Annotated in this window: 116 protein-coding genes, 1 other RNA gene and 1 pseudogene (2 of these 118 running past the window's edge); 67 read left to right on the plus strand and 51 right to left on the minus strand. The window is 73.8% G+C overall.

What is annotated here, in order from left to right:
- The 6 genes from O2V63_RS02980 to O2V63_RS03005 all read left to right on the plus strand — a co-directional run.
- A protein-coding gene (locus tag O2V63_RS02980) for a hypothetical protein (protein ID WP_269166078.1) crosses the window boundary here: on the plus strand, positions 1 to 646 show its 3' portion. It extends 56 nt beyond the left edge of the window; 646 of the gene's 702 nt are visible here — the last part of the coding sequence; its start codon lies beyond the left edge, outside the window; it ends in the stop codon at positions 644 to 646.
- A 75-nt stretch (positions 647 to 721) separates the two neighbouring features.
- Positions 722 to 1,300 carry a SigE family RNA polymerase sigma factor gene (locus O2V63_RS02985; RefSeq protein ID WP_269166079.1) on the plus strand — a complete coding sequence of 193 codons (579 nt, stop codon included), beginning with the start codon at positions 722 to 724 and terminating at the stop codon, positions 1,298 to 1,300.
- Positions 1,285 to 1,995 (plus strand): hypothetical protein, encoded by a 711-nt coding sequence (locus O2V63_RS02990; protein WP_269166080.1) that lies wholly within the window; start codon positions 1,285 to 1,287, stop codon positions 1,993 to 1,995. The genes O2V63_RS02985 and O2V63_RS02990 overlap by 16 nt, the downstream gene beginning before the upstream one ends.
- Before the next feature lie 145 nt (positions 1,996 to 2,140).
- Positions 2,141 to 3,067, plus strand: a complete 927-nt coding sequence (locus tag O2V63_RS02995; protein WP_269166081.1) for an ABC transporter ATP-binding protein — start codon at positions 2,141 to 2,143, stop codon at positions 3,065 to 3,067.
- A complete protein-coding gene (locus tag O2V63_RS03000) occupies positions 3,064 to 3,945 on the plus strand; it encodes an ABC transporter permease (RefSeq protein WP_269166082.1) in 882 nt (293 codons plus the stop codon). Before O2V63_RS02995 ends, O2V63_RS03000 begins: the two co-directional genes overlap by 4 nt.
- A gap of 107 nt (positions 3,946 to 4,052) precedes the next feature.
- Positions 4,053 to 4,799: a CPBP family intramembrane glutamic endopeptidase gene (locus O2V63_RS03005; RefSeq protein WP_269166083.1), complete on the plus strand. Its 747-nt coding sequence runs from the start codon at positions 4,053 to 4,055 to the stop codon at positions 4,797 to 4,799.
- Between the two features lie 49 nt (positions 4,800 to 4,848).
- Here O2V63_RS03005 and O2V63_RS03010 read toward each other — a convergent pair whose 3' ends face one another.
- The 9 genes from O2V63_RS03010 to O2V63_RS03050 form a co-directional block, all read right to left on the minus strand.
- On the minus strand, positions 4,849 to 6,342 hold the full coding sequence (locus O2V63_RS03010; protein ID WP_269166084.1) for a phytoene desaturase family protein: 1,494 nt from the start codon (positions 6,340 to 6,342) through the stop codon (positions 4,849 to 4,851).
- A gap of 37 nt (positions 6,343 to 6,379) precedes the next feature.
- Complete coding sequence (locus O2V63_RS03015) at positions 6,380 to 7,261, minus strand: polysaccharide deacetylase family protein (protein WP_269166085.1); 882 nt, start codon at positions 7,259 to 7,261, stop codon at positions 6,380 to 6,382.
- A gap of 280 nt (positions 7,262 to 7,541) precedes the next feature.
- A complete protein-coding gene (locus O2V63_RS03020; RefSeq protein WP_269166086.1) occupies positions 7,542 to 9,038 on the minus strand; it encodes an HNH endonuclease signature motif containing protein in 1,497 nt (498 codons plus the stop codon).
- An 81-nt stretch (positions 9,039 to 9,119) separates the two neighbouring features.
- On the minus strand, positions 9,120 to 10,667 hold the full coding sequence (locus tag O2V63_RS03025; protein WP_269166087.1) for a DUF2252 domain-containing protein: 1,548 nt from the start codon (positions 10,665 to 10,667) through the stop codon (positions 9,120 to 9,122).
- Between the two features lie 63 nt (positions 10,668 to 10,730).
- A complete protein-coding gene (locus tag O2V63_RS03030) occupies positions 10,731 to 11,225 on the minus strand; it encodes a GNAT family N-acetyltransferase (RefSeq protein ID WP_269166088.1) in 495 nt (164 codons plus the stop codon).
- A 597-nt stretch (positions 11,226 to 11,822) separates the two neighbouring features.
- A complete protein-coding gene (locus O2V63_RS03035) occupies positions 11,823 to 12,842 on the minus strand; it encodes an ABC transporter permease subunit (RefSeq protein WP_269166089.1) in 1,020 nt (339 codons plus the stop codon).
- Complete coding sequence (locus O2V63_RS03040; protein ID WP_269166090.1) at positions 12,839 to 13,753, minus strand: ABC transporter ATP-binding protein; 915 nt, start codon at positions 13,751 to 13,753, stop codon at positions 12,839 to 12,841. The genes O2V63_RS03035 and O2V63_RS03040 overlap by 4 nt, the downstream gene beginning before the upstream one ends.
- A gap of 106 nt (positions 13,754 to 13,859) precedes the next feature.
- Entirely contained in the window at positions 13,860 to 14,855 is a 996-nt protein-coding gene (locus O2V63_RS03045; protein WP_269166091.1) for an MsnO8 family LLM class oxidoreductase, read from the minus strand.
- The gene (locus O2V63_RS03050; protein WP_269166092.1) at positions 14,855 to 15,967 is read right to left on the minus strand and encodes a spore photoproduct lyase family protein; all 1,113 of its coding nucleotides are present in this window, start codon (positions 15,965 to 15,967) and stop codon (positions 14,855 to 14,857) included. The genes O2V63_RS03045 and O2V63_RS03050 overlap by 1 nt, the downstream gene beginning before the upstream one ends.
- 99 nt (positions 15,968 to 16,066) lie before the next feature.
- Here O2V63_RS03050 and O2V63_RS03055 point away from each other — a divergent pair, with 99 nt between their 5' ends.
- Complete coding sequence (locus O2V63_RS03055; protein ID WP_269166093.1) at positions 16,067 to 16,486, plus strand: DUF350 domain-containing protein; 420 nt, start codon at positions 16,067 to 16,069, stop codon at positions 16,484 to 16,486.
- 29 nt (positions 16,487 to 16,515) lie between these two features.
- Here O2V63_RS03055 and O2V63_RS03060 read toward each other — a convergent pair.
- A pseudogene (locus O2V63_RS03060) lies at positions 16,516 to 17,364 on the minus strand (EamA family transporter); the annotation flags it as partial.
- Positions 17,365 to 17,435: 71 nt separating this feature from the next.
- Here O2V63_RS03060 and O2V63_RS03065 point away from each other — a divergent pair.
- The 3 genes from O2V63_RS03065 to O2V63_RS03075 all read left to right on the plus strand — a co-directional run bounded on the left by O2V63_RS03065 (position 17,436) and on the right by O2V63_RS03075 (position 20,726).
- A complete protein-coding gene (locus O2V63_RS03065; protein WP_269166094.1) occupies positions 17,436 to 18,341 on the plus strand; it encodes a LysR family transcriptional regulator in 906 nt (301 codons plus the stop codon).
- Between the two features lie 113 nt (positions 18,342 to 18,454).
- A complete protein-coding gene (locus tag O2V63_RS03070; protein ID WP_269166095.1) occupies positions 18,455 to 19,642 on the plus strand; it encodes a zinc-dependent alcohol dehydrogenase in 1,188 nt (395 codons plus the stop codon).
- A 142-nt stretch (positions 19,643 to 19,784) separates the two neighbouring features.
- Positions 19,785 to 20,726 carry a GGDEF domain-containing protein gene (locus tag O2V63_RS03075; RefSeq protein WP_269166096.1) on the plus strand — a complete coding sequence of 314 codons (942 nt, stop codon included), beginning with the start codon at positions 19,785 to 19,787 and terminating at the stop codon, positions 20,724 to 20,726.
- 10 nt (positions 20,727 to 20,736) lie between these two features.
- Here O2V63_RS03075 and glgA read toward each other — a convergent pair whose 3' ends face one another.
- Positions 20,737 to 21,909 (minus strand): glycogen synthase, encoded by a 1,173-nt coding sequence (glgA, locus tag O2V63_RS03080; RefSeq protein WP_269166097.1) that lies wholly within the window; start codon positions 21,907 to 21,909, stop codon positions 20,737 to 20,739.
- A 72-nt stretch (positions 21,910 to 21,981) separates the two neighbouring features.
- On the opposite strand from glgA, the gene glgC reads away from it, so the two are divergent.
- Positions 21,982 to 23,202, plus strand: coding sequence for a glucose-1-phosphate adenylyltransferase (glgC, locus tag O2V63_RS03085; RefSeq protein ID WP_269164895.1), 1,221 nt, complete (start codon positions 21,982 to 21,984; stop codon positions 23,200 to 23,202).
- A gap of 6 nt (positions 23,203 to 23,208) precedes the next feature.
- Positions 23,209 to 23,727 (plus strand): 2'-5' RNA ligase family protein, encoded by a 519-nt coding sequence (locus O2V63_RS03090; protein ID WP_269166098.1) that lies wholly within the window; start codon positions 23,209 to 23,211, stop codon positions 23,725 to 23,727.
- On the opposite strand, the gene O2V63_RS03095 is transcribed toward O2V63_RS03090, so the two are convergent.
- The gene (locus O2V63_RS03095; RefSeq protein WP_269166099.1) at positions 23,724 to 24,401 is read right to left on the minus strand and encodes an O-methyltransferase; all 678 of its coding nucleotides are present in this window, start codon (positions 24,399 to 24,401) and stop codon (positions 23,724 to 23,726) included. The genes O2V63_RS03090 and O2V63_RS03095 overlap by 4 nt on opposite strands.
- 234 nt (positions 24,402 to 24,635) lie before the next feature.
- Here O2V63_RS03095 and sigE point away from each other — a divergent pair, with 234 nt between their 5' ends.
- From sigE to O2V63_RS03120, 5 genes are all read left to right on the plus strand, one after another.
- Positions 24,636 to 25,241 carry an RNA polymerase sigma factor SigE gene (sigE, locus tag O2V63_RS03100; RefSeq protein ID WP_269166100.1) on the plus strand — a complete coding sequence of 202 codons (606 nt, stop codon included), beginning with the start codon at positions 24,636 to 24,638 and terminating at the stop codon, positions 25,239 to 25,241.
- Positions 25,238 to 25,816, plus strand: a complete 579-nt coding sequence (locus tag O2V63_RS03105) for an anti-sigma factor family protein (RefSeq protein WP_269166101.1) — start codon at positions 25,238 to 25,240, stop codon at positions 25,814 to 25,816. Before sigE ends, O2V63_RS03105 begins: the two co-directional genes overlap by 4 nt.
- Before the next feature lie 245 nt (positions 25,817 to 26,061).
- Positions 26,062 to 27,423: a S1C family serine protease gene (locus tag O2V63_RS03110; protein WP_269166102.1), complete on the plus strand. Its 1,362-nt coding sequence runs from the start codon at positions 26,062 to 26,064 to the stop codon at positions 27,421 to 27,423.
- Between the two features lie 92 nt (positions 27,424 to 27,515).
- Positions 27,516 to 27,908, plus strand: coding sequence for a twin-arginine translocase TatA/TatE family subunit (locus O2V63_RS03115; RefSeq protein ID WP_269166103.1), 393 nt, complete (start codon positions 27,516 to 27,518; stop codon positions 27,906 to 27,908).
- 45 nt (positions 27,909 to 27,953) lie between these two features.
- Positions 27,954 to 28,292 (plus strand): TfoX/Sxy family protein, encoded by a 339-nt coding sequence (locus O2V63_RS03120; RefSeq protein WP_269166104.1) that lies wholly within the window; start codon positions 27,954 to 27,956, stop codon positions 28,290 to 28,292.
- Positions 28,293 to 28,366: 74 nt separating this feature from the next.
- Here the strand turns inward: O2V63_RS03120 and O2V63_RS03125 are convergent, their stop codons facing one another.
- Complete coding sequence (locus O2V63_RS03125) at positions 28,367 to 29,527, minus strand: Mrp/NBP35 family ATP-binding protein (protein ID WP_269166105.1); 1,161 nt, start codon at positions 29,525 to 29,527, stop codon at positions 28,367 to 28,369.
- Between the two features lie 152 nt (positions 29,528 to 29,679).
- Here O2V63_RS03125 and O2V63_RS03130 point away from each other — a divergent pair, with 152 nt between their 5' ends.
- On the plus strand, positions 29,680 to 30,387 hold the full coding sequence (locus tag O2V63_RS03130) for an AzlC family ABC transporter permease (protein WP_269166106.1): 708 nt from the start codon (positions 29,680 to 29,682) through the stop codon (positions 30,385 to 30,387).
- Complete coding sequence (locus tag O2V63_RS03135; RefSeq protein ID WP_036337551.1) at positions 30,384 to 30,701, plus strand: AzlD domain-containing protein; 318 nt, start codon at positions 30,384 to 30,386, stop codon at positions 30,699 to 30,701. The genes O2V63_RS03130 and O2V63_RS03135 overlap by 4 nt, the downstream gene beginning before the upstream one ends.
- Positions 30,702 to 30,747: 46 nt before the next feature.
- On the opposite strand, the gene O2V63_RS03140 is transcribed toward O2V63_RS03135, so the two are convergent.
- Genes O2V63_RS03140 through O2V63_RS03155 form a run of 4 tightly spaced genes read right to left on the minus strand, consistent with a single transcriptional unit; the run spans position 30,748 to position 34,238 of the window.
- Entirely contained in the window at positions 30,748 to 31,149 is a 402-nt protein-coding gene (locus O2V63_RS03140; protein WP_269166107.1) for a universal stress protein, read from the minus strand.
- Positions 31,146 to 32,687 carry a tripartite tricarboxylate transporter permease gene (locus tag O2V63_RS03145; RefSeq protein ID WP_269166108.1) on the minus strand — a complete coding sequence of 514 codons (1,542 nt, stop codon included), beginning with the start codon at positions 32,685 to 32,687 and terminating at the stop codon, positions 31,146 to 31,148. Before O2V63_RS03145 ends, O2V63_RS03140 begins: the two co-directional genes overlap by 4 nt.
- Positions 32,680 to 33,222, minus strand: coding sequence for a tripartite tricarboxylate transporter TctB family protein (locus O2V63_RS03150; RefSeq protein WP_269166109.1), 543 nt, complete (start codon positions 33,220 to 33,222; stop codon positions 32,680 to 32,682). The genes O2V63_RS03145 and O2V63_RS03150 overlap by 8 nt, the downstream gene beginning before the upstream one ends.
- Positions 33,219 to 34,238 (minus strand): Bug family tripartite tricarboxylate transporter substrate binding protein, encoded by a 1,020-nt coding sequence (locus O2V63_RS03155; RefSeq protein ID WP_269166110.1) that lies wholly within the window; start codon positions 34,236 to 34,238, stop codon positions 33,219 to 33,221. Before O2V63_RS03155 ends, O2V63_RS03150 begins: the two co-directional genes overlap by 4 nt.
- A gap of 154 nt (positions 34,239 to 34,392) precedes the next feature.
- Here O2V63_RS03155 and O2V63_RS03160 point away from each other — a divergent pair, with 154 nt between their 5' ends.
- Positions 34,393 to 35,988 (plus strand): ATP-binding protein, encoded by a 1,596-nt coding sequence (locus tag O2V63_RS03160; protein ID WP_269166111.1) that lies wholly within the window; start codon positions 34,393 to 34,395, stop codon positions 35,986 to 35,988.
- A gap of 20 nt (positions 35,989 to 36,008) precedes the next feature.
- Positions 36,009 to 36,704, plus strand: coding sequence for a response regulator (locus O2V63_RS03165; RefSeq protein ID WP_269166112.1), 696 nt, complete (start codon positions 36,009 to 36,011; stop codon positions 36,702 to 36,704).
- Positions 36,705 to 36,755: 51 nt separating this feature from the next.
- Here O2V63_RS03165 and O2V63_RS03170 read toward each other — a convergent pair whose 3' ends face one another.
- Positions 36,756 to 38,354: an MDR family MFS transporter gene (locus O2V63_RS03170; protein ID WP_269166113.1), complete on the minus strand. Its 1,599-nt coding sequence runs from the start codon at positions 38,352 to 38,354 to the stop codon at positions 36,756 to 36,758.
- Positions 38,355 to 38,395: 41 nt separating this feature from the next.
- Complete coding sequence (locus O2V63_RS03175; protein ID WP_269166114.1) at positions 38,396 to 38,998, minus strand: acyl-CoA-like ligand-binding transcription factor; 603 nt, start codon at positions 38,996 to 38,998, stop codon at positions 38,396 to 38,398.
- 116 nt (positions 38,999 to 39,114) lie between these two features.
- Between O2V63_RS03175 and O2V63_RS03180 the strand changes: the two genes are divergently transcribed.
- Together O2V63_RS03180 and O2V63_RS03185 are read left to right on the plus strand one after the other, a co-directional pair.
- The gene (locus O2V63_RS03180) at positions 39,115 to 39,723 is read left to right on the plus strand and encodes a DUF6518 family protein (protein WP_269166115.1); all 609 of its coding nucleotides are present in this window, start codon (positions 39,115 to 39,117) and stop codon (positions 39,721 to 39,723) included.
- A 4-nt stretch (positions 39,724 to 39,727) separates the two neighbouring features.
- Positions 39,728 to 40,225 (plus strand): AAA family ATPase, encoded by a 498-nt coding sequence (locus O2V63_RS03185; protein ID WP_269166116.1) that lies wholly within the window; start codon positions 39,728 to 39,730, stop codon positions 40,223 to 40,225.
- A 3-nt stretch (positions 40,226 to 40,228) separates the two neighbouring features.
- Here the strand turns inward: O2V63_RS03185 and O2V63_RS03190 are convergent, their stop codons facing one another.
- Together O2V63_RS03190 and O2V63_RS03195 are read right to left on the minus strand one after the other, a co-directional pair.
- Entirely contained in the window at positions 40,229 to 40,774 is a 546-nt protein-coding gene (locus O2V63_RS03190; RefSeq protein ID WP_269166117.1) for a DUF1003 domain-containing protein, read from the minus strand.
- On the minus strand, positions 40,767 to 42,005 hold the full coding sequence (locus tag O2V63_RS03195; RefSeq protein WP_269166118.1) for a magnesium transporter MgtE N-terminal domain-containing protein: 1,239 nt from the start codon (positions 42,003 to 42,005) through the stop codon (positions 40,767 to 40,769). Before O2V63_RS03195 ends, O2V63_RS03190 begins: the two co-directional genes overlap by 8 nt.
- Before the next feature lie 92 nt (positions 42,006 to 42,097).
- Here O2V63_RS03195 and O2V63_RS03200 point away from each other — a divergent pair, with 92 nt between their 5' ends.
- Genes O2V63_RS03200 through O2V63_RS03210 form a run of 3 tightly spaced genes read left to right on the plus strand, consistent with a single transcriptional unit; the run spans position 42,098 to position 44,956 of the window.
- Positions 42,098 to 42,979 (plus strand): PhzF family phenazine biosynthesis protein, encoded by an 882-nt coding sequence (locus O2V63_RS03200; protein ID WP_269166119.1) that lies wholly within the window; start codon positions 42,098 to 42,100, stop codon positions 42,977 to 42,979.
- On the plus strand, positions 42,976 to 43,944 hold the full coding sequence (locus O2V63_RS03205; RefSeq protein WP_269166120.1) for a DMT family transporter: 969 nt from the start codon (positions 42,976 to 42,978) through the stop codon (positions 43,942 to 43,944). The genes O2V63_RS03200 and O2V63_RS03205 overlap by 4 nt, the downstream gene beginning before the upstream one ends.
- A 58-nt stretch (positions 43,945 to 44,002) precedes the next feature.
- Complete coding sequence (locus tag O2V63_RS03210; protein ID WP_269166121.1) at positions 44,003 to 44,956, plus strand: HpcH/HpaI aldolase/citrate lyase family protein; 954 nt, start codon at positions 44,003 to 44,005, stop codon at positions 44,954 to 44,956.
- A 15-nt stretch (positions 44,957 to 44,971) separates the two neighbouring features.
- Here O2V63_RS03210 and O2V63_RS03215 read toward each other — a convergent pair whose 3' ends face one another.
- Complete coding sequence (locus O2V63_RS03215) at positions 44,972 to 45,373, minus strand: DUF4190 domain-containing protein (protein WP_269166122.1); 402 nt, start codon at positions 45,371 to 45,373, stop codon at positions 44,972 to 44,974.
- A gap of 16 nt (positions 45,374 to 45,389) precedes the next feature.
- Positions 45,390 to 46,085, minus strand: a complete 696-nt coding sequence (locus O2V63_RS03220; RefSeq protein ID WP_269166123.1) for a hypothetical protein — start codon at positions 46,083 to 46,085, stop codon at positions 45,390 to 45,392.
- A 212-nt stretch (positions 46,086 to 46,297) separates the two neighbouring features.
- Between O2V63_RS03220 and O2V63_RS03225 the strand changes: the two genes are divergently transcribed.
- Both O2V63_RS03225 and O2V63_RS03230 read left to right on the plus strand, forming a co-directional pair.
- Positions 46,298 to 47,236: a quinone oxidoreductase family protein gene (locus O2V63_RS03225; RefSeq protein WP_269164864.1), complete on the plus strand. Its 939-nt coding sequence runs from the start codon at positions 46,298 to 46,300 to the stop codon at positions 47,234 to 47,236.
- 19 nt (positions 47,237 to 47,255) lie between these two features.
- A complete protein-coding gene (locus O2V63_RS03230) occupies positions 47,256 to 47,564 on the plus strand; it encodes a hypothetical protein (protein WP_269166124.1) in 309 nt (102 codons plus the stop codon).
- Here O2V63_RS03230 and O2V63_RS03235 read toward each other — a convergent pair whose 3' ends face one another.
- Complete coding sequence (locus tag O2V63_RS03235) at positions 47,565 to 48,224, minus strand: DNA alkylation repair protein (RefSeq protein ID WP_269166125.1); 660 nt, start codon at positions 48,222 to 48,224, stop codon at positions 47,565 to 47,567. It lies immediately after the preceding gene.
- Between the two features lie 100 nt (positions 48,225 to 48,324).
- Between O2V63_RS03235 and O2V63_RS03240 the strand changes: the two genes are divergently transcribed.
- The gene (locus tag O2V63_RS03240) at positions 48,325 to 49,863 is read left to right on the plus strand and encodes an acetolactate synthase large subunit (protein WP_269166126.1); all 1,539 of its coding nucleotides are present in this window, start codon (positions 48,325 to 48,327) and stop codon (positions 49,861 to 49,863) included.
- Here the strand turns inward: O2V63_RS03240 and O2V63_RS03245 are convergent, their stop codons facing one another.
- Positions 49,864 to 51,303: a sodium/glutamate symporter gene (locus O2V63_RS03245; RefSeq protein ID WP_269166127.1), complete on the minus strand. Its 1,440-nt coding sequence runs from the start codon at positions 51,301 to 51,303 to the stop codon at positions 49,864 to 49,866.
- Positions 51,304 to 51,581: 278 nt separating this feature from the next.
- On the opposite strand from O2V63_RS03245, the gene O2V63_RS03250 reads away from it, so the two are divergent.
- The gene (locus tag O2V63_RS03250; protein ID WP_269166128.1) at positions 51,582 to 52,079 is read left to right on the plus strand and encodes a hypothetical protein; all 498 of its coding nucleotides are present in this window, start codon (positions 51,582 to 51,584) and stop codon (positions 52,077 to 52,079) included.
- A gap of 79 nt (positions 52,080 to 52,158) precedes the next feature.
- Here the strand turns inward: O2V63_RS03250 and O2V63_RS03255 are convergent, their stop codons facing one another.
- Positions 52,159 to 53,748, minus strand: a complete 1,590-nt coding sequence (locus O2V63_RS03255; protein ID WP_269166129.1) for an FMN-binding glutamate synthase family protein — start codon at positions 53,746 to 53,748, stop codon at positions 52,159 to 52,161.
- 222 nt (positions 53,749 to 53,970) lie between these two features.
- Here O2V63_RS03255 and O2V63_RS03260 point away from each other — a divergent pair, with 222 nt between their 5' ends.
- The 6 genes from O2V63_RS03260 to O2V63_RS03285 all read left to right on the plus strand — a co-directional run bounded on the left by O2V63_RS03260 (position 53,971) and on the right by O2V63_RS03285 (position 58,189).
- Positions 53,971 to 55,218: a CpaF family protein gene (locus O2V63_RS03260; RefSeq protein ID WP_241175785.1), complete on the plus strand. Its 1,248-nt coding sequence runs from the start codon at positions 53,971 to 53,973 to the stop codon at positions 55,216 to 55,218.
- Entirely contained in the window at positions 55,215 to 56,078 is an 864-nt protein-coding gene (locus O2V63_RS03265; RefSeq protein ID WP_269166130.1) for a type II secretion system F family protein, read from the plus strand. Before O2V63_RS03260 ends, O2V63_RS03265 begins: the two co-directional genes overlap by 4 nt.
- Before the next feature lie 70 nt (positions 56,079 to 56,148).
- Positions 56,149 to 57,090: a type II secretion system F family protein gene (locus O2V63_RS03270; protein ID WP_269166131.1), complete on the plus strand. Its 942-nt coding sequence runs from the start codon at positions 56,149 to 56,151 to the stop codon at positions 57,088 to 57,090.
- A 28-nt stretch (positions 57,091 to 57,118) separates the two neighbouring features.
- Complete coding sequence (locus tag O2V63_RS03275) at positions 57,119 to 57,325, plus strand: hypothetical protein (protein WP_269166132.1); 207 nt, start codon at positions 57,119 to 57,121, stop codon at positions 57,323 to 57,325.
- On the plus strand, positions 57,315 to 57,725 hold the full coding sequence (locus O2V63_RS03280) for a TadE/TadG family type IV pilus assembly protein (protein WP_269166133.1): 411 nt from the start codon (positions 57,315 to 57,317) through the stop codon (positions 57,723 to 57,725). Before O2V63_RS03275 ends, O2V63_RS03280 begins: the two co-directional genes overlap by 11 nt.
- Positions 57,722 to 58,189, plus strand: coding sequence for a hypothetical protein (locus O2V63_RS03285; RefSeq protein ID WP_269166134.1), 468 nt, complete (start codon positions 57,722 to 57,724; stop codon positions 58,187 to 58,189). Before O2V63_RS03280 ends, O2V63_RS03285 begins: the two co-directional genes overlap by 4 nt.
- A gap of 123 nt (positions 58,190 to 58,312) precedes the next feature.
- Here O2V63_RS03285 and O2V63_RS03290 read toward each other — a convergent pair whose 3' ends face one another.
- Positions 58,313 to 58,648, minus strand: a complete 336-nt coding sequence (locus O2V63_RS03290; protein ID WP_269166135.1) for a hypothetical protein — start codon at positions 58,646 to 58,648, stop codon at positions 58,313 to 58,315.
- 364 nt (positions 58,649 to 59,012) lie between these two features.
- Between O2V63_RS03290 and O2V63_RS03295 the strand changes: the two genes are divergently transcribed.
- The gene (locus O2V63_RS03295; protein ID WP_269166136.1) at positions 59,013 to 60,635 is read left to right on the plus strand and encodes an ABC-F family ATP-binding cassette domain-containing protein; all 1,623 of its coding nucleotides are present in this window, start codon (positions 59,013 to 59,015) and stop codon (positions 60,633 to 60,635) included.
- A gap of 203 nt (positions 60,636 to 60,838) precedes the next feature.
- Positions 60,839 to 61,336 (plus strand): hypothetical protein, encoded by a 498-nt coding sequence (locus O2V63_RS03300; RefSeq protein ID WP_269166137.1) that lies wholly within the window; start codon positions 60,839 to 60,841, stop codon positions 61,334 to 61,336.
- A gap of 337 nt (positions 61,337 to 61,673) precedes the next feature.
- Here the strand turns inward: O2V63_RS03300 and O2V63_RS03305 are convergent, their stop codons facing one another.
- Complete coding sequence (locus O2V63_RS03305) at positions 61,674 to 61,904, minus strand: hypothetical protein (RefSeq protein WP_269166138.1); 231 nt, start codon at positions 61,902 to 61,904, stop codon at positions 61,674 to 61,676.
- 194 nt (positions 61,905 to 62,098) lie between these two features.
- Here O2V63_RS03305 and O2V63_RS03310 point away from each other — a divergent pair, with 194 nt between their 5' ends.
- Genes O2V63_RS03310 through O2V63_RS03320 form a run of 3 tightly spaced genes read left to right on the plus strand, consistent with a single transcriptional unit; the run spans position 62,099 to position 65,595 of the window.
- Positions 62,099 to 62,344, plus strand: coding sequence for a hypothetical protein (locus O2V63_RS03310; protein WP_036337619.1), 246 nt, complete (start codon positions 62,099 to 62,101; stop codon positions 62,342 to 62,344).
- Entirely contained in the window at positions 62,341 to 63,084 is a 744-nt protein-coding gene (locus O2V63_RS03315; protein ID WP_269166139.1) for an ABC transporter ATP-binding protein, read from the plus strand. The genes O2V63_RS03310 and O2V63_RS03315 overlap by 4 nt, the downstream gene beginning before the upstream one ends.
- 3 nt (positions 63,085 to 63,087) lie before the next feature.
- Positions 63,088 to 65,595, plus strand: coding sequence for an FtsX-like permease family protein (locus O2V63_RS03320; protein ID WP_269166140.1), 2,508 nt, complete (start codon positions 63,088 to 63,090; stop codon positions 65,593 to 65,595).
- A gap of 15 nt (positions 65,596 to 65,610) precedes the next feature.
- Here O2V63_RS03320 and O2V63_RS03325 read toward each other — a convergent pair whose 3' ends face one another.
- The 3 genes from O2V63_RS03325 to O2V63_RS03335 form a co-directional block, all read right to left on the minus strand.
- On the minus strand, positions 65,611 to 65,811 hold the full coding sequence (locus O2V63_RS03325) for a hypothetical protein (protein WP_269166141.1): 201 nt from the start codon (positions 65,809 to 65,811) through the stop codon (positions 65,611 to 65,613).
- 145 nt (positions 65,812 to 65,956) lie between these two features.
- Positions 65,957 to 66,193: a hypothetical protein gene (locus O2V63_RS03330; protein WP_269166142.1), complete on the minus strand. Its 237-nt coding sequence runs from the start codon at positions 66,191 to 66,193 to the stop codon at positions 65,957 to 65,959.
- A 281-nt stretch (positions 66,194 to 66,474) separates the two neighbouring features.
- The gene (locus O2V63_RS03335) at positions 66,475 to 66,711 is read right to left on the minus strand and encodes a hypothetical protein (protein ID WP_036337631.1); all 237 of its coding nucleotides are present in this window, start codon (positions 66,709 to 66,711) and stop codon (positions 66,475 to 66,477) included.
- Between the two features lie 264 nt (positions 66,712 to 66,975).
- Here O2V63_RS03335 and O2V63_RS03340 point away from each other — a divergent pair, with 264 nt between their 5' ends.
- A complete protein-coding gene (locus O2V63_RS03340; RefSeq protein ID WP_269166143.1) occupies positions 66,976 to 68,724 on the plus strand; it encodes a putative bifunctional diguanylate cyclase/phosphodiesterase in 1,749 nt (582 codons plus the stop codon).
- A 30-nt stretch (positions 68,725 to 68,754) separates the two neighbouring features.
- Here O2V63_RS03340 and O2V63_RS03345 read toward each other — a convergent pair whose 3' ends face one another.
- Positions 68,755 to 69,069, minus strand: coding sequence for a DUF6343 family protein (locus O2V63_RS03345; RefSeq protein ID WP_269166144.1), 315 nt, complete (start codon positions 69,067 to 69,069; stop codon positions 68,755 to 68,757).
- Between the two features lie 45 nt (positions 69,070 to 69,114).
- On the opposite strand from O2V63_RS03345, the gene prfB reads away from it, so the two are divergent.
- The 5 genes from prfB to O2V63_RS03370 all read left to right on the plus strand — a co-directional run bounded on the left by prfB (position 69,115) and on the right by O2V63_RS03370 (position 73,545).
- Entirely contained in the window at positions 69,115 to 70,227 is a 1,113-nt protein-coding gene (gene prfB / locus O2V63_RS03350; RefSeq protein WP_269166145.1) for a peptide chain release factor 2, read from the plus strand.
- Positions 70,228 to 70,391: 164 nt separating this feature from the next.
- Positions 70,392 to 71,081 carry a cell division ATP-binding protein FtsE gene (gene ftsE / locus O2V63_RS03355; RefSeq protein ID WP_269166146.1) on the plus strand — a complete coding sequence of 230 codons (690 nt, stop codon included), beginning with the start codon at positions 70,392 to 70,394 and terminating at the stop codon, positions 71,079 to 71,081.
- Between the two features lie 92 nt (positions 71,082 to 71,173).
- Positions 71,174 to 72,058 carry a permease-like cell division protein FtsX gene (gene ftsX / locus O2V63_RS03360; protein WP_269164831.1) on the plus strand — a complete coding sequence of 295 codons (885 nt, stop codon included), beginning with the start codon at positions 71,174 to 71,176 and terminating at the stop codon, positions 72,056 to 72,058.
- Positions 72,059 to 72,140: 82 nt separating this feature from the next.
- Positions 72,141 to 72,617: an SsrA-binding protein SmpB gene (smpB, locus tag O2V63_RS03365; protein WP_269160630.1), complete on the plus strand. Its 477-nt coding sequence runs from the start codon at positions 72,141 to 72,143 to the stop codon at positions 72,615 to 72,617.
- A 4-nt stretch (positions 72,618 to 72,621) separates the two neighbouring features.
- On the plus strand, positions 72,622 to 73,545 hold the full coding sequence (locus O2V63_RS03370) for an NADP-dependent oxidoreductase (RefSeq protein ID WP_269166147.1): 924 nt from the start codon (positions 72,622 to 72,624) through the stop codon (positions 73,543 to 73,545).
- A gap of 7 nt (positions 73,546 to 73,552) precedes the next feature.
- Here O2V63_RS03370 and O2V63_RS03375 read toward each other — a convergent pair whose 3' ends face one another.
- The gene (locus O2V63_RS03375; RefSeq protein WP_269166148.1) at positions 73,553 to 73,879 is read right to left on the minus strand and encodes a DUF1905 domain-containing protein; all 327 of its coding nucleotides are present in this window, start codon (positions 73,877 to 73,879) and stop codon (positions 73,553 to 73,555) included.
- A 94-nt stretch (positions 73,880 to 73,973) separates the two neighbouring features.
- On the opposite strand from O2V63_RS03375, the gene O2V63_RS03380 reads away from it, so the two are divergent.
- Together O2V63_RS03380 and O2V63_RS03385 are read left to right on the plus strand one after the other, a co-directional pair.
- Positions 73,974 to 74,864, plus strand: coding sequence for an amidohydrolase family protein (locus O2V63_RS03380; RefSeq protein WP_269166149.1), 891 nt, complete (start codon positions 73,974 to 73,976; stop codon positions 74,862 to 74,864).
- An 11-nt stretch (positions 74,865 to 74,875) separates the two neighbouring features.
- Positions 74,876 to 75,871: a GNAT family N-acetyltransferase gene (locus tag O2V63_RS03385; RefSeq protein WP_269166150.1), complete on the plus strand. Its 996-nt coding sequence runs from the start codon at positions 74,876 to 74,878 to the stop codon at positions 75,869 to 75,871.
- A 45-nt stretch (positions 75,872 to 75,916) separates the two neighbouring features.
- Here the strand turns inward: O2V63_RS03385 and O2V63_RS03390 are convergent, their stop codons facing one another.
- The gene (locus O2V63_RS03390; RefSeq protein WP_269166151.1) at positions 75,917 to 77,428 is read right to left on the minus strand and encodes an MFS transporter; all 1,512 of its coding nucleotides are present in this window, start codon (positions 77,426 to 77,428) and stop codon (positions 75,917 to 75,919) included.
- A 176-nt stretch (positions 77,429 to 77,604) separates the two neighbouring features.
- On the minus strand, positions 77,605 to 78,234 hold the full coding sequence (locus O2V63_RS03395) for a TetR family transcriptional regulator (RefSeq protein WP_269166153.1): 630 nt from the start codon (positions 78,232 to 78,234) through the stop codon (positions 77,605 to 77,607).
- 109 nt (positions 78,235 to 78,343) lie between these two features.
- On the opposite strand from O2V63_RS03395, the gene O2V63_RS03400 reads away from it, so the two are divergent.
- From O2V63_RS03400 to O2V63_RS03415, 4 genes are all read left to right on the plus strand, one after another.
- Entirely contained in the window at positions 78,344 to 79,264 is a 921-nt protein-coding gene (locus O2V63_RS03400; protein WP_269166154.1) for a hypothetical protein, read from the plus strand.
- Between the two features lie 18 nt (positions 79,265 to 79,282).
- A complete protein-coding gene (locus O2V63_RS03405; RefSeq protein ID WP_269166156.1) occupies positions 79,283 to 80,164 on the plus strand; it encodes an SCO6745 family protein in 882 nt (293 codons plus the stop codon).
- A complete protein-coding gene (locus tag O2V63_RS03410) occupies positions 80,161 to 80,697 on the plus strand; it encodes a carboxymuconolactone decarboxylase family protein (RefSeq protein WP_269166157.1) in 537 nt (178 codons plus the stop codon). Before O2V63_RS03405 ends, O2V63_RS03410 begins: the two co-directional genes overlap by 4 nt.
- Before the next feature lie 252 nt (positions 80,698 to 80,949).
- On the plus strand, positions 80,950 to 82,095 hold the full coding sequence (locus O2V63_RS03415; RefSeq protein ID WP_269166158.1) for a magnesium and cobalt transport protein CorA: 1,146 nt from the start codon (positions 80,950 to 80,952) through the stop codon (positions 82,093 to 82,095).
- Between the two features lie 3 nt (positions 82,096 to 82,098).
- On the opposite strand, the gene O2V63_RS03420 is transcribed toward O2V63_RS03415, so the two are convergent.
- A complete protein-coding gene (locus tag O2V63_RS03420) occupies positions 82,099 to 82,992 on the minus strand; it encodes a dioxygenase family protein (protein WP_269166159.1) in 894 nt (297 codons plus the stop codon).
- Positions 82,993 to 83,163: 171 nt separating this feature from the next.
- Here O2V63_RS03420 and ssrA point away from each other — a divergent pair.
- Positions 83,164 to 83,539, plus strand: a transfer-messenger RNA (tmRNA) gene (gene ssrA, locus O2V63_RS03425).
- 145 nt (positions 83,540 to 83,684) lie between these two features.
- On the opposite strand, the gene O2V63_RS03430 is transcribed toward ssrA, so the two are convergent.
- Entirely contained in the window at positions 83,685 to 84,932 is a 1,248-nt protein-coding gene (locus O2V63_RS03430) for a serpin family protein (RefSeq protein WP_269166161.1), read from the minus strand.
- A 186-nt stretch (positions 84,933 to 85,118) separates the two neighbouring features.
- On the opposite strand from O2V63_RS03430, the gene O2V63_RS03435 reads away from it, so the two are divergent.
- Together O2V63_RS03435 and O2V63_RS03440 are read left to right on the plus strand one after the other, a co-directional pair.
- Positions 85,119 to 86,744, plus strand: coding sequence for a sodium-dependent transporter (locus O2V63_RS03435; RefSeq protein ID WP_269166163.1), 1,626 nt, complete (start codon positions 85,119 to 85,121; stop codon positions 86,742 to 86,744).
- Positions 86,741 to 86,875: a methionine/alanine import family NSS transporter small subunit gene (locus O2V63_RS03440; protein ID WP_269166165.1), complete on the plus strand. Its 135-nt coding sequence runs from the start codon at positions 86,741 to 86,743 to the stop codon at positions 86,873 to 86,875. Before O2V63_RS03435 ends, O2V63_RS03440 begins: the two co-directional genes overlap by 4 nt.
- Positions 86,876 to 86,917: 42 nt before the next feature.
- Here the strand turns inward: O2V63_RS03440 and O2V63_RS03445 are convergent, their stop codons facing one another.
- Both O2V63_RS03445 and O2V63_RS03450 read right to left on the minus strand, forming a co-directional pair.
- Entirely contained in the window at positions 86,918 to 87,610 is a 693-nt protein-coding gene (locus O2V63_RS03445; RefSeq protein ID WP_269166166.1) for an NADPH-dependent F420 reductase, read from the minus strand.
- A gap of 60 nt (positions 87,611 to 87,670) precedes the next feature.
- Positions 87,671 to 88,705 (minus strand): 5-methyltetrahydropteroyltriglutamate--homocysteine methyltransferase, encoded by a 1,035-nt coding sequence (locus O2V63_RS03450; RefSeq protein ID WP_269166167.1) that lies wholly within the window; start codon positions 88,703 to 88,705, stop codon positions 87,671 to 87,673.
- Positions 88,706 to 88,853: 148 nt separating this feature from the next.
- On the opposite strand from O2V63_RS03450, the gene O2V63_RS03455 reads away from it, so the two are divergent.
- The 4 genes from O2V63_RS03455 (at position 88,854) to O2V63_RS03470 (ending at position 92,260) form a co-directional block, all read left to right on the plus strand.
- Positions 88,854 to 89,792 (plus strand): Rieske 2Fe-2S domain-containing protein, encoded by a 939-nt coding sequence (locus tag O2V63_RS03455; RefSeq protein ID WP_269166168.1) that lies wholly within the window; start codon positions 88,854 to 88,856, stop codon positions 89,790 to 89,792.
- A complete protein-coding gene (locus tag O2V63_RS03460) occupies positions 89,789 to 90,271 on the plus strand; it encodes a hemerythrin domain-containing protein (RefSeq protein WP_269164813.1) in 483 nt (160 codons plus the stop codon). Before O2V63_RS03455 ends, O2V63_RS03460 begins: the two co-directional genes overlap by 4 nt.
- Before the next feature lie 79 nt (positions 90,272 to 90,350).
- Positions 90,351 to 91,613, plus strand: coding sequence for a sensor histidine kinase (locus O2V63_RS03465; protein ID WP_269166169.1), 1,263 nt, complete (start codon positions 90,351 to 90,353; stop codon positions 91,611 to 91,613).
- Entirely contained in the window at positions 91,601 to 92,260 is a 660-nt protein-coding gene (locus O2V63_RS03470) for a response regulator transcription factor (RefSeq protein WP_036333338.1), read from the plus strand. Before O2V63_RS03465 ends, O2V63_RS03470 begins: the two co-directional genes overlap by 13 nt.
- A gap of 292 nt (positions 92,261 to 92,552) precedes the next feature.
- Here the strand turns inward: O2V63_RS03470 and O2V63_RS03475 are convergent, their stop codons facing one another.
- Complete coding sequence (locus O2V63_RS03475) at positions 92,553 to 93,524, minus strand: helix-turn-helix transcriptional regulator (protein WP_269166170.1); 972 nt, start codon at positions 93,522 to 93,524, stop codon at positions 92,553 to 92,555.
- 61 nt (positions 93,525 to 93,585) lie between these two features.
- Here O2V63_RS03475 and O2V63_RS03480 point away from each other — a divergent pair, with 61 nt between their 5' ends.
- Complete coding sequence (locus tag O2V63_RS03480) at positions 93,586 to 94,017, plus strand: VOC family protein (protein WP_331253824.1); 432 nt, start codon at positions 93,586 to 93,588, stop codon at positions 94,015 to 94,017.
- Between the two features lie 286 nt (positions 94,018 to 94,303).
- Here O2V63_RS03480 and O2V63_RS03485 read toward each other — a convergent pair whose 3' ends face one another.
- Positions 94,304 to 94,630 (minus strand): hypothetical protein, encoded by a 327-nt coding sequence (locus O2V63_RS03485; RefSeq protein ID WP_269166172.1) that lies wholly within the window; start codon positions 94,628 to 94,630, stop codon positions 94,304 to 94,306.
- Positions 94,631 to 94,644: 14 nt separating this feature from the next.
- On the minus strand, positions 94,645 to 95,298 hold the full coding sequence (locus tag O2V63_RS03490) for a DJ-1/PfpI family protein (RefSeq protein ID WP_269166173.1): 654 nt from the start codon (positions 95,296 to 95,298) through the stop codon (positions 94,645 to 94,647).
- A gap of 117 nt (positions 95,299 to 95,415) precedes the next feature.
- On the opposite strand from O2V63_RS03490, the gene O2V63_RS03495 reads away from it, so the two are divergent.
- Positions 95,416 to 96,354 carry a GlxA family transcriptional regulator gene (locus tag O2V63_RS03495; RefSeq protein ID WP_269166174.1) on the plus strand — a complete coding sequence of 313 codons (939 nt, stop codon included), beginning with the start codon at positions 95,416 to 95,418 and terminating at the stop codon, positions 96,352 to 96,354.
- A 515-nt stretch (positions 96,355 to 96,869) separates the two neighbouring features.
- Here O2V63_RS03495 and O2V63_RS03500 read toward each other — a convergent pair.
- Positions 96,870 to 97,301, minus strand: a complete 432-nt coding sequence (locus O2V63_RS03500; protein ID WP_269166175.1) for a VOC family protein — start codon at positions 97,299 to 97,301, stop codon at positions 96,870 to 96,872.
- Between the two features lie 93 nt (positions 97,302 to 97,394).
- Between O2V63_RS03500 and O2V63_RS03505 the strand changes: the two genes are divergently transcribed.
- On the plus strand, positions 97,395 to 98,432 hold the full coding sequence (locus O2V63_RS03505) for a helix-turn-helix transcriptional regulator (protein WP_269166176.1): 1,038 nt from the start codon (positions 97,395 to 97,397) through the stop codon (positions 98,430 to 98,432).
- A 21-nt stretch (positions 98,433 to 98,453) separates the two neighbouring features.
- Here the strand turns inward: O2V63_RS03505 and O2V63_RS03510 are convergent, their stop codons facing one another.
- The 3 genes from O2V63_RS03510 to O2V63_RS03520 form a co-directional block, all read right to left on the minus strand.
- On the minus strand, positions 98,454 to 99,209 hold the full coding sequence (locus O2V63_RS03510) for a DUF6518 family protein (RefSeq protein ID WP_269166177.1): 756 nt from the start codon (positions 99,207 to 99,209) through the stop codon (positions 98,454 to 98,456).
- A gap of 131 nt (positions 99,210 to 99,340) precedes the next feature.
- On the minus strand, positions 99,341 to 100,525 hold the full coding sequence (locus O2V63_RS03515; RefSeq protein ID WP_269166178.1) for a serine hydrolase domain-containing protein: 1,185 nt from the start codon (positions 100,523 to 100,525) through the stop codon (positions 99,341 to 99,343).
- Positions 100,526 to 100,650: 125 nt separating this feature from the next.
- The gene (locus O2V63_RS03520; RefSeq protein WP_269166179.1) at positions 100,651 to 101,154 is read right to left on the minus strand and encodes a hypothetical protein; all 504 of its coding nucleotides are present in this window, start codon (positions 101,152 to 101,154) and stop codon (positions 100,651 to 100,653) included.
- A gap of 125 nt (positions 101,155 to 101,279) precedes the next feature.
- On the opposite strand from O2V63_RS03520, the gene O2V63_RS03525 reads away from it, so the two are divergent.
- Positions 101,280 to 102,281, plus strand: a complete 1,002-nt coding sequence (locus O2V63_RS03525; RefSeq protein ID WP_269166180.1) for an aldo/keto reductase family protein — start codon at positions 101,280 to 101,282, stop codon at positions 102,279 to 102,281.
- Positions 102,282 to 102,329: 48 nt separating this feature from the next.
- On the opposite strand, the gene ggh is transcribed toward O2V63_RS03525, so the two are convergent.
- Together ggh and O2V63_RS03535 are read right to left on the minus strand one after the other, a co-directional pair.
- On the minus strand, positions 102,330 to 103,874 hold the full coding sequence (ggh, locus tag O2V63_RS03530) for a glucosylglycerate hydrolase (protein WP_269166181.1): 1,545 nt from the start codon (positions 103,872 to 103,874) through the stop codon (positions 102,330 to 102,332).
- A gap of 136 nt (positions 103,875 to 104,010) precedes the next feature.
- Positions 104,011 to 105,378 carry an APC family permease gene (locus tag O2V63_RS03535; RefSeq protein ID WP_269166182.1) on the minus strand — a complete coding sequence of 456 codons (1,368 nt, stop codon included), beginning with the start codon at positions 105,376 to 105,378 and terminating at the stop codon, positions 104,011 to 104,013.
- Positions 105,379 to 105,540: 162 nt separating this feature from the next.
- Here O2V63_RS03535 and O2V63_RS03540 point away from each other — a divergent pair, with 162 nt between their 5' ends.
- Both O2V63_RS03540 and O2V63_RS03545 read left to right on the plus strand, forming a co-directional pair.
- Positions 105,541 to 106,812 (plus strand): EAL domain-containing protein, encoded by a 1,272-nt coding sequence (locus tag O2V63_RS03540; protein ID WP_269166183.1) that lies wholly within the window; start codon positions 105,541 to 105,543, stop codon positions 106,810 to 106,812.
- Positions 106,809 to 106,988 carry a DUF1059 domain-containing protein gene (locus tag O2V63_RS03545; protein ID WP_269166184.1) on the plus strand — a complete coding sequence of 60 codons (180 nt, stop codon included), beginning with the start codon at positions 106,809 to 106,811 and terminating at the stop codon, positions 106,986 to 106,988. The genes O2V63_RS03540 and O2V63_RS03545 overlap by 4 nt, the downstream gene beginning before the upstream one ends.
- 15 nt (positions 106,989 to 107,003) lie before the next feature.
- Here O2V63_RS03545 and O2V63_RS03550 read toward each other — a convergent pair whose 3' ends face one another.
- Both O2V63_RS03550 and O2V63_RS03555 read right to left on the minus strand, forming a co-directional pair.
- Positions 107,004 to 108,029: a potassium channel family protein gene (locus O2V63_RS03550; protein WP_269166185.1), complete on the minus strand. Its 1,026-nt coding sequence runs from the start codon at positions 108,027 to 108,029 to the stop codon at positions 107,004 to 107,006.
- Between the two features lie 100 nt (positions 108,030 to 108,129).
- Positions 108,130 to 108,672, minus strand: a complete 543-nt coding sequence (locus O2V63_RS03555) for a MarR family winged helix-turn-helix transcriptional regulator (RefSeq protein ID WP_269166186.1) — start codon at positions 108,670 to 108,672, stop codon at positions 108,130 to 108,132.
- Positions 108,673 to 108,712: 40 nt separating this feature from the next.
- Here O2V63_RS03555 and O2V63_RS03560 point away from each other — a divergent pair, with 40 nt between their 5' ends.
- The gene (locus tag O2V63_RS03560) at positions 108,713 to 110,854 is read left to right on the plus strand and encodes an MMPL family transporter (RefSeq protein WP_269166187.1); all 2,142 of its coding nucleotides are present in this window, start codon (positions 108,713 to 108,715) and stop codon (positions 110,852 to 110,854) included.
- Here the strand turns inward: O2V63_RS03560 and O2V63_RS03565 are convergent.
- Positions 110,784 to 111,879, minus strand: the 3' portion of a protein-coding gene (locus tag O2V63_RS03565; RefSeq protein ID WP_269166188.1) for a class I adenylate-forming enzyme family protein. 698 nt of this gene lie beyond the right edge of the window; the window shows 1,096 of its 1,794 coding nt (coding positions 699-1,794); the start codon falls outside the window, past its right edge — the gene reads right to left on this strand; its stop codon occupies positions 110,784 to 110,786. The two genes, O2V63_RS03560 and O2V63_RS03565, sit on opposite strands and share 71 nt — an antisense overlap.

Below are 111,879 nucleotides of genomic sequence, written 5' to 3' on the forward strand. Positions count from 1 at the left end.
GCGGGACCCGTGGACGGCGCTCCGGGTGGCGCTGGTCGTGCTGGGGCTGGGCATGGTGCTGGCCTCCGTCCTCGTCGGTCAGCGCCCGGGGTCCCTGGACGACCTGCGGGCGGCGGTCGATGCCGGTCGGGTGGAGGAGGTCCGGGTCAGCGAGGGGCTGGAGCCGGGCGCCACCGGCTACGCCGTGCAGACCGCGGTCTGGCAGTCCGGCCTGATCACCCGCCGCACCGAGGTCTGGGAGGCCAGTCCGGGGGGCGACGTCCCGCAGGACCGCCGGCCGGTGCTGTACCGCGATCTGGCCGCCGAGTTGCAGGCTGCTGACCCCGACCTGCGCGTCGTCCCCCTGGCGGAGGCGTCCTCCTGGTCGGAGGTGCTCGGCTGGCGGCTGCCGAACTGGGCCGGCACGGTGCTGTTGGCGCACGGCCTGGCAGTGGTGTTCCTGCTCGTCGGCGGCCCACCGCCGGCCCGGGCCACGCGCTGGGGCTGGTTCTGGCTGAGCTGGCCGCCGATCGGGAGCCTGGCCTTCCTCCTGCTGTCCGGTCCGTTCCCCGGCATCCCGGCGCCACGCCCGGGAGCCCGTCGGCTGACCGGTGGCTGGGCGTTCCTGTTCACCTGGTTGGTCGTCGGCGCACTCGCCGGCGGCTGATCCGGCCGCCCTCGGGGGCATGCAACCTCCCGGCCCCGGATCCCGTCTCCAGGGCATGAAAAGATCGGACACCACGTGAGGCCGGGGCGCGACGAGGAGTTCTCCACGTTCGTCGTCGCGAGGCGGGGCGACCTGCTGCGCTCGGCGACGCTGCTGGCAGCCGGGGACCGGCACCTCGCCGAGGACCTGGTGCAGGTCGCCCTCACCCGGCTCTACGTCGCCTGGGGCCGGCTACGGGTGCCCGAGGCGCGGTACGCCTACGCCCGCCGGGCGCTGGTGACCACGCTCATCGACGAGACCCGCCGGCCCTGGCGGCGTCGGGAGCACTCCCGCGCCGAGCTCCCCGACACCGCCGTCGAGACCGCCGACGACCGGGACGACGAGGTGCTGGCCCGGCTGCGGCCGGCGCTGGCGCAGTTGCCGCCGCGGATGCGGGCGGCGGTGGTCTTCCGGCACCTGCACGAGCTGAGCGTCGCCGAGACCGCCGACGTCCTGAACTGCTCGCAGGGCACCGTGAAGAGCCAGACCGCCCGCGGCCTGGACCACCTCCGCCGGGCGCTCGGCGTCCCGCTGGAGGAGCCGTCGTCGGCCCCGCCGCCTGCCCGCACTCCCGTCGACCACCGCACCACCGTGACCGCTTGGAGTCCCTCGTGAACGTCCACACCCTCCTGTCCGACGCCGCCGCCGAGGTCGACACCACCGTCGCCGACGAGACCGTGCAGGCCGACCTGCTCCGTGGCCGCCGTGCGCTCAGCCGCCGCCGGGCACAGCGCACGGGCGTGGCCGGCCTCGTCGTCGCCGGCGCAGGCGTCGGCGCGCTGGTCCTCGGTGGGGCGACCCCCACCCCGGTCAGCCCGGAGGCAGGGGGCAGCAGCGGCACCGTCCTGGCGCCCGGGGCGATCGAGCTCGTCGACTTCACCGGCGACCAGCTGGCGGGGTACTCCGTCGACGAGGTGCCCGAGAGCTGGACGTTGCTGCACTCCGATGAGCACGCGCTCACCATCGGGCCGCAGGCCATGGTCGACACCGCCCCGGACTCCTACCTGGGCAAGCTGACCGTGATGCTGCTGTCCTCCGACGCGACCCTGCCCACCGAGGGCACCACGGTCCCGGTCGGCGCCGGTGAGGGCGTCTACGTCGAGTCGGCGGACCAGGTGGACGTCGACCGGCAGGCGGCCGGGGGCGCGGGCGTCACCCCCTTCACCGGCTCTCTGTTCTACGTCGACCAGGCGTCGGGTCTGCCGGTCGTCGTCCAGGTGCCGACCGAGCTGGACTGGACGGCGGTGGAGGCCGCCGAGTTCGCGGCGGGCGTGCACGTCACCGCCGCCGCGGAGCAGAGCGTCGGCTGACCCACCCCTCAGGGCCGACCCTGAGCGCGTTCGTCCGGGTGCGGTCAGGGTCGGTCCAGGGTGCTCCCCGATGTGCCGGGGGTGGCCCCGCCGACAGGCTCGTCGGCATGGACACCACCTCTCCCGCCCATCCCGGGGGCTCGCTGTGATCGTCGCCCGGGGACTCACCAAGACCTACGGCCCCAGGACCGCCGTCGACCACCTGAGCTTCACCGTCGAGCCCGGCCGCGTGACCGGCTTCCTCGGCCCGAACGGGGCCGGCAAGTCCACCACGATGCGGATGATCCTGGGGCTGGACCGCCCCACGTCGGGCAGCGTGACCGTGAACGGCCGGTCCTACGCCGCGTCGCCGGCGCCGCTGCGCGAGGTCGGTGCGCTGCTGGAGGCCCGGGCCCTGCACCCCGGCCGCAGCGCCCGCGACCACCTGCGCTGGCTGGCCGCCAGCAACGGCATCCCGCGCACCCGGATCGACGAGGTGCTCGACCTGGTCGGGCTGGAGGCGGTCGCCGAGCAGCGGGTGGGTCGCTTCTCCCTCGGCATGGGCCAGCGGCTCGGCATCGCGGTGGCGCTGCTCGGCGACCCGCCGGTCGTCGTCCTGGACGAACCGGTCAACGGGCTGGACCCGGAGGGCATCCGCTGGGTGCGCAACCTCGCCCGGGAGCTGGCCGGGCAGGGCCGCACCGTGCTGGTCTCCAGCCACCTCATGTCGGAGATGGCGCTCACCGCCGACCACCTGATCGTGGTCGGCCGCGGACGGATGCTGGCCGACTGCTCGATGGCCGACTTCATCACCGAGCACGCGTCCTCCTACGTCCGGGTCCGCAGTCCGCGGGTGTCCGACGCCGAGGCGCTGCTGCGCGGCCAGGGCCTGGACGTCGATCGGCTGGACGACCAGCTGCGGGTGCGCGGCCGGAACGCCGCCGAGATCGGTGAGCTGCTCGGCGGCGCCGGGCTGTACGTCCACGAGCTCGCCCTCGTCCAGTCCTCGCTGGAGGACGCCTTCATGACCCTCACCGCCGACAGCGTCGAGTACGCCACCCACCCGGCCGAGACCGCAGGAGCCGTGCGATGAGTGCCACCCCGACCGTGAGCACCGCCCCGGCCCGACCCGGGACCGGCTCCTCGTCCGCCGCCGACGTGGTGCGGCTCGACCCGAACCGGCACGTGCCCGGCGTCCGGCAGCCCGGCTTCGCGCAGGTGCTGCACGCGGAGTGGGTCAAGTTCTGGACCGTCCGCTCCACCCGCTGGTCGCTGGGCCTGCTGTTCCTGCTCGGCGCCGGCCTGACCACGCTCGTCTGCTGGGCGGCGGCCAGCGACCTGGCCGCCGGCGACACCGGGGAGGCGCCCGCCGCCTTCCTCACCTGGGGGCTGCTGTTCTCCCAGCTCACCGCGCTGGCGCTGGGCACGCTGGTGGTCACCAGCGAGTACGGCACCGGGATGATCCGGGCCACCGTCACCGCGGTGCCCCGGCGCGGACGGGTGGTGGCGGCCAAGGCCGTGGTGCTCACCGTCGTGCTCTTCGTGGCCGGCGTGGTCACCGCAGTGGCCGGCTACCTCGGAGGCAACTGGTTCCTCGACCGGGAGGGCGTGGGCCTGGCGCTGTCGGACGACGGGGTGCTCCGTGCCCTGCTGGGGAACGGGCTCTACCTCGCCGGCCTGGGGGTCTTCGCGCTGGCCACCGGGCTGCTGATCCGGCACACCGCGGCGGCGCTGACCGTCGGCATGGCGCTGGTGCTGGTGGTCGGCAACGTCGCCTACGCACTGCCGGGCACGTGGGGGGAGTGGGTGGCCAAGCTGCTGCCGGGCAACGCCGGCGGGGCGGTCGCCCAGGTCGCCCCCTTCAACGGCGGGGCGGTGCTGGCCCCGTGGACCGGCTTCGGGGTCTTCGCCGCCGAGGTGGCCGCGCTGCTGCTCGTGGCGGTCCTGGTCTTCCGCCGCCGCGACGCCTGACGGGCTCGGTCCCCCTCGATTCCCCCCCTCACCCCGCCCGGTGAGGGGGGAGTCGCTGCGTCGACGGGGATGGACGGCGGGGCGCCGGGCACGGGAAACTGCCGGTCGTGCGCCAGCGTGTGCTCGACCTCGCCCGAGGTCGGCCGCTGACCCTCGCCGTTGCGGTCACGGTGGTCTGGCACCTGGTGCTGTTCGCCGTCGAGGACCTGCTGCCGCCGTTGCAGCCGGGGTGGTTCCCCGACCTGGGGGCTGCGGTGGTCAACGTCGTGCTCGCCGGTCTCACCCTGGCCCTGATCGGCTGGCTCGGGTGGTGGCGCGAGACCGGGCTCGCCTGGCGGTGGCCGGACCGCTCGTGGTGGCTGCTGCTGCCGCTGCTGGGCGAGGGGCTGCTGCACCTCGTCGACGGGCTGGCCGGGTCGGCGACGGTGCTGGCCGGCGCAGTGGTCACCATGCTGGCGGTCGGACTGGCCGAGGAGTCGCTCAGCCGAGGGCTGGTGCAGCGGCTGCTGAGCCCGCTGGGCCTGGCCCGCGCAGCCGTCCTGGTGGGCGTGCTGTTCGGTCTCGGGCACCTGATGAGCGGGCTCTGGTTCGGGCGGGCACCGGACGAGATCGCCTTCCAGGTGGTGAACACCGCCGCCTTCGGGTTCTGCCTGGCGGCGCTGCGGTGGCACGTCGGCACGCTCTGGCCGCTGGTCGTGCTGCACGCGTGGGTGAACGTCGCCAGCATCCGGAGCCCGGGAGCGCTGCCCGACGTCGTCCAGGTGTCGATCATCCTGGTGCTGATCGGCTACGGCTGGTGGCTGCTGCGGCTGCTCGACCGGAGACCGCGGCAGGTCCCGGTCCGGGCCGGCTGACCGCCGATCACGCCGGGCCGATCACGCCGGGCCGATCACGCCGGGCCGATCACGCCGGGCCGACCAGCCCGGCGACGATCTCCGCGGAGAGGGTGACCAGCGGGAGCCCGCCACCGGGGTGCGCCGAGCCGCCCACCAGGAACAGGCCCGGGAGGCGGGCCGCGTTGGCCGGCCGCAGGAAGGCCGCGCGGGCCCCGTTGCTGGACGTGCCGTAGATCGAGCCGCCGGGGCTGGCGGTCTCCCGCTCCAGGTCGGCCGGGGTGCGCACCACCCGCCAGCGGACCCGGTCGCGCACGTCGAGCCCGCGGGCGGCCATCGTCGCCAGCACCTGGTCGGCGTAGCGGTCGGCCAGCCCGGGGGCGGTCCAGTCGACGCCGGTGCCCGGCTCGTGCCGCGGCGCGTTGACCAGCACGAACCACGACTCGCTGTCGGCGTCGGGTCGGGTGGCCGGGTCGTCGGGGGCGCTCACGTAGACGGTCGGGTCGGCCACCGGCCGGCGGGGCCCGCCCCGTCCGAACAGGGCGTCGAACTCGGCGTCGTACTCGGTGGGGAACAGCACCGTGTGGTGCGCCAGCCCGGGCGTGCGGCCGCGGAGCGCGAGCAGCAGCACGAACCCCGAGGACGACGGCGTCACCCGCCGCAGCGCGGCCCGGGCCCGCCGCACCGGCGCCTGCGGCGGCAGCAGGCTGCCGTAGAGGCTCGTCGCGTCGGCGTTGCAGACGACGACGTCGGCCGGCACCACCTCGCCGTCGGCCAGCCGCACCCCGGTCGCCCGGCCCGCCGTCACCAGCACCTCGCTGACCGCGGCGCCGGTGCGCACGACCGCTCCTCGCTCGACCGCGCGTGCGGCCACCGCCTCGGGCAGTCGGCGCAGTCCGCCGGGGACGTACCAGGAACCGAAGGCCTGCTCGGCGTAGGGGACGGTGAGCAGCGCGGCGGGTGCCCGCCGGGGGTCCGAGCCGGAGTAGGTCGCGTACCGGTCCAGCAGCATCCGCAGCCGCGGGTCGGTCAGGTAGGCAGCGCCCAAGCCGCGCAGCGTCCGGCCGGGTGCGACCGTGCGGAGGTCGGCGGTGTTGCGGGCGAGCCGGGCGAGCGTGGCCGCACCGGCCAGCGGGGTGCGCAGGAACGGCTGCTCGGTGGCCCGCCACATGGCCTCGGCACGGGTCAGCAGTGCCGTCCACTGCGCGCCGCTGCCGGGGCCGAGGTCGGCGTCGAGCCGGGCCGGGATGTCGTCGCGGTGCCCGGGCAGCGCCGTCGTCGTCCCGTCGGCGAACCGGTAGGCCACCGCCGGATCGAGCCGCTGCAACGGCAGCACCTCCGACAGTGGGGCGCCGGTGGCGGCGAAGAGGTCCTCGAACACCTGCGGCATGGTGACCAGGCTCGGGCCGGTGTCGAAGCCGTGGCCGTCGCGGGCGTACCAGCCGAGCTTGCCGCCGACCTGCGGCGCCCGCTCCAGCACGGTCACTGCGTGGCCGGTCGCGGCCAGCCGGGCGGCGGCGGCGAGACCCCCGAGCCCGGCGCCGACGACGACGACCCGGGCCACGCCCCTCACGGTAGCCGCCGGGGCGCGACGCCGACGGTCAGAAGTCGGACTCCAGGTGGGCCAGCAGGGTGGCGCCGTCCCAGGTGGGCGGCGGCATGATCCGGCGGATGGTGAGCAGCGGCTGCGCCGGGTCGGTGGGCTCGGAGAGCTGGAAGGCGGCCCGGTAGCCGGCGGCGGCGACGTGCGGCAGCGCCTCCTGGTCCCACATGCCGTGCGGGTAGGCGAGCAGGTCGACCGGGTGGCCGAGGATGCCGGCCAGGGTGGCCCTGGGGTCGTCGAGCTGCTCGGTCCACTGGTCGCCGGTCAGCTGGTCCACCCGCTGGTGGTCCCAGCTGTGCGCGCCGATCGTCATGCCCGCCGCGTCGAGCTCACGCAGCTGGTCGCTGCTGAGCCAGTCCGGCTTGTCCAGCACCACGGTCATCGGGAAGAAGGCCGCCGGGAAGCCGAACTCGCGGAGCACCGGCAGGGCCGCCGTGGCATGGGTGACCGACCCGTCGTCGAAGGTCAGCAGCACGGGCCGGTCGGGGAGGGCGGTGCCGTACTGCAGGTGGTCGACGAGCGCCGGGGCGGTGACCGGGGTGTGGCCGCCGTCGCGCAGCGCCTGCAGCTGGGCGGTGAGCACGGCCGGGGGCGTGATGATCGTGCGGGCGTAGGCGCTGTCGTCGGCCCGGAACTCGCGGATCTGGTGGAAGCAGAGCACCGGCACCGTCGACCGGGCGAGGATCTCCGCCGGCGTCCCCGGGGTGGGCGCTGGTTCCTCGGTCGGCGTGGGGGCCGCACTGGTCGACGCGGCTGCAGACCCTGCTGCCGACGTCGAGGCTGCCGACGTCGTGGGCGCAGCGGCCGGGGAACTGCCGGATCGGCTGCAGCCGGCGAGGAGGAGTGCGCCGCCGGCGGCCAGGAAGTCTCGTCTGCGCACGGCACCACCGTCGCCCACCGGGGGGTGCCGTGGCAAACCCCCGGCGTGGCGCCGCCCGGACGACCGATCGCAGGGCGCCTTGGTGGTGCGCCGACGAACGGACGTGTCGAGGCGGGGGCCAGTCGGGGCGGGCGCCTGGCCCGCCGAGCGCTTGTCGACACGAGCGCTTGTCGACACGAGCGCTTGTCGACACCAGCGCTTGTCGACACGAGCGCATGCCGACGGGAGGGCTCATCGACAGGAGGACGGGCGGGCAGGGGTGATGTCTGCCGACGTGGGGTCAGAAGGGCGGTGGGTCGTCGGCCGGTGGTGGTGCTCCCGGTGGTGGTCCGGCCTGTCGGGTCGGGGTGTCCGGTGGTCGGGAGTCGGGTGGTCGCTGGCCGGGTGGGCGGGTGGTGCGGGTGACGCCGGAGGGGGTGGTGACGTGCAGGGTGCCGTTCCGGTCGAGGCGGTACTGCCAGCCGGGGGCGAAGGTCTTGAGTCGGTGGTGGGAGCGGCACAGGCAGCAGAGGTTGGTGCAGTCGGTGGGGCCGCCGCAGGCGTGGGCGGTGACGTGGTCGAGGTCGGTCCAGCCGACGCGTTGGCCGCAGTTGGGGAAGCGGCAGCGCCGGTCGCGGGTGGTGATGAAGGCGCGTTGGCGTTCGGTGGGGGTGTAGGCGGTGGTGGCCGGTGGCGGGCCGAGCACCGGGCACTCGCAGTTCGGGGCGTCCGGGTGGTGTGGGCAGCCGCGGCGGGCGAGGCGGGCCAGTTCGGCCGGGGTCACGGTGGCCAGCAGTTCCCCGTCGGGGCCGGTGAGGGCGTAGGTCAACGTGCCGCCGTCGGGGGTGCTGAGGCCGAGGGCGCCGACCCGGGTGAGCAGTTCACGCAGGTGGGCGGCGGTGATCGGCAGCCCGTTCACCTCACCCGGGGCACTGCTCGCCCCGGCCAGGGCGTGCAGGTCGGCGGTGATCGTCACGTTCGCGGCCACGTGCGGGAGGCTGGAATCGGCCGGGCGGCGGATCAACGTGGACAGCACGTGCGCCCGCAGGGCGCCGATCGGGCGCTGGTCGCCGTCGGCCTTGAGCATCTTCGCGAGTTGGTCGACCAGGTCGTGGCACTCCACGGCCTCATCAGTGGGCAGGTCCGCGGCCAGGGTCGACCGCCCGTCGGTGGGGGAGGGGTACACGCGCACGTCGGCGTCCTTGGCGGCGGCTTCCCGGCGTTCCTCGGCTGCGGCGGCGTCGAGGCGGAGCAGTTCCTCGGTGGCCCGCTTCTCCAGCCGCGCCACCGACAGCTCGGTCGCCTCACCCAGCAGCGCGGCCTCGACCTGCCCGGCGATCTGCGCCGGGGTGTGCTCCAGGACATCAGCCAGCACCTGGGCTCGTCGCTCGTCCAGCTGCCCGGCGGCCAGGGCGGTGAAGGTGCGCGGCAGCTTCTCCGACCAGGTCAGTGCCCGCCGCAGCCGCACCGCCGCCGTCCCACGGCCCAGGTTGAGCACCGCGGACAGCTCGGCGAGGAAGAACTCACTGATCTCCGCGCCGCCGGTCTCGCTGGCCCAGCCGGGCCGGCGGGCACCGGGACCGTCCGGGTCCAGCGCCGCGGGCCGCTGACCGGCCAGGGCCAGGATCAGCTGGGCCTCCTCGGCGGCGTCCATCGCCCGCTGGCGCTGCACCGACCGCAACCGGGCAGCCAGCCGCTCATCAGGAGAGGTCGCCCCCTGGTCGCGGTGCCAGTCGCCGGTGAAGCAGACGTCGACCGCCACACCCCAGAACCCCGGTGGCATCGCCGTCGTCGTCATGCACTCGAACATACGTACGGGGTCTGACGGTTTCCGCGTCGGTCGGCGGGACGGGGTGCGCCGTCCCGCCGACCGCCGAGGTCAGCGGTAGACGACGTCCACGCTGCGGAAGGCGCCCAGCTCGTGGTCGGCGACGAAGTACTCGTGGTCCCGGCGGATCCGCTCGGCGGCCTCCTCGGCGAAGCGGAGGATGTCGTCGACGAACAGGTCCCGCCCGCCGATCGCCTCCAGGATCGCCGGCTCGACGTCGTAGTCGACGTTGCCGGTCTCGTCCGACATCGCGTGCGTGTGCGCAAGGACCCGCCCACAGATCTCGGCGTACTCCTTCCACTCGGTGGTGGACAGCGAGCCGAGGCTGATGTCGTCGCGGAACGGCGCCCGCTCGCGCACCATGAAGCTCTTGCCGTCGATGTCGACGCTGCCGTAGAAGACGTCGCCGCTGACCAGGTGCACCCGCTGGGCGTGCCGGATCCGGTCACCCTGACCGTCGACCTCGTACCCCGACGGCGGCACCAGCCCGGACAGGGCGGAGCGGCGGGCGCGCTTGAACTCCAGGAGCAGGTCGTCGGTGCCGTCGTCGCGCACCCCGGCGATGAGCACGTAGTACCGGGTCAGGCCCAGCGAAGCGGTGCCGGCGCCGCGCCGCTCGGCGACGTCCTTCACCCGCATCCGGCCGGCGCGCTCGGGCACCTCCACCTCGTTCTCGGCGACGTAGCGGTCGACGAGCTGCTGGAACTCCTCCCGGCGGCTGCTGACCGGCACCAGCTCCTCGTCGGTACGGAAGCCGCTCCGGGTCTCGTCCAGCAGCTCGGCCAGCCAGTCGGCACGGCTGGTCTCCAGCGTGCTGCCGATCAGCTCCGCGATCAGCGGCGGCGCGTTGTCCATCCGGAGCTGCTCGGTCTGCTCCTGGCCGTCGGCGGCGTAGGAGGCGATGCCGGCCACGTAGCCGCGCACGAAGCGGCGCGCGATGGCCCGCTGCTTCTTCGGGCTGAGATCGGACTTCTCGGCCGCGCCGAGCATGAAGCCGACGGCACCACGCTTGAGGTCCCAGGTGAAGGGCGCGTAGTAGGCGTCGTCGAAGTCGTTGACACCGAAGATCGGCACGTTGTCCGAACTGGGCATCACGCCGAAGTTGCCGGGGTGGACGTCGCCGAGCGCGAGCACCGTGGGCAGCCGGGCGTCCTCACCGACCAGGTCGCGGTAGAAGAGCAGGTTCGTGCCGCGGAAGAAGTGGAAGACCGAGCCGGCGAGCTTGTCGAACTTCGCCCGCGCCTCCAGGTCGCCGGTGGCGATGCGGGTCTCGTGGTCCTCGCGCACGGTCTCCCGCACGTGCACCCGGCGGTCGTTGCCACTGAGCATCCGGGGGATGAGCACCATCTCGCCGCGGGCCCGAGCCTTGGCCAGGAGCCGGAAGGGCTCGACCCGGGAGTGCACCGGCCGCGAGCCGTCGCCGCGGACGCCGCCGGACGAGGTGCCGTCGGACGCGGCGCCCTCGGACGGGCCGCCGTCGCCGGACGTCAGCGCGTCGACCAGTTGTTCCTTGGTCATCGACGAGCGTCCGGGTACGTCCTGCTCGCGCGCGCGGCGCAGCAGTTCGGTGCGGGTGGCGGACTCGAGGTCTGTGTCCATGCCCCTCCGCCTACCCCGACCCGCCCGGGTGCTGAAACCCCGACGTCAGCGACGCGACCGAGGTCAGCGGACGAGACGGATCTCCGCCAGGCCTTCCCAGGAGTCGACCACCTGCCGTGCACCGTCGGGCCGGAAGCCGTTGCGCGCGTAGAACCGCCGAGCCCGGGGGTTCTCCTCGGCCACCCACAAGGAGGCCGGTCGACTCCCCAGGACGGCACCCAGCAGCGCCTGGCCCAGCCCGCTGCCGTGCTGAGCCACACGCAGGTAGAGCGTGGTCAGTTCTTCGGCCCGGACCGGGGGTTCGTCGCGGCTGGGTGCGGCCTGGGCGAACCCGGCGACCTCGCCGTCCACCACTGCGACGACCACCGGCGACTGGTCGGGGTCGGCGAGCAGCCGTGCCCAGTTGGCAGCGAACCGGTCGGGGTCGCGGGCGGCGAAGAAGGCGGTCGAGAGCAGCTCGCCGTAGGTCTCGCGCCAGCAGGTGAGGTGGCAGGAGCCGATGCCGGCGGCATCGGCAGGGATGGCCGGCCGGACGACGCCCGGGGTGGTCGCGCTCATGCGCCGATCCTGCCCGCGGCCGGCCACCCCGTTCTCGCCGGCGTCCGCCACATCGCCCACACGGTCGGCCCGCCGGCGGCGAGGGTCACCGCCTGCCGCACGACGAAGCCGGCCGCGGCGTAGAAGGGCAGGTTCGCCGGGTCCGTGGTCTCCAGGGCCCACCCCGGCCGGTACCGGCCAGCCGGACGAGTCCGCGGCCGAGCAGCTCGCGCCCGTGCCCGCGGCGCTGGGCGGCGGGGTCCACGGCGAGGAACTGCGGGTGGGCGTGCGGCTCGGTCGGTCGCAGCCCGCCGAGCGCAGCCAGCGCGACCCCGACCTCCTGGGCGCGCGCCGTCCCGACGAGGGCCGCGAACAGGCCGCCGAGCGTCGGCAGGGTCGGCTCAGCGGGAGAGGGTGCGGCCGCCCGCCACACCGCCAGACCGACGGGTGGGTCTCCGGCGACGTCAACCTGCCCGCCGCCGTCCTGCACCTGCTCCAGGTACCGGCCCAGCCACGCGGCGGCGGCGTCGAGGCGGTGCGCGCGGTCGGGGAAGAGCCAGGCGACCAGCGGGTCCTCGGCGTGGGCGCGGGCCAGCAGGGTGCGGGCCTGAGCGGGGGTCAGTGCAGGTCGCGGCGGGTGAACAGCACAGTGCCCAGGGTGAGGACGACGGCGGTCACCACGGCCATGAAGACCCCGGCCTGCAGGTTGCCCAGCAGGTACTCGGTGGACTGCCCGGTGACCGGGTCGAAGCCGGTGTAGAGGGTCAGCCCGTCCGGCACCACCAGAGCCGAGGCGTTGTTGGTGAGCAGCCAGGGCTGCCAGTCCGGGCGCACGGCCCGTACCGCCGTCTCCAGCACCGCGAAGTAGACGAACCCCACCCCGAGCGCTGCCCCGGTGTTGCGCACCAGGTTGGTCAGGCCGAACCCCAGCAGCCCGGCCAGCGTGGTGAGCAGCACGCCGCGTCCGGCGGTGGCCAGCAGCTCCGACCAGAACCCGTCGGGCAGGGCGACCCCGTCGCCGGCGAAGGTCTGCCAGAGGCCGGCCATCGCCAACCACGCGCCCTGCGCGACCACGCCGAGGACGGCGGAGGCCGCGGTGACGACGACGATCTTGGCGCCGAGCACCCGGGGCCGCCGGGTCTCCCAGAACAGCAGCGCGATCATCGACCGGGAGGACCACTCGGCGCCGACGAACGTGGCGCCGACCAGGAAGGCCAGCACCGCACCCGCTGCGCTGAACGCCACCGCTCCGGCGACGCCGTCCGCGGCGAAGGAGAACGGCGCCGGGTCCAGGTACCAGTCGAGGTCGAGGTCCGCGGCGGTGACCGGCGCGCCGCACCACTCCTCGGGGGAGACGTCCGCCGGGACGTCGTCCGAGGCCAGGCACTCCGCCCGGAACTCGTTCGCCCGTTCCACCTCCACCTGCAGCTGCTGCTGTGCCGCGGCGAGCCGCTCGGGGGTGGTGGAGGCGTACTGGGTGAGGCCGATGACGGTGACGGTCGCCCAGCCGAGCGCCGCGAGGAGCAGCAGCACCTGGATGAACCGGCGGGCTCGGAAGCGGTGCGCCTCGGCCCGCAGCAGCCCGCCGAACCGGCCGGCGGGTGCGGTCGGGGGCGCCTCGGTGTGGACGGCGGTCATGCCGGCTCCGCCGTCAGTGCCAGGAACGCGCTCTCCAGGTCCGCCGCCACCGGGGTCAGCTCCTCCAGGTAGTGGCCGTGCTCGGCGAGCACCCGGGTGACCTCACCCGGCGCCGGGACAGCGGAGACCAGCAGTGCGTCCTCGCTCGGGGTGACGGTGAAACCGGCGGCGGTGAGCACGGCGGTCGCGGCCGCCCGGTCGGGCACGCGCACCCGCACGTCCCCGGAGGACCGGCCGGCGAGCACCTCGTGCACCGGGCCGGAGGCGATGCAGCGGCCCCGCGCCATGATCGAGACCCGGTCGGCGACCTGCTCGATCTCGGCGAGCAGGTGCGAGCTGAGCAGCACCGTCGTCGAGCCGTCGTGGCCCAGTCGGCGGATGAGCTCGCGGACGTCCCGGATGCCGGCCGGGTCCAGACCGTTGCTGGGCTCGTCCAGGATCAGCAGCTGCGGGGACTTCAGCAGCGCGGCGGCGATGCCCAGCCGCTGCTTCATCCCCAGCGAGTAGCCCTTGAACCGGTCGTCGGCCCGGTCGCGCAGCTCGACGGTCTCCAGCACCTCCTCGACCCGGGTGCGCGGCACCCCGGCGGCCTCGGCGAGCAGCCGCAGGTTGCGGCGGCCGGAGAAGCCGGGGAAGAACAGTGGGGTCTCGACCAGCGCGCCCACGCTGCCGATCACCTGCGGGAGCCCGTCGGGCACCGGCCGGCCCAGCAGTCGCACGTCGCCGGCATCGGGCCGGATCAGGCCCAGCAGCACCCGGATGGTCGTCGTCTTGCCCGAGCCGTTCGGGCCGAGGAACCCGTGCACGCCGCCGGACTCGACCACCAGCTCCAGGGAGTCCAGGGCCTGCTGCGGCGGGCGGCCGCGTCGGGCGTAGCTCTTGGACACCGCGTGCATCTCCACGGCCGGCACGGATGCCTCCTGTCGCGACGGGGCTGGGCGGGAGCACCGTGGCACAGCGCGCGCCCGGGCGACACCACCTGGCGTGCGTGTCCGGAACGAGTCCGGCCGCCGGTGGTCAGCGCGCGGCGCGCGGTGCGCCGAGGAGCGCTGCCAGTGCGGCGTCGGAGGCAGCGAGCGCCGTCCGGTCGTGCGTGCTGCTGGAGGCGACCAGCTCGGCGGCGCCGGTCCGGTCGAGCAGCTCGGCCAGCCGGCTCGCCACCTGGGCGGGGGTGCCGGCGATCGCGGCGGCGGCGGTCTGCTCGACGTAGGACTGCTGGCGCGGGGTGGGCGTGTGGGCCCGGATCCCCGCCACCGGTTCCAGGGGCGGGAAGACGCCGGTGGTGCGGGCCCTGGCCATGGCCCAGGCCTCGGGCAGCAGCAGGTCGGTGGCCTCGCCGGCGGTGTCGGCGACCAGCACGTCGAGGCTGATCGCCACCCGCGGCTCCGGTGCCTCCTCGCTCGGCCGGTAGCTGCGCCGGTACCCCGCCAGTGCGGCCAGCCCGGGCTCCGGGTCGCCGGCCACGCCCAGCAGCGGGCCGCCGACGATCACCGGCAGCCCCAGCTCGGCCGCGACCGTGAGTCCCGAGCCGGTGGCCAGCACGAACATCGGGACGGCGGTGGCCGGGCGGGGGTGCGCGGTGATCGCCGCCGAGCCGGCGAGGAACGCCCGCAGCTCGGCCAGGTCGTCGGCGAAGTCCGGCTCGCCGGTGGAGCGCAGCGCCCGCCGTACGGGGGCGGTGAAGCCGGGGGAGCGGCCCAGGCCCAGGTCGACCCGGCCGGGGGCGAACGCGCTCAGGGTGGCGAACTGCTCGGCGACGACCAGCGGCTGGTGGTGCGGCAGCATCACGCCGGCCGAGCCGAGCCGGATGGTCGTCGTCCGGCCGGCTATCGCGGCCAGCAGCACTGCCGGGGCGGCACCGGCGACGCCCGGCACGCCGTGGTGCTCGGCGACCCAGAACCGCGCGAAGCCCAGCCGCTCGGCGGCGACCGCCCGCTCGACGGTGGCGGTCAGTGCGGCGGCGTCCGGCTCGTCCACCCGGGTGCGGGCGCGGTCCAGCAGGGAGAGGCGCATCAGAACGCGTAGCGGACGTGCAGCCACGGGGCGTGCTGCCGGATGAGCTGCTGCAGCCGGTCGACCCCTGCCCGCTTCACGTCGTTGCGGTACCGGACGTTGACCTGGCCGTTCTGGCTGACCTTGGGCTGCTGGAGCTCCGGGCGCCAGAGCAGGTCCTCGGCCTGGGGGTGCCAGCCCAGGTTGACCTCGTGCAGGCCCTCGTTGTGGGTCAGCATGATCACCTCGGCGGCGGCCTGGGCCTTCGCGTCGTCGGAGAGCTCGTCGTCCAGCTGCTGCAGCAGCGCCGTCCAGTCGGCCTCCCAGCCCTCGCGCAGCACGACGGGGGAGAGGTTGAGGTGCACCTCGTAGCCGGCCGCGACGAAGTCGTCGACGGCGGCGATCCGCTCACCGACCTTGCTGGTGCGCACGTCCAGCACCGTGGCGTCGGACTGGGGCATCAGCGAGAAGCGGAGGCGGGTGCGGCCCTGCGGGTCGAGCTCGAGCAGCTGCCGGTTGACGTACTTGGTGGCGAAGGACGCCTTCGCCGTCGGCAGCGTGCGGAAGGTGGCGACCAGGTCGGCGACGTTGTCGCTGACCAGCGCGTCGACCGAGCAGTCGCTGTTCTCGCCGAGGTCGTAGACCCAGCTCTCCGGGTCGCACTGGTCGGGCTCGGTCTTCGAGCCCTGGCGGGCGACGTGCCGGCGCAGGTAGCCGGTGATCTGGTCGATGTTGGTGAACACCGTGATCGGGTTGGCGTAGCCCTTCTGCCGCGGCACGTAGCAGTAGGCGCAGGCCATCGCGCAGCCGTTCGCGGTCGAGGGCGCGATCCAGTTGGCCGAGCGGCCGTTGGGCCGGGCCGACAGCGACTTCTTGACCCCGAGCACCAGCGTCTCGGTCTTCACCCGCACCCAGCGGTCGACGTTGCCCTCGTTGCCGTGCAGGTCGGGGATCTGCCAGTGCGAGGGCACCTCCACGAGCTCCGCACCGGGGAAGCGGGCCAGGACCTGCCGCCCGCGCGGGGAGGCGGCGGCCGCGGGCTCCGCGTAGACCGTGCGCACCTGCAGCAGCCGGTTGGCGACCGGTGTCTCGGGCGGGAGGACGTCGTCGAACAGGGTCAGGGCGTCCGTCACACCCGGTGCAGCGCTGCCCGGCCGACGGCTGTTCCACCGGGCGATGTGGTGATGGCCCTAGGCTCAGCGCTCCGCCGTCCCCCAACTCGGAGGTCCTCTGTGCTGGCCAGCATCGGCTACGCCGTCGCCTACACCGGCGTCGGCATCCTGCTGCTCGTGGTGGGCGCCCTCGCTCTCGACCTGCTCACCCCCGGCCACCTGGCCAAGCACATCTACGAGGAGCGCTCGGTCAACGCCGGCATCGCGCTGGCGGCCGGCCTCCTCGGGCAGGGCGCGATCGCCTTCACCACCATCTGGACCAACGCGACCAGCGGGTTCGGGCGGGCGCTGCTCTACACCGTCGTCTTCGGGCTGCTCGGCGTGCTGCTGCAGGCGCTGGTGTTCCTGCTGCTCGACCTGCTCACCCCTGGGCGGCTGGGCCAGCACCTCACCGAGGTGACCTTCCACCCCGCGAGCCTGATCTCCGCCGGTGCGACGCTCGCGGTGTCGGCGATCATCGTCGCGTCCATCTGGCCTTGAGCGGGCCGGCGCGTCGTCGTCGCCAGCAGCACCCCGGCGACGACGACGGCGCCGCAGCCGAGCTCCACCGCTGACGTGCGGTCGCCCAGCGCCAGCCACGAGGCGCCGATGCCGACCACCGGTACGAGCATCGAGAAGGGCGCGACCGTGCTCGACGGGTGCCGGGCCATCAGCGCCGTCCACAGGCCCGACCCGAGCAGGGTCGCCACGACGACGGTGTAGAGCAGCCCGGCCAGTGCCAGCAGGCCCTGCCGGCTGTCCAGCGTGGTGAACGACCGGGCGATCGCGTCCGGTCCCTCGGCGACCAGGGAGACCGCGAGCATCGGCAGCGGCGGCACCACGCTCATCCAGAGGGTGAGCTTGAGCGGCTCGGACGCCCGCGCCTGCCGGGTGCAGAGGTTGCCCAGTGCCCAGCCCAGCCCGCCGCAGAGGGTGAGCAGCACGGGCAGCGCCAGCGCGGCGCCGCCGATCTCGGCCCGGTAGAGGGCGATGCCGCCCAGCCCGGCGACCGCGATGCCGATGCCGGTGAGCTGGCGGGCGGTGAGCCGCTCGTGCAGCAGCAGCCCGGCCAGCAGCACGGTGAACGGCGCCGAGGACTGCAGCACGAGCGAGGCCAGCCCGGTCGGCATGCCGGTGTCCATCGCCAGGTAGAGGAAGAAGAACTGCAGGACGCCGAACCCGGTGCCGTAGCCGATCAGCCAGCGCAGCGGCACGTCGGGGCGCGGCACGAACAGCAGCGTCGGGACGGCGAGGAGGGCGAACCGCAGCGCGACCAGGGCGAAGGGCGGGAACTGCTCCAGCGACAGGTGGATGGCGGTGAAGTTCAGCCCCCAGAGCACGGCGACGAGGCAGGCGAGCAGGCGGTCACGGAGGGGCACGGGACGAGCCTGCCGTCCGGCGTCGTCCAACTCCAGTGAAGAGTTGTTGACCGTCCGTTCAGACTGTCTACATGGACTTGAGGACCCTGGAGACCCTTCGCGCCGTCCGCAGTCAGGGCGGGGTCACCGCGGCGGCCGGCGTCCTGCACCTGACGCCCTCGGCGGTCTCGCAGCAGCTGGCCGCGCTCACCGCGGAGATGGGCGTGCCGCTCACCGAGCGGGTGGGGCGCGGACTGCGGCTCACCCCGGCGGGTGCGGCGCTGGCCGACGCCGCCGTCGACGTCGCCGTGGCGGTTGAGCGCGCCCGGGCGGCCTGCCACGCCGATCGGGACCTGCCGGTCGGCACGGTGCGCGTCTCGGCCTTCCAGAGCGCCGCCCAGCTGATCTTCCCCCGGCTGCTCGGCGCCGTCGCCGGCTGGGACGGCGTGACGCTGGAGTGCGCCGACGAGGACGTCGCGCTCGCCGACTTCGCCGACCTCACCGACCGCTTCGACGTGGTGGTCGCCCACCGTCCGGACGGCGCCGCGGACTGGCCTCCCGGGGTGCGGGTCGTGCCGCTGTTCCGCGAGCCGCTGGACGTCGCGGTGGGCCCTGGGCACCGGCTCGCCGACCGATCGGCGATCACCCCCGACGAGCTCGCCGGCGAGGCCTGGATCACCGTGCGCGAGGGCTTCCCCGTGGCGCCGGTGCTGGCCGCGGTGGCGGCCCGGTCGGGGGCTGCACCGCGCATCGCCCACCGGATCAACGACTTCGCGGTGGCCGCGGCGATGGTCGCAGCCGGGCACGGGATCTCGCTGCTGCCGCGGTACACCACCTCCTCCCTGCCGGGGGTGCGGTTGCTGCCGCTGACCGGGGTGCCGGCGGGGCGCCGGGTGGAGGCGCTGCTGCGCCCGGACCGGGCCGAGCGGCGGGTGGTGGCGCGGGTGGTCGACGCACTGACGGGTCTGGCTGCCGAGATCGACGGCCGAGCCGGCTGATCGGCACGGCCGCCGGGTGGACGGCTCCCGTCGGACGGCAGTGCCGTTTGGCCTGGTCGGGCGAGGGCACCGGGACCAGGACGACGCAGCGTGCGTCCGACGAACGGAGCCCCATGAAGGCAGTGACCTGGCACGGCAAGCAGGACGTCCGGGTGGACACCGTGGACGACCCCTTCGTCCAGGCCCCCACCGATGCGGTGATCCGGGTGACGACGACCAACATCTGCGGCTCGGACCTGCACCTGTACGACCCGCTGGCGCCCTTCATGGGCGTGGGCGACGTGCTCGGTCACGAGGCGATGGGCCAGGTCGTCGAGGTCGGCGCGGAGGCCGGCGACCTCAAGATCGGTGACCGGGTCTCCATCCCGTTCCAGATCTCCTGCGGGCACTGCTGGATGTGCCAGCAGCACCTGTACACGCAGTGCGAGACCACCCAGGTGCGCGACCAGGGGATGGGTGCGGCGCTGTTCGGCTTCTCCAAGCTCTACGGCGAGGTGCCGGGCGGGCAGGCCGAGTACCTGCGGGTGCCGCAGGCGCAGTTCACCCACATCAAGCTGCCCGAGGGGCCGGCCGACGACCGGTTCGCCTACCTCTCGGACATCCTGCCCACCGCCTGGCAGGGCGTGGAGTACGCCGGGGTGCCCGACGGCGGCACGCTCGTGGTCCTGGGGCTGGGCCCGATCGGTGACTTCGCCTGCCGGATCGGCCAGCACAAGGGCTACCGGGTGATCGGCGTGGACCTGGTACCCGAGCGGCTGGCCCGGGTCGCCGCCCGCGGCATCGAGGTCCTGGACCTGCGCGAGCACTCCGACGACCTGGGCGACGCGATCCGGGACATGACCGACGGGCGGGGGCCGGACTCCGTGCTCGACGCGGTCGGCATGGAGGCCCACGGTTCGCCGGCGACCGGGTTCGTGCAGAAGGCGGCCGGGTTGCTGCCGCGGGCCGTCGCCGCCCCGGTGATGAAGGAGGCCGGAGTCGACCGGCTCAACGCCCTGTACTCGGCGATCGACATCGTCCGGCGCGGCGGGACGATCTCGATCTCCGGTGTCTACGGCGGCGCGGCCGACCCGATGCCGATGATCACGCTGTTCGACAAGCAGATCCAGCTGCGGATGGGCCAGGCGAACATCAAGCGCTGGGTCCCGGACATCATGCCGCTGCTCACCGACGCCGACCCGCTCGGCGTGGACACCTTCGCCACCCACCGGCTGCCGATGTCCCAGGCACCGGAGGCCTACAAGGCGTTTCAGGAGAAGGCCGACGGCTACGTGAAGGTCCAGCTCAAGCCCGAGCTGTGAACCCGCCCGGTGGCCGGTCCCGCGGGGGGCCGGCCGCCGGCCGTCGGGTCACCCGTGCGGGTCGTCCCGGCCGACGAACGCGCGGTGCCCGTTCTCCCCGGACCGATGAGGTGGCATGGAATGGACGCGCAGCGCGCCTGAGGTGGCGACTGCCCGCGTCATCGGACCGGTCATCGGGGCGCTGTACCTGGCCGGGGGGCTCGCCGTCCTCACGGTCGTCGCGTTCGGCGGCGGGGCGCGGCCCGTCTCGCCCGCGCTGGTGGCGATCGGCCCGGTCGCCATGCTGGCCGGCGGTGCGGTGGTCCGCTGGGGCCACCACCTGCCGCGGTCGGTGTTCCACCTGCTCGTGTTCCTGGGCACCACGCTGATCAGCGTCGTCGTCTACACCGCGCCCGACCCGGCGTCGGCCATGGCGCTGGCCAGCATCTACTCCTTCGTGGCCGTGGCGGCGTTCTTCCTCTTCGCGCTACCGGTGGCCTCGGCCTACCTGGTCCTCGCGCTCGCCGCCTGCACCGTCGTCCTGCCGATGCGCGGGGTGCCGGCCGGGCCGGTCGTCGCGCTCGCCGTCGTCATGGCCGCCATCGGGCTGGTGGTCGCCACGCTGGCCCGGCGCGCCTCCGCCGCCAGCCTGGACGGGCTCACCGGCCTGGCCAACCGGCGCGGCTTCGACGACGCGCTCGAGGAGACGGTCCGGATCGCGGGGCGCACCGGCGCCGACCTTTCCGTGGCGCTGGTGGACATCGACCACTTCAAGTCCATCAACGACCAGCACGGGCACGCCGCCGGCGACGAGCTGCTCCGGACGGTGGCAGACGAGTGGCTGCCCCGGGTGCCCCGCGGGTCCGTGCTCGCCCGGCACGGCGGCGACGAGTTCGCGCTGCTGCTCCCCGCCCACGCCGGCCCGGCCGCGCTCGCGGTGGTCGAGCAACTGCGGCGCGCCTCCGCGGGCGTGCCGCTGTCGATCGGCGTCGCCGAGCACGAGCCGGGCGAGCCGACCTCCCAGTTCATGCGCCGTGCCGACAGCGCGCTCTACCGGGCGAAGGCGGCCGGACGTGCGCGCAGCGTCCTCGCCGAGGACCGCTGAGCAGCTCGGGTCAGCGGCGGCCGGCGAGCACCGACTCGTAGACCTCGGCGGTCTGCTGGGCGATCGCCGGCCAGCCGAACTCCGCCAGCACCCGCTCCCGGCCGGCCGCGCCCATCGCGGCGGCGCGGCCGGGGTCGGCGAGCAGCTCGGCCATCCGCGCCGCCAGCCCGGCGGCGAAGGCGGTCGGGTCCTCGGCGTCGTAGGGCACCAACAGACCGGTGCGGCCGTCGTCCACGACCTCCGGGATGCCGCCCACGGCGCTGGCCACGACCGCGGTGCCGCAGGCCGCGGCCTCCAGGTTCACGATGCCCAGCGGCTCGTACACCGACGGGACGACGAAGACCGTCGCCCCGGTGATCAGCGGCACCAGCTGCTCGCGCGGCAGCATCTGCTCGATCCACACCACGCCGGTGCGGCGGGTCTGCAGCTCGGCCACGGCGTCGGCCACCTGCGCGCGCTCGGCCGGGGTGTCGGGCGCGCCGGCGCAGAGCACCAGGCCGGCCTCGGGGGGCAGCTGCTCGGCCGCGGCCAGCAGGTGCATCAGCCCCTTCTGCCGGGTGATCCGGCCGACGAACAGCGCGTACGGCCGGTCGGGGTCGACCCCCACCGAGCGGACGACGTCGGGCGCCTCGATCGGCCGGTAGGCCTGGGCGTCCACCCCGTTGCCGACCACGACGACCTTCGCCGGGTCCAGGTCGGGGTAGACGTCGAGGACGTCGGCCCGCATGCCCCGGCTGACCGCGATCACCGCGTCGGCGGAGGCGTAGGCGGTGCGCTCCACCCAGGAGGAGAGCCGGTAGCCCCCGCCCAGCTGGTCGGCCTTCCACGGCCGGCGGGGCTCCAGGGAGTGTGCGGTCACCACGTGCGCGGAGCCGTGCACCAGCGAGGCCAGGTGCCCGGCGTGGTTGGCGTACCAGGTGTGCGAGTGCACCAGCTCGGCGTCGGCCAGCGCGGCGGCGATCTCCACGTCGACCCCGACGGCCTGCAGCGCGCCGTTGGCGGCCTGCAGCCCGGACGGCACCCCGTGGCCGGTCGCGTCGGCGCGGGGCCCGCCGAAGCAGTGGACGTCCAGCTCCGGCCCCTGCTCGAGTCCACGCAGGGCGGCGACGAGGTGCTCGACGTGCACCCCGGCCCCTCCGTAGACGTCCGGCGGCCATTCCCGGGTGATCACTCCGACGCGCACGGACTCACCCTAGGTGGTCGGAGCGGGCGGGCAGGGGGAGCGGACGCCGCGTGCACCCGTTACGGTCCGTCCATGCGTGGCGGCCCTCGAGTTCTCGGCATCGTGCTGGCAGGTGGTGAGGGCAAGCGCCTCGCCCCGTTGACCCAGGACCGGGCGAAGCCCGCGGTCCCCTTCGGGGGCAACTACCGGCTCATCGACTTCGTGCTGTCCAGCCTGGTCAACGCCGACATCCGGCGGATCGCGGTGCTCACCCAGTACAAGAGCCACTCGCTGGACCGGCACATCACCACCGTGTGGCGGATGTCGACGCTGCTGGGCAGCTACATCACCCCGGTGCCGGCGCAGCAGCGGCTGGGCCCTCGCTGGTACACCGGCAGCGCCGACGCGATCTACCAGAGCCTGAACCTGATCTACGACGACCGGCCGGAGATCGTCGTCGTCTTCGGTGCCGACCACGTGTACCGGATGGACCCGTCGCAGATGATCGACCAGCACCTGGCCACCGGCGCGGGCGTGACCGTCGCGGGCCTGCGGGTGCCCCGTAAGGAGGCGACCGCCTTCGGCGTCATCGACGCCGACGAGAACGGCAAGGTGCGCCAGTTCCTGGAGAAGCCGGCCGACCCGCCGGGGATGCCGGGCAGCCCGGACGAGACGTTCGCGTCGATGGGCAACTACGTGTTCACCACCGACGCGCTGCTCGAGGCGCTGCGGGTCGACGCCGCCGACGAGAACTCGGTGCACGACATGGGCGGGTCGATCATGCCGATGATGGCCGACGCCGGTGACGCCTACGTCTACGACTTCAGCAGCAACGTCGTGCCCGGCGAGACCGAGCGCGACCACGGCTACTGGCGGGACGTGGGGACGCTGGACGCCTACTACGACTCGCACATGGACCTGGTCTCGGTCAGCCCGATCTTCAACCTCTACAACGACCGCTGGCCCATCTACACCCTGCCGCCGATGCTGCCGCCGGCGAAGTTCGTGCTGGGCGGCCGGGCCGAGGAGTCGATGGTCAGCGCCGGGGTGATCATCGACGGCGGCTCCGTGCACGGTTCGGTGGTCGCACCGAACGTGCGCCTGGAGCGCGGTTCGCGGGTCGAGGCCAGCGTGCTGATGGACGGCGTCCACATCGGTGAGGGCGCCGTCGTGCGCCGCGCCATCCTGGACAAGAACGTCGTCGTCCCGCCGGGAGCGCAGATCGGGGTCGACCCCGAGCGGGACCGGGAGCGGTACCACGTGAGCGCGAGCGGCATCACCGTCCTGGGCAAGGGCTCCCGCGCCATCCTGTAGCCGACGGTGCCGTCACCGCTGATCGTGACGCTGCTGCTGGACGACGACGCCCAGCAGCGGTTCGACCGGCTGCGGGCGGCGCACTTCCCGCCGGAGCGCAACCACCTGCAGGCGCACGTGACGCTCTTCCACGCGCTGCCCGGCGAGCACCGGGCGGCCGTCGGTCGGGAACTGGCGGCGGTGGCTGCGCGACCGGGGTTCGAGGTCGCGGTCACCGGGGTCCGCTTCCTCGGTCGTGGCGTCGCGCTGGACCTGTCGGCGCCAGAGCTGACGACGCTGCGCGCCGTCCTGGCCGATGCCTTCGACCCGTGGCTGACCCGGCAGGACCGGCAGTGGTCCCGCCCGCACGTGACGGTGCAGAACAAGGTCGCCCCGGAGGTGGCCCGCGCGCTGCACGCCGAGCTGACCGCGTCGTTCGTGCCGGAGACGGTCACCGCCCGGGGGCTCGGCCTCTGGCGCTACCTCGGCGGGCCGTGGGCCGCGGAGGCGGAGTTCCCGTTCGGCCAGGGGGCCTCGTTCGGCTAGGTGCGCTTGGTGGCGACCAGCAGGCCGGTGCCGATGGGCAGCACCGCGCAGGTCAGCGTCTCGTCCTCGCGCAGCGTCCGGGCGATCTCCCGCCACGCGACGGTCTGCGCGTCGCGGGCCGCGGGGTCGGCGATCTTGTCCTCGGCGAGCAGGCCGTGGCAGATGAGCGACCCGCTGTGCCGGATGAGCCCGAGCAGTCCGACCAGGTTGCTGGCGTACTCCAGCGGCGGGCCGGCGCAGCTGACCAGGTCGTAGGCGCCGGGGGACAGCCGCGGCAGCACCTCGCCGGGCGTCCCGAAGATCAGCCGGGTCCGGCCGCTGGGGACGCCGGCCTCGGTGAAGGCCTGCCGGGCCGCACGCAGCTCGGCCGGGTCGGCGTCCAGGGCGGTGAGGACGCCGTCGGGGCGCATCCCCTGCAGCAGCCAGAGCCCGGCGACGCCGCCACCGCTGCCGATGGACACCACCGAGCGGGCGTCGCAGGCGGCGGCGAGGACGGAGAGGGTCGCGCCCACCGCCGGCTCGACCGGGACCTGGGTCCCGAACGCCTCGGCGGAGGTCACGGCCCGCTGGCGGGCGGCCACCTGGGCGGGGGTCTCGGCGGCGAAGCCGTCGGCATAGGCCGCCGCGCCCGTCGGGGAGCCGCCGGTGGGGGGCGGTCCGGCAACGCTGGTCACCGGGCGAGGGTAGTGGCGAGGGCGGGGTCCCCGCCCGGCCGGGTGGGGGGAGGGGACGACGCTCGGTCGACTGCCTGGCAACTGGCTGTGTGTCTGCGCCGCACGGGAACACCGACTGCGCACCCGGCCGTTGGACCGGACGTGCGTCTCTCGCGTACCACCAGCCAGCGCTCCGTCGAGCGGTCCACCCCCGCTGGGGAGGTGTCGACCTCGGCCGTCTGCGATCCTGGGGCCGTGACCGAGCCCACCGCGACCGGGTCGGCGGCCCCCGCCGGCCTCGAGCCCGTGCCCCCCGCGGCCGAGGGTTGGGTGGCGCCCACCTGGGAACAGGTCGTCCGGGACCACTCGGCGCGTGTCTACCGGTTGGCCTACCGCCTCTCCGGCAACCAGCAGGACGCCGAGGACCTCACCCAGGAGACCTTCGTCCGGGTGTTCCGCTCGCTCGCCGACTTCTCCCCGGGCACCTTCGAGGGCTGGTTGCACCGGATCACCACGAACCTGTTCCTGGACATGGTGCGTCGCCGGCAGCGCATCCGCTTCGACGCCCTTCCCGAGGACACCGAGCGGCTGCCCGGCTCCGCGCCGTCCCCGGAGCAGGTCTACGCCGACACCCACCTCGACCCGCAGATCCAGGCCGCCCTCGACGCGCTCTCCCCGGAGTTCCGGGTCGCGGTCGTGCTGTGCGACATCGAGGGCCTCACCTACGAGGAGATCTCGGCGACCCTCGGCATCAAGCTCGGCACCGTCCGAAGCCGCATCCACCGCGGTCGCGTGCAGCTGCGGGAGGCGCTGGCCCACCTCGCCCCCGGCCGCCCCGTCCCCGCCGTGGAGGTGTCGTGAGCATCCCGGAGAGCCACCTCGCCCAGGAGGCGATCGCCGCCCTCGTCGACGGAGAGCTCTCCGGCGGCGCAGCGAACCGGGCGGCCCGGCACCTGGCCGGCTGCGCACAGTGCCGGATGGCGGTCGCCGCCCAGCGCGAGGCCAAGGACGCGCTGCGGCACGGGGTCGACGTCGTGGTCCCCGGTGACCTCATCTCCCGGCTGCAGGCCATCCCGTTCACGGCCGCCGGGCCCGGCGGCGGGCTGGGCTCGTTGAGCGCCGGTGCCGACGGGCTCGCGGCCACCGGCGCGGGTGGCTCCTGGGCGATCCCGCTCGCGCCCGCCGAGGCCCCGACCCGGCCCGACAGCAGTGCCCGCTGGCTGCGGCGGGGGATGACCGGGGCGCTGGCCGGCCTCGGCCTGGGGGTCGCCGCACTCGCCGTCAACCTGCCCACCGCCGACCTGCCCCACCGGGAGCCGGTGGCCGACGCCGTCCGCTACACGGCGCCGACCGAGCGGACCGACATCGTCCCGCCCGTGGTGCGCACGTTCACCGTCGGTTCCGCCACCGGCCTGCCCGCCGGCGGGACGCCCTGAGCGGGACGTCCGGCACCGAGCCGTCCGACGCCGGCTCCCGTCCCGCCGACGCCGGCCACGCGGTCGGCCGGCCCGACGAGCAGCCGACCGCGTACGCCCGACCCGCGGGGACGACGGGCGCCTTCGCGCCCACCGACGCCCGGCTGCAGCCCAGCACCCCGCCGGCCCCGGCTCCCCAGCCGGAGCAGCAGGCGGCCTTCGGTCGGCCCGCCGCGGTCGACGGGTCGTTCGGTGCCGACCGCCCGGTGCCGGCGCCCCGGCCGGTGCCCCCACCGCCCCCGGAGGCGGTGCTGCGGGCCTTCGCCCCCCGGGACGGCGCCACCGGTCTGGGTGAACCCCCGGGCGGCCGTCCTGCGCGGCGGCGCACCGCAGTGGCCCCCTTCTGGAAGCCCGACGCGGCCGCGGACCCGTGGCGCGACCCGCACGCCCCCGCTGCGCTGGGTGCACCCGCGCAGTACCCGCAGGAGCAACCGCCGCCCGGCCCGGTGCTGCCGGAGCCGCAGCGTCGCGGCAAGGTCCGGCTGCGCGACCTCTCCGTCCGGCTGACGGTGCTGGCCCTGCTCAGCCTGCTCCTGGTCGGCATGGTCGGCGGCACGACCGCCTGGTACCTGGGCCGGACGGCCGACGAGGCGCCGTTGCTGGCGGAGGGCACCCAGCTCTCCGAGGTGTCCCCGGGGACCAGCCGGGAGCCCGGTTCGATCGCCGACATCGCCGGCCGGATCATGCCTGCCGTGGTCTCCATCGAGGTCCGGCTGGCCAGCGCCGGCGCCACCGGGTCCGGGGTCGTGGTGGACGCCGAGGGCGGCTACATCGTCACCAACAACCACGTGATCTCCGGTGCCGCCGACGTCGAGGGTGCGGAGATCCGGGCGGTCTTCAGCGACGGCAGCGGCTCGACCGCCCGCATCGTCGGCCGCGACCCGGCCAGCGACCTCGCCGTCCTCAAGGTGGAGAAGCCCGGGCTGGTCGCGGCGTCCCTCGGCGACGTGGGCGACCTCGTCGTCGGTGACCCCGTGGTGGCGATCGGCTCACCGCTGGGCCTGGCCGGCACGGTCACCAGCGGCATCGTCAGCGCGCTGGACCGCCCGGTGCGGCTGACCGGCGAGGGCAGCGACACCAACGCCGTGATCAGCGCCGTGCAGACCGACGCGCCGATCAACCCCGGCAACTCCGGTGGCGCACTGGTCGACGCCACGGGTGCGGTCATCGGGATCAACACCGCGATCGCCTCGGTGGCGGGCGCCGGCACCACCGGCGGCTCGATCGGCCTCGGCTTCGCCATCCCGATCGACACGGTGCGGGACATCTCCGAGGAGCTGATCAGCACGGGGACGGCGGTGCACGCCTCGCTGGGGGTGAACGCCCGCACGGTCACCGACGGCACCCGCGACGGGGCGCTGGTGCTCAACGTCGAGCCCGACAGTGGTGCCGCCGAGGCGGGGGTGCAGGAGCAGGACGTGGTCATCGCGGTCGACGGCGAGCCGGTCGTCAGCTCGGAGGAACTGGCCGTCGAGGTCGACGCCCGCGAGCCGGGTGACACGGTGACCCTCGAGCTGGTGCGCGGTGGCAGTTCCCGCGAAGTCGACGTCACCCTCGGCGTCGCCTGACACCTGCTGTTGGGCTGCGGGTCGTCCGTCAGCAAGCCGGCCCACCTACGCTGGACACGGACCGCGTTCCGCGGCGGGCGCGAGGAGGAGCGGTGTTCGACTCGATCGGCTGGGGCGAGATCGTCGTCCTGGCACTGGCGGCGCTGTTCATCTTCGGCCCCGACCGCCTGCCCACGCTCGCCAAGGACGCCGCGAACGGGTTGAAGAAGGCGCGGGATGCGGTCACCGGGGTGCGCGGGCAGCTGCACGACACCCTGGGCGACGACTTCGACCACCTGCGCGACATCGACCTGCGGCAGTACCACCCGAAGACGTTCATCCGGTCGCAGCTGATGGGTGACGACGACGCCCCGGCCCGGACGGGGAGCACCGCCGCGAGCGCAGCTGCTGCGGGAGCGACCGCAGCCGGCTGGTCCCCGGCGGGACAGACGACCCGCACGCGGGACGCGAGCACCCCGCCGCCGTTCGACGTCGACGCGACCTAGGCCGCGTCTCCGGGACTCCGCGACTCGACAGGGAGGAGCCGGTGCATGGCTCACGACGCTGAGCTCGCGGACCGCGTCCGCACTGCGCTCTCGGACCGGGCCGTCCGCGAGGTGAGGATGTTCGGCGGCCTCGCGTTCATGGTCGACGAGAAGATGGTCGCCTGCGTCTCGGGCGGCGGGGGCGCCCTGCTCGTGCGCGTGTCCCGCAGCCGCGATGCCGAGTACCTGGCGGTGCGCGGCGCCCGTCGGGCAGAGATGGGGAAGGGCCGGTCGATGGGCGAGGGGTGGATCGCCGTCGACGAGGACGCGCTCATGGAGGACGAGGACCTGCAGTTCTGGGTCGACGCCGTCCTGGACCACCACGCCGGGGCAGCGGGACGCTGACCGCACCCGTCCACCGAAGCGCGAGAGGCCGGTCACCCCGCGTGGGGTGACCGGCCTCTGTCGCGCGGGGGTGGCTACCGCTTGACCGGGGTCAGCCCCAACGACATGCCGGACAGCCCGCGCTGGCGGACGGCGAGGGCGTCGGCGATCGCGGACAGCGACTGGGCGGCGGGCGCGTCGGGCTGGGCGAGCACGATCGGTGCCCCGGCGTCGCCGGCCTCGCGCAGCCGGGTGTCCAGCGGGATCTGGCCCAGCAGCGGCACCCGCGCACCGAGGGTCTTGGTGAGCGCGTCGGAGACGGCCTGGCCGCCGCCGGAGCCGAACACCTCCATCCGGGAGCCGTCGGGCAGCTCCAGCCATGACATGTTCTCCACGACGCCGACGACCTGCTGGTGGGTCTGGGTGGCGATCGCGCCGGCCCGCTCGGCCACCTCGGCTGCGGCGAGCTGCGGCGTCGTCACGACCAGGATCTCGGCGTTGGGGACCAGCTGGGCCACCGAGATCGCGACGTCACCGGTGCCGGGCGGGAGGTCCATCAGCAGCACGTCCAGGTCGCCCCACCACACGTCGGCGAGGAACTGCTGGAGCGCACGGTGCAGCATCGGCCCACGCCAGACCACCGGGGTGTTGCCCGGGGTGAACATGCCGATCGAGATGACCTTCACGCCGTAGGACTGCGGCGGCATGATCATGTTGTCGACCTGGGTGGGCTTGTCGTCCACGCCGAGCATCCGGGGCACCGAGTGGCCGTAGATGTCGGCGTCCACGACGCCCACCGACAGGCCCTTCTTGGCCAGGGCCGCGGCCAGGTTCACCGTGACACTGGACTTGCCGACGCCGCCCTTGCCCGAGGCGACCGCGTAGACCCGGGTCAGCGAGCCCGGCTGGGCGAAGGGGATGACCGGCTCGGCCGCGTCGCTGCCGCGGACGGTCTTGCGCAGCTCGGTGCGCTGCTCGTCGCTCATGACGTCCAGGCCGACCGCCACGGAGGTGACGCCGGGGACGGCGGAGACGGCCTGGGTGACGCGGTTGGTGATGGTCTCGCGCATCGGGCAGCCGGCGACGGTCAGGTAGACCTCGATGCGCACCGCGCCCGGGTCGCCGCCGACGCCGATCTGCACGTCCTTGACCATGCCCAGCTCGGGCAGCGGACGGTTGATCTCGGGGTCCTGGACGGTCGCCAGAGCCGCGTTCACGGCGTCCAGCTCCGGCGATCCGGTCAGCGTGTCGGACATGCGCGTTGTGTCTCCTTCGACGGGGAGCCTGCGGATTCCGGGCCCCTGCGGGGGCCCGCGCGCGGGCGACCCCCACTGTACGGCGGCTGATCACCTCGCCCCGGGTCAGCGGGTGTGAGCCAGGCCAACCCCGGGAGCCCTAGGGTCGGCGCGTGCCGTCCTCCGCCCGCACCGCCACGCTCCGGGACGCCGTCGGGCTCGGTGTTGCGGTGGGGCTGTACGGGGTCGCCTTCGGTGCGGCGGCGGCCGGCGCCGGGCTGGACACCTGGCAGGCGGTGGCGACGTCGGCGCTGATGTTCACCGGCGCCTCCCAGTTCGCGATGATCGGGGTGCTCGGCGCCGGCGGGGGAGCGTTCTCCGCCGTCGGCAGCGCCCTGCTGCTCGGTACCCGCAACACCGTCTATGGCGTCCGGCTGGCCCCGATGCTGGCGCTGCGGGGCTGGCTGCGCCGGGCCGGCGCGGCGCACTGGGTGATCGACGAGACGACGGCGATGGCGGTCGCCGCACCGGACCGGGAACTGGGCCGGCTGGCGTTCTGGGTCACCGGCGCGACCATCTACCTGGGCTGGAACGCCACGACGCTGGTCGGATCGCTGGGGGCCGCGGCGCTGGGCGGGACGGCGCAGGCCGCGCTGGACGCCGTCGTGCCCGCGGCCTTCCTGGCGTTGCTGTGGCCCCGGCTGCAGCGCTCGGCGCGGGAGCCGGGCGTGCAGCGGCGGGTGGCCCTGGGCGGCGCGGTCGTCGCGCTGGCGCTCACCCCGTTCGTGCCGGCCGGGGTGCAGGTGGTGCTGGCCGTGGTCGCGGTGGCGCTGGCCGGCCGGCCGCGGACGGCGGCGTCCCCGCGGGAGGGGGCCGCGTGAGCACCGGGACGCTGTGGGCGGTGGTGCTGGTCGGCTCGCTGGGCTGCTACCTGCTGAAGCTGGCGGGGCTCTCGGTGCCGGCGGCCTGGGTGGAGCGGCCGTGGGTGACCCGGGTGGTGGAGTTCGTGCCGGCGGCGCTGCTGGCCGCGCTGGTCGCCGTCCAGGCCGCGACGTCGGGGCCGGACCTGGTCGTCGACGGACGGCTGGTCGGGCTCGCCGTGGCCGCGGTGGCGCTGGCGCTGCGGGCGCCGTTCATCGTCGTCCTGGTGCTCGCCGGTGCAGCCGGTGCGCTGGTGCACGTCGTCACCGGTTGACCGGGTGTGGTCGCCGTCCCGCCGTGGGGACGGCGACCCATCCAGGTCAGCCGGCCGACGGGGCCTTGACCGACAGCACCGGGCACTCGGCCTCCAGCAGGATGCGCTGGGCGTCGCTGCCGAAGACGAGCTTGCCGGTGGGCGACCGCCGGCGGATCCCGATCACGATGAGCGAGGCGCCGAGTCGCGTCGCCGTCGCCACCACCTCGTCCGCCCCGTTCTGGCCGCCGACGTGCTGCTCGAGCTCGAAGGTCAGGCCGGTCTCCTCGAGCAGGCCGCGGACCTCGGCGAGGTCCTCGGGACTGGCGTAGGAGGGATCGACGTAGGCGTCCCCGCGCGAGGTGTTCAGCACGTGGAGCTGCTCCCCACGCAGGTCGGCCTCCTCCACCGCCGCCCGCAGGGCCGCGCGGCCCTCCGGCTTGGGCACGTAGCCCACCACGATCGTCACGACGAACTCCTCTCGGACTCGGCAGGCGTGGCGACCACGGCGGCCAGCTCTGCCTCGGTACGGGCCTGGCGGCGGCGGAGCCACCAGCCCAGGAACAGGAAGACCACGAGCGCCGCGTACACGACCGCCGCGAAGGGGCTGGTGACCAGGACCGTGGGGTCGCCCTGGCTGATGGCCAGGGCGCGGCGGAGCTGCTCCTCGGCGATGGGGCCCAGGATCAGCCCGACCACCGCCGGCGCGATCGGGAAGCCGAAGTTGCGCATCGCCCAGCCCAGCAGGCCGAGGAGGAACAGCAGGACCAGGTCCTCGGTCGAGGCGCCGACGGAGTAGCTGCCCAGCGCGGCGAAGGTGAGGATGCCGGCGTACAGGTAGGGCCGGGGGATCTGCAGCAGCTTCACCCAGATGCCCACCAACGGCAGGTTCAGCACCAGCAGCAGGACGTTGCCGATGTAGAGGCTGGCGATCAGCGCCCAGATCAGCGCCGACTCGTCCTGGAACAGCAGCGGCCCCGGCTGGATCCCGTAGCTCTGGAAGGCGGAGATGAGGATCGCCGCCGTTGCCGAGGTGGGGAGGCCGAGGGTGAGCAGGGGCACCAGGACCCCGGCCGCCGAGGCGTTGTTGGCCGCCTCCGGGCCGGCGACGCCCTCGATGGCGCCCTTGCCGAACTCCTCGCGGTGCTTGGAGAGCTTCCGCTCCGCCGAGTAGGACAGGAACGTCCCGACCTCCGCCCCGCCGGCGGGCAGGGTGCCGATCGGGAAGCCGATGGCGGTGCCGCGCAACCACGGCTTCCACGAGCGGCGCCAGTCGTCCTTCGTCATCCAGCCCTTGCCCGCCGGCACCAGGGGGATGGGGCCGCGGCGCATCCGCGAGGCGACGTGGAGCGCCTCCCCGACGGCGAAGACCCCGACCGCCACGACGACGACGTCGATGCCGTCGGCGAGCGCGGGCAGCCCGAGGGTGAACCGCTGCTGCCCGGTGAGCGTGTCGGTGCCGACCAGGCCGAGGAACAGCCCGATCCCGAGCGAGGCGATCCCCCGGGGCGGGCTGGAGCCCAGCACCGCGGCCACGGTAAGGAAGGCGAGCACCAGCAGGGCGACGTAGTCCGCCGGGCCGAGCTGGACCGCCAGCCGGGCGATCGTGGGCGCCACCAGGGTCAGCGCCACGGTGGCGATCGTGCCGGCCACGAACGAGCCGATGGCCGCGGTGGCCAGCGCCGCCGAGCCCCGGCCGGCCTTGGCCATCCGGTTGCCCTCCAGGGCGGTGATGATGGAGGAGGACTCACCGGGGGCGTTGAGCAGGATGGACGTGGTCGACCCGCCGTACATGCCGCCGTAGTAGATGCCGGCGAACATGATGAAGGCCGCGGTGGGCTCCAGCGAGTAGGTCAGCGGCAGGAGCAGCGCCAAGGTCATCGCCGGGCCGATGCCGGGCAGGACGCCGACGGCGGTGCCCAGCGTGACGCCGATCAGCGCGTAGAGCAGGTACATCGGCTGCAGGGCGGTGGCGAACCCGTCGAGCAGCGCGCCGAAGTCACCCAAGGAAGCTCACCCTCTCCAGCGGTCCGGCCGGCAGGTAGAGGTCCAGCAGCTGGGTGAACAGGACCTGGGTGGTGAAGGCGAGCACGGCCCCGATGAGCACGGGCCGCCACCAGGGGCGGGCGCCCAGCGACCAGGCGGCACCGGCGAAGAGCACGGTCGCTGCGATGGGCCAGCCGAGGGGTTCCACCAGGACGACGAGGGCGGCGAAGGACCCGGTCAGCTTCAGCACGGTGGGCCAGTCGGTGGTGGCCGTCGGATCGACGTCCTCCCCCTCCTCGGCGGCGCCACCGCGCCCGCGGGCCAGGTCGACGAAGAGGGCGAGGGAGGTGAGCACCAGCAGCACCCCGACCGCGTACGGGAAGGCCTGCGGGCCCACGGTGTTCACCGAGCTGGGCGCGACGATGGTGCTGGCGTCGACCAGGGTGAAGACCCCCAGCGCGAGCAGCCCCACGGGGAAGGCAGCCTCTGCCCAGGACCACGCCCGCCCCGGCGTACCGGTGCGGGCGTGGTCCTCAGCGGCTGCAGACGAGCTCACTCCACCAGCCCGATGTCCTGCAGGACACCGCGCACCCGCTGCTGCTCCTCCTCGAGGAAGGCGTCGAACTCGTCGCCGGACAGGTAGGTGTCCTCCCAGTCGTTGAGCTCCAGCCGCTCCTGCCAGGCGTCGGACTGCACGGCCTCGTCGACGAGGTCGATCAGGTTCTGTCGGGCCTCGTCGGACAGGTCAGGCGGTCCGACGACCCCACGCCAGTTGCTGAGCTCGACGTCCAGCCCCGCCTCGGTCAGCGTGGGAGCGTCGATGCCCTCGACCCGCTCGGCGCCGGAGACGGCCAGCGCGCGCAGCTCGCCGGCCTCGATCTGCTCGGCGTACTCGGAAACACCGGAGATGCCGGCGGAGACCTGGCTGCCCAGCAGTGCGGCCAGGGACTCACCGCCACCGGAGTAGGCCACGTAGTTCAGGTCCTCGATCGGCACGTCTCCGGCCTGGGCGATCAGCCCGGCCAGGATGTGGTCGGTGCCGCCGGCCGAGCCGCCGGCGATCGACACCGACCGGCCGTTGGCCTTCATGTCGTCGACCAGGTCCTGGATGTCCTGGTACGGCGAGTCCGCGGGGACGACGACGATCTCGTCCTCGGCCGTGAGCCGCGCGATCGGGGTGCTGTCCTCCAGCGTGGCCTGGGACTGGTTGGTCTCGATGGCGCCCAGCATCACCAGGCCCATCACCATCAGGAACTCCTCGCTGCGCTCGTTGGCGAGCTCGGCCAGGCCCACGGTCCCGCCGGCGCCGCCGACGTTGGTGACCTGGGTGCTCCCGGCGAGCTCGGCCTCCTCGATGGAGGCGGCCAGCGCCCGGGCGGTCGAGTCCCAGCCGCCACCGGGGTCGGCCGGGGCCATCAGCTCGAGGCGGTCGACCGCCGCCTCCGCGGTCACCTCGCCGTCACCGGAGTCGCTGCAACCGGTGAGCAGCCCCAGGAGCGCCGCGCCGGCCACGGCGGTCAGCCGCCAGGGGTGGGCGCCGGAGCGTGGTCGTGCGCTGAGGGTCAGGGACATCAGGTGGACCTCCTCGTCCGCCGGGCCGGGATCGGCTCGGTACAGGTCGGACGCTAGGAAGGCCGCAGGCCGGTGGGAACGTGACGGTCGTACTGGTTGTTTCGGTCTTTGTGGTCGGCGCCACATCCAGGGGTGGCGAGCGCACACTGGGCCGGTGCGCCGCCGGACCATGCCCCTCGGTCTCCAACTGCTGTTGTTGCAGGTGGGCATCGTGCTGGCCACCGTTCTGCTGGCAGGCGCGGTCGCCGTGCAGCACCAGCAGGAGCAGATCCGCGACGCCTACCGCCAGCAGGTGCTCACCGTCGCCAAGAGCACGGCCCGGCTGCCCAGCGTCATCGACGCGTACGGCAGCCCCGATCCCAGCGCGACCCTGCAGCCACTGGCCGAGCTGCTCCGGGAGGCCTCCGGGGTGACCTTCGTCGTCCTCACCGACGCCGACGGGATCCGCTACTCCCATCCCGAACCCGACCGGATCGGCGAACCGGTGTCCACCGATCCGAGCCCCACGCTGGCCGGCGAGGTCTTCGTCGGCACCGAGCAGGGGACGCTGGGCGAGTCGCTGCGCGCCAAGGTGCCGGTCCGCGACGGCTCCGGACAGGTGATCGGCGCGGCCTCGGTGGGCATCCTGGAGGCCCAGCTCGCCGCCGAGTTCCGGCAGGAGGCGCCGGTACTGGTCGCCTGGCTGGGAGGCGCCGCGCTCTTGGGGTCGCTCGCGTCGTGGTTCGTCGTCCGGCTCGTCCGCCGCCGCATCTTCGGGCTGGAGCCGGAGGAGATCGCGCGACTGCTGGAGACCCGGGAGGCGATGGTGCACGGCATCCGCGAGGGCCTGGTCGCCGTCGACGACCGGGGCCGGGTGGTCCTGGTCAACGACGAGGCCTCGCGACTGCTCGGCCTGGGTGACGACGTGGTGGGCCGCCCCGCCGCCGAGGTGCTGGACGCGGCGATGCTGCCGCTGGTCGGCGGTGAGCGTGCGGTGACCGACGAGCTGGTGCTCGCCGGGGAGCGGCTGCTGGTCGCCAACCGGACCCCCGCGGTCGTCGGCGGCCGCCGGGTCGCCGAGGTGCTCACCCTCCGCGACCGCACCGAGCTGTCCAGCGCCCTGCGTGAACTGGACGGCCAGCGCAACCTGACCAACACCCTCCGCGCCCAGGCCCACGAGTTCAGCAACAAGCTGCACGTGATCCAGGGGCTGATCGAGCTCGGCCGGGAGTCCGACGCGGTGGCCTTCATCGACCGGGCCGGGGGTGGCCAGTTGCTGGACGGCCGGTCGCTGGCCGCGGTGGCCGACCCGGCGGTGACCGCGCTGGTGCTCGCCAAGGCGGCGGTGGCCCACGAGCGGGGCATCGCGCTGACCCTCGCGCCCGGGAGCTCCCTGGCTGCCGGGAGCGGGGACGACGTGGTGACCGTGCTCGGCAACCTGCTGGACAACGCGATGGACGCCACCGGGAACGGCGGGACGGTCATGGTCTTCCTCGGTTCGCAGCCGGACGGCGGGCTCGTCGTGCGGGTGGACGACGACGGACCGGGCGTGGCCGAGGCGGACCGGACCCGGGTCTTCGACGTCGGCGTCACGACCAAGCGGCCGGCCGACGCCGATCACGGCCGCGGCATCGGTCTGGCGCTGGTGGCGAGGATCGCGGCCCGTCGCGGCGGCTCGGCCACGGTCACCGCCGCACCCCTGGGCGGAGCCCGGGTCGAGGTGCACCTGGGCGCCCCCTCCCCGGCGATGGCCGAGGCGGCGGCGCCGTGACCGGCGGGGGTGCGGTGCGGGTGTTGGTCGTGGACGACGACTTCGCCGTGGCGGCGGTGCACCGCGGCTACGTCGAGTCCGTGCCCGGCCTGGAGGTGGTGGGCGAGGTGCACCGGGGCGTCGAGGCGCTGCAGGCCGTCCAGGTGCTCGCCCCCGACCTGGTGCTCCTGGACATCCACCTGCCGGACCTCTCCGGCGTCGAGGTGCTGCGGCGGCTCCGGTCGCTGGCCGGCCCCCAGCCCGACGTCATCGTCATCACCGCCGCGCGGGAGGTGGAGACCGTCCGGGCGGCGATGACCACCGGCGTCGTCGACTACCTGGTCAAGCCCTTCTCCCTGGCCGCCTTCCGGGAACGGCTGGAGGCCTACCGGGCGCACCGGGTGGAGGTCCTGCGCCGTACCGCCGAGCCAGGCCGGGGATTGCAGCAGAGCGACGTCGACCGGCTCTTCTCGACTCGGCGGCGGGTCAGCGAACCGCTCGCGGCGACCCCGCTCCCCAAGGGGCTCTCGCCCCGGACGCTGGAGTTCGTCGCCCGGACGCTCGCCAGCAGCCCCGCCGACGACCTGTCCGCCGGTGAGGTGGGGCAGCGCTGCGGCCTGGCGCGGGTCAGCGCCCGGCGGTACCTGGAACACCTGGAGCGGTCCGGGCTGGCCGCCGTCCGGCCCCGGTACGGGGCTGCGGGGCGCCCGGAGAACGGGTACCGCTGGACCGGCTGACGGACGCCGTCGTCCCCGAGGGGGGACGACGGCGGTCCGGGTACCGGCGGGTCAGTGCGCCGCCAGCGGCAGCTGGGCCTGCTCCTCGGCCAGTCGCTCCGCGCCGCTGGTGGTCTTCAGCGGCTTCTCCTTGATGAACAGCACCACCAGCAGCGCCAGCGCGGCCAGCGGGGTGGCGATCAGGAACAGCTCGGCGGTGGCGTTGCCGTAGGCGTCCTGCACCACGCGGGCGACCTCTGGCGGCAGGGCCGAGACGTCGGGGACGGTGGTCTCGCCGCCGCTCTCCCCGCCGCCCAGCACGGCCAGGTCACCGGCGACCCGGCTGGCGAGCACCGCGCCGAGCACGCTGACCCCGATCGTGCCGCCCAGGCTGCGGAAGAACGACAGCACCGAGGTGGCCGAGCCGAGCTCCCGGGCGGGCACGTCGTTCTGCGCGGCCAGGACCAGGTTCTGCATCAAGAGGCCGACGCCGACGCCGAGCACGACCATGAACGCGCCGAGCAGCCAGATCGAGGTCTGCGCGTCGATGGTGGCCAGCAGACCGAAGCCGAGGGTCATCAGGACGCCGCCGGCGACCAGGAACCGCTTCCAGGTGCCGGTCTTGGTGATCAGCGCACCGGCGACGGTCGAGGAGACCAGCAGGCCCCCGATCATCGGCAGCGAGAGCAGCCCGGCCTCGGTGGGGGAGTAGCCCAGCGAGATCTGGAAGTACTGGGACAGGAACACCGTGCCGCCGAACATCGCGATGCCGACCAGGGCGCTGGCCAGCGTGGTGAGGGCGACGGTGCGGTTGCGGAAGATGCCGAGTGGGATGACCGGCTCGGCCACCCGTGACTCGACGACCAGCGCCAGCGCGAGCAGCACGGCGGCGCCGCCGACCATCAGGGCGGTCGTGCCGGAGAGCCAGTCGAAGTCGTTGCCGGCGAGGGTCACCCAGATCAGCAGGGTGCTCACCCCGGCGGTGATCAGCAGGGCGCCCAGCCAGTCGATCTGCACGTCGCGGCGGCGGACCTGGTCCAGCTTCAGCGTCTTCTGCAGCAGCACGATCGCCAGCAGCGCGAACGGCACCCCCATGAAGAAGCACCAGCGCCAGCCCAGCCACGCGGTGTCCACGATGACGCCGCCGATCAGCGGCCCGGCGACGGTGGCGACGGCGAACACGGCGCCGAAGATGCCGGCGTACCGGCCCAGCTCGCGCGGCGGGATCATCGCCGCCATCACGATCTGCACCAGCGCGGTGAGGCCACCGGCGCCGAGGCCCTGGACCACCCGGGCGACGATCAGCGTGGTGGTGTCCTGGGAGAAGCCGGCCAGCAGCGAACCGGCGACGAAGAGGGTCAGCGAGAGCTGCACCAGCAGCTTCTGGCTGACCAGGTCGGCGAGCTTGCCCCACAGCGGCACCGAGGCCGTCATGGCGAGCAGTTCGGCGGTGACGACCCAGGTGTAGATCGACTGGCTGCCGCCCAGGTCGGCGATGATCACCGGCAGGGCGTTGGAGACGACGGTCGCCGCCAGGATGGACACGAAGATGCCCACCATCAGGCCGGACAGCGCCTGGAGCACCTCCCGTCGGCTCATCCTGGCCTCGGTGCTGGCCGCGCCGGCAGCGTCGGCTGATCCGGCGGGGCCGGTCTCCGTGGTCGTGGACATGGTGCTCCTGTCAGTGCTGTGCATCGGTGGGGACGGGGAGGTCAGTGACCGGGCTCGGGGAGGCCGGCGGCCAGCGCGTCGAGCGACTCGTCGAGCAGGGCGGTGAGCGGGACGGCGCCGCGCTGGACGTGCCAGCGGGAGAAGGTCACCCGGACGGCGGCGGACAGCACGGCGGCGAGCAGGCCGGGGTACAGGTCGGTGCCGGCGTCCTGGCTGGTGCGCTCGGCGATCGCCACGGCGACCTCCCGCTCGTCGGCTGCGCCGATCTCCACCAGCCGGGGGAGCAGTGCAGGGATGCCGGCGACCACGGTGATCCAGTCGCGCAGCGCCGCGGGGTCGCTCTCCAGGACGGTGAGGTCCTCGTGCAGGGCGGCGCGGGCGGCGGCGAGCACCCCCGTGCCGGCCGGCTGGGCGCGCAGCCGGGCGGAGAGCCGTGGCCGGTCGGCGCCGGCAGGGAAGAGCAGCGCCTCCTCCTTGGCGGAGAAGTGGTTGAAGAACGTCCGGTAGGAGACGTCGGCCGCTGCTGCGATGGCCTCGACGGTGACGTTCTCCCAGCCGAGCTCGATCGCCAGCCGGAGGGTCGCCGCGGCCAGCGCGGCCCGGGTGTCGGCCTTCTTGCGCTCGCGCAGCCCTCGCTCGGTCATGCGCTCAGGATGCGCCGCTCGTTGCACAGTGTGCAAGCTTGCTCGATGTGCAGCTGATCACGGCGGTGCGGCGCGGCGGACGCGGGTGGGCGGACGGCGGCGGCACGATCGGTGCCGTGACGGCGACCATCGAGGCACCGGCCCGTCGGCGGGCACCCCTGGCGCTGGCCGTGCTCGCCGGGGTGCTGACCGGCGTCGCGGCGAAGGCGGGTGACGAGTCGGGCTGGCAGTGGGCCGCTGACCTGGGCAGCTACCCGGCCGCCTGGGTGCTGGTGGTCGCGCTGATCGGCTGGTCGGCGCCCTCGCCGGTGGCGGCCGCCCTCCGCTCCGGGGTGTTCTTCGCGGCGATGACGGTGGCCTACTACGCGTGGGCCGCGCTGGTCCTGGACTTCGGCTGGTCGGTCCGGCTGCTGGTCGTCTGGCTGGTGCTGTCGGCCACCGCGGTGCCGGCCACCGCTGTGGCGGCGCACGTGGCGACCCGGGGATCGGGGTGGCTGCCGGGAGCCCTGCTGGCGATGGCCGCCGGCATCACCCTGGGCGGTGGTGCGCTGACCGACGCCGGCGACCACCCGGTGCAGGCGGTGGTCGACGTCGTCGTCGCCCTGGTGCTCGTCGTCGTCCTGGCCCGGGACCTGCGCACCCGGCTGTGGGCCACGGCGCTGACGCTGCCGCTCACCGGGGTGGCCGCGGTGCTCCTCGGTCTGCTGCGCGACCTGCTGGGCTGAGCGGGTGCTCATCGTGGTGGGCGGGCTGCCCGGGGTCGGCAAGACGACGGTCGCCCGGGGGGTGGCCGGCGCGCTCGGCGCGGCCCACCTGCGGGTGGACGCCTTCGAGGTCGCCCTGCTCCGGCAGGGCCTGGTGCCCGCCGCGGCTGAGGTCGGCGCGCACGGCTACGACCTGGCGCTGGCCGCCGCCGACACCTGCCTGACCGCCGGCACCGACGTGCTGGTCGACGCGGTCTTCGACGTCGCCGCCGCCCGCCGGCCGTTCCGGGACCTGGCCGCCCGGCACGAGGTCCCGGTGCACTGGGTGCGGCTGATCTGCACCGACCGGGCCGAGCACCGCCACCGGGTCGAGGGGCGTCCCGCCGACCTCCCCGGCCACGTCGTCCCGACCTGGGAGCAGGTGCGGGCACGGCGGGTCGACCAGTGGCACGAGCGGCACACCGTGGTCGACACCGCCACCGGCGACCCGGCCGCCGCCGTGTTCGCCGCGCTGCGCGGCTGACGGTCAGCCGGTGGGCTCGCCCGCGGCCTCCCGGCGCTTCTTGTTCTTCTTCTTGCGCTCGCCGGCCTCGTCGTCGGCGCCATCGGGCACCAGCCGGTTCAGCTCGCCGCGGATGAAGTCGCGGGTGGCCAGCTCGCCGACCGACACCCGCAGCGACGCCAGCTCCCGGGCCAGGTACTCGGTGTCGGCGCGGGTCTGCGCCGCGCGGTTGCGGTCCTCCTCGGCCTGGATCCGGTCGCGGTCGGCCTGTCGGTTCTGGGCGAGCAGGATCAGCGGTGCGGCGTAGGCGGCCTGGGTGGAGAAGGCCAGGTTCAGCAGGATGAACGGGTAGGGGTCCCAGCGCAGGTCGACCGCGACGACGTTCAGCACGATCCAGACGATCACGAGGATCGTCTGGACCGCGAGGAACCGGCCGGTGCCCAGGAACCGGGCGATCCCCTCGGCGAACCGGCCGACCGCGTCGGGGTCCAGCCGCAGGAAGCTGCCGATGCCCCGGGCGGTGCGGGGCTGGTCCAGCCGCAGGTCGGCGCGCCGCTCGGCCTCAGCCACGTCGGGACCTCTCGCGCCAGTCCTCGGGCAGCAGGTGGTCCAGGACGTCGTCGACGCTGACCGCGCCCACCAGCCGGCCCTGCGGGTCGACCACCGGCGCGGCCACCAGGTTGTAGGTGGCGAAGTAGCGGGTGACCTCGGTCAGCGGCGTCTCCGGGCGGAGCGGCTCCAGGTCGTCGAGCACCCCGCTGACCAGGCCGGACGGCGGTTCGCGCAGCAGCCGCTGGATGTGTGCCAGCCCCAGGTACCGCCCGGTCGGCGTGGCCGAGGGCGGCCGGCAGACGTACACCTGGCTGGCCAGCGCCGGGGAGAGCTCGGGGGTGCGCACTCGGGCCAGCGCCTCGGCGATCGTCGCGTCGGGAGCGAGGATCACCGGCTCGCTGGTCATCATCCCGCCGGCGGTGTCCTCGGAGTACTTCAGCAGCTGGCGGACCGGCTCGGCCTCGTCCGGCTCCATCAGCTCGAGCAGCCGGTCCCGGTCCAGCGTGGAGAGCTCGGCCAGCAGGTCGGCGGCGTCGTCGGGGTCCATCTCCTCCAGGACGTCAGCGGCCCGCCGCTCCTCGAGGGTGCCCAGGATGGTGATCTGCTCGGCCTCGGGGAGCTCACCGAGCACGTCGGCCAGCCGGGGGTCGTCCATCGCCTCGGCGACCTCGTGCCGCCGCTTGATCGGCAGCTCCTGCAGCGCGTGCGCCGCGTCGGCGGCGTTGAGCTCGCGGTAGGTGGCGATCAGCGTCTCGGCGCTCTGCCCGGTCTCGGGCAGGGCGAGCCCGCTGACCTCGTCCCAGGCCAGCTGGTGCAGCTGGCCGCGGCGGCCCAGCCGGCCCGGCTCCTGGACGGCGAGGCGGGCGACCACCCAGTCACCCGTGCGGGTCTGCTCGATGGCGGCGTCGACCACGGCGGCCGGCCGGTCGGACTCCTGGATGACCACCCGCCGGTCCAGCAGCTCACCGAGCACCAGGGTCTCCCCGGCCCGCTGCTCGAAGCGCTTGAGGTTCACCGTGCCCGAGGCGAGCCGGACCGAGGCGGAGTCCAGGCCGGTGACCCGGCCCATCGGGCAGAAGATCCGGCGCCGCGGCACCACCTCGACGATGAGGCCCAGCACGCGGGGCGCGGCGCTGCCGACCCGCAGCGCGATGAGCACGTCGCGGACCTTGCCGACCCGGTCGCCGTTGGGGTCGAAGACGGTCAGCCCGGCCACCCGGGACACGTAGGCCCTCGTCACCGTCGTCACTGGCCCTCCTCGGTGCTGCGTCGGTCCCGTGACCAGCGGCTGCGGCGACCTCGGCAACCCGGGCACCGCAGCGGAAGGCTACCGTCGCCGTCGTGGCGGCCCCGGGACCCGATCGACTCAGCTACGAGGTCGTGGACGTGTTCGCGCCCCGGCCCTACGCAGGCAACCCGCTGGCGGTGGTGTTCGACGCCGACGAGCTGAGCACCGAGCAGTGCCAGGCGCTGGCCTTCGAGTTCCACCTCTCGGAGACCTCGTTCCTCTGCGCACCCACCGCCCCGGACGCCGACTACCGGGTGCGGATCTTCACGCCGTTCGCCGAGCTGCCCTTCGCCGGGCACCCGAGCGTCGGGGCTGCGCACACGCTGGTGCGCGCCGGGCGGCTGCCGGCCGGGCGGGTGCGCCAGGAGTGCGGCGTCGGCGTCCTGGACCTGACGGTGGACGACGCCGGGGCGACCCTCGGCGGCGGCCGGCCGACCCTGGACCCGGGGCCGGACCCCGCCGTCCTGGCCGCTGCGCTGGGGCTGTCCGCCGGCGACCTGGCCGACTCCCCGGTGCACGTGGCCGGGTGCGGCCTGCCCTTCGCGTACCTCGCGGTGCGGCCGGGTGCGGTCGACCGGGCGCGCCCGGACCAGGGCGCGCTGGACCGGCTCGGCGTGGGGGAGGGCGTCTCGGTGCTCAGCTGGGACGCCGGCACGGCCACCGCGTACGCCCGGGTGTTCGCCGGTGACCTGCGCTGGGGCGAGGACCCGGCCACCGGTTCGGCGGCGCTGGGCACGGGGGTCTGGCTGGCCGCGGCCGGCCTGGTGCCGGCGGACGGGACGGCGGGGTACACGGTGCGCCAGGGCGAGCAGCTCGGCCGCCCCTCGGTGCTGTCCTGCACGGTCACCACCGCCGGCGGTGCCGCCACCGCGGCCACCGTGGCGGGCACCGTGCTGCCGGTCGCCAGCGGCACCATCCGGGTCCCGGCGCGGTGACCGATCCCGCCTCCCCGCCCCGGTCACCGGCGCGCGGGGTGGGCGCCGCCGCCCCGTCGGTGTCGCCCTGGGCGGTGCACCGGCCGGGTGGCCGGGACGTCGCGCTGATGGCGGTGGCCGTCGTCGGGGTGTCCTTCTCCGGGCCGCTCACCGCGCTCGTGACCACGTCGTTCCTGGCCATCGCCTTCTGGCGCAACGCCGCCGGTGCGGTGCTGCTGCTGCCGGTCCTGCTGCTGCGCGAACGCGCCACGCTGACCGGGCTGCGGGCCCGGCAGCTGGTCAGCTCCGTCGTCGCCGGGCTGTTCCTGGCCGCCCACTTCGCCGCCTGGCTGCCCAGCCTGTCGATGACGACGGTCGCCGCCTCCACCGCGCTGGTGACGACGACGCCGATCTGGACGGCGCTGGCCGCCCGGGTCTCCGGCGTCCGCCTGCCCCGGCAGGTGTGGTGGGGGCTGGCCCTGGCGGTGCTCGGCGCCGCGCTGATCGCCGGCGTCGACGTCACCGTGTCCTGGACGGCGCTGGCCGGTGACGGGCTCGCGCTGCTGGGGGCGATCTGCGCCGCCGGCTACATGCTCGCCGGAGCCCGGGCGCGGGAGCGGCTGACCACCTCGGCGTACGCCGTCGTCTGCTACTCGACCTGCGCGGCCGTCCTCGCCCTCGCCGCCCTGGTCGTCGGGGTGCCGCTGGCCGGGTTCAGCGCGCGCGACTGGTGGCTGATCGCGGCGATCACCGTCTGCGCGCAGCTGCTCGGGCACACGCTGCTCAACCTGGTGCTCTCCTCGGTGGGCCCGACGGTGGTCGGGCTGGCGGTGCTGCTGGAGGTGCCGGGTGCGCTGCTGGTCGCGCTGGTGCTGCTGCAGCAGGCCCCGCCGCTGCTGGCGGTGCCGGGGATGGTCGCCGTCGTGATCGGGGTGGCGCTGGTGATCCGGGCCGGGCGCCCGACACCGGAGGCCGACCCGGTGTAGCGCCGGGACGTCGCTACTCTCCGGTAACAACGTCGACCCGACCAGCAGCGGAGGCACCGTGGCCCAGCTCCGATCCCGTCGTTCCAACCTCGCCGTCCCGGGCAGCAACCCCCGGTTCCTGGAGAAGGCCAAGAGCCTCCCCGCCGACCAGGTCTTCCTGGACCTCGAGGACGCCTGCGCCCCGCTGGCCAAGCCGGGCGCGCGGAAGAACATCGTCGCGGCGCTGAACGAGGGCGGCTGGGGCGAGAAGATCCGCACCGTCCGGGTCAACGACTGGACGACGGAGTGGACCTACCGCGACGTGGTCGAGGTCGTGGAGGGCGCCGGCGCCGAGCTCGACTGCATCATGCTGCCCAAGGTCGCCGACGCGGCCCAGGTGAAGGCACTGGACCTGCTGCTCACGCAGATCGAGAAGAGCAACGGGCTCGAGGTCGGCCGGATCGGCATCGAGGCGCAGATCGAGACGGCGCAGGGCCTGATCAACGTCAACGACATCGCCTTCGCCAGCGACCGGATCGAGACGATCATCTTCGGCCCGGCCGACTTCATGGCCAGCATCAACATGAAGTCGCTCGTCGTGGGCGCCCTGCACCCCGACTACCCGGGCGACCCCTTCCACCACATCCTGATGACGATCCTGATGGCCGCCCGCGCACGCGGCGTGCAGGCCATCGACGGCCCCTTCCTGCAGGTGCGCGACGTGCCGGCGTTCGAGGAGGTGGCCAAGCGCTCGGCGGTGCTCGGCTTCGACGGCAAGTGGGTGTTGCACCCGGGGCAGATCGACGCGGCGAACGAGATCTACGCGCCGTCCCAGGAGGACTTCGACCACGCCGAGCTCATCCTGGACGCCTACGAGTGGGCGACGTCGGAGGCCGGCGGCAAGAAGGGCTCGGCGATGCTCGGCGACGAGATGATCGACGAGGCCAGCCGGAAGATGGCGCTGGTGATCGCCGGCAAGGGCCGCGCGGCCGGGATGTCCCGCACCTCGACCTTCACCCCGCCGGAGAGCTGACCGGCGGGTCGCCGCTCAGGGGGCGAACGCGCCGTCGCTGATCGAGGCGAGCACCCAGATGTAGGCCACCAGCCCGATGACCATGAAGGTCGTGACGATGCCGCCGACGATCACGGCGACCACCGCCAGGCCGCCGCCCCTCTCGCCGGTCCGCCGGACCTGCCGGCCGGCCACCAGGCCGAGCACCAGGCCGACCGGGGCGAACACGAAGGCGGTGAACAGGGCGACGATCGCGAGCTGGTTGGTCGGCCGTTGCCAGCCGGGGCCGTAGGCAGACCGGCCGTACCTGGGAGGTCCGTACGCGGGAGTCCCGTACCCGGGAGGCCCGTACCCCGGAGGCCCGTACCCCGGAGGTCCGTACCCCGGCGGCGCGCCGTACGGCGGTGGGTCCCCGCGGTAGAAGTCGTCCTGGCTCACGGCGTCAGTGTGCCGGTCAGGCGCCGATCGCCGCGGCAGGCAACGCGGCGATGCGGGTGGCGATGGACCGGCCGGCGGCGGCGGTCACCTCCGGGTCCTCACCGACCAGCACCGAGAGCACCTGCCCCCGCGCCTGGGCGAGGGTGACCTGGGTCGTGCCGTCGGCGAGGCGGTACTGGAAGACTACGCTGTTGGCGGCCAGGCCCTCGGCGCTCGGGCCCGGCTCGAACGTGTACTCCTCTGCTGGGCAGCCGCCGAACGCCTGGACCAGCTCCTGCACGGCGGTCGTCGCCGCGGCCGGGGTCGCGTAGGCGATCGCCTCCGACGACAGCTGCGCGGTGCCGGCGGGGTCCAGGCCCACCACCGGCTGCTTCGCCGTCCGCTGCGACTCGGAGGTGAACGGGTAGCCGCAGATGCCGTCGAGGCTCGGGTTCCCCGCCAGGTCGGCTTCCGTGGGGACCGGGTTGGCCTGCACCGACCAGCCCTCCGGCAGGTCGGCGGCCCGCAGCGCGGTGGCCACGATCGCCTCGGCCGGGTCCTGCGCGGCGGCCGGGTCGGCCGTCGCCGCCGCTGCGGCAGCTGCGTCGGCCGGGGCGGGTTCGGCGGCGCCCGGGGCGGCCGCACCGTCGTCGGCGTCCTCGGCCGCCCCGCACCCGGCCAGCGTCAGGAGGGCCACGGCGGCGGGGACGAGGAGGAGGCGACGGTGCTTCACCGCCGCGACGGTAACCGCCCCAGCTGTGCGGCCGGGACGCCGGAGGACCGGGCCGGGCGTGTTCCATTCCTCCCGCATCCACGGCGGCCACGGTTGCTCCGAGGAGTACGCCACCAAGCGCTGACCCGTCCCCCCGATCCCACCAGAATGGCCATTTTGGTGGGGCCCGGGGCTGGTGGAACAGCGGGGCGGGCGGGTGCCTTGCACCGGGCATGAGAGCTGCAGGAGTGACGGAGTTCGGTGGTCCCGAGGCCCTGCGCCTGGTCGACGTCCCCCGGGAGCCGCTGGGCCCGGGTCAGGTGCGCGTGCGGGTGACGGCGGCGGCGGTCAACCCGACCGACACCTACGCCCGCAACGGCACCTACGCCCAGCGCGACCCGGTCAAGGAGCCCCCCTACGTGCCGGGGATGGACGTCGCCGGCACGCTGTCCGAGATCGGCGACGGCGCGGACACCGACATCCACGCCGGCGAGCACGTGATGGGCATCGTCGTCCCGTCCGGTGCGCACGGCGGCTACCGCGAGGACGTCGTGCTGCCCGCCGGCTCGATCGCCCGCGTCCCCGAGGGCGTCGGCGACGCCGCGGCGGCCACGCTGCCGATGAACGGGCTCACCGCCCGGCTCGCGCTGGACCGGATGGCGCTGCAGCCGGGCCAGGTGCTCGCGGTGACCGGCGCGGCCGGGGCGTTCGGCGGTTACGTCGTCCAGCTGGCCAAGACCGAGGGGCTGACCGTGGTGGCCGACGCCAAGGCCGAGGACGAGCAGCTGGTGCGCGACCTGGGTGCCGACGTCGTCGTCCGGCGGGGGGACGACGTCGCCGACCGGATCCGCGAGCAGTTCCCCGACGGCGTCGACGGGCTGGCCGACGGCTCGGTGCAGGATGCCGCCGTGCTGCCCGCGGTCAAGGACGGCGGGGCCGTCGCGACCGTGCGCGGCTACCGCGGCGACGGGCAGCGCGACCTGCGGGTGTTCCCGGTGATGGTGCGCGACTACGCGGAGGAGCACGCCAAGCTGGACCGGCTGCGCGAGCAGGTGGAGAAGGGCGAGATCACCCTCCGGGTGGCGCAGACCTTCCCGGCGGCGAAGGCCGCGGAGGCGCACCGGCGGCTCGAGGCCGGCGGCGTGCGGGGACGCCTGGTCCTCACCTTCTGACCGCGATAGGAAGGCCCGCATGAGACGCAGGCGCTCGTGGGGCTCGCTCTGGTCGAAGGGCTCGGTGCTGTCGATCGGCTCCACCGGGTCGGTGCTGTCCATCGGCAGCGTCGGCTCGGTGCTGTCGATCGGCAGCATCGGCTCGTCCTGCTCGCTGTTCAGCATCGGGTCGAGCACGTCGATCGGGTCGGCGGCGTCCTGGCTGTCGATCGGGTCGGTGCTGTCGGCGGAGTCCCGGCGGTCGGTGCTGTCCTGGCGGTCGGTGAGGTCCTGGCGGTCGTCGGGGGAGTGCGCCGGGGAGTGTGACTGCTGCGGGTCGGCCGGCTGATCAGCCCAGGTGCTTGGCCGCCTCCCGCCGGGAGAGCGGGCTGAGCTCGTGCTCGGCCAGGAACCGGCGCACCCAGTCGGGGTCGGTCTTGGTGTGCTCGCGCAGCGCCCAGCCGATCGCCTTGCGGACGAAGAACTCCGGGTCGGCGGCGTTGACCTCGATCACCTCGGCCAGCAGCGCGGTGTCGGTGCGCTCCTTGGCGCCGAGCTGGGCGATCACCGCGCTGCGCCGCAGCCACCGGTCCGGGTCCCGCGCCCAGCTCTGCAGCACCGGTCGCAGTTGCGCGGGGTGGGCGAGCAGCAGGTCGCGGACCCGAGGCTGGACCCCGTCGACCAGGTCCCACCACGCGCCGGTGGTGATCATCTCCTCGTACAGCGGCAGCAGCTCCAGGGCATCGCGGGCGACGGGCAGCCCGGTCAGCGCGATGGCGGCGTGGCGCTCCTCCCGCACGGTCGCCTCCCGCCACAGCGCACCGGCGGCCCGTTCGACGTCCGGTGGGTGCGCGGCCGCGGCGGCCCGGACGATCCGGCGGACGTCGGGCAGCCGCACCCCGAGGCAGGGCTCCTCCGTCTTCAGGTAGGCCTGCATGCCGCGGCCCCGCTCGGGGTCGGCTGCCGCCCGCAGCGCGGCGCGCACCTCCGGGACCAGGTCAGCGGCCATGCCGGCGATCCTGCCGCAGTCGGATCGCCTGGCGGGAGCCCTCGTGCGAGGCTGCCCGGGGAGGTCGCCCGCCGGTGCGCGGCCCTGGTCGGGAGGTCCCGTGAACGGCGCGCAGGCAGTCATCCGCACCCTGGTCGACGGCGGGGTGGACGTCTGCTTCGCCAACCCCGGCACCTCGGAGATGCACTTCGTCGCGGCCCTGGACGACGTCCCGGAGATGCGTGCCGTGCTCACCCTGTTCGAGGGGGTCGCCACCGGCGCCGCCGACGGGTACGCGCGGATGACCGGGTCGCCGGCGGCCACGCTGCTGCACCTGGGGCCGGGGCTGGGCAACGGGATCGCCAACCTGCACAACGCCCGCCGGGCACGGACGCCGCTGGTCAACGTCATCGGCGACCACGCGCTGACCCACAAGCGGCTGGATGCGCCGCTGGAGTCCGACATCGACGCGCTGGCCGGCACGGTGTCCGGGTGGGTGCGCCGGTCGCTGGCCACCAGCGAGGTCGGTGCGGACACCGCCGACGCGATCGCCGCGGCGACCCGCGGTCAGGTGGCCAGCCTGGTGCTGCCGGCCGACGTCTCCTGGAGCGACGGCGCCGCGGTGGCCGCCGTCCCGGCCCGGCGCCCGACCCCGCAGGTGCCGGCCTCCGTGGTGGCGGAGGTGGCCGGCGTGCTCGGCGGTTCGACGGTGCTCTTCCTCGGCGGCGACGCGGTGCTCGAGCCCGGGCTGCGGGCCGCTGCCCAGGTCGCCGCGGGCACCGGTACCCGGCTGCTGTCCCAGCGGTCCCCCGCGCGGATGCAGCGCGGGGCCGGGCTGCCCGACGTGCTCAAGCTGCCCTATCCGCCCGAGGGCGCCCGCAAGCAGCTGGCCGGCGTGCAGCACCTGGTGCTGGTCGGGGCCGCTGAGCCGGTGGCGTTCTTCGGCTACCCCGGCATGGACGGCCGGCTGCTGCCCGAGGGCTGCACGGTGCACGTGCTCGCCGAGCCGGGGGAGGACGCCGTCGCGGCGCTGCAGGCCCTGGCTGAGTCGACTGCACCGGACGCCGTCCCGGAGCTGGCCGAGGCCCGCCGTCCGGACCTGCCCACCGGGGAGCTGGACATCAAGGCCCTGGCCGAGGTGGTCGGCGCGTTGCTGCCCGAGCGGGCGATCGTCGTCGACGAGGCGCTGACCAGCGGCTACTTCCTCCCCATGGCGACCGTCGGGGCGCCGGCGCACGACTGGCTGACCCTCACCGGCGGGGCGATCGGGCAGGGGATGCCGGTGGCCACCGGCGCCGCGGTGGCCTGCCCGGACCGGCCGGTGGTCTCGCTGCAGGCCGATGGCAGCGCGATGTACACGATCCAGGCGCTGTGGACCCAGGCCCGCGAGGAGCTCGACGTCACCACGGTCATCTGCGACAACAGCGCCTACGCGATCCTGGCCAGCGAGCTGGAGAGCGTCGGGGCGGCCGGCGGGGGAGAACGCGCCGGGAAGCTGCTGGACCTGGGCGGGCCGGCGCTGGACTTCGTCGCGCTGGCCACCGGGATGGGCGTGCCGGCCACCCGGGCCACCACCGCCGAGGAGCTGGCCGAGCAGTTCCGCGCCGCGCTGGCCGAGCCCGGGCCGCACCTGATCGACGCCGTCCTGCCGCGCGGCTGATCAGGTGTCCGCGACCCGGGCCTCCTCCTCGGCCGGGGAGCGACGGCCGAAGTAGAAGATGCCGATCCCCAGCGACACGACGAGCAGCACGGCCATGAAGACGAGCAGCGGCACCGCGCCGAACTGGGCGATCAGTGGCAGCGACGCCGCGGTGACCAGGCCGCCGCCGAAGAAGGGCTCGAAGGCCAGCTGTTTGTAGCCGAACGCCTCCATCGCCGGGGTCGCGGCGTTGGGGTCGGCGACCCGGATCAGGATCAGCCCGGTGGCCGTGACGCCGAGGGACTGCCCGAGGTCGCCGATGCCGCGTTCGAACCAGAACCGCGGGATCATCCGGCGGGCCAGGAAGACGAAGACCCCGACGTTCCAGGCGAGCCCGGCGACGGCCAGGAGCAGGAACGTCACCCAGTTGTTGGCGATCGCCTGGATGGACAGCGTGGCCAGCGCGCTGATGATCAGCAGGTCCAGCGCGATGCCCTGGATCCGCAGCATCATCTGCCGGTCGACGATGCCGGTGCGGTCGAACCGGTCGACCAGCTTCTGCACCGCGACGCCGCCGATCATGGCCAGCGGGAACAGCGGCACGTACTCGAAGAGCTCGACGGTGTCGGCCCACAGCAGCCGCTCCAGCGCCTGCAGCGCCTCCAGGAGGGCGAGCCCGAGCAGGATCGCCACGGCGACGACGGCGAAGTGGATCGCGAGCGGCTCGACCGAGGCGGTGCGCACCGTCAGCATCGCGGCCGGCTTCTGCTCCTCCCGCTCGTACAGCCCGCGCTGCTCGGCCAGCGAGGTCTTGGCGTCGCTCTCCAGCACCTCGGCGCGGCCGGTGTGCACCCCCCAGTTGATCAGCGCGATGCCGACGACGACGCCGGCGACGACGCCGACCGTGGCCAGCCCGAGCGCCAGGTCCTGCCCCTCGGGGAAGCCGAGCTCGGCGAAGGTGTCGCCCAGCCCCGCGGCGGTGCCGTGCCCGCCCTCGAAGCCGACCTCGATCAGCGCGCCGACCATCGGGTCCTGGTCGAGGAAGGGCACCAGCAGGAGGACGGCGAGCAGCAGCCCGACCACGTACTGGCCGGACGCCATGGTGACGCCGAGCGCCAGCTGCGGGCCGGCCAGCTCGGCGGCCTCCTTCACCTTCGGGATGCGCTCGCCGAGGAACAACGTCGCGAAGACCACCGAGATGAGCAGGCCGGGCAGCGACGCCCAGACGTCGAGGAACTCCTCCGGCCACAGCCCGCCGGTCAGCGGGGCGTCCGGCCCGCCGATCGCCTCGGCGATCGACCCGACCACCTCCGGGCCGATCAGCAGCGCCAGGAAACCGCCGATGATCGAGCTGGGGAGGAAGAGCTTCTGCGCGATCCGCGACCGGATCCGGATGAGCTTGGCGACCAGGAGCAGGACGCCCAGCACGAGCAGGCTGAGTCCGATGACGTCGGCGGACACGGTGCCTCCCTCGGGGAGATCCGGGTCGGGACCGGTCACGCAGGGTGGTCCCTGACGGGTCTCACACCCTGGCGGCTCAGAGGTCCGCCGACAACCCCCCGGTCGACCGGAACCCGCCCGACCCGCCCGTGGGCTCGGTGCAGTCGCTGTAACCACTCCGGCTGCGGCAACTGGACATTCGCCTCGCTCGGTGCTCCGGCGCTGGTCACGCCGCCGTCGGCCGGGTTTCCCAGTGATCGACGCAGGGCATCTGTGGGCCACCACCCGAGGAGGATCCCGTGGACATCTGGCTGATCGTCGTCATCGTCATCGCCGTGCTGATCGTGCTGGCGCTCGTCGCGGTGGCGATCACCAAGCGCGGCGGGGCGAGCAAGGAGCGCAGGCGCGAGCAGGCCCTCGAGCACCTGCGGGAGGCGGAGGTGCTGTCCGCGCGCGCGGACGAGGAGCAGGCCCTCGCCGATGAGCAGGCCGCCCGGGCCCGGCGGGAACGGGCCGAGGTCGAGGAGCGCACCACGCTGGCGGAGGAGGAAGCGCACGAGCGCACGGTCCACGCCCAGCAGGAACGGTCGAGGGCCGCGGAGCTCAAGGCGAAGGCAGAGAAGCTCGCCCCGGGGCTGACTCAGTCCGACGGCTTGCCCCACGAGGAGGGCGACGACCGACGCGACCTCGCGGTGGGGCAGGACGTACCCCACGCCGAGACCGCGCGGCAGGGCGACCTGGTGCGCGGGGAGGCGTCCGCGCAGCAGGAGGGGCCACACGGCGCCACCCGCGCCTGATCACACCTCATTCCGCTCATGGGACGGACCGGGTCTCGTTACAGGCACTGGAACGAGGCGCCGACCCGCTGCTCCGAGGTCAGCTCGGCGAGGCGTCGTCGACCGCGGTGGGTGACGGTGGGGCGCTGCCGCCGTGCGGTGCCTCGCCGGTCATCAGCTGGACGATCTGTCGGCGGTCGACCGCCGAGGGGAGGCCCCAGGCCGGCTCGTACTCGTAGACCTCGGCGAGCGGGCGTGAGGCGGTCCGGCCGGTGAGGATCTCCACCGCTGAGGTGTCGATGAGCCCGGGGTGCTCCACGCCGCAGGCCTCCGCGACCTTGAGCAGGTCGCGCCGGAGCGTCTGGATGTAGGTGGCCGCCCGCACCGCCTTCAGGGCGGGGTCCAGGCCGTGCGCGAGCCAGGCGTTCTGGGTGGCGACACCGGTGGGGCAGGTGTCGGTGTGGCACTTCTGCGCCTGGATGCAGCCGATCGCCAGCATCGCCTCGCGGGCGACGTTGACCAGGTCGCAGCCGAGTGCGAAGGCGATGATCGCGTTGTCGGGCAGGCCGAGCTTGCCGCCGCCGATGAAGGTGACCTGCTCGTGCAGCCCGGCCCGGGCGAAGGTGGAGTAGACCCGGGCGAAGCCCAGCTGGAAGGGCAGCGAGACCGAGTCGGTGAAGATCAGCGGCGCGGCGCCGGTACCGCCCTCGCCGCCGTCGATGGTCACGAAGTCCACGCCCCGTCCGGTGGTCGCCATCAGCTCGGTGAGCTCGTGCCAGAACCCCATGTCCCCGACGGCGGACTTGATGCCGACCGGCAGCCCGGTCTCGGCGGCCAGCAGCTCGACCCAGTCGAGCAGGCTGTCGGTGTCGGAGAACTCGGCGTGCCGGGACGGGCTGATGCAGTCGAGGCCCTCCGGGACCCCGCGGGTGGCGGCGATCTCGGCGGAGACCTTGGCTGCGGGAAGCACGCCGCCGAGGCCGGGCTTGGCACCCTGGCTGAGCTTGATCTCCAGGGCGCGGACGGGGGCGGAGGCGACCAGGTCCGTGAGCCGGGCCAGGTCGAAGCGGCCGTGCTCGTCGCGGCAGCCGAAGTACGCCGTCCCGAGCTGGAACACCAGCTCACCGCCGTGCCGGTGGTGCGGGGACACCCCGCCTTCGCCGCTGTTGTGCAGACAGCCGGCCAGCGCGGCGCCGCGGTTGAGCGCCTCGACCGCCTGGCCGGACAGCGACCCGAAGCTCATCGCGGAGATGTTCACGACCGACTGCGGTCGGAACGCGTGCGCCCGGCCGCGGGCGGCGCCGAGCACCTTGGCGCTGGGCAGCGGCGTCTCCTGGCCGGCCTGCGCGGTGGTGGCCGGGACGGCGTGGCCGAAGGTGCGGTGGTTGATGACCGGGTAGCCGGCGGTGAACTCGAGGTCGTTGTCGGTGCCGAAGCCGAAGTAGTTGTTCTGCTTCTTCGCCGAGGCGTACACCCAGCGCCGCTGGTCGCGGGTGAACGGCCGCTCCTCGTTGTTGCCGGCCACCAGGTACTGCCGCATCTCCGGTCCGATGGACTCCAGCAGGTATCGGGCCCGGCCGAGCACCGGGAAGTTGCGCAGCAGGGTGTGCTCGCGTTGCAGCAGGTCGCGGACGGCGACCCCGGCGAGGGCGGAGAGTCCGGCGGTCGCGACGCGGGTTGCCCAGGTCATGTCCCACTATGACGCGCGCCCGCTCCGATCGTGTCCGGTTCCGCGCCGGGACCTCGTTGTGCGCGGCCGGGGCGCCTCGCAGTCGGCGTGTCCCCTGACCGGGTGAACCAGCCGGGTGAGCGGTCACTCCTTGTCCACAGGGCGTCCCGCGAGACCGGATCGTCCCCTTACAGTCACGGCACTCATCTGACCAAGTGGCTGCTCAACGGGGGTGTCGTGCCGGTGGCGAGCTCTGCCGTCGATCTCGTCGACGGCGAGGTCCGGGAGCTGATCCGGCGCCGGGGGCTCGACCCGTTCGGCGATCCCGGGCCGGTGCGGATGCTGGTGCGGGACGTGGTCGCCGACTACTCCGAGCGTTCGCTGTCCTCCACGCTGCCGCCGGTCGGTGACCCGGAGGGCGTCGTCCGGGACGTGCTGGACCGGGTGGCCGGCTACGGGCCGCTGCAGCGGTGGCTGGACGACCCCGAGGTCGAGGAGATCTGGGTCAACGAGCCGGGCCGGGTGTTCGTCGCCCGCCGTGGGCGCAGTGAGCTGACGACGACGATCCTGGGGGCCGGGCAGCTGGCGGACCTGGTCGAGCGGATGCTGCGCAGCTCCGGTCGGCGGATCGACATGTCCACCCCCTTCGTCGACGCGATGCTGCCCGACGGGTCCCGGCTCCATGTGGTGATCCCGGACGTCACGCGCCGGCACATGGCGGTCAACATCAGGAAGTTCGTGCTGCAGGCGCACTCGCTCGACGAGCTGGTGGCGCTGGGCACGCTGACCTCGCAGGTGGCCCGCTTCCTGGAGGCCTCGGTCGCCGCCGGGCTCAACATCCTGGTCTCCGGCGGCACGCAGGCTGGCAAGACCACGATGCTCAACTGCCTGTGCGCGGCCGTGCCGGCCCGCGAGCGGGTGGTCACCTGCGAAGAGGTCTTCGAGCTCCGGGTGCCGCTGCCCGACGTCGTCGCGATGCAGACCCGGCAGGCCAACCTCGAGGGCGCCGGGGAGATCCCGCTGCGCCGGCTGGTGAAGGAAGCGCTGCGGATGCGGCCCTCCCGGCTGGTCGTCGGGGAGGTGCGCCAGGAGGAGTGCCTGGACCTGTTGATCGCGTTGAACAGCGGACTGCCCGGCATGTGCACGCTGCACGCCAACAGCGCCCGCGAGGCCGTGGTCAAGATGTGCACCCTGCCGCTGCTGGCCGGGGAGAACATCGGGCACGCCTTCGTCGTCCCGACCGTGGCCTCCAGCGTCGACCTCGTCGTGCACGTGGGCACCGAGCCCAGCGGTGCGCGGCGGCTGCGCGAGGTCGTGGCGCTGCCCGGCCGCACCGAGGGCAGCGTCGTCGAGACCGCCGACGTCTTCACCACCCGTGACGGCCGGCTGGTGCGCGCCGACGGCTACCCGCCGCACGCCGACCGCTACGCCGCCCACGGCTTCGACCTGGCCGCACTGCTGGGTGACCCGGCCGAACGGCGGACTGCGTGAGCGTGCCCGGCGGCCTGCTCGGGCTGGCTCTCGGCGTCGGCCTGCTGCTGATCTGGCGCAGCGGCGCTCGGGCGCCGGTACGGCGGGCGGGCACCTCCCGGCCGGGACGGCGTCAGCAGCTGCTGGCCGCCGCCGGGCTGACCGGGATCAACTCCGCCCAGCTGCTCGCGCTCCAGGTCGCCCTGGGCATCGCCTGTCTCCTGCTGGTGCTGCTGACCACGCAGACGGTGACGATCAGCCTGGCGTTCGGTGTCTTCGGCTCGGCGGTGCCGTACCTGCTGGTGCGTCGGCTGGCCGCCAAGCGCCGGGCCGACCTGCGCGAGGTGTGGCCGGAGGTCGTGGACAACCTGGCGTCGGCGGTGCGGGCCGGGCTCTCGCTGCCCGAGGCGCTGTCGGCGCTCGCCGTCCGGGGCCCGGAGGTGCTGCGCGGCTCCTTCGCCCGCTTCGCCGTCGATCACCGCTCCAGCGGCCGGTTCAGCGACGCCCTCGACCGGTTGAAGGACGACCTTGCCGACCCGGTGGGCGACCGGATCGTCGAGACGCTGCGGGTGGCGCGCGAGGTGGGCGGCAGCGACCTCGGCCGGGTGTTGCGCACGCTGGCCGCGTTCCTCCGCGAGGACGCCCGGGCCCGCGCGGAGCTGGAGACCCGGCAGGGGTGGGTCATCCAGGCCGCCCGGCTGGCCGTGGCCGCGCCGTGGGTGGTGCTGCTCCTGCTCGCCACGCAGCAGCAGACCCTCACCGCCTACGACAGCCCGCTCGGGACGGCGCTGCTGCTCATCGGCGGCGGGGTGTGCCTGCTCGCCTACCGGCTGATGCTGAAGATCGGGCGGTTGCCCGAGGACGTGCGGGTGCTCCAGTGAGTGAGCATCGCAGCGAGCGCCAGCGAGCGAGGAGCGGAGCGAACGGGCCGCGGAGCGGCGCGGTGTCGTCGTGAGCGCCGGACTGACGGGCATGCTGCTCGGTCTGGTCGCGGCCACCGGCGTGCTGCTGGCGGTGAGCTTCGCGCCGCCGTTCCGGCAGGTGCGCCTGGTCGACCGGCTCGCGCCCTACGTGCACGACAGCCCGGCGCCGTCCCGGCTGCTGGGCACCGCCACCCAGCCGGGGGTGCTCAGCGCCGCCCGGCGGGTGTTCGGCCCGGTGCTGGCCGACGGCGCGCGACACGTCGACCGGCTGCTCGGTGGGCGGGTGGCGGTGCGGCGGCGGCTGGATGCGCTGAACTCCGACATGACGGTCGAGGACTTCCGGATCGAGCAGGTCGTGTGGGGTGGGCTCGGGCTGCTGGGCGCCGCCGTCCTCTCGGTCGTGGGGTCGGCGCTGGCGGGGACGGTGAACCTGCTGTCGGTCGTGCTCTTGTGCGTGGCCGGCCTGGTCGGCGGGGTGCTCGGCCGGGATTGGTGGCTGACCCAGCAGGTGCAGCGGCGCGAGGAGCTGCTGCTGGCCGAGTTCCCGGTGGTCGCCGAGCTGCTGGCGCTGGCCGTGACGGCAGGGGAGAGCCCGACCGCGGCGATCGCCCGGGTCACCCGGCTCTCCGGCGGTGAGCTGGCCCGGGAGCTGGGCGCCACGCTGGCCCGCGCCCGCGCCGGGGTGCCGCTGGTCGACGCGCTGCAGCAGCTGGCCGACCGCACCTCACTCGACCCGCTGGCCCGTTTCGTCGACGGCCTGATCGTGGCCATCGAGCGCGGCACCCCGCTGGCCGAGGTGCTGCGGGCCCAGGCCGCCGACGTGCGGGAGGCCGGCAAGCGACGGCTGCTCGAAGCAGGCGGGCGCAAGGAGATCGCGATGATGGTCCCGGTCGTGTTCCTGGTGCTGCCCGTCACCGTCCTGTTCGCCCTGTACCCGGGGCTGATCAGCATCGTCTCGCTGGCGCAGTGACGCCGGTGACCGACAGAGAGGACCACGGATGCGTGCCTACGCGTTCCTGTTGACCGCGCTGGCTGTGCTGGCGGCCCGGCTGCGGGAGGACGATCCCGAGCGGGGCGACGTCCCGGGCTGGGTGATGATCACGGTGATGACCGCTGCGCTGGTGCTGGCGATCCTCGTGCCGTTCCGCGCGGCGATCGTGGAGGCGGTGTCGAACGCGCTGGAGTCCGTGACGAGTGCGCCATGAACAGCTGACTCGGGACGATGGCGAGCGGGGGAGCGCGGTCGTCGACTTCGTGCTGGTCGGCGTGCTGGTCGTGGCGCTGCTGCTGGCGGTGCTGCAGGTGGCGGTCTACGTGCACCTGCGCAACGTGGTGGTGGCCAGCGCGCAGCAGGGTGCCCGGTACGCGGCCAACGCCGACGTGCCCGCCGAGGCCGGGGCGGCCCGGACGTTGGAGATCGTCGGTCAGGCGACCTCGACGGGGACGGCGGCCGGGTTGGCGTGCGAGTCGGTGCAGGAGGTCGACGAGAGCGGGCTGACGCTGGTCGTCGTCCGGTGCGTCGGGGCGGTGCCGAGCCTGTTCGCGCCGCTGGGGGACCTGCTGCCGCTGTCGGCGACGGGGCGTTCGGTGGCGGAGACGCCGTGAACTGGATCCGTGCGCGGCTGGGTGTCGGCGGCTCCGAGCAGGGGTCGGCGATCGTGGAGTTCGTGTTCATCGCGCTGGTGGTGTTCCTGCCGCTGGTCTACATCGTGGCCGGGTTCTCGGCGGTGCAGCGCGGGGTGTTCGCGGCCAACGCTGCGGCCCGGGAGGCGGGGCGGGCGATTGCCACCGCGCCGGACGTGTCGACCGGGCAGGCGCGGGCGGAGGCGGCGGTGGCGGTCGCGGTGGCCGACCAGTCGGTGGAGGCGACGGACGTCGTCCTGGCGTATGCGCCGGCCGGCGCCGGGTGCGAGGCGGCGGGCGGCTATGCGCCGTCGCTGGTGCCGGGGGAGGAGTTCTCGGTGTGCGTGACGGTGACGGTGCGGATCCCGCTGCTACCGGAGTTCATCGACGCCAACACCGCCACCGGCCAGTTCCTCGTCGAACGCGACCGCTACGTCGACGGCTGACCGCTCCGCCGTTGTGCGCCCATCGTCGGTCCCGACCCGGTGAACCGACGATCGGCGCACAACCCCGCGGACACGCGCGAGGGCGGCCCCGGCGAACCGGGACCGCCCCTTGGCGAGGTGCTGCTACCTCAGTACGTCACGGAGGTGAGGGAGTCGAGGCCCGCCTGCGCGGCCTCGAAGGGGTCGAACGTCGGGTCGCCGAAGCGCGGGTCGTGCTCGACGACGAACTAGCGGGTTGAGGTCCTCGACGTGGAACAGCTTGATCCGCTTGCCGTACGCCTCGATGACGTCGACCGGGTCGAGACCGGCGTAGGCGATCCAGTCGGCCTCGGTCGCGAGCTCTCCGATCCACGGGGCGCCCGCGGTGGTGCCGGAGCCGAAGTACGTGATGCCGAGGGTGCGGTCGTCCGCGAGGATCTGCTCGATGTCCGCGGGGTTGGCGGGGGAGCCCACGTCCACGTGCCGGGCTGACGCCGTGAAACCGTACCCGTCCAGGAGGGCCGCGTACTCGTCGGCGGTCCAGCCCCGGGCCCACCGCAGCCAGCGTCCCCCGATGTGCGCTCGTCGTCGGTCCGCGCTCGACGAACCGACGACCAGCGCACAACGCCGGTCGTCGGGAAATCGGTCGCGTGGTGCCCTGCGCCGCGCGTACGGTCCGCCGCGACCGGACAGGCGAGCAGGGAGCAGCGACATGGGTGGCAGCGGCGACATCTCCGGGTGAACCCCGGGATGTGCCCGGCAGGCGAGCAGCCGCCGGAGCCTCCGTCGTCCTCGTCCACCGCCGGGCTGCCACGGGCGCCCGCATCCCCGCAGAGGTCCCGCCGTGCCCGATGCCTCCGTCGTCTGCTCCGCCGTGTCCTTCACCTGGCCCGACGGCACCCCCGTCTTCGCCGACCTCTCCTTCACCGTCGGCCCTGGCCACACCGGCCTGATCGCGCCCAACGGCGCGGGCAAGAGCACCCTGCTGAAGCTCATCGCCGGCGAGCTCCGGCCCGCCGCAGGCACTGCCACCGTCGACGGCGTCCTCGGGTACCTGCCCCAGTCGCTGCCGCTGGCCGGTGATCTCACCGTCGCCGAGGTGCTCGGCGTCGCGCCAGTGCTCGCCGCACTGGCCGCCATCGAGTCCGGCGACCCGGCCGACGAGCACTTCGCCGCCATCGACACCGACTGGGACGTCGAGGACCGCACCCGCGCCCAGCTCGACCGGCTGGGCCTGCGTTACGTCACCCTCGACCGCCGGCTCGACACGCTCAGCGGGGGACAGGTCGTCACGCTCGGCCTGGCCGCACAGCTGCTCACGCGCCCCGACGTCCTGCTGCTCGACGAGCCGACCAACGACCTGGACGGCGACGCGCGCCGCACCCTGTACGCGGCGCTCGACGACTTCCCCGGCTGCCTGCTGGTGGTCAGCCACGACCGGGCGCTGCTCGACCGGATGGACCGCATCGCCGAGCTCGACCGGGGCGAGTTGCGCACCTACGGCGGGGGCTTCACCGACTGGGAGGCCGCCGTCCGCGCCGAGCAGGAGGCGGTGGAGCGCGACGTCCGCACCGCCGAGCAGCAGGTCAAACGGGAGAAGCGGGAGCGGCAGCTGGCTCGGGAGCGGGCGCAGAAGAAGTCCGGCAACGCCGCCCGCACCGTCAAGGACGCCGGGCTGCCCAAGATCCTGATCGGCAAGATGAAGCGGACCGCCCAGGAGTCGGCGGGCAAGGCCGACGACGTGCACGCCGCCCGGCTCGACGGTGCCCGCACCCGGCTGGAGGAGGCCGAGCGCGCGCTGCGGGACGACCAGGCGATCGTGCTGGAACTGCCCGCCACCGCGGTGCCGGCCGGGCGCACCGTGTTCGCCGGCGAGGGACTGCAGCTGCGGCTGGGGGAGCGGACGCTGTTCGCCGAGGACGGCGTCGACCTCACCGTCCGCGGGCCGGAGCGGATCGCGCTGACCGGGGCGAACGGCGCCGGGAAGTCGTCACTGCTGCGGCTGATGACCGGCGACCTGCACCCTGACGCGGGGGAGATCCGGCGGGCCGACGGCCGGGTCGCCCACCTCTCCCAGCGGCTGGACCTGCTCGACCTCGACCGCACCGTCGCCGAGGCGCTGGCCGATGCGGCACCCGCGATGCCGACGGCGGAGCGGATGACCCTGCTGGCCCGCTACATGTTCCGCGGCAGCCGGGTGCACCTGCCGGTGCGGGCGCTCTCCGGCGGTGAACGGCTGCGGGCGACGTTGGCCTGCGTGCTGCACGCCGAGCCGGCACCGCAGCTGCTGCTGCTCGACGAGCCGACGAACAACCTCGACCTGGTCAGCGTCGCCCAGCTCGTCGCGGCGCTCACCGCCTACCGGGGTGGCTTCGTGGTGGTGAGCCACGACGAGCGGTTCCTCGCCGAGCTCGGCATCACCCGCTGGCTGCACCTGACCGACGGTGGCCTGCACGAGGTGCACTGATCTCCCCGGTGATCAAAGCGAAGTCCCCGAACACGTGAGCCCCGACTGGACGTGGCCCAGGCGTTCGACTGGGCGGAGGGAAACCACTTCCGGTGACCAGGCAGGAGCCTCACACTGGCGGATCTACAGGAACGATCCCGCTTCACCGCAGGGCCATGCGCTGCGGCTACTCAGCCTCGTGTCTCCTGACCGGAGGTCGTTGGGTGATCATTCTGGGAGCAATCGGCAAGGGTGTGGCCGGACTGCTGAAGCACGGGATCGCGCCAGCGCTCATCGCAGTCGGCGGTGCCGTGGTCGGGGGAGTCCTGGCCCCCCTGTGGACAGGAAGCAGTGTCGACAGGCCCGCAGCTGAAGAGTTCATCAACAGCTATTACCGGGAGGTCACGAACCCGGAAACTGTCGAAAGGGCCTGGAGCGCCCGACTGACCGTTGAGCAGCAGGACCGTCAGCCCATCACCGGCTTTGCTGACTGGTGGTCCGACTGGAGCGGCGTGGTGGTCAACGAGGTCGAGCAGCCGCCTGGTACCCGCAACACTTATGTGGCTCATGTCGCCTACGTCGACAAGAACGGCAAACAGCATTCTTATCGACCGATAGTCTTCGTGGTGACATGCACGAGTCCACTCGTTGGACGCGTCCCTGGACTGAGCTGCGATTCAGGGGATGTGCGGCTTAGTGACTCCTGGCGGGTCGTCGATTGACACCACCAGGTCCACCGAGCCAACCCCACAGAAGTGAAGTCACTACTGGTCGCTCACCCTTGGGTCGTGACAACGCGTGAACGTCGGCCACGCCTCGCCTGCGAGGTTGCCGGCTGTGGCGGCGGGTGCATCTCAGCGGGACCAGCGCGATGCCGGGTTCGGCCAGTTCGCGCCCTGTTGCGTCCCGCGAACAGGTGGTGACGCGCGGTCCTTGCGCTGCTCCCTCACCTGGCCGACGTCGGCGCGATGTGGCCGGGCAGATCCGTCCGGAGAGCAGGGGGGTCGCGCGGCGCAGCCTGGCCCAGGAGGTGCTCTCACCGGGCGCGGGGGGATGTGCTCAGCCGGCGATGCGGGTGCACTCGGGGCAGCGGTCGGTGCCCGGGAAGGTGAGCCAGTCCTGGGCGGCGACGGCGGAGACCAGGACGCCGCACACCGACTGGTCCAGGCCGTCGACGACCGGGCGGGCGACGGCATGGGTGACCTGGTCGCTGCTGCGCGGGTCGTGCGCCGTGGAGGCCACGTGGGTGGCGGTGCGGTCGGTGCCGATCGTGGAGATGGTCGCCGTCATGGGCAGCAGCCTGCCGGACGAACATGACGATCTGACTGCGATGGGACGTTGATCGTGCGATGGCTCGTCACACACGTGCCGAGCCGGCCGCGGGTACAGCCTGCTGCACCGCAAGAGGCCAGGTCAGGGGATCGGAGACGCGGTCCGCCCCGACCAGCATCGGGAGGGACACCAACCCGACCGAGGAGCCCCCCGTGCCCGATCCGTACCGCCTGGAGCCCACCGCACAGCCCGTCGACCTCCGTCCCGCACCCGAGCCGGCCCGCAGCACCCCGGACCGGCCGCTGCGCACGCTGCTGTGGGTGGTCCTGGTGCTGAGCATCGCCGGGAACAGCGTCACCTCGTTCAGCGCCGTCCCGCTCGCGGTCAGCATCGGCTTCGGCCTGCTGACCGCCGTCAGCGCCATCACGCTGATCAGCCTGCACGTGCGCAACCGATGAGCACCGCCCTCGCGCCGACGGCCACCGCCGCCGTCGCGCTCACCCACGTGACCAAGACCCACCCCAACGGCGTCCGCGCCCTGGACGACGTCACGGTCGAGGTGCCCCGCGGCAGCTTCCTCGCCGTCATGGGCCCCTCCGGCTCGGGCAAGAGCACCCTGCTGCAGGTCGCCGCCGGGCTGGACACCCCGACCAGCGGCGAGGTCCTCCTCGACGGCACCGGGATCGGCGGGCTGGACGAGACCCGTCGCACCGAGCTGCGCCGCGACCGGATCGGCTTCGTCTTCCAGGCCTACAACCTGCTGCCCGCGCTCACCGTGGGGGAGAACATCACCCTGCCGCTGCGGCTGGCCGGCAAGCCGCTGGACCGGGAGTGGGTGCAGTACCTGGTCGACCGGGTGGGCCTGGGCGACCGGCTGGACCACCGGCCGACCGAGCTCTCCGGCGGCCAGCAGCAGCGGGCCGCGATCGCCCGCGCCCTGGTCGCCCGGCCCGCCGTCGTCTTCGCCGACGAACCCACCGGCGCCCTGGACCTGCACAGCGCCGCCGAGGTGCTCGGCCTGCTCCGCGCCCTGGTCGACGACCTGGGGCAGACCGTCGTGCTGGTCACCCACGACCCGGCCGCCGCCGCCCGCGCCGACCGCGCGCTGGTGATGGCCGACGGCCGGGTCGTCGACACCCTCGTGCACCCGGCCGCCGCCGACCTGGCCGGGCGCCTCGTCGCGCTGCGCGAGGGCTGAGCCGTGCTCGCACTCGCCCTGCGGCTGGCCCGCACCCGGCTCACCGCCTCCCTCGCCGTCCTCGTCGCGGTGCTCGGCGGGGCGGCCATCGTCACCGGCACCGGCGTGCTCGCCGAGTCCGGCCTGCGCTCGCACCTGCCCGTCGACCGGCTGGCCGGCGCGGAGGTGGTCGTCTCCGCCGACCAGACGGTGCAGCCCAGCGCCGACCTCGCCGTCGCCCTGCCCGAGCGAGGGAGCGTGCCCGCCGCGCTGGCCGACGAGCTGGGGGAGCTGCCCGGGGTGGCGGCCGCCGTCGCCGACGTCGGCTTCCCGGCCGCCGTCCTCGACACCGACGGGGACGTCGTCGCGGCCGCCGATCCGACGACCGCCGGGCACGGCTGGTCGTCGGTCGGCCTGCTCGACGACCCCGAGGTCACCGGCACCCCGCCGACCGGCCCGCAGGAGGTCGCCCTCGACTCGGCGATCGCGGCCGCGGCCGGCGTGGCCCCCGGCGATCCCGTGCGGGTCGTGCTGGCAGGCCGCGCCGTCGACGCCCGGCTCACCGCCGTGGTCCCGGCCGGTACGGGTGTGCTCGTCGCGGACGACCGGGCGGCGCAGCTGGCCGGGCAGACCGACACCGTCGACCTCATCGGCCTCCAGGTGACCGGGGACGTCGAGGCGGTCGCCGACGCCGTCCGCCCGCTGCTGCCCGCCGGCACGATCGTCAGCACCGGCGACGCCCGCGGCGACGTCGCCCTCCCCGAGGCGGCCGCGGCCCGGTCGCTGCTGGTCGTGCTCGCGTCCTCCCTGATGGGCGTGCCGTTGCTGATCGTCGGGTTCGTCGTCGCCGGGGCGCTGGCCGTGTCGATCGGCGGTCAGCGCCGCGAGCTGGCCCTGCTCCGCGCGGTCGGCACCACCCCGCGGCAGCTGCGCCGGCTGGTCGCCGGTCAGGCGAGCGTGGTCGCGGCGGTCGCGCTCGTCCCGGGCATCGCCCTCGGCTACCTGCTGGCCGGGCAGTTCCGTCGGCTGCTGGTGCACGTCGGGGTGCTCCCCGACGCGCTGCCGCTGGCCGTCGGCCCGCTGCCGGCGCTGGCCGCTGCGGCGCTGCTGCTCCTCGTCGTCCAGGTCGCCGCCCGCTGCGCCGCCTGGCGCACCAGCCGCGAGCCGGTGACCCAGCTGCTCGCCGACTCCCGGACCGGCCCGCGCACCCCGTCACCCGGCCGGCACCGCACCGGGCTGCTGCTCATCGCCGCTGCCGTGCCGCTCTCGGTGCCGCCGCTGCTGGTGCAGTCGCCGATCGGGGCGGCGTCCACCTCGCTGGCCGGCATCGTCGCCGCCATCGGCCTCGCGCTGGCCGGTCCGCTCCTGCTCCGCCGGGTCACCGGCGGCCTCGCCCGCCGGCTGCCGGCCGGCACCTCGGCGCCCGCCTGGCTGGCGGTGGCCAACCTGCACGGCTACGCGCTGCGCTCGGCGGGTGCGGTCACCACGCTGGCGATGGCGGTCGTCGTCGCGCTCACCTACACGTTCGCCCAGACCACTGTGATCGACGCGACGGCGGAGGAGACCCGGGCGGGCACCGTCGCCGATGCGACGGTCACCGCCCCCGCCCTGGGCGGCATCCCCGCCGGGCTCCTCGGCGCGGTGCAGGCCGTCCCCGGGGTGGAGGCGGTCGCGCCGGTCAGCTCCACGGCCGTGCTCTGGCCGATGCGCGTGCTGGGGGAGGAAGAGCTGTCCGGCGGGCCGGCGCTGGTGCTGCCCCCGGCCGGGGCCGGCGTGCTCGACCTCGACGTGCGGGACGGCGACCTGGCCGACCTGACCGGCGCCACCGTGGCCGTCGGCAGCGACGCCGCCGCCGCCCGGGACGTCGGGATCGGCGACCAGGTGCAGCTCACCCTCGGGGACGGCGCCGAGGTCGAGGCCCGGGTGGTCGCCGTCTACGACCGGGAACTGGGCTTCGGCTCCGTCGTCCTCTCCGCCGACCTGGCCGCGGGGCACACCACCGGCGGGCTGGCCGACAGCCTGCTGGTGCGCACCGACGGCGACCCGGCGACCGACCGGGCGCTGGCGCACCTGACCGACCGGCCCGGCGTGACCGTGTCCGACGGCGGGGTCGCCGGCGACCGCCCGGCCGCCCCGCCGGAGGTGTGGATCAACCTGGCGGTCATCGGCGTGCTGCTGGGCTACCTCCTGCTGGGCATCGCCAACGCCCTGGTCGCGGCCACTGCCCAGCGGCGCGGGGAGATCGCCGCCCTGCGGCTGACCGGGACCACGCCGCGTCAGGTGCGCGCGATGATGCGGCGCGAGGCGGCACTGGTCTCCGGTGCAGCGGTCGCGGCCGGGGTGCTGGTCTCCGTGCTGCCCCTGGCGGTGCTCGGCCTGGGCTTCCTCGACCGGCCCTGGCCGTCCGGGCCCGGCTGGCTGCTGCCGGTGACGGCGCTGGTCGTCACCGGCATCGCGTTCCTGGCCATCGAGGTGCCGACCCGGGCCGCGCTGCGCGTCCCGCCGGCCGATGCGCTCGCCACCCAGGGGTGAACCGGCCGTGCCGACTCAGCTCGGGAAGCCGTCCCCGCCGGCCAGTGCGGTGATCGCGATCATCGCGGCGAAGACCAGGACGGTGGCGACGAGGACGCCGACGCACAGCACCCAGTTGCGGTCGCCCAACCCGGGCTTCTCCGTGGGGGCCGGGGTGGGGGTGGGCTGCTGCTCGGCAGCGGGACGGGTACGGCGCTGCTCGACGGACACGCTCATGCGGACTCCCGGAGACGTCGGCCGGACCGGCCGGTGGCCTGGACGCCGTGGTCAGCGCCCGATCCGGACGTTAGGGAGCGCCGCAGCGCAGCACCCGGGGTCGGAGGTCCCTGGTCGAGGGACTCTCGGCCTCAACCGGGCAGCCTCACTGCAGGGTGTCGCGGTTCTGGGCGTGCTCGCTGACCTGCGGCAACTCCTCGCCGCCGGAGCCCACCCGCACCGGCTCGCCGGCCGTGGTGCGGGCCCAGCACAGCCGGCACAGGTGGGTGGGCTCCTCCGGCAGCAGCGGGTGCGCGCCGAGCGGCTGCACCTGCACCCAGCCGACGGCGGCGGGGGCGTCAGCCACCTCGGCGCACCGGTCGCAGCGGTACTGGACGGACATGCGGATCAGCCTCCTGGCCCGGGGGACGACGGTGGCCCTCAGGACACCAGCGTCCCCCTCGGCCGCCGAGATCGCAGCCCGGATCCGGTCAGCAGCGCAACGTGATCAGGCGAGCGGCAGCTGTTCCTGCAGATCGGCCTCGAACCAGTCGCTGCCCAGGTCCTCGACCTCGCGCAGTTCGAGTTCGGCGAGCAGGGCGTAGGCGGTCTCGATGTCCATGCCCCCGAGCCAACGGCGGGTTCCGCACGCCCGGCTGGAGAGATCCGCAAGAGAACCGCAGATCAGCCGCCGCGGTTGACCTCGGCCTGGACGACGCCGAGCAGTGCGGTCTGCAGCGTCTGGTCGTCGTGGTCGCCGCGGTCGAGGGCCTCCTGGGCCGGGCCGGGGAGCTGGCGCACGTCGAGGTCGTCGAGCCAGGTCGTCTCCCCGCCGACCTGGCGCCCCAGCGTCAGGGCGTCCCCCTCCCGCCGCACCAGGTACTCCTCGCCACCGAGCTCGATCGTCGTTGAGTCGCTCATGGCGTCGCCGTACCCGAGGCCCCTGCAGGTCTACACCCGCCCGACACGGGCACCCCCGGTGATCGGGCGGCCGGGACACGCCGCCCTGAGCTGCCGGTGTTCACTCTTTCCGGGCTGACCGGCGTGGCGGGTGTCCAGCTGTGTCCACTGTTGCCGATGGTCTCAGGGAGACAGAAGAGGCCCGGGAGATGCCCGGACGGACCCTGGTACAGACCGGAGGAGGAGGTGGACGTGCCGCGAGCGAGGAGTGGAGCGCAGCTGCCGATGGACGTCCGGCACCGGGACGGCGGCGAGCAGGCACAGGCCGGGCTGGTCGCCGGCGTGCTGGACGCCCTGCCCTCGCCGACGGTGCTGATCGACGCCGACGGCACGATGCTGCTGGTCAACTCCGCCTGGCAGGCCGCCGGCGACCTGCTCGACGACGACCGGCTGCGGGTCGGCGTGGGGGGCAACTACTTCGCGGTGATGCTGAGCCTGTCCGACGACGCGGCGAACCGGGCGCGCATCGACCAGCTGCGGGAGCTCTCGGCGGGGCGCCGGACCACGGTGTCGGCCGACTACGCGCTGGCCACGGTGACCGGGGTGCGCTGGTACCACCTGCAGGCCTCCCGCGCCGACCGTTCCGGGCGGGTGGTGGTCACCCACACCGACGTGACCTCGCGGGTGGAGGCGGAGCGGGCGTCGTCCTGGCAGGCCCGGCACGACCACCTCACCGACCTGCCCAACCGGGCGCACCTGCACGACCTGATCTCCGCCGAGCTGCGCCGCGTCGACCGTGGCCCGGTCACCGTGCTGTTCCTGGACGTCGACGGCTTCAAGGACGTCAACGACACGCTCGGCCACGAGATCGGCGACCACCTGCTGCGTGAGCTGGCCACCCGGCTGACCAGTCGCACCCGGACGCAGGACACCGTCGGCCGCCTCGGCGGCGACGAGTTCGTCGTGCTGTGCCGTGACTGCGACGTCGACGGCGCCCTCGCGCTGGCCGAGCGCTTCCAGAGCACCTTCGACGAGCCGTTCGACCTCGGTGAGCGGGTCACCCGGCTCACCGTGAGCATCGGCGTGGCCACCGCGCCCGGCGACGACCCGGACCTGCGCTCCACCGACCTGGTCCGGGACGCGGACCTGGCGATGTACGCGGCGAAGGCGGCCGGCCGCAACCGGGTGCGGGTGTTCAGCCCCGACCTGCGTAGCGCCGTCGAGCAGAAGGTGCTCGTCGCCGCCGAGCTGCGGGAGGCGATCGAGGCCGGCCAGCTGGTGCTGCACTACCAGCCGGTGCTGCACCTGCCCAGCGGCGAGGTGTCCGGGGTGGAGGCGCTGGTCCGCTGGCAGCACCCCGAGCGGGGCCTGCTGATGCCGTGTGACTTCATCCCGCTGGCCGAGCAGACCGGGGTCGTCGTCCAGCTCACCCGGTGGGTGCTCGCCGAGGCGACCCGGCAGGCCGCAGCCTGGGAACGGGCCGGCCTCGCGCTGGTCACCGGGGTCAACATCAGCGCCGCGCACTTCGCCACCGGCACCCTCGTCGCCGACGTCCACGACGCGCTGGACGCCGCCGGGCTCGCCCCCGAGCGCCTGGTGCTGGAGCTCACCGAGACCAGCGTCGCGGAGGACCCGCTCCGGGCCGCGGCCCAGTTCGCCCAGCTCCGCGTCACCGGTGTCGAGGTGTCCATCGACGACTTCGGCAGCGGCTTCTCCTCGCTGAGCCAGCTGGTGTCCATCCCGGCCGGCGTCCTCAAGCTGGACCGCAGCCTGGTCGCCGGCATCGAGGTGCGGCGGAGCGAGTCCGCGGCGGCGATCGCCGCCGTGGTCGGGCTGGCCGCCGCCTGCGGCATGCGCAGCCTCGCCGAGGGGGTGGAGACCACCGGTCAGCTCGAGCTCGTCACCGAGCTGGGCTGCACCCACGCGCAGGGCTTCCACATCGCCCGCCCCATGCCGGCCGCCGAGGTGGCCGACTGGCTGGCCATCCGGCGCGCCGCCCGGCGCGCCCGGCGCACGCGCCTGCAGTCCGCCTGACCCCCCGGCGGCCGGTGCGGGCGCCGGGGGTCAGCCCGGTTCGCCGCGCAGTTTGCGGCGGGCCACGACCATCAGGTCGACCAGCGCGATCACCGCCAGCACGGCCAGCACGATCGGGAAGACCAGTGGGACCTCGGCGAGGAACGCCAGCACCGCGAACACCGCGCAGATCACCAGACCGAAGGTCGCCAGCACCAGCCGCAGGGTCAGCGCACTGCGGGCTGTGTCGGCGCCGCCTTCCGGGTACCTGGGTTGGGACTCGGGGATCCCGCGGGGGAACTGGTCGCGTTCGTACTCGGTCAGGTCGTCGGGGGTGCGCCGGTCGTCCGACGGTGACGTGCTCATGCCGCCGGAGGTACCCGGTGGCGCGGCGCACTACCCTGGATCGACGTGGCCGCTGACTTCTCCGTCGTCCTGGACGAACTCGACACGACCTTGAAGTCCATCGAGGCCGTGATGCGGGTCGATGACCTGCGTCGGGAGGTGGCCGAGCTCGAACAGAAGGCCTCCGCACCCGACCTCTGGAACGACGTCGAGGCGGCGCAGGCGGTGACCTCACGGCTGTCCTACCTGCAGGGCGACCTGCGCCGGGTGGAGGAGCTGCGCAGCCGGCTCGACGACGTCGGCCTGCTCCACGAGATGGCGGCCGAGGAGGGCGACGAGGCCACCACCGCCGAGACCGAGCGTGAGCTGACCAGCATCCGCGCCGTGCTCGACGAGCTCGAGGTGCGCACGCTGCTGTCCGGGGAGTACGACTCCCGCGAGGCGCTGGTCACCATCCGCTCCGAGGCCGGGGGAGTGGACGCCGCCGACTTCGCCGAGATGCTGATGCGGATGTACCTGCGCTGGGCCGAGCGGCACAAGTACCCCACCGAGGTCTACGACGTCTCCTACGCCGAGGAGGCCGGGATCAAGTCGGCCACCTTCGCCGTCAAGCAGCCCTACGCCTACGGCACCCTCTCCGTCGAGCAGGGCACCCACCGGCTGGTGCGCATCTCGCCGTTCGACAACCAGGGCCGCCGGCAGACCTCCTTCGCCGGCGTCGAGGTGCTGCCGGTCGTCGAGCAGACCGACCACGTCGACATCCCGGAGAACGAGATCCGGGTCGACGTCTTCCGTTCCTCCGGCCCGGGTGGGCAGAGCGTGAACACCACCGACTCCGCCGTCCGGATGACCCACATCCCCACCGGCATCGTCGTCTCGTGCCAGAACGAGAAGTCCCAGATCCAGAACCGGGCCGCCGCGCTGCGCGTGCTCCAGGCCCGGTTGCTCGTGGTCCGGAAGGCCGAGGAGCGGGCCGAGATGGACGCCCTCAAGGGCGAGGGCAGCAGTTGGGGCAACCAGATGCGCTCCTACGTGCTGCACCCGTACCAGATGGTCAAGGACCTGCGCACCGAGGTCGAGACCGGCAACCCCGGCAACGTGCTCGACGGTGACATCGACGGCTTCATCGAGGCCGGGATCCGCTGGCGGCGTCAGCAGGAGTCGGCGCCGCTCGCCTAGCGGCCCGGGGGAGAGACCGGCCACAGCCGGCCCCGCCCGGGGGCACGCTGGGTGACCACGGCCCACCGGAGGGGCTGTTCTCGCTCACCGTCTGCACACAACGTCGCGGGGCGCGCCGGGCGAACGTGTCATCGTCCGGCGCGGGGCAGGTAGCGTGGCCCCCCGTGATCGAATTGCAACACGTCACCAAGATGTACCCGACCAGTCCCCGGCCGGCGCTGGATGACGTCTCGATGCACATCGACAAGGGTGAGTTCGTCTTCCTCATCGGTTCGTCGGGTTCGGGCAAGTCGACCTTCCTGCGGCTGCTGCTGAAGGAGGACAGCCCCACCAAGGGCGTCATCACGGTCAACGACAAGAACCTGAACACGATGAGCAAGTGGCAGGTGCCCAAGCTCCGCCGCACGATGGGCTGCGTCTTCCAGGACTTCCGGCTGCTGCGCAACAAGACGGTCGCCGAGAACGTCGCCTTCGCCCTCGAGGTGATCAACAAGCCCCAGCGCACCATCAAGCGGGTCGTGCCCGAGGTGCTGGAGATGGTCGGCTTGGACGGCAAGGAGAACCGGCTGCCCAGTGAGCTCTCCGGTGGTGAGCAGCAGCGGGTGGCGATCGCCCGGGCGTTCGTGAACCGGCCGCTGGTGCTGCTGGCCGACGAGCCCACCGGCAACCTGGACCCGGAGACCAGCCAGGACATCATGCTGCTGCTGGAGCGGATCAACCGCACCGGCACCACCGTGGTCATGGCCACGCACGACTACCACATCGTCGACTCGATGCGGCGGCGCGTGATCGAGCTCAACGACGGCGTCGTCAGCCGTGACCAGAGCCGCGGCGTCTACGGCGTGGGCCGCTGAGGTGGCGGCCGCCTCCGCGCGACCGCTGAACGCCCGACCGCTGGACGCCCGACCGCTGACACCGGGCCACTGAACGACATGACAGGGAACTGATGCGCGTCAACTTCGTCCTCTCCGAGGTGGCTGCCGGGCTGCGTCGGAACCTGACCATGACGGTCGCGATGATCCTGACCACCGGGATCTCGCTGGGCCTCATGGGCACCGGCCTGCTGATCGCCAACATGATCGGCGACATGCGCGAGATCTACTACGACAAGATCCAGGTCTCGATCTACCTCGCCGACGACGTCACCGACGAGCAACGGGACTCGATCGCCGCGCAGCTGGACGCCTCGCCCGAGGTGCAGGAGTACATCTACGAGACCCGCGCCGAGGCCTACCAGCGCTTCACCCAGCAGTTCCAGGAGCAGCCGGCGCTGATCGCCAACACCCCCGAGGACGCGCTGCCGGAGAGCTTCCGGGTCGAGCTGGTCAACCCCGAGCGGTACCCGGTCATCGCCGAGCAGTTCCCCAACGGGGAGGCCGGCGTCGACGAGGTCCGCGACGAGGGCGACTTCCTGGACCGGCTGTTCAGCCTGCTCAACGGCGCCCGCAACGGGACCCTCGCGGTGGCCCTCGTGCAAGCGCTGGCCGCGTTGCTGCTGATCTCCAACACGATCCAGCTCGCGGCCTTCAACAGACGCAACGAGACCAACATCATGCGACTGGTCGGCGCCTCCCGCTGGTACACCCAGCTGCCGTTCATCCTGGAGGCGGCGCTCGCCGGCCTGATCGGTGCGCTGCTGGCCATCGGCGGTCTGGTGCTGACCAAGATCCTGTTCGTCGACAAGACGCTCGCCGGGCCGATCAAGGCGGGCATCATCCCGCCGGTCGACTGGTCGGCGATCATCGCGATCTCGCCGATCATCGCCGCCGCCGGGGTGGGCTTGGCCGCCGTCGCCGCCTACGTGACGCTGCGGCTCTACGTCCGGCTCTGACGCTCGCCGTCCGCTGATCATGGCGCCTGCCCTCCGGGGTCGGGCGCCGTGATCGGTTGCGGGCCCTGGGTAACCTGGCGACATGCCGCGGGAACAGGGGCGCAAGTTCATCGCCCAGAACAAGAAGGCGCGGCACGACTACTCGATCCTGGACACCTACGAGGTGGGCCTGGTGCTCACCGGCACCGAGGTGAAGAGCCTGCGTGCCGGCCGTGCCTCGCTCGTCGACGGCTTCGCCAGCGTCGACGACGGCGAGGTGTGGCTGCAGCACGTGCACATCCCCGAGTACACCGAGGGCACGTGGACCAACCACGCCCCGCGCCGCAAGCGCAAGATCCTCATGCACCGCGCCGAGATCGAGAAGCTGATCGGCAAGACCAAGGAGGGCGGGCTCACGCTCGTCCCGCTCGACCTGTACTTCAAGGACGGCAAGGTCAAGGCCACCCTCGCGCTGGCCAAGGGCAAGAAGAGCTACGACAAGCGCCAGGACCTGGCCGAGCGTGACTCCCGCCGGGAGATGGAACGCGCCTTCGGCCGCTACGTGAAGGGACGGCGCTGACCTCATGCGCGGCATCGCCTACGACCGGTTCGGTGACGAGTCGGTCCTGCAGTTGCGCGACGACCTGCCCGAGCCCCCGGTGGGGCCGGACACGGTGCTGGTCCGCACCCGCGCGGCCGGGGTCAACCCGGTGGACATGGGCATCCGGGCCGGCGGCCTGGCCGGCTTCTTCCCGCACCACTTCCCGATCGTGCCGGGCTGGGACCTGGCCGGTGTCGTGGAGCGGGTCGGGCCGGCGGTGGTCGACTTCGCCCCCGGTGACGAGGTCTTCGGCTACCTGCGCCGGGACGACGTCCAGTGGGGGACGACGGCCGAGCTCGTGCCCGCCCCGCAGCGGTGCATCGCGCACAAGCCCGACTCGCTCGGGTTCACCGAGGCCGCCGCGTTGCCGCTGGCCGGGCTGACCGCCTACCAGGCGCTCACCGAGGCGCTCGACGTCGGCGAGGGCGACCGGGTGCTGGTGCACCGGGCCGCCGGCGGGGTCGGCTTCTTCGCCGTGCAGATCGCCGCCGCGCTCGGCGCGCACGTCATCGGCACCGCCAGCCCGCGCAACCACGGCTTCCTGACCGACGCCGGCGCCGCCGAGGTGCTCGACTACAACGCCGGCCCGATCTCCGGGCAGCTGTCCGAGCCGGTCGACGCCGTCCTGGACCTGGTCGGTGGGCCGGCGCTGGGTGACGCCCCCGACCAGGTGCGCGACCCGAGTCGGATCGCCAGCGTCGTCGACCCGGCGGTGCTCGACCTCGGCGGCCGGTACGTCTTCGTGCGCCCTGAGCGGCACGACCTGGAGGAGCTCGGCCGGATGGCCGACGCCGGGCAGCTGCGGGTGGCGATCGCCAAGGCGTTCCCGCTGGCGCAGACCGCCGACGCCCAGCGGCTGGTGGCCGAGGGGCACGTGCGCGGCAAGGTCGTCGTCACCCTCCCCTGATCCCGCCTCACACGGTCGGGCCGCTCCCGTTGGCGGCCCGACCGCCGCGCGGGGCGACGCGCAACGCGACCGTCACCGTGTCGCCGTCGTCGAACCGCTCCGCCGCGCGGACGTGCTGCTTCACCGGGAGCACGTAGCCGCCGGCGCGCGGCAGCAGCGAGGTCTCCCACTCGGTGGTGCCGATCCGCACGCGCACCGGGACCGCGCCCCAGCCGTAGCTGGTCACGGTGGCCTCGGCCCGAATGCGGTCGCACACGTCCGCGGGCAGGGGCAGCCAGTGGAACGGCGCCGGGCCACGCCACTCGAACAGCTCTGCGCTGAAGGTCGCGTCCACGCCGCCGGAGGCTAGTGGCGATCAGCGGACGGCGGTGCTCGTCCTGGCCGGCACGGTGGGCGCCCAGCGATGGGGCGGACCTAGGGTGGCCCTCGTGGTCGCGCCGCCCGTCGACGATGCCGACGTCCCGAGGTACTGGCGGGAGCTGGGGCTGCCCGGGCTGGTCGACGTGCACGTGCACTTCCTGCCGGAGCGGGTGCAGGCGAAGGTGTGGCAGTACTTCGCCGAGGCGGAGACGCACTACGGGGCGCCGTGGCCGGTCACGTACGCACTGCCGGTCGAGGAGCGGCTCGCCGTCCTGGACCGACTCGGCGTCCGGGCCTTCCCGACGCTGCCCTATCCGCACCGGCCGGGGATGGCCGCCTGGCTGAACGCCGAAGCGGCCACGTTCGCGGCCGAGCACCCGCAGGTGCTGCACTCGGCGACGTTCTACCCGGAGCCGGACGTGCAGTGGTACGTGGAGGAGGCGTTGTACGCCGGCGCGCGGGTGTTCAAGGTGCACGTGCAGGTCGGCGCCTTCGACCCGCGGGACCGGCTGCTGGAGCCGGTGTGGGCCCGGTTGGCCGAGACCGGCACGCCGGTGGTCATCCACTGCGGCTCGGGGCCGCTACGCGGGGAGCACACCGGCCCGGCCCCGATGGCCGGCCTGCTGGAGGTCTTCCCCCGGCTCCAGTTGGTGATCGCGCACCTCGGCATGCCGGAGTACGCGGCGTTCCTGGACCTCGCCGAGCGGTACGAGCGGGTGCACCTGGACACCACGATGTTCGCCACCGACTTCACCGAGCGGCTGATGCCCTTCGACCGGGCGCTGCTGCCCCGGCTGGCCGCGCTGCGGGACAAGGTGGTGCTCGGCAGCGACTTCCCGGCCATCCCGTACCCCTACGCCCACCAGCTGGCGGCGCTGCACCGGCTGGACCTGGGGGAGGAGTGGCTGCGGGCCGTCCTCTGGCACAACGGTGCACGGCTGTTCGGGGTGACCCCCTAACCTCGATCACCGTGAACCCTGCACCGCTCTCCCTGCCCGACGGCTTCTCCGCCCGCCCGATCCGCCCCGACGACGCCGTCGCCGTGGCCGAGCTGCTCGCCGTGGCCGAGGCGGTCGACGACACCGGGCTGCACGAGTCCCCCGAGGACCTCACCGGGCTGTGGGTCAGCGAGCTGGTCGACCTGGAGCGGGACACCCGGCTGGTGAGCACCGCCGACGGCACCGTCGTCGGCTACGCCACCACGATCGCCCCGCCCACGTTCCGGGACGCCTACGGCGTGCACCTGCAGGGTCGGGTGCTGCCGGAGTGGCGGGGCCGTGGCATCGGCCGGGCGCTGCTCGCCTGGCAGCTTGCGCGGGGCGAGGAGCTGCACGCCGAGCGGCACCCCGGGTCACCAGCCCGGCTGACCGCCACCGTGTACACGACGATGCCCTCGCTGGAGGCGCTGGTGCGCCGGGCCGGGCTGGAGGCGGTCCGCTGGTTCTTCCACATGGAGCGCCCGCTCACCGACCTGCCGCCGCGTCGCCGGCTCGACGGCATCGACCTGGTGCCGTTCACCTGGGACCGCGACGAGGAGGTGCGGCTGGCGCACAACGCCGCCTTCACCGAGCACTACGGCTCCAGCGAGCGCGACGTCGCCTCCTGGCAGGTCATGTTCACCGGCATGCGGACCTTCCGCCCGGACCTGTCGGTGCTTGCCGTCGAGGACGGCGAGGTGCTCGGCTACGCGCTGGCCTACGTCTCCGAGGCGACCGCCGCGGCCAGCGGCTCCCGGGAGAGCTACTTCGGCCAGATCGGCGTCCTCCCGGCCGCCCGGGGCCGGGGGGTCTCCAAGGCCGTGATCATCGAGGCGATGCACGCCGCCGCGGCACAGGACTGCCAGACCTCCGGGCTGGAGGTCGACAGCGAGAACGTCACCGGCGCGCTGGGGCTGTACGAGAGCCTCGGCTTCACCACCGCCCGGACCCAGGTCTCCTGGTCCCGGCGGCTGGCCCCGCTCAGCTGACGCACCGGAGGGGCCGACGCCGCGACGTCGGCCCCTCCGTGGGGGTCAGGCCGCCAGGGCCACCTCGGCGGGCAGGTCGTCCTTCTTCGCCCGGATCAGCACGATGCTGAGGACCAGGGCGACCGCCAGGAACACCGCGGCCCAGATGAAGGCCACGTGGTACCCGTGCACGAAGGCGGCTCCCGGGGCGGAGCCCGGGTTGTCGACGAGGTACCCGGTGACCGCCGAGGCGTAGAAGGTGTTCAGCAGGGCCAGGCCCAGCGAGCCACCGACCTGCTGGCTGGTGTTGAGCACGGCCGAGGCGATCCCCGTGTCGTGGCTCGCCACCCCGACCAGCGCCGTGCTGGACGCCGGCACGAACACCGCCGCCATGCCGAGGCTGATCGCCAGCAGGGCGGGGAGCACCTCGGCGACGTAGGAGCTGGTCTCGCCGATCCGGGTCAGCCACAGCATGCCCAGCGCAGCCACGAGCAGACCACCGATGATCAGCGGCCGCGGCCCGACCCGGGGGAGGACCTGGGAGACGACCCCGGCGCCGAGGATGATCCCGCCGCTGAAGGGCAGGAACGCGAAGCCGGACTCCAGCGGGCTGTAGCCGAGGGTCTGCTGGAAGTAGAAGGTCAGGAACAGGAAGATGGCGAAGATCCCTGCACCCACCAGCAGGAAGACCAGGTAGGAACCGCCCCGATTGCGGTCCAGGACCACGCGCAGCGGCAGCAGCGGGTGGCTGGCCCGCTGCTCGTAGAGCACGAACGACACCAACAGGACGGTGGCCGCGGCCAGCAGGGTCAGTGTGACCGGGTCGGTCCAGCCCACGCCCTCCTCGGCGGCCTTGCTGAAGCCGTAGACCAGGCTGACCAGGCCGGCGGCCGACAGCAGCACGCCCGGCACGTCGTAGCGACGATCGCCGTCGGCGCGGCTCTCCTTCACCAGGCCGATCGCGAAGACGGCGGTGGCCAGCGCGATCGGCACGTTGACGCCCAGCGTCCAGCGCCACGAGGCGTACTCGGTGAGCACCCCACCGAGGATCAGGCCGATCGCGGCGCCACCACCGGAGATGGCACCGAAGACGCCGAAGGCGCGGGCCCGCTCCTTGGGGTCGGTGAAGGTGACCGCCAGCAGCGACAGCGCGGCCGGCGCGAGCAGCGCCGCGAACGCACCCTGCAGGCCACGGGCGGCGAACAGCAGCTCCTGGTTGGGAGCCAGGCCGCCCAGTGCGGAGGCACCGGCGAAGCCGATCAGGCCGATCAGGAAGGCGCGCTTGCGGCCGGTGAAGTCGGCGATCCGCCCGCCGAGCAGCAACAGCCCGCCGAAGGCGAGCGTGTAGGCGGTGACCACCCACTGGATGTTCGCGGCGCTGATGCCCAGGTCGAGGCCGGCGTCGGGGAGGGCGATGTTCACGATCGAGGCGTCCAGCACGACCATCAGCTGGGCGACGGCGATGACGGCGAGGGCCAGCCAGCGGCGGGGGTCCGGGCCCTCGGTGTCCGGCGTAGGCGGTGGTGGCGCATCGGGGACGGTGGTCCCCGGCGGGGTGATCAGGCTGTCTGCGGGCATGACGGAGCCGTCCTTCTCGCGCGGTGCGCGGTGACGAGGGGGATGAGAGCAGGGGAGGGCTCGCGGCCGGCGGCGTCGCGCGGTCGCGTGCTGAGGAGGTGGCGGACCCGCCCGACCGGCGGCGGTGCGCGGTCGGGGAGGCCGGCGGGGTCAGTGCCGGCGCAGAGCGGAGCGGGTCAGCTCATGGGTCGGGCGAGTCCTGCGCCGGCCCAGCGCAGGCAGTCGCGGACGAGTTCCAGGAAGTGGTCGAAGGAGTCGTCTGGGTCCCAGGCCTCGATCGCCGTGTTGAAGGCGGCGAAGGTGGTGTTGAGGACCAGGGCGGCGTGCAGCTCCTCGCCGTCGGGGGTGCGACGGGCGACCCACTCCCGCAGGTCGGGCCCGAAGCTGTCACAGACGTCCCGCGACGAGTCGCAGAGCTCCGGTGACTGCTCGAAAAGCCGCTTCTGCCGGGGCAGGCGGTCGGCGAGGAGCTCCGCCAGGCTGAGGGCGAGACCGGTGAGCGCCTCCCACAGCGGCTCGCCCTTCGGACAGTCCGCCAGGAGAGCGCGCCACTGCTGCAGCTCCTGCGGATCGAGGTCGTAGACGACGGCTTCCTTGCTGCGGAAGTAGCTGAAGAACGTCGTCCGGGAGACACCGGCCTCGGCGGCGATGTCCTCCACGCTCACCGCGTCGAACCCGCGTTCGCTGATCAGGCGCAGCGCGGTCGAGCGGATCGTCCGCCAGGCCTCGAGCTTCTTGCGTTCCCGCAGGCCCAGCACGCGACCGACCGGACAGTGCGGGGTCTTCCCCTGTCCGGATCCGGTCACGTGATCACCGTAGGGCAAAAGCTGAACGCAGTACAGACATTTACCCAGTCCAGTTTCGTGGACACCGTGCGACCGGCCGGCGGCCGCCGCGAGGCGTACGGTCGATGTGATGCGGAGCATCCTGCGGACGGTCGTCGTGGCCTCCGCCGCGCTCGGCACCGCGGTGCTCGGGGCACCGGCGGTCGCCGCCGCCGAGGAGCCCACGGCCGAGCGCCGCCCCGCCGTCGAGAGCACCGCCGTCCAGAGCACCGTCGGGTACGACGTCTCGTACCCCCAGTGCGACCGGACGCTCCCCGGCGACGCGGCGTTCGCGGTCATCGGCGTCAACGGCGGCATCGCCACCACGGAGAACCGCTGTCTGGCCGACCAGTGGGAGTGGGCGGACGACTCCTCGGGTGCCGTGCCGGCCCAGCCGCGGGCGCAGCTCTACGTGAACACCGCCAACCCCGGCGAGGTGCGGGAGCAGGTGACGACCTGGCCGTCGCGGGGCGTCAACCGCTACGGCGTGTGCGACGGCGGCAACAGCGCTGCCTGTTCCTACGAGTACGGCGTCGAACGGGCCGAGAACGACGTCCGGATCGTGCTGGGCACCCTCGGCGACCTCGACGGGGACGCCGCCATCGACAGCCCGGCCGACCTCGTCGGCCTGCGCTGGTGGCTGGACGTCGAGACGATGAACACCTGGCAGACCGACGGCGCGGCGGCGCAGCGGAACAACCGGGCCACCCTGGAGGGGATGACCGACCACCTCGAGTCGGTGGGCGGCCGGGTCGGGCTCTACTCGACCGGCTACCAGTGGGGCGAGATCGTCGGTGACGTGCCCTCGTGGAGCAGCCTGCACGGGCTGGACAGCTGGCTGGCCGGCGCCCGCAGCCTCTCCGGCGCGGAAGCCAACTGTGCCGACGACCCGCTCGTCGACGGCGGACGGGTCGTGCTCACCCAGTACGTCGAGGACGACCTGGACCACAACCGCTCCTGTGTCGCGGGAGTCCGCTGGCCCGGGTCGGTTCCCTCGGGGTCGCGCGACTGACTGGTTAGGGTGCCCGGCATGGTCAGCGTCGATCAGCCCGCCTCCCCGCCCGCCCCCGACCTCCGCCTGGTCGCCCGCACCCACCGGCGGCTGGAGCCGCTGCACTCGCACGTCTACTTCGCGCCGGAGACCGACGAGCACCTGACCGGAGCCGGCCTCCGCCCGGGTCGGATGGTCTACTTCGCCGGCCGCGCGGCGGCGATGGGGGCGGTCGGCCCGGGCGTGGTGACGGCGACCTTCGCCAACTTCGCCCCGGCGATCGTGGCCCGGCACCTGCCCCGCGCCTGGACCCTCGCCACCCCGGAGCAGGTGCTCGCTGCCCGGACCGCGGCCGCGCGCGCCTCGCTCACCCGGCTCCTCGACGGCGCCGACGAGGGCAGCCTGCGCGAGCTGGCCGGCCTGCTCCGTGAGGCGTGCGCAGCGCTGACGCCGGAGGCCCGGCCGCTGTTCGCCGCCCACGCCGACCTGCCCTGGCCGGACGAGCCGCTGCTGCAGGTGTGGCACGGCGTCACGCTGCTCCGCGAGCACCGCGGCGACGGGCACGTGCTCAGCGTGGTCCGGCACGGGCTGACCGGGCTGGAGGCGCTGGCCACGCACACGCTGACCGGCCGCGGCTTCACCCGCGAGGCCGCCCAGGCGACCCGGGGCTGGTCCGACGAGGAGTGGACGGCGGCGCTGGACGGGCTCACCGAGCGCGGCCTGGTCGCCGACGGCGGGCTCACCGAGGCCGGCCAGCAGCTGCGGGCGTCGATCGAGCAGGAGACCGACGCGCTGTCGGCCGCCCCGTTCGCGCACCTGGGCACCGAGCGCACCGAGCGTGTCGCCGCGCTCGCCGGCGACCTGACCGGCCGGCTGCTGGGCAACGGCGCGTTCCCGGCCGGCGTGCTGTCCCGGTCGTGACCGGCGCGCGGCTGCCGGACGCCGCCGGAGACACCCCGGCCGCGGAGGTGCTGCGGGCCCGGCGCGGGGGAGAGCTGTCCGCGCTGGACCGCCTCCTGCTGCACAGCCCCGCCGTGGCCGAGGGGTGGAGCGCGCTGCTCGGGGCGCTGCGCAACGGGACGACGCTGACCGCCGACCTGACCGAGCTGGTGGTGCTGCGGATCGCCGTCCTCAACGGGGCGGAGTTCGAGTGGGTCGCGCACGAGCCGGCCGCCCGCCGGGCCGGGGTCACCGACGCCCAGCTCGCCGCGCTGCGGACCCCCGACGCGGCCGCGGCGCCGGTGTTCTCCCCGGTCCAGACCGCGGTGCTGCGGTTCACCGATGCGTCGAGCCGGCAGGTCGACGTCCCTGCTGCGGTCTTCTCCGCCGTGCGGGCGCACCTGGACGACCGGCAGGTGGTCGAGCTCGTGACCACCGTGGCCGGCTACGCGATGGTCTCCCGGTTCCTGGTCGCGCTGCGGGTGCCGGCTCCGGCCGGCGAGGTCGCCGGCTGACTCTTGTCGTGCCGTTCACCCCCCGGTCGGGCGACCGGGATGCCCAGGAGCGCCCTCGCGTGTCACGATGGACGACGGCCCGCGCGACGCTGGCCCTGGGGACGACGGGAGGTGCTGGGCCGTGCGATCGGAGCCTCCCAGTTGCAGTCCCGAGGTCCCTTCCCGCTGACGCCCCCAGCTCGCTGAGCCGGGCGGGCACGCGTACGGGGACCTCCCGCGCCCACCCGTCCCCGCGTCCCCCGGGAGCCCGCAGTGGCCGATCGTCGCCTCGCCCCCCGCACCGCCCTGTCCACCCTCACCCGCCGGCCCCGCGCCGTCCTCGTGCCCCCGCGGCCGGCCGAGCAGCCCGGTCCGGAGGCCGCGGCCGAGCGGCGCTCGCGGATGGTCGACAACGCGGTGTACGCCGCCGGACGGCGGATCGCCACGCCCGCATCGGCGGCCGAGAGCCACGAGTGGCTGACCGAGGGCTTCGACGACCGGATGGTCTGGCTCGGGCTGTACCGCCCGGAGCCGGCCGCGCTGGGTGAGCTGGCCGAGCAGTACGACCTGCCCGACCTCGCGGTCGAGGACGCCATCCACGCCCACCAGCGGCCGAAGTTCGAGCGGTACGGGGACACGCTGTTCGTCGTCCTCAAGGCCGCCCGCTACCTGGACGAGGCCGAGGAGGTGGAGTTCGGCGAGCTGCACCTGTTCCTCGGCAAGGACTTCGCCATCACCGTGCGGCACGCCGAGTCGCCGGACCTGGCCCGGGTGCGCCGCCGGCTGGAGAGCTCGCCGGAGCTGCTGGCCCGCGGTTCGGAGGCGGTGCTGTACGCGATCCTGGACGCCGTCGTCGACGGGTACGCCCCGGTCGTCGCCGGGCTGGACAAGGACATCGACGAGATCGAGGTCGAGGTCTTCCGCGGTGACCCGCAGGTGTCGCGGCGCATCTACGAGCTGTCCCAGGAGGTCGTGGACTTCCAGCGGGCGGTCCAGCCGCTGACCGGCATCCTCGCCGCGATCACCGCCGGGTTCGAGAAGTACGGCGTCGACGAGGAGCTGCGCAGCCACCTGCGGGACGTCGCCGACCACGTCACCTCGACCACCGAGCGGGTCGAGGGCTTCCGGCTGCAGCTGCGCGACATCCTCACCGTGAACGCCACGCTGGTCGCCCAGCGGCAGAACGAGGAGATGAAGACCCTCACCGAGACCAGCCTCGCCCAGGGCGAGGAGGTCAAGAAGATCTCCGCCTGGGCCGCCATCCTGTTCGCCCCCAGCCTCGTGGGCGGGGTCTACGGGATGAACTTCGACCACATGCCGGAGACCGACTGGCAGTACGGCTACCCGTTCGCCGTCGTGCTGATGTTCATGGTCAGCCTCACGCTGTACGTGATCTTCAAGCGCCGCGACTGGATCTAGAGGTCACGGAGAGGGCGTTGCGGTCGGCTCGACGACGAGGTCGATGACGGCGAGCCGGAACGGGTTCACCGTGCCGAACCGGGCGGCCTGCTCGGCGTCGTCGACGGAGGCGAAGTCGCGGATCAGGCTGCGCTTGACCGCGAAGACCGCATCGGCGTCCAGGTACGGGCTGCCGTCGACGAAGACGTGCGTGGTCACCGGCACGAACCCGGGCGCATCGGCGATGAAGTGCACGTGCGCCGGCCGGAACGGCGGCCGGTCGGTCGCCGCGAGCAGCTCGCCGACCGGGCCGTCGGTGGGGATCGGGTAGTGCGCCGGGACGGTGGTGCGGAACCAGAACCGGCCCTCCTCGTCGGTGGTGAACAGCCCGCGGCCGTTGCCCGCCGGCTGCACGTCGGGCTGCTGGACGTCGTAGAAGCCGTGCTCGTCGGCCTGCCACACGTCGACGCTCGCCCCGGGCACCGGCTCACCGGAGACCGAGAGCACCCGGCCGGTGACGACGCAGGGCTGGTCGCCGCCCACCTCGTCGATCGAGTCGCCGTTGCGGCGGGGTGGCGAGACGGTCATGTGGAAGGGCCCGAGGACGGTCGCCTCCGTGGCCCCGCCGACCTTGCGGTGGTTGATGTTCTCCACCAGCGACGAGATCCCGAGGACGTCGGAGAGCAGCACGAACTCCTGCCGCACGTCGTCGCACTGCTGCCCGGTGCGGGTGAGGAAGTCGATGGCGTGCTCCCACTCGGCGAGCGTCGGTTCCACCTCCCGGATCGCGGTGTGCAGCCCGCGCACGAGCGCGCCCAGCACCTCCCGCAGCCGGCTGTCCGGTGTCGCGGCGAAGCTGGCGACGACGGCGTCGGTGATCGTGTGCTCGTCGATGTCGGCGGTGACGTCGTCGGTCATGCGCTGCCCCCTGGCGGGTCGAGCGGGACGACCGGCAGCTGGAGCGCCGACGGCCCGGCGGTGACGTGGTGACGGTGTGCAGTGTCGTCCGCGGACCGAGCGGGGGGTGGGCCGCGCGCTCGGGAACACCTGGGGGACATGTGCCGTTATGCTGGCCGTACAACTACACAGGGGGGCGATTGGTCTCGACTGCGGTCGTCTGACCAGGGGAAGCGAGCCGAGGAAGGCAACGATGATCTCGTTAACCATCCGTTGCAAAAAACACAAGCGCCGATTCCAATCAGCGCGACTTCGCTCTCGCTGCCTAACAGCAGCTAGGCGAGTCTGTCAGCCCGGGTTCGTCATCGGCCCGGATCCTGGCATCAGCTAGATGACTCACCGCACGCATCGGTCGCGGGTGCGTGTGGGACACCACACAGCGACTGGGCCCGTCATCCCGACTCGTTCGTGAGATCGGGAGGGTCGAGCAGAGGCAGAGCGAACTGCGCTCGGAGAAGCCCTGGTGATGCGTCGCAGGACGCGGGTTCGATTCCCGCCGCCTCCACCACAGGATCGTCCTCGACGAGCTGGTCCGGTTCCCGGGTCCGCCGCTCGAGGAGCATCCGCTGGTGAAGCCCCCGTTCCACCACGTAGGGCCCGGTCACTCGACCGGGCCCTACGTGCGTCCGGTGCGGGTGCCCGGGCTGGGGAGCTCAGGCCGACGGTTCCTGGACGACGGTCATGAACAGCGGTGAGCGCGTCTCCGTGTCGGTCAGCACGAGGAGGAAGGGCCGGTCGAACGACACGACCGCGGACGGGGGTGCCGCTGCCGCCTCCTCGACCACCACGGCGGTGGCAGCGGCCGCTTCGGTGCCGTCCTCGTCCACGTCGAGGAACGCCTGCTGCACGACCCGCGAGATGGCCAGACCGTCCCGGCCGAGGCCGGAGTAGTCACCACCCTCGACCGGCAGCCCCATCGCGGCCAGCACGTCCAGCAGCTGGTGCGACTGCTCGAGCTCCAGCCGCGGCAGCTGCACGCCCACCTCTGTCGACTCGGCGGCTTGCAGGCCGGTCAGGGTGGCGGCGTCGACGGTGCACGGGTCGGTGCCCTCGGGCGGCAGGACGGCGACGGCGCTGAGCGTTCCGTCGCGGTAGGCCAGCTCGACCGCCTGCCAGCCGTCCGCGGCACGGTGGGCGCCCGTCGCGCCGCTCATCATCTCGACGGTCACCTCACCGGACGGCGCCGCGAACGGAGCCGGCCGGGTGTCGGTGAAGGGGATCGCCCACCTGGCCTGGAGGTGCAGGGCATTGGTCAGCACGGCGACGGTGTTCGGTCTCAGCGGCTCGGGCAGGAGCTCCTCGATGACCCCGCGGGTGTCCTCCTCGACCGTCGTGTTGATCCGGTCGGTCGCCGCTCCCGGGTCGCCGGCGAAGTCCAGTGCCAGCACGTCGGCGTCGAAGCCGGTCGCGATGTCGTCCAGGTAGTCGGGGTCCGGCTCCATGCCCTCGGCGATCCAGAGGCGGTTGCTCATCTGCAGCGAGTCCGGCGCATCGTCGTCCTCGAGGTCGCCCTCGTGGCGGAGGCCGTCGAGTGCGTCGGTGTGGTCGCGGAACGCCGCGACGAGGTCGGGGGACCACTCCGGCAGGTGCAACACGGTCCGGACGGCCTCCGCCGTCTGCCCGCGGCTGGCGGGGTACAGCAGGCTCAGCGCCCCGGCTGCCGAGGTCGGGGACAGCAGCACGGTCTGGTCGGGGGTGTGCGCGCAGACCTCGTGCAGCAGGTCGACACCGAACGCGGTCTGGGCCTCGGCGACGTCGTCCGCCGTCAGCGTCCCCACCGGCACGGGGACGACCTGCCCGCGGTGGCCGAGGGGGTCGGTGCCCGCCGTGCCGCAGGCGGTCAGCGCCGCCGCCGAGCCGGCCGCGACGGCGAGGAGTCGTCCCCGACTGCACCTGGCCACCACGTCGCTCCTCCCTGGTGTCACCCGCGCCCCGGACGGGATCAGCATGATCGTGCCGGGGCGTGCCGGTACAGGACCGCGCTGCCTTCGTGCTGCTCCCGTGACCTGGGACGGCACCGGGACGATGCCGCCGAGGCGCCGGGGCCTGACATCCTCTCCTCGACGGATCACGACACAGGAGGTCGCATGAGCACGACGGCGGGGCGGGCCCCGGAGCAGCCCGACGAGGAGGAGCGCCGCGGCGGGTTCAGCTCCAGGCGCGTGTTCATCCTGGCGGCGATCGGGTCGGCGGTCGGGCTCGGCAACATCTGGCGGTTCCCCTACGTCGCCTACGAGAACGGCGGCGGTGCCTTCCTGCTGCCCTACCTGATCGCGCTGCTGACCGCCGGCATCCCGTTCCTGCTGCTGGACTACGCGATCGGCCATCGCCACCGCGGCTCGGCACCGCTCTCCTTCGCCCGGCTGCGCCGCGGCACCGAGGGGCTCGGCTGGTGGCAGGTGGGCATCTGCTTCGTCATCGCCGTCTACTACGCCGCGGTCATCGCGTGGGCGCTGCGGTACACCTTCTTCTCCCTCGACCTGGCCTGGGGCGACGACCCCGAGGGCTTCTTCTTCAGCGAGTTCCTCCAGGCCGGCGACGTCCGGGTCACCGCCGACGTGGTGCCCGGAGTGCTCGTGCCCCTCGCGCTGGTCTGGCTGGCCGTCCTGGTGGTGATGGCCCTCGGCGTCCAGCGGGGCATCGGCCTGACCTCGCTGGTCTTCATCCCGGTGCTGGTGCTCGCCTTCGTCGCCCTCGTGGTGCAGGCGCTGCTGCTGCCGGGCGCAGGAGCCGGCCTCGATGCGCTCTTCGCGCCCGACTGGTCGGCACTGACCTCGCCGGCGGTCTGGGCCGCCGCGTTCGGCCAGATCTTCTTCTCGCTGTCGGTCGGCTTCGGCATCATGATCACGTACGCCTCCTACGTCCGCCGCCGCGAGGACATGGTCGGCTCCGGCCTCGTGGTGGGCTTCTCGAACTCCGGTTTCGAGCTGCTCGCCGGCATCGGGGTGTTCGCCGCCCTGGGCTTCATGGCCCAGGCCAGCGGAGAAGCGGTCGACGAGGTCGCCAGCGGAGGGATCGGCCTGGCCTTCATCGCCTTCCCGGCGATCATCAGCGAGGCCCCGGGCGGCGCCCTGCTCGGCGTCCTGTTCTTCGGGGCGCTGGTCATCGCCGGCATCACCTCGCTGATCAGCGTGATCGAGGTGGTGATCTCCGCGGTCCGCGACAAGCTGGACACCGGCCGCCTCACCGCGACCCTCGCGGTCGGCGTCCCGGCCGCGGTGCTGAGCCTGGTGCTCTTCAGCACGACGAGCGGCATCTACGTGCTCGACGTCGTCGACCACTTCGTCAACCAGTACGGCATCCTCGTCGTCGCGCTGGTCAGCATGCTGGTCGTCTCCTGGGTGGTCCGGGCCCTGCCCGGCCTCGGTGCGCACCTCAACGTGCACGGCCGTCCCCGGGTCGGCACCGGCTGGCGCCTGCTGACGAGCGTCGTCGCCCCGGTCGGCCTGGCCGTCGTGCTCGTCCTCGCACTGCGGGACGACCTGGCCGCGCGCTACGAGGACTACCCGGCCTGGCTCCTGCTGGTCCTCGGCTGGGCGCTGGTCGTGGCGCTGCCGCTCATCGGCTTCCTGCTCGCCCGGCTCCCGTGGCGCGCCGGGACCCACCTGGACGGACCGCCACCGGGCTCCGATCCGGCGGCGCCGCTGCACGCACCCGCCACCACGGACCGGACCCCGCACGACCGCCCGCAGGACGAGGGAGGACCCCGATGAGCACGGCAGCGATCGTGATGATGGTGGTGGCGATGGTCGTCATCTGGGGCGGCCTCGCCCTGGCCGTCGCCAGCCTGCTGCACCACGGCGCCGTCGAGGAACGCGCCGAGGGCCCGCGCCGCGACCTCTGACCGGCGGACGACGGGTCGGGGCGTCGACGACGCCCCGACCCGTCACATGTCGCGGTAGCGGACGGCTGCGGCCAGCTGCTCCGTCAGTGTCGCCCGGGTGACCTGGCGCCCCGGCACCTCGGGGAAGCCGTCGCCGGGGACCGCGTAGGGCACGACGTAGGCCGCCGTGTCGCGCTGGAAGCGCCAGCCCTCCGCGAGCGGGCCGACGTCGTGGGCGTCGTAGCCGATCGAGTCGAGGAACTCCGACACCGTCCGCTTGGCCGTCTCGTCGTCCCCGACGATCGGCAGCACGGAGCGCTCGGGGTCGCCCGCGGGCCGCTGCAGGGTGCCGAGCTGGGTGACGTAGATGTTGTTGAAGGCCTTCACCACCTGCGACTCCGGGAGGTGTGCCTGGAGCAGCTCGCTGGTGGTCGTCGACTCGTCGTCGAGCTCGGCGATCTGCCCGTCACGCTCGGGGTAGTAGTTGTTCGTGTCGATCACGACCTTGCCGCGCAGCGGCTCGACCGGCACCTCGCGGTAGGCCTTGAGCGGCACGGTCACCACGACGACGTCGCCGGCCGCGGCGGCCTCGGCCGCCGTGGCCGCACGGGCCCGCGGGCCGAGCTGGCCGACGAGCTCGGTGAGGGTCTCCGGCCCCCGACTGTTGCTGAGGACGACGTCGTGGCCGGCGTCGACCGCGAGCCGGGCGACCGTGCTGCCGATGTTGCCGCTGCCGATGAGTCCGATGGTGGTCATGTCCGCGGAAAGCGCGCCCCCGGCCGGGTCATTCCCGGCCGGCGGCGTTCGCCGTCCGGGTCAGAGCTCGGCGCGCAGCAGCTCCGCAGCCCGGGCGAGGGAGCGCATCTTGCCTGCGGCCGACTCGCGCGGCAGGTACTTCAGCCCGCAGTCGCTGGACAGCACGAGCGTGTCGACGTCCACGTGGTCCAGGGCCCGCCGCACCCGGTCCGCGACCGTCTCCGGGGTCTCCACCTCCGGCGTGGAGAGGTCCAGCACGCCGAGCGCGACGCCCTTGCCGCGCAGCGGACGCAGGGTCGCCGGGTCCAGGTGCGACTGCGCCGTCTCGATCGAGATCGCCGCGGCCGGCACGTCGGCCAGCTGTGGCAGCACCGAGTAGCCCTCGGGCCGGTCGGCGACCATCGCCGCGTAGCCGAAGCAGACGTGCACGTGCACCGGCCCGGGGGCGTCGGCCAGCGCGGCGGTGAGCACCTCGACGCCGTAGCGACGGGCGACCTCGGGGCGGGCCTGCAGCCACGGCTCGTCCAGCTGCACGATGTCGGCGCCGGCGGCGAACAGGTCGGCGATCTCCGCGCGCACGACCTCGGCGTAGGCCAGCGCCAGGGCGCGGTCGTCGCCGTAGTGGTCGTCCTGCGCCTGCTGCGCCATGGTGAACGGACCGGGCACGGTGATCTTCACGGCCCGGTCGGTCTGCGCGCGCAGGAACCGGACGTCGTCCACCTGCACCGGGCCCGGACGGCGGATGTCACCCACCACCCGAGGGGCCGGGATGTCGATGCCCGAGCGGTTCCGCACCGACCCGGGGTGGTCCAGGTCCAGCCCCTCGAGCGCGGTGGCGAAGTGGTTGGAGTAGGACTCGCGCCGGATCTCGCCGTCGCCGACGATGTCCAGCCCGGCCTGCTCCTGCGCCCGGATGGTGGCCAGCGTGGCGTCGTCCTGGGCCTCCTGCAGGAACTCCGGCGGCACGCGCCACAGCTCCTTGGCCCGGACCCGTGGCGGGAACTGGTGCCCGAGCCGGTCACGGTCGATGAGCCAGTCGGGCTGGGGGAGGCTGCCGACGACGGTGGTGGGCAGCGGCGGGAGCGGGGCTGACATCTGTTCCTCCTGAGGACGCGAACGCCCCCGATCCTCCACGCCGCGCGCGACGAGGTCGGTCACCGGGCCCGGCGACCGACCTCGGCTCGTCGTTTCGACCACCGGGCATCGGGCACCCGGGGAACGTGACCGGACGGGACGAGCCCCGATGAGCGTGCGGAGTCGGCTGGAACGGGTCCTGGGGGCGGTCGAGCGCTGGCAGGTGCTGGACGCCCCGGGCTACCAGGTCGAACACGGCGTCGCGCTGACGTACCTGCTCACCGGCCGGTACGCCCGGCCGCTCCAGGACCTGCTGCACGGCGTGTGGCTCGGCCATCCGCTGCACCCGGCGCTGGTCACCGTGCCGGTCGGCGCCTGGACGGCGGCGTCGGCGCTCGACGCCCTCGACGCCACCGGCCGCGGGGGACCGGGAGCCGGGCCGGCGGCCCGCACCGTGGTCGGCGTCGGCGTGGCCGGTGCGGTGGCCTCCGCGGCGACCGGGTTCACCGACTGGCAGCACGCCCACGACGGCGCCCGGCGGGTCGGCCTGGTGCACGCCGGCCTGAACAGCACCGCGCTCGCGCTGTACGTGTGGTCCTTCGCCGACCGGGGACGGGGCCGCGCGGTGCGTGCCCGGCTCACCGCGGCCGCCGGCCTCACGCTCACGGTGGCGAGCAGCTGGCTGGGCGGGGCGCTGTCCTACCGCCACGGGCTCGGCACCGACCACGCCGAGCGCAGCCCCCGGCCGCGCCGGTTCACCCCGGTGCTCGCGGAGGCCGACCTCGTCGACGGCACGCCGGTCGGGGCCGACGTGGACGGCGTGCCGGTGGTGCTGGTCGCCCGGGACGGCGAGGTCCACGCCGTGGGCGGCACCTGCCCGCACCAGGGTGCCCCGCTCGGGGAGGGCTGGCTGCACCGCGGTGAACTGGTCTGCCCGTGGCACGGGTCCCGCTTCGACCTGTCCACGGGCGAGCCGACGCAGGGCCCGTCGACCGCGCCGCTGCCGTGCTTCGAGACCCGGCTGCGTGGAGGCCAGGTCGAGGTGCGGCGCCGGGCGCACTGGCGGGGGCCCACTGCGACGACGACCGTCGAGGAGGCGTCCCGATGAAGGCCGACGAGGTGCTGATCGCCCACCACGACGTGCTGCGTGGGCTGCTGCGGCAGCTGGCGGAGACGACCGGAGACCAGACCGCGGAGCGCCGGCGGCTGCGCGACGACCTGCTGCGCGAGCTGGAGGTGCACACCCAGATCGAGGACGAGCTGTTCTACCCCGCCGTCCGGGACGTCTCGCCGCTGCTCTCGGTGGCCCACGCCGAACACCGGCAGATCGACGACCAGCTCGCCACCGTCATGCGCACGTCCCTGGACGACCCGGAGTTCGTCACCGAGGTGCGCATGCTGGAGTCGACGCTGCGCCACCACACCTTCGAGGAGGAGCAGCGGATGTTCCCCCAGGCGCACGCCCTCGGCGAGGAGCGGATGGAGGAGCTCGGTCGCCAGCTGCAGGAACGGCAGGACGAGCTCGGCCGGTCGGGCGCGATGCGGCTGATCGTGCGGCTCAAGCGGATGACGCTGAAGCTCGTCTGACCCGCCCGGGGTACAGCAGGCTGTACTCCTGGCCCGGTTCGCTGTCCCCGCCCGGTGCGGGGCCCTAGCGTCAGCAGCCGTGGGGACGACGAGCAGGCAGCGCGCGGGCGCCCGGCGAGGCCCGGTGGTGCGCGCCGCCGGCCGCAGCCTCCCGGCCCTGGAGCAGCTGCCGGGTGCGCTGGGCACCGCGTTGCTGGCCTTGGGCGTTCTGCTGTTCCTGCTGGTCGCCGTGGTCACCAGCGTGGTCGGGGTCGGGCTGCTCGCGCTGCCCGCCGGGCTGCGGGGCGCCCACGCCGTCGCCGAGCGGGAACGGGGACGGCTCGGTCGCTGGGGCCCGGAGGTCGTCGGCCCGCCGCCACCGCCGCAGCAGCTCCGCGATGCTGCCGCCGACCCGGCCACCCGGCGCGAGCTCCGCTGGCTCGCCGGCCACGCGACGGCCGGCCTGCTGCTGTCGGCGGTCGGTCTGCTGCTGCCGATCTACGCCGTCCGCGAGCTCACCTTCCCGCTGTGGTGGCAGCTGCTCCCCGACGACGAGGCCACCGACGCGCTCACCTTCTGGGTCGTGGAGGACTGGGCCGGCGTCGCCCCGGTGGTCGCGATCGGCGTCGGCTGGGCGCTGCTCACCGTCGTCCTCACCCCGCCGGTCGCCGAGTTGCTCGCCCGGCGCGGACGCCGGCTGCTCGCCGCGGACGCCGGCGCCGACCTCTCGCTGCGGGTCGCCCAGCTGACCGCCACCCGCGCCGCCGCCCTGGACGCGCACGCCACCGAGCTGCGCCGGATCGAGCGCTCGCTGCACGACGGCACGCAGAACCGGCTGGTCGGTGTCACCGTGCTGCTCGGCGCCGCGCGGCGGGCCGTGCTCCGGGACCCGGCAGCCGCCGAGGAGATCCTCGAGCGGGCGCAGGACGCCGCCGAGCAGGCGCTGGCCGAGCTGCGGTCGGTGGCCCGCGGCATCCTGCCGCCGGTGCTGGAGGACCGCGGTCTGGCCGGCGCGCTCACCGGGCTGGCCGCAACGTCCGCCGTGCCGTGCCAGGTGGACGTCGACGTGCCGGCCCGCTGCGCCGCCTCCGTCGAGGCGACCGCCTACTTCGCCGTCGCCGAGGCGCTGACCAACGTGTCGCGGCACAGCGGGGCCGGCCGGGCGGCCGTCGAGGTGCGGCTGCGCGAGCAGCGGCTGTGCGTCCGCGTCACCGACGACGGCGTCGGTGGCGCCGTCGAGGGGGCCGGCTCCGGGCTGGTCGGCATCCGCCGCCGCGTCGAGGCGCACGACGGCACCCTCACCCTGACCAGCCCGCCCGGCGGGCCGACCACCCTCACCGTGGAGCTGCCGTGCGGATCGTGATCGCCGAGGACGACGCGCTGCTGCGCGAGGGCCTGGCCCTGCTGCTGCGTGCCGAGTCGCTGGACGTGGTGGCGACCGCGGGGGGCCCGGCGGAGTTCCTGACCGCGCTGGACGAGCACCGGCCCGACGTCGCGATCGTCGACGTCCGGATGCCCCCGACGCACACCGACGAGGGGATCGTGGCCGCCGTCGAGGCGCGCCGCCGCCGGCCGGACCTCGCCGTCCTGGTGCTCTCGGCGCACGTGGAGCAGGCCTTCGCCACCGACCTGCTCGCCGGCGGCGCCGCCCGGCTGGGCTACCTGCTCAAGGAGCGGGTCGGCCGGGTGGAGGAGTTCCTCGGCGCCCTGCACCGGGTGGCCGCCGGCGGCACGGCGATCGACCCCGAGGTGGTCGCCCAGCTCTTCGCCCGCACCCGCACCGACACCCGGCTGGAGCGGCTCAGCCCGCGGGAGCGGGAGGTGCTGGCGCTGATGGCCGAGGGGCTGGGCAACACCGCGATCGGGGAGCGGCTGGTGGTCACCGACGGCGCGGTGCACAAGCACATCCGCAGCATCTTCGCCAAGCTCGACCTGCCCCCCGACGACCGCGCCGACCGCCGGGTGACCGCGGTGCTCCGCTACCTGGAGGACGTCCGCCGCCGCGCCTAGCTCGTGTCCTCATGGGCGAGCTGGGCGCGGCCCAGAAACGGGGGCCCCCGTTAACGGACTGACCGATACCCGACCGTTTTCGGGCCGCTGAGTACCGGCGGTGCGGACATGCGTTCGACGAGCATGGTCACTTGCCCGTCGGGCCACCTGTCTTGGGTGTGTCCGTTGGGGCCGGCAGGCGACCCGGCCGACCGGAGTCGGCTGGCCACCCTCACTCGCGAAGCCCGCCTGTCGGAAGGCTGACCCCGGGGCGGGGGACCGACCTTCGGACGTCTCGGAGAGAAGCTGTGAGTCAGGGGATTCCGTCAGCGGCGACAGCGACTCGCTGAGCCAGTGCGCGTACGAGCGGTCGCAGGGCGTCCGGGCCCTCGATCCAGAACGGGCAGTCGATCCCGGCCAACAGGCCGGGCACCCAGTCCAGCCGTTCGGCCTGGATGAGCACCCGGACCCGGTGTGGGCTATCGGGGTCCTCCTCGACGGTGGCGATGCCAGCGGGGAACAGCGCACGCACGTGGTCGGCCAAGCCTTCTACGAGCAGTGAGACCGTGTGCCGGCGCGGCGCGCCCGCGATGGCGGCCAGCACCGCCGCGGCGCGATCGAACCCCACGGGGACCTCGAAGGTGCCAGGCAGCGGTTGGACCCCCTCGACGCGGTCCACCCGGAAGGCACGCACCTCGCCGTCGGCCGGGTCCGCGCCGGTCAGGTACCACCGCCCGGAGTGCGCCACGATCCCGTAGGGGTGCACGGTCCGACTGCTCCGAACTCCACGCGAATCCGTGTAGTCCAGAGCCAGCGCCCGGTAGTCACGGGCCGCCTCCGCCACCGCGATGAGGATCGCCGTTCCGGGGGTAGCCGGCGTGAGCGGCGCAGCGGTGAACTCGGCGGTCTCCAGCACCCCCTCCAGCCGGCGCGCCAGCGCCACCGGGAGGACGCGGCGCAGCTTGGCGGCCGCGCTCTCGACCGCCACCACCGAGGTGGTCACCAACCCGGCCCGCCGGCCGGCGACCAGGCCCAGCAAGACAGCCAGCGCCTCCTCGTCGGTGAACATCAGCGGCGGGACACGACGACCGGGAACCAGCCGGACGCCGCCGTACCGGCCGCGCAGCGACTCGACCGGGACGTCGAGGTCGGCCAGGTGGGCCACATACCGACGGATGGTCCGCTCGTCCACATCCAGCCTGGCCGCCAACTCGCCCACCGTGCGGGTTCCGCCAGCCTGCAGGATCTCCAGCAGGGCGAGAACACGGGCTGTGGGACGGGTCACCGGATCAGTGTGAACTGATACCGGGCGGAAGGTGACCGGTTACCGCTCTACCGTCCTTTCCATGACGCAGACAACGCCCTTTTCCTCGCATCTCCCCACCCTGGTCTCAGTCCGGTTGATCACCGATAACGTCTCTGATCTGGCCGCCTTCTACGAACGCATCACCGGCACGCCCATCGAGTGGTCGACGCCCGACTTCGCCGAGCTGCGGACACCGGCCGGCACCCTGGCCATCGGCAGCACCCGCACCGTGGCGCTGTTCGGAGCCGGTTCCGCCCGACCCGCAGACAACCACACCGCCATCCTCGAGTTCCTGGTCGACGACGTCGACGCCGAGTACGACCGGATCCGGCAGGCTCCGACCGAGTTCGTCAACGAGCCGACGACGATGCCCTGGGGCAACCGGTCACTGCTCATCCGCGACCCCGACTGCAACCTGGTCAACCTCTTCACCCCGGTCACGCCCGAAGCCCGGGCCAAGTTCGGGCGCTGACCGGAATCGGCCGTCAGCGGGCTCACCGATAACGAAGCGTTCTCAGGCCGCAGGGCCCCGGTGGCCCGGAGTGAGCGCTGCGTCCGGCTGCGGTCGCCCAACCGCTACGGGCCGCCCTTCCAAGAGCAAGTAGCCGAAAATGGCCATCTCGCTTTGGGTGACCAGAAAGGGGTTCCGAAACAGCGGCTCACAACCGCCCGTTTGCGGGCGGCCCAGAACTGACGGCGTTCCCGGTCGATCTCTGGCTGGACGTCGGTGAGCGGCGATGAACTGAGAACGAATGCAGCTAGCTCGGGATGCGATGCCCCGTCACGGTCGACTTGGGGAGCCGGCCTGCGCGGGAGTGGCCATGGAGTTCGTCCCCAGCGACGACGACGTCGAACACGAGCTTCAGCCGCAGTGGCTTCGTGATGGTCTGCGTCCAGGTCACCTGCTCACCGTCCTGGTGGGCTGCTGTCCGGACGTCGTGCAGTGAGACCGTCTCTCCCCTTCCGGTGGCCTGGCCGGTGAAGCCGTCGTCGTGCTGGGTGAAGGTCATCTCTGCCTCGATGCTGCCGATGGGGGTCTGCATGCGCAGGGCCCAGCGGCCGGGGAGGTGGCTGGTGGTCGGCACGGGTGTCCTTCAGGTCAGGCGGGCAGGGGGACGTGACCGACGGGGCGCCAGACGGTGCCGCGTCGCTCGTACTGGAAGAGCTGCTCGACGGCGTGGGCGACCTGGGGTCCGAACTGTCGGTCCAGCAGGTGCAACCCGAGGTCCAGACCGGAGGTGACCCCGCCAGCGCTGACCAGGTCGCCGTCGTCGACGACCCGCGCGTCCACCACGTGCACGCCGGTGGCATCGAGGACGTCGTTGCCCATGTGATGGGTGACGGCGTGGCGGCCGTCCAGGAGCCCTGCCATGGCCAGCGCGAGGGAACCACCGCAGACGGTGGCCACCACGGTGTCGGGCGCGGCGAAGGCCAGCTCGATCTTGCCCGGCAGTGAGGTCTCGCCCACGCGGGCCAGCAGGACTGGGATGGTGTCCACCACGTCGGGGTCGCCGGCCACCGGGCCTGAGGCGCCCGGGACGATCACGTAGCCGGGCTCCGTGGGGGCGAGCACGTGGGTGGCCTCCAGCCCCAGGCCACCCGTGCCGCTGGTGACCGGGCCGGTGGCGTCGATGCCGACCAGTCGCACCTCGAGCCGGCCGCCAACTGAGTCCGAGCCTGCACTGAGCACCTCGAAGGGTGCGATGACGTCCAGCGGGTCGAACCCGTCGAACAGCACGATCTGGGCCAGCACCGAAGTTCCTCTCGCAGGGCGTATGGCGAGCCTAGGAACTGGCCGGGCACGTGCGTGAGTGGCCAATTGGCCAACCTCCGTAATGATCTCGCCAGGTTCGGAGCTACCGTGAGTGGCGTGCACACCGTGGTGGTCCTGGCCCTGGATGGCGTGATCACGTTCGATCTCGGCACGCCGGTGGAGGTGTTCGGGCGCACCACCGTTGCGGGTGAGCCCGCCTACGAGGTGGTCGTCGCCGGTCCACGGCGCACCGTCGACGCCGGACCGGTCTCGCTGGCCGTGCCGCACGGCCTCGACCGCATCGTCGACGCGGACACGGTGATCGTCCCGGGCCGGTCGGACCTCACTCTGCCGCCGGACCCCCGGGCGGTGCGTGCCCTCCAGGAAGCGGCCGGCCGCGGTGCGCGCATCGCGTCCATCTGCGTGGGCGCCCTGGACCTGGCGGCCACCGGGCTGCTGGACGGACTGCGGGCCACGACCCACTGGCGGGCCGCCGGTCTCCTCGCCGACCGTCATCCAGCCGTCGACGTCGACGCGGGCGCCCTGTTCGTCGACAACGGCCAGGTGCTCACCTCCGCCGGTGCGGCGGCCGGTCTGGACCTCTGCCTGCACATCGTCGCCCGCGACCACGGAGGAGCGGTCGCTGCCGAAGCCGCCCGCACCGCCGTCGTGCCGCTGACGAGGGACGCCGGCCAGGCGCAGTTCATCCGGGACGACGAGCTGGGCAGCGGCGGGCTGGCGGCAACGCTGCAGTGGATCGAGGAGCACGCTGCCGAGCCCTTGACCGTCGCCGACATCGCCGCGGTGTCCGCCGTCAGCGCCCGCACCCTCAACCGCCGGTTCGCCGAGGAGGTGGGGACCACCCCCAGCGCCTGGCTGACCCGGTCCCGGGTCCGCCGGGCGCAGCGGCTGCTGGAGACCACGGACTGGTCGGTCGACCGCGTCGCCGTGGCCAGCGGCCTGGGGTCGGCCACCAATCTGCGGGCCCGGTTCTCCGCCGTCGTGGGTACCAGCCCCACGCGCTACCGGACTGCCCTGGGCGCCGCCCCGCGCTGACCTGGGTTCGTGGTCGGCGGGGTCTGCCTCGGATGCCACGGAGGCCGGGGCGTCTCGGCCCAGCCAGGTCGAGAGCAGCTGGTAACGGGCACCTGAGGTCTCCGCCAGGTCCCGCGCGGGGGAGTTGCACGGTCGCCAGGAGAGCTGCGACGGCCACTTCGTCGAGGACCCTGGGACCGGGCTCGGGCCACCTCGCCGCCAGCGCACGACCAGTCGAAGTCGGTCAGTCGTGACCACAGCCCGACGAAGGGTTCCTGCGGTTCCTGTGCCTGCAGAACGCACAGGTGGGTGACTGCCGCCTCGACCGGGGTGTCGGTTCGGGTGAGCAGGAACTGGCGGGCCAGCGTGGCGCGGTTGAGCGCCCGGGCGTCGAGCAGCGTGCTCACCGCGGGGCCCATCGTCTGCGGGTGGAAGTGCGGCCCAGCGGTCGGGTGTCCACGAGGTGCTCTCTCTCGTTGGCAGGTGCAGGTGGCGCCGGGGGCGGGAGGTCGTCGGCCTCCCGCCCCAGGGCGGGGTCAGCCGTTGTAGGGCGGCAGGACGTCGAGGACCCAGGTCACGCCGAAGCGGTCGGTGACCATCCCGTAGAGCGGGGCGTAGCCGGCGGGGGCGAGCTCCGCGCGGACCGTGCCGCCGACGACGAGCGACTGCCAGTACCGGGTGATCTCCTCGGTGTCGGTGCCGCGCACCGAGACGTAGACGGCGTCGGTACCGGCGTCGTACGCCCGCGCCGGGGGGACGTCGAAGGCCATGACCGCGAAGCCGTTGGGGGCCTGGACGCCGCCCCACTTGATCTGCTCGGCCACCGCGCCGTCGGCGGTGTCCCGCTCGTCCCCGCCCTGGGCGAAGGTGAAGGCCATGACCTCCCCGCCGAACACCGACGCGTAGAAGTCCAGCGCCTCGCGGGCCTGGCCGCGGAAGTTCAGGTGCGTGGTGGTGGTGACGCTCATGTCGTGCTCCTCGTTGTCCCGCCACCCCCTTGGTGGCGCTGCGAAGAGCTTCGCCAAGGTAGAGGACAGGTTGCGTCCTCTACTGTCAGCATCATGGACGGCGTGCACGAGAAGAACGGGACGTCCTCCCGGTTGCTGACCCTGCTGTCGCTGCTGCAGTCCCGCCGCGACTGGCCCGGCGCCACCCTGGCCGAGCGGCTCGACGTCACCCCCCGCACCGTGCGCCGCGACATCGACCGGCTCCGTGAGCTCGGGTACCCCGTCCAGGCGTTCAAGGGCCCCGACGGCGGCTACCGTCTCGACGCCGGCGCCGACCTGCCGCCGCTGCTCTTCGACGACGACCAGGCCGTCGCCCTCGCCGTGGCCCTGCAACTGGCCGCCGCCAGCGGCGCGGGCATCGGCGAGGCCGCTGCCCGCGCCCTGACCACCGTCCGGCAGGTGATGCCCGCACGGCTGCGACACCGCATCGACGCCGTCCAGGTCACCCCCGTCGCTACCGGCGCGGCCACGCAGGTCGATCCGGAGGTGCTGGTCGCGCTGACCGCTGCCATCCGGGCTCATGAGGTCCTGCGCTTCGACTATGCCCCCGCCGGTGGCTCCACCACTCCAGGCCCCGCCGCCGCGCCGGCCCGGCGCGCTGACGAGTTCGTCCCGCCTCGGCGCGCCGAACCGCACCACCTGGTCACCCGGAACGGCCGCTGGTATCTCGTCGCCTTCGACCTCGACCGGGCCGACTGGCGGACCTTCCGCTGCGATCGGATGACCCCCCGCACCCCGACCGGCCCGCGCTTCACCCCCCGCGAGCTGCCCGGCGGTGACCTCGCCACCTTCGTGAACGGTGTCTTCAGGGGCACCACCAGCGGCGCCGACACCTGGCCGTGCACCGGCACCGTGGAACTCGGCCTACCGGCCAGCCACGTCGCCCCGTTCGCCTACGACGGGGTCGTCGAAACGCTGGCCCCGGACCGCTGCCGACTCACCCTCGGCGCCTGGTCCTGGGTCGGCCTCGCCGCCGCCGTCGCCCGCTACGACACCGACGTCCTCGCCGTCAGCCCACCGGCTCTGGCCGAGGCCTTCCACACGCTGTCCGGCCGGTTCGCCGCAGCCGCCCTGGCCGGCACCCGACCCTGACCTCTGCGCATCGGGCACGGCTCAGGCGATGAGTCGCAGCAGGGCCTGCCCGGCGGCACCGAGCGGGAAGACCAGCAGCAGCCAGACGATGGCGGTGCCGATGCCCCGACCAGGCGCACGAGCCGCTCGTGCTGCCGGTGCAGCGGCTCCCAGGGCCACCACGAGCAGAGCCCCGAGGGTGCAGAAGACGACGGCGTCACCGGCGTACCCCAGGTAGACCCCGTAGCCGATGGCGCCCTCGGAGAGGAACACCCCGCCCAGGAGCGCCGCGCTCAGCCCCGCCCAGCGCAGCGACCGCACCCGACGCCAGCACCACCCCGCTGCGCCGAACACCGGACCGCCGACCACGCCGGTGGCCACCCACAACGCGACCATGGTCGGGTTGACGCCGAAGTCACGCACCAGGGACGTGAGGTAGTACCCGCCGACCTCGCCGAAGCAGACGAGGGCCCCGGCGGCGGCCGCGACCCACGGCCGCCTGGTCAGCGCTCCGATGGCGAACGCGGGGGCGACCCAGGGGCTGACTGCGTTGGCGAGCCCGGAGAAGGGCCAGGGCAGGACCGTCTGCAGGCCGGACGTCGCCGCTCCCCATGCCAGGCCGATCAGCACGGCCAGGCCGAGCGCCAGCGGGGCACCCAGCCCAGGTCGCTGCTGCTCACGGGACGCGAGGTGGGAACCGCCACCGTCGACCCGGTCACGGGCGACGTCGAGCGGACGGTCAGCAGCGGCCTGTGGAGCCTCGGACGATGCGGCGGCAGCGGGAACGGGGTTGCGCACCGTCGAACAGTGGCACGCAGGAGGTCACCTGCGGATCGGCCCACGGAAGGACATCGGCGCACACGCCTCCTCCCCGGGTCGGACCGCCTGTCGCTGCGCCACATGCGCGACGGCGCAGCCGGGGCCCTCGTTCAGTCGCAGATCGCGGCGTCCACGACGTCCTCGACGTGCACGATCTGCTCCAGCTCGGTGGGCAGCGCGGTGACCGCGACGACCGCCCCGCGCCCGTCCTCGGTGACCGCGCTGCGGGTCTCGTAGCCGGGGATGTCACCGCCGTGGGTCCAGGCGGTGCCGCCGCAGCTGAGCGTGAACGTCTGCAGCCCCAGACCGTAGGCCTCGTCGCCACTGGCGGCCGAGCCCGGCGCCGGTACCGTCGACTGCATCTCGGCGAGCATCGCCGGGCCGAGCAGCTCGCCGTCGACCAGGGCGGTGAAGAACTCCAGCAGGTCCCCGGGGCTGGCGACCAGCTGGCCGGCGGCCCAGCCGAAGGCGGGGTCCTGCACGGTGACGTCGGCGTACTCGGCGTCCGGGGACGGCGCGTAGTAGCCGTGCGGGTGCGCGCCGCGGAGCTCCTGCTCACCCTCGAGCGGCCAGTAGGTGTCGTCCAGGTCCAGCGGCTCGATCACCCGGGTGGTGATCTCCTCGCCGATCGGCCGTCCGGTGACCTCCTGGACCAGCAGCCCGGCCAGCACGTAGTTGGTGTTGCTGTACTCCCAGCCGGCGTCGGGGGCGAAGGAGGCCGGCCGGGCGAGCGCGATGTCCAGCAGCTGGTGCGGCTCGACGTAGCGGTTCTGCACGGCGAGGTAGTCGGCCACCACGACGTCGTCGTAGTCGGGCAGACCGCTGGTGTGCTGCAGCAGCTGGCGCACGGTGATGGCGTTGCCGTCGCCGCCGGGGCCGCGGACCAGGCCGGGCAGGTACTGCTCGATCGGCGCCGCCAGGTCGACCAGCCCCTCCTCGACCAGCTGCAGGACGACGGTGGCGACGAAGGTCTTGGTGTTGCTGGCGATCCGCACCTCGCCGTCGACCGGCACCGGCTCGCCGGTGGCCAGGTCGCCGACCCCGGCGGTGAGGTGGTGCACCCGGCCGCCCGGACCGCGGACGGCGGCGAGCGCGCCGGGGAAGCCGTCGTCGGTGACCAGCGCGTCGAGCTCGTCCTGCAGGGCGTGCACCGGGCGGGCGCCGTCGGCCGCCGCGTCGTCCGGGCTCAGCAGGCCGGTGGTGCCGGCAGCGGTAACCGTGGCGGCGGCGACCAGCAGCGTGGCCCAGGTGCGGCGGGGGATGGGGGAGCGGTTCGGGTGGGTGGCTGCGGACACGGGAACTCCTGGAGGCGGGCCGATCGTGCGGACCTCCCGAGCCTGTCCGGGGAGGCCGCTCCGATCGATCCCGCCCAGGGGCCACCCGAGGTGGCGCAGGCTGCACCCCGGGTGCGGGTCCCCCGTCAGCCCTCGATCGAGGCGCAGGCCGACCAGGCGGCGCCCTCGGCCAGGACCTCGTCGTCCAGCGGCAGCACGATGAGCGATGTGCCGTCCTCGTCGGCCAGCAGGTCCAGGTCGAACTCCCCGGCCAGGGTGTCCAGCCGGCCGACCTCCTGCTCGGTCACCGGCAGTGCCGGGAGGTCGGCCACCGGGGCGCTGTCGACCGCGCCCTCGGTGCAGCCGCCCTCGCTGACCAGGAGCATGTCGTGGTCGCCCGGGGTCAGCCCGCTGGCCTCCACCTCGATCTCCGTGCCGGTGGTGGTGCTGGTGAAGGTGGCGGTGCCCAGCACGCTGCCCTCGGGGTCGACCAGCTCGCCGGTCAGGTCGACCAGCACCTCGGGGGTCTCGGTCACCGCCCCGTCGTCCAGCGCCTCGAAGGAACCCCCGACGCCGTCCGCGTCGTCCCCGCAGGCGGTGAGCAGGAGGGCGGTGGCGGCGGTGGCGGCGAAGAGCATCGTCCGCTTCACAGGGGGACTCCTTCAGGTCGTGGGCGTGGTCCGTGGAGGGACTGCCCGCGTTCGCCGCGTCCCACTCCCGTCGCCTGCGGAGTCGATGCCGAGCCGTGACCTGGGCCAGCGGGTAGGAACGACACATGGAGTTCCGACACCTGGGCCGCAGCGGCCTGAAGATCAGCGAGATCACCTACGGCAACTGGATCACCCACGGCGGGCAGGTGGAGGCCGAGGCGGCGAACGCCTGCGTCCGCGCGGCCCTGGACGCCGGCATCACCACCTTCGACACCGCCGACGTGTACGCCGGCGGCCGCGCCGAGGAGGTGCTGGGCAAGGCGCTGGCCGGGGAGCGGCGCAGCGGGATCGAGCTGTTCAGCAAGGTCTACTGGCCGACCGGCCCCGGCCGGAACGACCGCGGCCTGTCCCGCAAGCACGTGCTCGAGTCGATCGACGCCTCGCTGAACCGCCTCGGCACCGACTACCTCGACCTCTACCAGGCGCACCGTTACGACCACGAGACGCCGCTGGAGGAGACGATGCTGGCCTTCGCCGACGTCGTGCGCAGCGGCAAGGCGCTCTACATCGGCGTCTCGGAGTGGCGGGCCGAGCAGATCCGGGCGGCCAAGGCCCTCGCCGACGAGCTCGGGATCCCCCTGGTGTCCAACCAGCCGCAGTACTCCGCGCTCTACCGGGTGCCCGAGGCCGAGGTCATTCCGGCCTCCCGCGAGCTGGGCATCAGCCAGATCGTCTTCTCCCCGATCGCCCAGGGCGTGCTCACCGGCAAGTACCTGCCGGGCCAGCCCGTCCCGGCCGGTTCGCGGGCGACCGACGAGAAGGGCGGCGGGGCGAACATGATCGCCCGCTGGCTGAAGGACGACGTCCTGGAGCGGGTGCAGGAGCTCAAGCCGATCGCCGACGACCTGGGTCTGACGATGGCCACGCTGGCGGTGGCCTGGGTGCTGCAGGAGGAGAACGTGGCGGCGGCGATCATCGGCGCCAGCCGCCCGGAGCAGGTGACCGACAACGTCAAGGCCTCCGGTGTCCGGCTCGACGACGACGTCAAGCGGCGGATCGACGAGGTGCTCGCCCCGGTGGCGCTGACCGACCCGGCGCTGACCAAGAGCCCCGACCCGCGACCCTGAGACCCGGCCGGGCGGGCTCCCGGTCGGAGCCCGCCCGGCCCGGCGGGGTCAGGACGGCCGCTGCTGCGGCTGCGGGGTGGTGGCCGGGCCGCGGCTGTGCGGCGGGCGGTGCCCGGCGAGGTGCCCGGCGTGCGGGGTGGGCGAGGCGTGCTGGGCCGCCCGATGGGCGTCCCGGTGGGCGGGGGTGATCCGCGGCAGCTCACTGGTCAGCCAGCGGACCGGGCGCCGCTGCGCCGGACGCCGGGCGGCCAGGAAGTCCAGTGCGATCGCCGCCGTCCACGACTGGTCGCGGCTGCCGAGCGTCTCGCCGGTCAGCGGCTGGTAGTACTCGGCGAAGTCGCAGTCGATCAGCTGGGAGAGCCCGGCCAGCCGCAGCTGGTTGGCCGCCTCGGTCTCACCGGAGCGGTTGAGCGCCCAGGCCATCAGCCAGTTGAGCACCGGCCACTGCGGCCCGCGCCAGTAGGTCTGCTCCCGGAATGCCGGGGACGCGGGGGAGACCGACGGCATGACCGGCCAGCGCAGCCGGGAGTGCCCGCACCACCGCGGCCCGAGCAGCAGGTCGCGCTGCCGCCGGGTGAGCGCCTCGTCGCCGCCGCACAGCAGCGGGGCGAACCCGGCGGCGCTCTCCACGTCCAGCCACTGGCCGGTGCGCAGGTCCAGGTCGCGGGCCAGCCCGGTCTGCGGGTCGACCGAGCGCAGCACCCCGGTCCGGAACCGGCGGGCGATCGCCCGGGACTGCTCCACGCCCCCGGCCGTGCCGCCGCCGATCCCGAGCTCCTCGCCCATGTCGGCGAGCAGGTCGCTGGCGGCGGCCAGCAGCGCCGACACCAGCACGTCGCCCACGACGAAGTCGCCGGTCGCCCGGTAGGCGGTGTCGTCGTACCGGGAGCGGACCTTCTGCTCCAGCAGCCACAGGTAGCGGGCGTACTCGGCGTCGGTCGGCCGCTGCGACGGGTCGGTGACGTGCGCGAGGTCGGCGCGGACGAACGGCGGCATGTCCGGCTGGGGGTGCACGTTGGCGTACGGGGAGTCCCAGCGCGGGGAGTCGTCCATCCCCGACTCCCAGCCGTGGTGGATCTCCACCAGCCCGTAGGAGTACGGGTCGCGGGCGGTGGCCAGGTACTGGTGCCAGGCCAGCCACTGGTCGAAGGTCTCCCGGACGAACTCCTCGGCGAGCTCCTGGTCCGCCCCGCCCCTCCGGCGGGCGTCGTGCAGGATCCGGGACAGCGCGATCACGTGGATCGGCGGCTGGCAGATGCCGGAGGTCAGCACCCCGGCCGGGCGGGCGGCGGCCACCTGGGTGCGCCAGCGCTCCGGACCGGGGAAGTAGTCGCTGGGCTCGTGGAACAGGATGTGCGGGATCATCCCGGTCGCCCACTGCCCGGACAGCAGGCTGCGCAGCTCGTTCAGTGCCCGCGGCACCGAGACCGTCGCGATGCCCAGCGCCACGAACCCGGCGTCCCAGCTCCACATGTGCGGGTAGAGGGTGGGGGAGGCGACGGTGAAGGCGCCGCGGTCGTTGGCCCGCAGGACGTAGCCGGCGCGGCCGGACATCAGCCCGATCTCCACCGCGCTCGGTTGGGACACGGTCATCTGCAGGTCCGTTCCTCTCGCCGGTGCCCTCTGCGGTGCCCGGCCATCCTCACCCGGAACGCTGGAGGACGACGGACCGTCAGGCACATTTCACGCGAACGTCACGCCGTGGTCGTTGACCGCCACGTCAGCAGTCTCATCCGGCCGGGGCAGGCTCGCGCGGGCGGGTCGGCCGGCCGCCCCACCAGGGTGCCTGGGCCAGCAGGTACAGCAGCACCCCGACCAGGAGCAGCAGCCCGGCCCGCAGCCAGGTGACGGCCTCCTGCTGCGACAGCAGCAGCAGGCACGAGCCGATCGCGAGCACCGGCAGGACGACGGGTGCGGTGAAGTGCTCGGCGGCCACCCGGTCGCGGCGCAGCACGAGCACCGCGACGTTCGTGCTCAGGAAGACCAGCAACAGCAGCAGGACGACGATGTTCGCCAGCGCGCCCAGGTCGCCGACGAGGGTCAGCGACATCGCCACCGCGGTGGTGACCACGATCGCCACCCAGGGGGTGCGCCGGACCGGGAGCACCCGGCCCAGCACCGCGGGCACCAGCCGCTGCTCGGCCAGCCCGAACGCCATCCGGCTGGCCATGATCATGGTGAGCAGGGCGCCGTTGGCGACGGCGATCAGGGCGATGGCGCTGAACAGCTGGTCGGGCACCGCCACCCCGCTGGCCTGCACCACGGCCAGCAGTGGGCCCGTCGAGGCGGCCAGCTCGTCGGCGGGCAGCACGATCGAGGCGACCAGTCCGACGAGCACGTAGACGACCCCGGCGGTGAGCAGGGCACCGAACAGTGCCCGCGGGTAGACCCGCCGCACGTCACGCACCTCCTCGGCGACGTTGGCCGAGACCTCGAAGCCGACGAAGGAGTAGTAGGCCAGGATCGCCGCGGCCAGCACCGCCGTGCCGGGCGCGACCCCGTCGGGGAACTGCACCACCCGGCCCGGGTCGCCGTCTCCGCGGCCGAGCACGATCGCGCCCAGCACGACGACCAGCAGGAGCCCGGACACCTCGACCACGGTCATCACCACGTTGGCCCGTACCGACTCCTGGATGCCGCGGGCGTTGAGCAACGCCACCAGCAGCAGGAACACCAGTGCGGCCGGCACCGCCGGGACGTCGAGGAAGACGCCGAGGTAGTCACCGGCGAAGGCCAGCGACAGGCCGGCGGCGCTGGTGACGCCGGCGGCGAGCATGCAGTAGCCGACCAGGAACGAGAGCAGCGGCTTGCCGAAGGCCCGCTCGGCGAAGACGGCCGAGCCGCCGGCCCGGGGGTACTTGGTGACCAGTTCGGCGTAGGAGGCGGCGGTGAGCAGCGCCAGCAGCAGGGCGAGCAGCATCGGCACCCAGATCGCGCCGCCGGCCTCGCCGGCGATCTCCCCGACCAGCGCGTAGATCCCGGCGCCGAGGACGTCGCCGAGGATGAACAGGTAGAGCAACCGGCCGCTGATCGCCCGGCGCAGCGCGGTGCCGTCGCTGCCGGCCGCGCCGGTCTGCTGATCTTGGTGCTGGGTCACCGGCCGAGTCTGGGTGGGTGCCCCGACAGCGGCAACCGGAGTCCCGGCCCTTCCGGGTGAGCTGCACCGGCCGACGTCTGCCGGTCCCGGCGCGGGCCGGGCAGGCTCGACACGGTTGCACGGCGAGACGAGACGAAGCGGCGGTCCGGGGAGGTGGCGCAGGTGACGGCAGGGACGAGCGACGCGACGCCCGCGCACCCGGCAGGTGGCTGGCGGGTGGCCCTGGACGCCGTCCTGGCCGATCCCGCCCAGCCTCGGCTGGTCTTCCAGCCGATCGTCGACCTGCGTCGCGGCGTGGTCGCCGGGTACGAGGCGCTCTCCCGGTTCGACGGTCCGGCCGGCTGCGGCCCCGACCGGTGGTTCGCCATGGCCGACGAGCTCGGGGTCGGTGCCCGGCTGGAGGCCCGGGTCGTCGCCGCCGTCCTCCGCGCCCGGGCCGACCTGCCCCCGCACCGCTTCCTCAGCGTCAACGTCAGCCCGCACCTGCTCACCGAACCCGCGCTCGCCGACCTGCTGCTGGCTGCCGACGACCTCTCCGGCCTGGTGCTCGAGCTCACCGAGCACGTGCCGGTGGAGGACACCGGCCCGCTCGTCGAGCTGCTGGACCGGCTGCGGGCAGTGGGCGCGGCGATCGCCCTGGACGACGCCGGCTCGGGCTACTCGGGTCTCCAGCAGCTCGCGCTGCTGCGTCCGGACTTCGTCAAGCTCGACCGCACCCTGGTCGACCACGCCGACCGGGACGAGGCCAAGCTGGCCCTCGCCGAGCTGCTGGGCACCTACGCCGGCCGGCTGGACGCCTGGCTGCTGGTCGAGGGGATCGAGCGGCCCGAGGAGCTGGAGGCGTTCGTCCGGCTCGGGGTGCCGCTGGCCCAGGGGTACCTGCTGGCCAGACCCGGACCGGGCTGGCCCGAGCTCGCCCCCGGCGTCGCCGACCGGCTGCGGGTGCTGGCCAGCCGGACCGCCCTCGTCGACCAGGTGGCCCCGCTGCTGGAGGTCGCGCCGTCCGTGCGCTCGGCGGACCCCGCCGGTGACCCGGCCGCGCTGACCGCGGCGGAGGCGCTGCTGGCCGCCGACCCCGGGCTGGACGTCGTGGTGGCCGTCGACGACCTGGCCTGCCCGGTGTACCTGGTCCGCGCCGGGTTGCGGCACGGCGACCCCGGCCTGCAGATCGTGCCGATCAGCCTGCGGGTCCGCCCGTCGGCCCCGCTGGCGGAGGTCGCGACCCGGGCCATGACCCGGGTGGTCGCCCGCCGGTTCGACCCGGTGCTGTGCGTCGACGAGGTCGGTCGGCTGCTGGGGCTCGTGCGACCCGAACGGATGACCCTCCGGCTGGCCGAGCTGCATCGCGGCCCGGCTCCGGTCGATGTCCCGGACGAGCCCACCCGCTGCCCGGCCGACACCGCTGGGCCCCTGATCTCCGGAGGACCCCGATGAAGGAGTTCGACTGCGCCGACGTCGTCCCCGGCTGCGGAGCCAGCTTCCGCGCCCCGACGTCCGGTGAGCTGGTCGCGCACGGCCGGCTGCACGCCGAGCGCGCGCACGGCAAGACCGAGCCGGACATGCCGGCGGTGGACGTCGTCGTCCGCGCGGCGATCCGCGACGTCCGCTGAGGCGGTCGGCCGAGGTCAGCCCTTCTCGGCCGCGGCCCGGTGGGCCTTGACGACCACGAGCACGTCCTCGCTCTGCAGGGTGCCGATCAGCGGGTCGTCGAAGCGCAGGGTGCGCCCGCCGCGGGCCACCGACAGGACGACGTCCCGCAGCTGACGCGGCGCCAGACCGACCTCGGACTGGGTGACCGTGCGCTGGGCCAGGTCCAGCCCCCGCCCGCTGGTCAGCAGGTCCTCGACGACCGCGACCACGCCGGGCTGGTCGGTCGATAGACCGAGCAGGCGTCCGGAGGTGGCCGAGGAGGTGATCACCGAGTCGGCGCCGGACTGGCGCAGCAGGCTGGCGTTCTCCTCCTCGCGGACACTCGCGGTGATCGGCACCGTCGGGTTGAGCTGCCGCACGGTCAGGGTGATCAGCACGGCGGCGTCGTCGCGGTCGGCCGCCACGATGACCGCCCGGGCCTTCTCCACCGACGTGCGGCGCAGCACCTCCATCCGACCGGCGTCACCGAGCACGCCGGTGAACCCGGAGGCGGTGGCCTCGTCGATGGCCTGGGGCGAGGGGTCGACGACGAGGATGTGCTCGGCGTCGGTGCCCGTGCTGAGCAGGGCGCGGATGGCGCTGCGGCCCTTGGTGCCGTAACCGCACACGATGACGTGCTGGCGCACGCGAGACCTCCAGCGTCGGATCTGGAACTCCTCCCGGGAGCGCGCGGTGAGCGCCTCCAGGGTGGTGCCGATCAGGATGAGCAGGAACATGACGCGCAGCGGCGTGATCAGCACGATGTTGACCAGCCGCGCGCCGGGGGTGACCGGGACGATGTCGCCGTAGCCGGTGGTGGAGAGGCTCACGGTGGCGTAGTACGTGGCGTCGAGCAGGCTGATCTCGCCGCCCTGGTTGTCCGCGTAGCTGTCCCGGTGCAGGTAGACGATCAGCACGGTGGCGATCAGCACGGTGGCGGCGATCACCACCCGGCGCCAGACCTGCCGGGCCGGGGACTCCTCGGTGTGCGGCAGGTGGACGCCGCTGTGGTCCTGGTTCACGATGCCCCGTTCACCCTGCCCCGTTCACCGGACAGATCGCTCGCACGTCACCGGCCGGACGATAGCCGCCGTCGCTGGGTGTCGCGGGGTGGCCGGTCACTCAACCGGGGGTGTCGGCCGCTCCGGGGTTCGGCTGCGGCCCGCCGTCCCGGCCCACTCCGGGTGGTGGCTGGACGGCGGCCAGCACCCGCTCCAGCAGGCCGTGCAGCGTCGCCGCCTCGTCGTCGGTCAGTCCCAGGACGGCGGGGCGGCCCAGCTCGGCCAGCACCGGGCCGGCGGCCAGCAGCGCCCGGTGCCCGGCCTCGGTGAGGTGCACCTCGGACTTCTGCCCGCGGCGGACGGGGCCGGGCCGCTCGACCCAGCCGGCGTCGACCAGCCCGTGCAGCAGGGTGCTCATGCTCTGCGGCGTCAGCTGGAGCCGGCGGGCCAGCTCCGCGGAGGTGAGCGTGTGGGCGCGGGCCAGGTGGACCAGCACCACGAAGGTGTGCGGCCGCAGCCCGACGCTGGCCAGCTCCCGGGTGAAGAGGGCGTTGACCGCCGCGCCGGCCCGGGCGAGGGCGTAGGCGGGGATGCCGGCCGGGTCGTCGGCGAGCCAGCGCGGCAGCTCCGCCCCCGGACCGACTCCGTCCACTGGCTCCTCCACGCAGGACACCGTAGGTTGCCGACAGAGCATCAGTCTCCTGATGGTCGGGGTCGAGGAGGAGAAGATGGGCGCACTGGCCGACTGGGTGCTCGGGCACCGCCGGATCGTGGTGCTCGCCTGGCTGGCGCTCGCGGTCGTGGGCGGTGTGCTCGCGCCGACCACGATCGACCGGCTGGGGTTCGACTTCTCCACCCCCGGTCAGCCGGCCTACGAGGCGAACCAGGCCATCACCCAGCAGTTCGGCAACGGCGGGGGCGCCGACCCGCTGGTGGTCACCGTCCCCCTGCCCGAGGGCAGCACCGTCGCGGAGAACCGGGACGAGCTCGCCGGCGTCGTCGACCGGCTGCGGCAGCCCGGCTGGCGGGTGGCCGGCCCGCTCGACGAGGGCGCGGCCGCCGACGTGCTCGCCGCCGAGGGCACCGCGGTCGCGCTGGTCTGGCCCCCGGCGGTCGAGGGACCGGCGCCCTACGCGGCCGCGCTGCCCCAGCTGGAGGGGGCGCTGCAGGGGGTCACCGTGGCCGGGGCCGAGCCGGTCGTCACCGGCACCCCGGTGCTGGCCGAGGGCGGCGGTGAGGAGCGCCCGATCATCGTGGAGATCGCGCTCGGCGCCGGCGGGGCGATCGTCGTCCTGGCGCTGGTGTTCGGCTCGCTGCTGGCGCTGGTGCCGCTGCTGGTCGCCGCGGTGGCGATCACCACGACCTTCCTGCTGGTGCTCGTCCTGACCACGGTCACCGACGTCAGCTTCATCGTGCAGTACCTGGTCGGGCTGATCGGCCTGGGCGTGGCGATCGACTACTCGCTGCTGGTGGTCATGCGCTGGCGGGAGGAGCGCGCCGCCGGCGCCGACGACCTGGTCGCGGTGCGCACCGCGATGACCACCGCCGGGCGGGCGGTCGTGTTCAGCGGGGTCACCGTCGCGATCTCGCTGCTGTCCCTGGTGGTGCTGCCGCTGCCCTTCCTCCGCACGGTCGGCTTCGGCGGGCTCTTCATCCCGCTGGTCAGCGTGCTCGTCGCGCTCACCCTGCTGCCGGTCGTGCTCGCCTCGGTCGGGCCCCGGCTGGAGTGGCCGCGGCGCCGGCTGCACGGCACGGAGAGCCGCACCTGGCACCGGATCGGGACGACGGTGGTGCGGCACCGCTGGGTGTCCGCGCTGCTGGCCACCGCGCTCCTGCTGCTGCTCGCCTCGCCCGTCCTCGGCATCAAGCTGGGCACCCCACAGGTCTCGGCCATCGCCACCGGGTCGTCCCCGGCGGCGACCGCCTTCCAGCAGCTCACCGGCGACGGCCTGCCCGAGGGGCTGGCCCGGCCCGTCGAGGTGCTCACCGACGACCGCGCCGCGGCCGTCGAGCGGCTGTCCGAGGTCGCGGGCGTGGCCGGGGTGCTGGCGCCGGCGGGGGAGTCGTGGGAGCAGGGCGGGACGGGGCTGGTGGACGTCGTCCTCGCCGACGACCCGTCGTCCACGGCCGGCCGGGAGGCGCTGACCGCCGTCCGTGCGGCCGCCGACGAGCTCCCCGGCGCCCGGGTCGGTGGCACCGCGGCCGGCGACGCCGACTCGGTCGAGGCGATCTACGGCAACGCCTGGTGGGTGCTGCCGCTGGTCGTCGTCATCACCTTCGCGCTGCTCGCCCCGGCGCTGCGGTCGATCTGGCTGCCGGTCAAGGCGCTGCTGCTCAACGTCGTGTCGATCGCGGCCGCCTACGGGATGACCGTGTGGATCTGGCAGGAGGGGAACCTGACCGACCTGCTCTTCGGCGCCTCCGCGACCGGCACGCTCACCTTCTGGGTGCCGGTGGCCGCGTTCTCGTTCCTGTTCGGGCTGTCGATGGACTACGAGGTGTTCATCCTGTCCCGGATCCGGGAGGGCCGGGACGCGGGGATGAGCACCGACGAGGCGACCGTGCACGGCGTGGCGTACACCGGCCGGCTGGTCACCTCCGCGGCGCTGATCCTCTTCCTGGCCTTCGTCGCGCTCTCCACGGTGCCGGTGGTCGACGTGAAGATCTTCGCCACCACGCTGGCGCTGGGCATCCTGCTCGACGCCACCGTCGTGCGCGGGGTGCTCACGCCTGCGCTGGTCGCGCTGTTCGGCGAGGTCAACTGGTGGTGGCCGTTCAGTCGGTCCCGCCGGCGGCCGGCTCATGCGCGCCCACGGCACGCTCACGCGCGCTCAACTCGCGCTTGAGCACCTTGCCGGCCGGCGACACCGGCAGGGCGTCGACGAAGACGACGTCCCGCAGCCGCTTGTACGGCGTCACCTGCTCGTTGACCACCGCCATCACGCCCTCCGCGGTCAGCGCCGCACCGGCGGCGTCGGCCCGCCGCACCACGTAGGCGACCGGCAGCTCGCCGGCCTCCGGGTCGGGCCGGCCGACCACCGCGGCGGCCGCCACCCCGGGGGTGCCGAACAGGATCTCCTCCAGCTCGCGCGGGAAGACGTTGTAGCCCTTGTAGAGCAGCATGTCCTTGGTGCGGTCGACGATCGCCAGGTAGCCGTCGGCGTCGAGCACCCCGACGTCGCCGGTGTGGAACCAGCCGTCGGGGTCGATCGACTCCGCAGTCGCGTCCGGGCGCCCGGCGTACCCGCGCATCAGCTGCGGGCCGCGCAGGCAGACCTCGCCGCGCTCCCCGGCCGGCAGCGGGTCGCCGCCGCCGAGCGGTCGGATGCTGACCTCGGTGTCCGGCAGCGGGACGCCGACCGTGCCGGCCTTGCGGATGCCCGAGGTGTGCGGCGGGTTGCCGGTCGCCATCATCGTCACCTCGGTCAGCCCGTAGCCCTCGGCGATCACCACCCCGGGCACCAGCGCCGCCATCCGTTCGATCAGCGGCACCGGCAGCGGCGCCGCACCGCTGGAGAACCCGCGCACGCTGGACAGGTCGGCGTCGGCGATCCCGGGGACCTGCAGCAGTGCGACGAACACCGGCGGCGCCCCGCCGATGCTGGTCACCCGGTACCGGACGGCGTCGGCGACGTAGAGCGCCGGGTCGAACCGGTCGTGGACCACGACGGTGGAGCCGCTGAGCACCTGCCCGTTGAGGTAGCCGATCACCCCCATCGCGTGGAACCAGGGCGTCAGGTTGATCAAGGTGGCGGTGCCGAGGCGGGTGGGGTGCTCGGCCGGGCTGCTGAACTGGTCCAGCGTGACGTCGCCCGCGGCGTCCAGGGCGGGTACCGAGCCGGTGGTGAAGCAGGCCGACTGCAGCACGTTG

The organism is Modestobacter sp. VKM Ac-2977 (genome assembly GCF_026968045.1).
Taxonomy (GTDB): Bacteria; Actinomycetota; Actinomycetes; order Mycobacteriales; family Geodermatophilaceae; genus Modestobacter.

Coding starts and splice junctions, on each gene's coding strand:
- O2V63_RS03000 (WP_269166082.1), top strand. CDS start 3,064: ATGAGTGCCACCCCGACCGTGAGCACCGCCCCGGCCCGACCCGGGACC.
- O2V63_RS03020 (WP_269166086.1), bottom strand. CDS start 9,038: ATGACGACGACGGCGATGCCACCGGGGTTCTGGGGTGTGGCGGTCGAC.
- O2V63_RS03025 (WP_269166087.1), bottom strand. CDS start 10,667: ATGGACACAGACCTCGAGTCCGCCACCCGCACCGAACTGCTGCGCCGC.
- O2V63_RS03030 (WP_269166088.1), bottom strand. CDS start 11,225: ATGAGCGCGACCACCCCGGGCGTCGTCCGGCCGGCCATCCCTGCCGAT.
- O2V63_RS03035 (WP_269166089.1), bottom strand. CDS start 12,842: ATGACCGCCGTCCACACCGAGGCGCCCCCGACCGCACCCGCCGGCCGG.
- O2V63_RS03045 (WP_269166091.1), bottom strand. CDS start 14,855: ATGCGCCTCTCCCTGCTGGACCGCGCCCGCACCCGGGTGGACGAGCCG.
- O2V63_RS03065 (WP_269166094.1), top strand. CDS start 17,436: ATGGACTTGAGGACCCTGGAGACCCTTCGCGCCGTCCGCAGTCAGGGC.
- O2V63_RS03070 (WP_269166095.1), top strand. CDS start 18,455: ATGAAGGCAGTGACCTGGCACGGCAAGCAGGACGTCCGGGTGGACACC.
- glgC (WP_269164895.1), top strand. CDS start 21,982: ATGCGTGGCGGCCCTCGAGTTCTCGGCATCGTGCTGGCAGGTGGTGAG.
- O2V63_RS03120 (WP_269166104.1), top strand. CDS start 27,954: ATGGCTCACGACGCTGAGCTCGCGGACCGCGTCCGCACTGCGCTCTCG.
- O2V63_RS03125 (WP_269166105.1), bottom strand. CDS start 29,527: ATGTCCGACACGCTGACCGGATCGCCGGAGCTGGACGCCGTGAACGCG.
- O2V63_RS03155 (WP_269166110.1), bottom strand. CDS start 34,238: ATGTCCCTGACCCTCAGCGCACGACCACGCTCCGGCGCCCACCCCTGG.
- O2V63_RS03170 (WP_269166113.1), bottom strand. CDS start 38,354: ATGTCCACGACCACGGAGACCGGCCCCGCCGGATCAGCCGACGCTGCC.
- O2V63_RS03175 (WP_269166114.1), bottom strand. CDS start 38,998: ATGACCGAGCGAGGGCTGCGCGAGCGCAAGAAGGCCGACACCCGGGCC.
- O2V63_RS03225 (WP_269164864.1), top strand. CDS start 46,298: ATGAGAGCTGCAGGAGTGACGGAGTTCGGTGGTCCCGAGGCCCTGCGC.
- O2V63_RS03230 (WP_269166124.1), top strand. CDS start 47,256: ATGAGACGCAGGCGCTCGTGGGGCTCGCTCTGGTCGAAGGGCTCGGTG.
- O2V63_RS03235 (WP_269166125.1), bottom strand. CDS start 48,224: ATGGCCGCTGACCTGGTCCCGGAGGTGCGCGCCGCGCTGCGGGCGGCA.
- O2V63_RS03255 (WP_269166129.1), bottom strand. CDS start 53,748: ATGACCTGGGCAACCCGCGTCGCGACCGCCGGACTCTCCGCCCTCGCC.
- O2V63_RS03275 (WP_269166132.1), top strand. CDS start 57,119: ATGCGTGCCTACGCGTTCCTGTTGACCGCGCTGGCTGTGCTGGCGGCC.
- O2V63_RS03305 (WP_269166138.1), bottom strand. CDS start 61,904: ATGACGGCGACCATCTCCACGATCGGCACCGACCGCACCGCCACCCAC.
- O2V63_RS03315 (WP_269166139.1), top strand. CDS start 62,341: ATGAGCACCGCCCTCGCGCCGACGGCCACCGCCGCCGTCGCGCTCACC.
- O2V63_RS03325 (WP_269166141.1), bottom strand. CDS start 65,811: ATGAGCGTGTCCGTCGAGCAGCGCCGTACCCGTCCCGCTGCCGAGCAG.
- O2V63_RS03330 (WP_269166142.1), bottom strand. CDS start 66,193: ATGTCCGTCCAGTACCGCTGCGACCGGTGCGCCGAGGTGGCTGACGCC.
- O2V63_RS03335 (WP_036337631.1), bottom strand. CDS start 66,711: ATGAGCGACTCAACGACGATCGAGCTCGGTGGCGAGGAGTACCTGGTG.
- O2V63_RS03340 (WP_269166143.1), top strand. CDS start 66,976: ATGGACGTCCGGCACCGGGACGGCGGCGAGCAGGCACAGGCCGGGCTG.
- O2V63_RS03345 (WP_269166144.1), bottom strand. CDS start 69,069: ATGAGCACGTCACCGTCGGACGACCGGCGCACCCCCGACGACCTGACC.
- ftsX (WP_269164831.1), top strand. CDS start 71,174: ATGCGCGTCAACTTCGTCCTCTCCGAGGTGGCTGCCGGGCTGCGTCGG.
- smpB (WP_269160630.1), top strand. CDS start 72,141: ATGCCGCGGGAACAGGGGCGCAAGTTCATCGCCCAGAACAAGAAGGCG.
- O2V63_RS03370 (WP_269166147.1), top strand. CDS start 72,622: ATGCGCGGCATCGCCTACGACCGGTTCGGTGACGAGTCGGTCCTGCAG.
- O2V63_RS03390 (WP_269166151.1), bottom strand. CDS start 77,428: ATGCCCGCAGACAGCCTGATCACCCCGCCGGGGACCACCGTCCCCGAT.
- O2V63_RS03400 (WP_269166154.1), top strand. CDS start 78,344: ATGCGGAGCATCCTGCGGACGGTCGTCGTGGCCTCCGCCGCGCTCGGC.
- O2V63_RS03405 (WP_269166156.1), top strand. CDS start 79,283: ATGGTCAGCGTCGATCAGCCCGCCTCCCCGCCCGCCCCCGACCTCCGC.
- O2V63_RS03420 (WP_269166159.1), bottom strand. CDS start 82,992: ATGACCGACGACGTCACCGCCGACATCGACGAGCACACGATCACCGAC.
- O2V63_RS03435 (WP_269166163.1), top strand. CDS start 85,119: ATGAGCACGACGGCGGGGCGGGCCCCGGAGCAGCCCGACGAGGAGGAG.
- O2V63_RS03440 (WP_269166165.1), top strand. CDS start 86,741: ATGAGCACGGCAGCGATCGTGATGATGGTGGTGGCGATGGTCGTCATC.
- O2V63_RS03445 (WP_269166166.1), bottom strand. CDS start 87,610: ATGACCACCATCGGACTCATCGGCAGCGGCAACATCGGCAGCACGGTC.
- O2V63_RS03450 (WP_269166167.1), bottom strand. CDS start 88,705: ATGTCAGCCCCGCTCCCGCCGCTGCCCACCACCGTCGTCGGCAGCCTC.
- O2V63_RS03455 (WP_269166168.1), top strand. CDS start 88,854: ATGAGCGTGCGGAGTCGGCTGGAACGGGTCCTGGGGGCGGTCGAGCGC.
- O2V63_RS03460 (WP_269164813.1), top strand. CDS start 89,789: ATGAAGGCCGACGAGGTGCTGATCGCCCACCACGACGTGCTGCGTGGG.
- O2V63_RS03480 (WP_331253824.1), top strand. CDS start 93,586: ATGACGCAGACAACGCCCTTTTCCTCGCATCTCCCCACCCTGGTCTCA.
- O2V63_RS03500 (WP_269166175.1), bottom strand. CDS start 97,301: ATGAGCGTCACCACCACCACGCACCTGAACTTCCGCGGCCAGGCCCGC.
- O2V63_RS03505 (WP_269166176.1), top strand. CDS start 97,395: ATGGACGGCGTGCACGAGAAGAACGGGACGTCCTCCCGGTTGCTGACC.
- O2V63_RS03525 (WP_269166180.1), top strand. CDS start 101,280: ATGGAGTTCCGACACCTGGGCCGCAGCGGCCTGAAGATCAGCGAGATC.
- ggh (WP_269166181.1), bottom strand. CDS start 103,874: ATGACCGTGTCCCAACCGAGCGCGGTGGAGATCGGGCTGATGTCCGGC.
- O2V63_RS03545 (WP_269166184.1), top strand. CDS start 106,809: ATGAAGGAGTTCGACTGCGCCGACGTCGTCCCCGGCTGCGGAGCCAGC.
- O2V63_RS03560 (WP_269166187.1), top strand. CDS start 108,713: ATGGTCGGGGTCGAGGAGGAGAAGATGGGCGCACTGGCCGACTGGGTG.